The sequence below is a fragment of the Pseudoalteromonas sp. M58 genome (assembly GCF_042604605.1).
In the GTDB taxonomy this organism is placed as follows: domain Bacteria; phylum Pseudomonadota; class Gammaproteobacteria; order Enterobacterales; family Alteromonadaceae; genus Pseudoalteromonas; species Pseudoalteromonas tetraodonis.
The window spans coordinates 2,709,555-2,824,897 of sequence record NZ_CP152390.1 but is presented as its reverse complement, the minus strand read 5'-3'; the positions used below and the strand labels follow the sequence as shown (position 1 = coordinate 2,824,897).

Sequence of the window (115,343 nt, the reverse complement as noted above, 5' to 3'; positions counted from 1 at the left end):
TAAATATTCTACAGCCACTAAACCTTGGTGCTCTGGGGTTAAATATCTAAATTCAGTTTGTAACTGTAGCCCTTTACGTGACATATAACGCGGGGTAATAGTGGCATCATAATTAGGGGCAATGTTCCAATAATAAGGCGTAATCGTTTCTAACCCATAGCGATCTGAACTTGAAAAGCTGGGCGTTAATAAGCCTGACTTACGGCGCTCATCGAGTGGGAAAGTAAAATAAGGTAAATAGAGTACCGGCGTATCTAAAATACGTAGCACGGCATTGTAGGTTTCGCCCCAGCCTTCTTCACGTGATAAGTTTATTTCATCGGCTTCAATAGCCCACACAGGCGTATTACCTGGGCACGCAGTAAAGCTTGCATTCATCAGCATTAAGCCAGACTTATCGATGGTGAGCTTTTCCGCGCCGCCTTTACCTTGTTGTTGTGTTAGGCTGTATTGTGCGCCTAATAAACTAAATGCTGAGTTATTTAAATCGGCATTTAAGCCCGAACTTTGTACGTGGCTTACATAATCGCGATAGGTAATTGGGCCAGTGGCATTAAGCAGGCCACGTTGTTTATCAATCAGTGCTGATTGTGCGGACAAACTCATGTTAACGGTGTTAATATCAACATTGCCAGTAAATTCAGCGCTTTGTGTGCCTAAAAGCTCAACGTCATCAGCGCTGATATCAACCGTTCCAAGCTCAATGCCAGCAAGCGGTTGCCAAGCTCTGGTTTGCATTGAAGTGCCACAAAAGTTGTGTGTCAGTTCAGTTTCGGCAAGCGATGGTGCGCTCAGTACGCTTAGCATCAAAATGCCCCAGGTTTTGCTCATTTATCGACCTTTATGCTCTGTGATTAGTTACAAGCTATACATAATAAAGGAAAACAATGGCAAAGTAATTAGTGAAAAATAGATAGCTTATAAAATGACACGCTTTGAGAGTTTACAACAGTTTATTAATACTCACTTTGGTGAGCAATCCTATGCGCTTAATGCAATAACCGCAGATGCCAGTTTTCGCCGTTATTATAGGTTAAACGCTGAAAATAAAAACTTTATTGTGATGGACTCCGATCCAAAAAAAGTTAACAACGTCCCTTATATTGTATTAAACAAGGTGTTTTCTGAGCAGGGGTTTTTATTACCATCCATTATTCATAGTGACGAGCAGCAAGGTTTTTTTATTCTAAGTGATTTAGGTAGCACCCATTTAGCTGACTTGCTTGATGATGCGAATCGCAGCGAGTATTACCAGCAACTGATCAGTTTAAGTGCCAAGTGGGCAAAAACCCCAGCCGCGCCGTCAATGAATCCGTATGACCGTGACTTTATTGCACTTGAACTGGATATTTTTAAAAATTGGCTGGTTAATGATTTTATTAGCGCAGAGCTCAGCGCTGAGCAGCAACAGACTTGGCAAACAAGCACAGCGCTGCTAATAAATACACTGCTTGAGCAACCCACAGTCACAATGCACCGGGATTATCACAGTCGTAATATTATGCGCTGCGAGCAGCAATGGGCGATTATTGATTATCAAGACGCGGTACAAGGCCCATTATGTTACGACTTAGTCTCACTTTTAAGAGACTGCTACTTTAAATTGCCTAAAGACGAGCTGAATCATTTACTTGAGTTTGGTTACGACGAATTTAAACGCCAAGGTTTAATAACTAACGAGTCATTTGCAGAATTTAAATATTGGTTTGATTTAACGGGTTTACAACGCCATTTAAAAGCGGCGGGTATTTTTTGTCGTTTATATTTGCGTGATGGTAAACAAGGTTACTTAGCAAACATACTCCCTACACTTGAATACGTAATAGAGGTGGCGGCACAATACCCTGAGCTTAGCGACTTATCGGCTTTGATAAAAACTAGCGTGGTGCAAAAGGTGCAACAGCGGTTAAAAGAGGAACAACCATGAAGGCGATGATATTAGCCGCTGGGCGCGGTAAACGTATGATGCCGCTCACCGCAGAGTTACCTAAGCCTATGTTATGTGTAGCGGGAAAACCACTGATTGAGCATCATATTATGCGCTTAAAAGCGGCTGGCATTAGCCAAATTGTGATTAACCTTGCGTGGCAAGGAGATAAAATAAAAGCCTATTTTGCAGATGGGCGCGCGTGGGGCGTGACTATAACCTATAGCCAGGAAGTAACTGGCGGGCTTGAAACTGCTGGCGGAATTATTCAAGCACTTCCTATACTCGGTGAGTCATTTATTGTGATTAATGGTGATGTTTACAGCGACTACGATATTAGTGCATTAATGCAGCTGCATTTACAGCCAAAAGAAGCGCACATTGTATTGGTTGAAAATCCTGCGCATAACCCAGAGGGTGATTTTACGCTAAGCCACTTACCTAATAGTGAACAGCGCTATACTTTTTCTGGTATTGGCCGTTATCAGGCTGATTTCTTTGAAGGGCTGGCCTCAGGTATTCGCCCGTTAGGGCCTTTACTGCGTGAAAAAATAAATGAACATTTAGTCTCCACTGAACTCTATATTGGCCAATGGGACGATATAGGCACACCAGAGCGTTTATCGGCTCTTAACCAACAATTAGCACCATAAGCTAAATATAAAACACTAGAGGTAAGCTTTAAAATGTGGGGAAAAATTCTCGGTTTCTGTTTTGGTTTTATGTTTGGCAAAATATTTGGCGCCATTTTAGGCTTATACCTAGGTCATATGTTTGATAAAAGCCTAAAGAAAGACTTTGATCAGGCTGGCGGCTTCTCTAACCTTTTTAAGGGCGATGATGTTAACGAGCGCCAAGCACTGTTTTTTTCTAGCTGCTTTGCAGTAATGGGGCATATCGCCAAGTCAAATGGACGAATAAGCGAAACCCATATTAAAGCTGCGACGCTATTTATGGATGAAATGGGCTTAAAAGGCGAAGAGCGCCGTGAAGCTCAACAAGCGTTTCAATCAGGTAAAGACAGCGACTTTTCACTCAAAGACACAGTTTATGACTTTAAAGAACGTTTTGCTAAACGTTACGATTTACTGCAGTTATTTTTAGAAATTCAAATTCAAATGGCGTTTTCTGATGGCGTGCTTGCCGCGCAAGAAAAGCAATTATTACAAGAAGTCAGCAAGCAGTTGGGGGTATCTAAAGCACACTTTGCCTTTGTACTAAAGCGTTATCAAGCAGAGTTTAATTTTAGGCAGCAACAACAGCGCTTTAGGCAGCAGCAAAGTCAGAGCAGTAGTTACCGAGAAGGCTCAGGACATCATGTACCGCCAAGTAATGATATGAATCGCTCGCAAGCATTGGCCTTATTGGGATTAAATAAAGACGCGTCGCAACGTGATATTAAAGTAGCGTACCGAAAGCTTATGGCTCAGCACCATCCTGATAAACTGGTATCGCAAGGTTTACCTAAGCATATGATGGAAGTCGCGGTTAAAAAAAGCCAAGATATTCAAGCTGCTTACGAGTATTTAAAAAAGGCGGCGTAAAAAACCGTCTATTTCTTTGCTCAAGCGTGCATGTTGCTGCGGCGCATCGCGTAATCCAAATAGCTGGCGCTGGCGGTAATCAAACTTTGCATTACGGTTAACCCAACGCTGACGGTTTTTAAGGTTCATTAAGATATCATTACTGTCTGTAGCAAAATAAATATCCAACAAAGCAGGGGTGACCAAGGATGTTATTTGGCTTAACTTGGCATTGCGTTTTGTATTAGGAAGGTAGCTACTTAAACTAATGAAGGCGTTTATTTTTAAGTCTGCAAATTCAGCGTAGTGCTCCAACAACACCCCAGCACTGGTGCCTTGTGCAATAACAACAATATTGTCAGACTCCATTGCTGCCTGCTGATACAAAGCTTCGTAGCGAGCGAGCAGTTTTAACTTGTAGTTATCCACGACCTCGGTATTTACTTGCTCAACATAGTCAGCATGATGGGGCTGTTTTTGTGTGCTGGTGTCAGGCTCAGTATTTGCGTTGGCTGTTTCATCATTTGTGCCCACAGAATCATTAGTCGTTTTTGCTGTGTCATCTTGGGCTGCTTGCCAATCTATATCAGGAACTGTCATCGCATAAGAAGTGTACCCATGATTATTCAGCTCTTTACGCAAAAAGTTCATGCCGGAATTGTTTGTGGGCGTTGATTGCCAGTCAGGAATGAGTATGACTACCCCTCTAAAGTCGGCGCTCATATATTCACTGTATAAAGTTAAAAACTCAGTATCACCAGCTAAAATAGACTTTACTTCATCACTTTGGGCTAGGTGAGAGATATCCGCATCAATATTTTTTGAGAAAGGAGGGGGAGCGATATACTCAGCACTCAGCGCTTGAAAACTGATTAACGTACAGCCAAGCACAAGAGTAGTAATAATGACTTTAAACATCTGCGTAATAAACATAATAAGCTTTTAATTTAAATCTTATTTATGTATCGGCGTAGTGCTCTTAAAGTTTAGCTATTTACTGTAAATAGCTAAAAGATTAATCCGTATTAAAAGTCGGGGTCAGCTTCAAACGTGAGTACTTGCTCTGTAACAGGATGCTTTAGTTGCAGCATTTGTGCATGTAGCTGTAATCGAGGTGCCGCAGCAAGTGCGTCTTTGTGGGCATATAAACGATCGCCTAAAATAGGGTGGCCTAAGCTTAGCATATGTACTCGCAGCTGGTGGGAACGCCCTGTAATAGGAGTAAGCTCTACACGGGTTGCCTGTACTTCACGTTCAAGCACTTTAAAATGGGTAAGCGAGGGTTTGCCATTGTCGTGATCAACCATTTGCTTAGGGCGGTTCGGCCAATCACAAATAAGCGGTAAATCAACGGAGCCGGTTTCATTTTCAAGCTGTCCATAAATTCGCGCAATGTAACGTTTTGCCGTTTCGCGCTCTTGAAATTGCATACTTAAATGCCGATGAGCGGCTTTGTTCATTGCCAAGCAAAGTATTCCTGAGGTAGCCATATCTAAACGGTGAACAATTTTAGCCGTAGGAAAAACACGGTTGACGCGATTAATTAAGCTATCGGCATGTTTTGGGTCTTTACCTGGTACGGTGAGTAACTCGCTAGGCTTATTTACAATAAGTAAATCATCGTCTTGAAACAGTATAGTTAAATACGGGCTCATAGGGGGATTGTAGTTAACTAACACGGCAGACCTCAGTGATTTTGAAGTGCGCTATTTTAGTGGAGTGAGGTCTTAGGCTCAAGTAAAAAGCGCGATATAAATATCGCGCTTTCTTTTTATACACACACGTTAGTAATCTTTAACTAACGACTGACAGCTAGGTTCTCTAGTGCGAAACCACAATCAAACGAATCGCATCGAGTTTTAACTGCGCTTTTTCAATATGTGCGGTGAGCTCATTGCGTTGTTTATCGTAAAAGGTAATTTCCTCTTGGCGAATGTTTGGATTAATTTGTTTCAGTGCAACTAATCGCTGTTGCTCTTCGCTCAACGATGTTTGCATTTTTGCTAATGACTCGGCACGAATAACATCCAGCTTTTGTTGCGCCATGTCTTTTGCGGTATTGATCATTGGATGAACCGCACTTTGTAATGCACCGGCTAATTTACTTGCTGTTTGACGACCTACCGCAGATAGTTGCTGATTAAAGCCATCAAAACCAACATTTTCACCTAAGTTATTACTGCTCTTATCGAGTAAAATACGAATTGGCGTAGGGGGTAAAAAGCGACCCACTTGCAGGACTTTTGGTGCCATGGCTTCGGCAACAAATATTAGCTCAACAAAAAAGGTGCCTGGTGGTAACTTTTTGTTTTTAAGTAACGCCACCGATGAACTACCAAAATCATCATCACAAATCATATCCATAGTGCCTTGCACCATAGGGTGATCCCAACTAATAAAGTGCACATCTTCCTGAGAAAGCGCGGTATCGCGGTCAAAGGTTACTGTCATACCATCGTCTTTTAGCGATGGGAACGAAGCGTTTAACATGTGCTCAGTGGGCTTTAAAATAATGGTGTTTTCACCTTTATCTTCTTGGCTTACACCAAAGGTGTCGAACACGTTGATCATGTAGCTTGGCAGTTCAAACTGGTTATCGAGCTTTTCAATGTCAGCTACAAGTGAGTCAGCAGCACCTTGTCCCGATGAATGTAGCTCTAGTAAGCGATCTCGACCACTTTCCATTTGCTTACGTAATATTGCATTCTTTTGTGCTACTTGCTCAAGGAGTGGATCTAGCTCATCTTCATCACAATTATGAGCTGCAATGTACTCAAGTAAATCTTCGCTAAACTCTTTATACAGCAACTGCCCAGTGGTTGATGTGCTTTCAAACGCATCTAAGCCTTCGTTATACCAACGCAGTAGTACTTCTTGTGCTGTGTTTTCAAAGTAAGGCACGTGAATGTTCACATCTTGTGTTTGCCCTATACGGTCTAATCGACCAATACGTTGCTCAAGTAAATCGGGGTTGAGTGGTAAATCAAATAACACTAAGTGATGTGAGAACTGGAAGTTACGACCTTCTGAACCAATTTCTGAACACAGTAATATTTGTGCGTTATCGTATTCATCGGCAAAGAATGCCGCAGCGCGATCACGTTCAATAATCGACATGCCCTCGTGGAACACAGAGGCTTTAATTGCTTCGCGTTCACGTAATATTTGCTCCAGGCTAATTGCTGTTTCGGCTTTAGCACAAATAAGCAGTACTTTTTCACGCTTGAGTGTTTTTAGCGTTTCGATTAGCCAATCTACACGGGGGTCAAATAATCCCCAACTTGCGCTTTCACCTTCAAATTCTTGAAATATTTTTTCAGGGAAAAGTGCACGTTGCGCACTGAGTTCGGCATTTTGAATGCCACTCATATTACCCAGTACGGTCATTGCTGTTTTGTATTGCTTAGGTAATGCCATTGGGTAGGCATGTAATTTACGGCTAGGGTAGCCATCAATGCCACTGCGGCTATTTCTAAATAATATGCGTCCAGTGCCATGGCGATCTAATAACATATTGAGTATTTCTTTGCGTGCAGCAAGGTCGCCTTGTTGGGCTTTTTCAAGGATATCGGTGATATCTGTTTCTTTTAATAGCTCAATTAATGTGGCCTTTGCGCTGTCATCCAGTGCTTGTTCTTGTAATAACTGATTAGCAGCTTCGGCAACGTCTTTGTAGTTTGCTTCTTCTTCTTTAAACACGTCATAGTCGTAAAAACGATCTGGGTCGAGCAGTTGTAAACGAGCAAAATGACTACGATGACCCAGTTGGTCTGGCGTAGCGGTAAGAAGAATTAGCCCTGGAATATCTTGGCTCAGCTCAGCCATACGTTGGTATTCGGCACTAGGTTTATTGTTATTAATACTTAAATGATGCGCTTCATCGATTACTAATAAATCCCAGTCGGCCAACGTAGCTTGTTCAAACCAGCGTTTTTTCTTGGTTAAAAACTCAAGGCTAGTAAGCACCAATTGCTCGGTATCAAATACATTAGGTGAATCAGCAAACGCTTCGTCGCAGCGTTCTTCATCAAAAATAGAAAAACGTAAATTAAAACGGCGTAGCATTTCTACTAACCATTGGTGTTGTAAGTTCTCAGGCACAACAATAAGTACACGGCTGGCACGACCGGTGATAATTTGTTGATGTAAAATCATGCCCGCTTCGATGGTTTTACCTAAGCCTACTTCATCAGACAGTAATACCCGCGGTGCAAAACGTTTACCGACTTCTTGAGCAATATAAAGCTGATGCGGAATAAGATTAGCGCGTTGACCAATTAAGCCTTTAATAGGTGACTGCTGACGTTCAAACTGATGTAACCAAGTTTGATAGCGCAAAGTATACCGATCAAAACGGTCCACTTGGCCTGCAAATAAGCGGTCTTGCGGTTTATTGAACTTGATAAAGTGATCTAAAAAAGTTTCTTTTAATTGTGCTTTTTCACCGTTATCAACACGTTCACCGTGATAGCACAATAACTCACCCTGTACTTCAATAGACTCAACTTGTAATTCCCACTCCTCAACGCTTCGGATCACATCACCAGGATTAAATGCTACGCGGGTTACCGGAGCTTCTGCAGAAGAATAAACACGGTTTTCACCACTGGCAGGAAATAAAATGCTGACTTGGCGGCCATCAATGGCAACAACTGTGCCCAATCCTAAATCTGACTCTGTGTCACTTATCCAACGCTGACCTAAGGAAAAATTCATGTATGTCTCGTCTATGAAGAAAAAGGCGGCTATGTTACCTGTTAGATAACACCACTGCAAGGCGCTATTTGCCTGACTTTTAATTAATTTTATAAGTATGAATTATTACCAACCCTAAGCGCTCATTAGTGCGTCGATTTTGTGGAAAATTCAAACTAAATGATATTTGTCATAAAACAGACTTTTATGACAAATAGACTAAACTCAAATTATACCTAAGTAATTAATCAAGTTTATTAGTAACCACTGATTAGTTTATTGGGTATAGCATAAAAATCATAAAACGTAAGGAAAGTACTATGGGAAAAGCTTCAAATTTTGATAGTAAAATGTATGTGCTAGATACCAATGTATTACTTCACGAACCCCTCGCGTATTTGTCATTCCAAGAGCACCAAGTTGTTATCCCAATGACCGTATTGGAAGAACTTGATCATATAAAAGATAGAAAACACGATGTGAGCCGCGATGCGCGAGTGGCTATTCGTGGCCTTGATGGGGTGTTGAGTCAGGCAACTCCCGAACAAATGTTACAAGGTGTGGCGCTGCCAAGGAATAAACAAGGCGGATCGACAGGCAGCTTAATTATTGTAAACGACCATTTATTTGCCGATTCTATTTCTGGTTTGCCGGGCAATGAAAACGACCACCGTATTATTAATTGTGCGGTGCATTTACAAAACCAGCACAGCGATAAAAAAGTCATATTAGTAACTAAAGATATTAACATGCGCTTAAAAGCCAAAGGGGCGGGGCTTAAATATGTTGAAGACTATCGTACTGATCAATTAATTGACGATATTGATTTACTCACCAGTGGTTATAAAAAAATTGAGGGCGATTTTTGGCAGCATGTCGGCCAGTGTAATACTGAGCAACACGGACGTGAAACAGTTCATCATATCCCTAAAGATTTAATTCCTGATGTGTTTTGTAATGAATATTTACTTGATGATGGCGATCAGTTTGCCGCTAGAGTTAAATCGTATGATGGTGAGCATATTACCATTAAAGATATTGGTGCAGAGCGATTGATGCATCAAAGTGCATGGGGAATAAAGCCAAAAAATATTTACCAAGCAATGGCTCTTGATGCCTTGCTCGACACGTCTATTGAGCTTGTTATTTTAACCGGCCCTGCGGGATGTGGTAAAACTTTACTGGCACTTGCGTGTGCGCTAGAGATGGTGATTGAAAAAGGTATTTACGACAAAGTCATTGTAACCCGTAATACCCCTGAAATTGCAGAATCAATTGGCTTTTTGCCTGGTACCGAGGAAGAAAAAATGGCGCCTTGGTTGGCTGCCATAACCGATACCTTAGAAGTGCTGCATAAAGGTGATGAAAACCCAATTTCGAGCCGTAATTACATTATGGAAAAAGCCAATATTCAGTTTAAGTCGGTGAACTTTATGCGCGGACGTAGTATTCAAAATGCGGTGGTGATTTTAGATGAAAGCCAAAACTTAACAGCTTCTCAGCTAAAAACCATTATTACCCGCTGCGGAGAAGGAACAAAACTAATTTGTACTGGGAATTTGGCACAAATAGACAGTAATTATTTAACGGCGGTTACTTCGGGGCTTACCTATATTGTAGAGCGGTTTAAGCACTTTGAAGGTGGTGCTACCGTAAATCTTAATGGGGTAGTACGTAGTCGACTGGCTTCGTTCGCCGAGGAAAATTTATAACTTGCGCTTAACATCTTGGCTCTATAGTCTACAGTTTGATTTTTGAGCTAATAATTAGGTAGGTCGTTGAATTTTTTACCGCTAAAACATTATCATCGCTCTGTTTTTGTGGCGTTAGCAATCCCTTTATTGGTGGCCTCTTTTTTGTGTTTGCATTTTTATGATATAAAAATGGACCGTGCAATAACAAAAAAGACCACCGATTTTAGTGCGTTATCGGCGCAGCTTGACCATGATATGCAAGCCATCGACGATTTACTTAATGCGATGTTTATTATGTATGACAAACACGCCCCACAACCAGCGAATCATGCCTTCACAAAAAACATTAATCAATACGCGCATTATTATTATAGCCAGATAGCACATTTTAATGGCGAAATAGTAGGAAAAGGCCAATTTAGCTATTCCGAACAGGCATTATCACGCTGGCAAAAAGTCATGTCGCTGGCTCCGTCTTTCAATACTGCTCTAGCGCTGCTTTCGTCGCTGCATTCTGTAGCCTATGTTGATGAGCGCGGCTTTGCTTATTTAGCTCGGCGTAACAATACACAAAGTTATATTTTAACGCAGGTACTTAATGGCGACTTTAAACCTTTACCTTCAGCGAACAAACTCACTTCAAGTGCCGTTATTAAAGTAGACAATAACGCATATTTTGCAGTTGGCCGACAGCGAGAGCTTAACTCCTCAGATTATATTGTTTTAATATATGACTTACAGGCTATTTCTAGTTGGTTGAAAAAAATAACCTCAAAGCAAGGCGAGTATGTTTTTATCAACCAAGAGAATGAAATTATTGCCAGTTCACAGCAGCCAATTAATCAAGCCATAAAGTTATCGACCTATTGGCCTAATATTAATAGCCCCTCACAAAAGAGTAATGCGCGAGCAGACTCATTATTTTTAATTCAGCCTTCGAAAAAGAACCCTATTCATCTGGCGTTTCTTGCTGACAAGCACACTCTCTCAAGCGGTATTGTGTATGAAGTATTGATAGAGTTTATTTCGTTAGCCTTATTTTTATGTTTGATGTTTTACATCTTTTTTTGGTTAAGCAAACGTATATTTATCAAACCTATGACCGAGTTGATGCGTTATTTAGAGCATCATAACGATGACAATAGCGGGTATTTAAATTACCAAATACCGTTAAACTGGCAACCTTGGTTTGCTCGGGTAAAAGCTATTTTTGCGAAAAATGAGCATTTAGTTATTTCTTTGCAAAATACTAATCAAAAGTTAGATGATCAAGTACGGCAACAATCGCAAAAGCTAAAACATAGCGACCAAGCAAAAGAGCGTCATTTAGCGTTATTAAACACAGTACTTAATAGCGTGCCTGATTTTATTTATTTTAAAAATACAGAAGGCATTTTTTTAGGCTGTAATAAAGCGTTTGAGTTGTTTATTGGAAAAACTCAAGGTGAACTTCTTGGGCAGCAAATACACAACATAAGTAACGAGTATGAACAAATTAGTTTGCTGGAATATCAAGTATTACAGCATAGAATGCAAATTCAGCAGCGCATAGATGTTGCTGAGCGAACTTATCAGTTAACCATTGCTCCCTTTTACAATGAACAGCAACAATTATTAGGAACTATGGGGGTTGGTCGTGATATTACAGAACAACAACATACTTTGTATGCATTAAAAGAGTCTGAATCTATATTTAGAAGCGCAATTGAATTTGCCGCAAATGGGGTGTTTTTACTCTCGCTTGAGTACGCTATTTTACAGGTAAACAAAGCCGCACGAAAATTATTTTCCAAGCATGATAAATTAACCGATACTCCTTTTTATGCGCTTTTTAATAATACGCAATGGCAGGAGCTTGAAGCATTACTACAGCAATTATTAAATAATAAGAAAAGGGTGTTTCACTTAACCTTGGCTCATACCCAATTAAATGCCTGGTTACAGTTGAGTATGTCGTTAATTTGGAATGAAAATAGTCAGCCGCTTTATTATGTTATTCATATTCAAGATGTTACAGAACTTACCAAAGCCAAAGATGATGCAGAGCGTGCCACGTTAGCTAAAAGCCGTTTTATTGCTAATTTAAGCCACGAAATACGCACCCCCCTCAATGCCGTGTTGGGATTATTGGATATGCTCGCAGAGCACGGGTTAACACAGCGGCAAATTCAACAAACTAGCCAAGCAAAATATGCGGCCAATAATTTGTTGCAGATGCTAAATAGTATGCTTGATTTTGCCCGTGTTGAAAGTAAAGAAGCAACGCTGCAATTAGCGCCATTGTGCTTAGTTGATTTGATTGATACCTGCGAAAGTTTAATTTTACCTTTATGCCAAGCAAAACAGATACAGCTAAAAATCGACATAGACTCGCAAATTTCTCCATTTTTAGTCGGTGATACAATTCGTTTGCAACAAGTATTAGGTAACTTACTTACCAATGCCGTTAAGTTTACCAATAAAGGCAGTGTGACATTAAAAATGACATTACAGCCGAGCCAGAGCCATATAGAGCAGCGTATTTGTTTTCAGGTTATTGATACGGGAGTGGGGATTGCTCAAGCGGATCAACGCCGTTTATTTGATGCCTTCACGCAAGGTGATGAATCATCTACTCGCTTGCATCAAGGGGTTGGCTTAGGGCTGGCAATTGTAAAGCATAGTGTGGCATTAATGGGAGGTGAAATTGCACTCAGTAGTGATAAAGGCCATGGCTGTCATTTTTACTTCACGCTTGATTTAGCGACAGATACCGAGAAATCAGCAAGCTTTACAGATAGACTATTACTGATCACCAGCGCGAAGAGTCAGTTGCTTAATCAGGTTATTACCGCGCATCCTTTTTTCAATAATCAAGCTCTTGAAATAGTCGTAACTGATCCAGATTGTTTGCAACAAGCGCATAGCATTGTAATCGATGCTGATGACGTACCTGCCTTTCTCACCTCAGCAATAAAAGCAGTATTACACACTCGTACTACTTCACTCATCGTTATAGAGCACTCGCAACCGAATCAGCTTTCAATAAATGACTCTTTTATTAGCCAGTATTTACCGCGCAGTGCATTGGCGCAGCGGTTACTTAGTTTAACCCCTGAAAAGTTAAAGAAAGTAACTCAATATAAAGCGGATAAACCACAAGAAGAAATAGCGGGAACCTTAGTATTAGCCATAGATGATAACCCGCTCAATCTCGACATTATTAGCAGTATATTGTGTAAAGCCGAAGTGAATGTTGTGACTGCTAGTGATGCTAAACAGGGGGTTGAATGGGTGAATATATTGCGCCCCGATTTAGTTTTAATGGATATTCAAATGCCGAGTATTGATGGCTATCAAGCAACCCAAATAATACGCCAACAGTTTGACGCCCAGCAATTGCCTATTTTTGCATTAACTGCACATTGTGAGCCTGCCGACATTGCACGTTCATTGAATAGTGGTATGAATAAACATTTAACTAAGCCTGTGGTTGCGCCTATTTTATTTGCATCGATAGCTGATTTAGGCATATCTAAGCCTTGCTTTTTTGATAAAACCTTCGCTTTGACACAGTTCAATGATGATGAGAAGCTATTGCAAAGCATGCTTACTAAGTTAGCGGTGTTAAGTGAGTCATATTCAGCTGATCTTCAAAAAGACATACCTACTATTGAAATGGTACGCTTAGTGCATAGTCTAAAAGGGATAGCAGGAAACTTAGGGTTTAACCGATTATTATTATGTGCTCAACATACTGAGCAATTATTAAAAGTGGGCGACAAGAGCGCCAATGCTGCAATTAAAGAGCTGATAATACAGTTAAAACAAGTTCATATTTATATAAAAATTTTAGATGTAAGCAATGATAAATAAAGCAAAAATATTAATTGTAGATGACGATGCGCTTAACCGAATCATTTTAGAAAAAACCTTAAGCGATGAGCATGATGTTTACTTAGTGACAAGCGGCGAAGACGCGCTGGCGTTTGTTAAACACACACAAGTAGACTTAATCATTTTAGATATCATGATGCCTGGTATGAATGGTTATGAAGTACTCGTACAGCTAAAAGAGAACAGTATAAGTCAGGCTATTCCTATTATTTTTATCTCTGCAAACAACCGTCATGAAGATGAGGCAAAGGGGCTAGAGCTGGGCGCAATGGATTATATTGGTAAGCCATTTAGTGCCGCTATTGTGAAAGTTAGAGTGCGGAACCAGTTATTAATTAAGCAAAAAAATGATTTGCTAGAAATGCTTGCCTCTATTGATGGCTTAACAGAAATACCCAATAGACGTTATTTAGATGAGAACTTAGAAAGAGAGTGGCGTAGAAGTAAGCGTAACTACTCTCCTTTGTGCGTTTTACTCATAGATATTGATCATTTTAAACGTTATAACGACTACTATGGCCACCGAGCTGGAGACGAATGTTTAAAAACAGTGGCAAAAACGTTAGCCGCGCAATGTGAGCGTGGCAGTGATTTTGTTGCGCGTTACGGCGGTGAAGAATTTGTGGCCGTATTACCAGAAACCAATCAGCAAGGTGCAATCGCTTTTGCCAACAAGTTACGTAACGCCGTTAATGATTTGAATATTGAACATAATGCGTCTTTAAACGCTACACACGTCACCATTAGCATCGGTATTGCTTCTAGTGAGAGTAGCCAAGCTTACACTGAAAAAGCATTGTTAGAAGAAGCTGATTCCGGTTTGTATAATGCGAAAAAGTTAGGGCGCAATCAAATTAGCGCCCAATAAATGCTGTAGTTACTTAGTTTGTCAGCATTTGCAGTGCTGAGGCACCAATACCAACTAATTTATCATTTTTAAATACCAACGGTGTGCATTCATCTTTAGTCATTTTACCATCTGAATGGATGCTGTGCGTTGCATAAAATAAGACTTGGTAAACATCCTCTTCTTTTTTGAGTAATTCGGTGAAGTCAGGTGTTTTTAGGGTTTTTAATACCGACTGATAAGAGCTATCCATTGCCAAGCCTGAAATAATTTCACGATTATTCTTATGTGTTGCTTGCCAGCTAGAAGAACTATTACCAGCCCAATGACCTTCCGCTTCGCCATCGGATACAGCAATAACACAGCCAGTTAAAAAAGGAGCGGTGAGGGCGGCGATTAAAAGTGTTTTTTTCATTTTTTATTATCCTAGATGATTAATTACAGACTTTAGAGCAAAGACTAGGCAAGTTTTTTAGTCCTTAAAAATCAATTACTTATTTTTAAAGTGATTTTTGAGTTAGTGGCTTTTTTAAGAAATAAAATTAAAAAGCCACTTTTTAGTTATTTTGACTAACTTAATTTAACGGCATTAAACCAAGCGATTACGCGACTCTTGTTGACTAAATGCAGCGATATTTAAACTCACTTCTTTAACCAAGCGCACAATAGATTCGGTACTGGCCCACGCTATATGTGGGGTTAGTAGTAAGTTATCTCCCGTGTAATTGGCCAGTGGATTGTTGTGCTCAGCAGGCTCTTTGGTTAGTACGTCAACACCTGCACCAGCAATCACATTGGTTTTTAAGGCTTGTGCTAAGTCGGCTTCGTTAATGATCCCCCCGCGCGCGGTGTTAATAATAAGCGCAGTTGGTTTCATCATTTTTAATTCATTAAGCGTAATTAAGTCACGCGTTTCATCATTAAGTGGGCAATGTACGCTGATAATATCCGCTGTTTTTATTGCGGTTTCAAAAGGCGTGCGTCCTTGGCGACACTCAGCACCTTTGCGCTCTGCAACAATGACATGAGCACCAAAGGCTTCAGCCACTTTAGATACAGCATTGCCCAGAGTTCCCCCACCAATAATGGCTAATGTTTTACCCTGAATGTCATTAAAGCTGTAATCAAGGCGACAAAACATTTCACTTTTTTGCCATGCGCCTTGTTGGCAGTCCGCTTGGTAGCGATGAGTATTGCCTAATAAGTTAGTAATTAACGAAAAGGTGTGCTGCACAACCGAGGGGGTTGAATAACCAGCAACATTGGTTACCGCAATGCCTAAATCTTTCGCGGCATTTAAATCAACATTATTGGTGCCGGTGGCACTAACACAAATAAGTTTGAGAGATGTTAATTGTGCCATGGTGTCACGATTAATCACTACTTTATTGGTGATTAACACCTCTGCATTTTGGCTATGTGCTAGCACTTGCTCTGGGCTAGTTAGCTGATGCACGGTAAGCTTTCCCAGTGCTGAGATACAATCAAGTGAGGTGTTTGCCAGTGTAGCGTTATCAAGAATTGTTATGTTCACGGTGTGTCCTAATAGTGTATGTGTTAAGGGAATAATAACCCCTGTACGCAAAATGCTTGTGATAAAAAGAGTATCATCTATTTGAATGTTATTGGGTTTATCATGTTGCGTTTACATTAGCAGTTGTAGAGCCATATTTAAATGTGGTCTGCCCACTGACGGTTAACTTGCATGTTATTATGATTAACTGCCTTGCTAAGTTAACTTGAACAAAGTGCTGTTAGTAGGGTCTACCCATTTAAATTAATAATTAATAGCCATAGTTTATACGTATGCGTTGTTAGCAAGACAGCTTGGCTCGGCGTTAAACTATAACGCTATGAAAACTCAGTAAATCGAACTTTAGTATTGCTAGTTTCGTATTTTTGATTGAGTTATAATCAAAATCAGACACAGCGGGGCGTTTTAACGCGCCGTTTTTAACTTTGTAGATGCAGTAAATGATTGAATTAGAAGATAAGTACGCAGATATAAGACCTTACAATGACGATGAAGTTGCCGCCTCATTAACGCGATTAATTAATGATAATGCGTTTATTGATGTAATTGCAAAATACAATTTGCCACGCTTTATATCCGCAGTTGGGTTTTTAGCACGCGCTATAATAAAGCATCAGTTGCGCAAAAAGTGGGGCAAAGTTAAAACGGTTGAAGATGTACAAAATGAAGTGGCACATTACTTAAATAAATTAATAAAACGTACCACCTCAAAAGTCACTTTTTCTGGCTTAGAAGACTTAGACCCTAATCAAGCCTATCTTTTTGTTTCAAACCACAGAGATATTGTACTTGACCCTGCACTGGTTAATTGGGGCTTATTCCAGCATAAAATGAAAACAGTGAGAATTGCGATTGGCGATAACTTGCTGCAAATTCCTTACATTACTGAGCTTATGCGCTTAAATAAAAGTTTTATTGTGAAACGCTCAGCAAAAGCCCCAAAAGAGATGTTAAAAGCGCTGACTCAGTTATCGGCTTATATTTATGATTCACTCAGTAGCGGGCACTCAATTTGGATTGCACAAAAAGAAGGACGCGCTAAAGATGGGGTTGATCAAACTGATCCTGCGCTTTTAAAAATGTTGCAACTTAATGGCCGTAAACAAAAGAAAGAATTTGGCGAATACATTAAAGAGCTCAAAGTGGTGCCGGTTGCAATCTCTTACCAATACGAACCATGTGCAATTGCCAAGGCAAAAGAGCTATATCATAAACAACATCATGGCAAGTATGTTAAATCGGCGGGTGAAGATATTGCCAGCATTGTTGAAGGGTTTAGTTCAGCCAAAGGGCATGTGCATTTATCGTTTGGTCAGCCCATTGAGTCAGGTTGTGACAGTGCCGATGAACTGGCAAAAACCATTGATAAGCAAATTATTGATTCGTTTTACTTACACCCAGGCAACTTTATTGCTGCTGGCTACACTGAGGCGGTGATCAATAAAAATGACGCAGCACAGTTTGAAGAACGTTTGGCCAAGGTGCCAGAAGAGTTAAGGGCTTTGGTTTTAGCTATGTATGCCAAGCCATTTCATCGAAAAACACAAGTAGATGAACAAAGCTGTGAGCAGTAATTAACAGTTTAAGCTAACAACAAAGCAGCAATTTATTTGCTGCTTTTTTTTTGCACAAAAATAGCGCTATACTCAGGCTATGCTTTTAATACCGGAGGGTAAAATGCAACAAATTGAAATATTTGATATTCCTAGCCCTTGTAAAGGTATTTGCTTAGTTAATAATCGCGGTTATTGCAAAGGCTGCTATCGCAGTCGCGATGAACGTTTTTCTTGGAATTCGTTAACGAATTCCCAAAAGAAAAAAGTATTGAGTTTATGCCAGCAGCGCTATAAACGTTACTTACAGCAAAAAAATAAAGTGGCACAATCATCACCGCAAGCAGATCAACAAGGTTTTGATTTTTAAAAGTGTAGGTTGTATTTTGACCTGAGTTTTGCAACTGTGCCGTTATTGTGTAACTTATCCAGTGTTGCTTCTAGCTGGGGAACAATATCCGCATGACTGTTATGTAAATAATGATAAAGCGGGTAGGTTGCAACTACTTGTTTTTCATAGCAGCCCAAAGAGGGAGGAATGGTTTTATTTGCCATCGCAAAATCAATAAGTAACGCTCCTTGTACTTTTTGCTGGATCAGTAAGTTAAGCTGCGTATTATTATTTTTAACTTCAATTACCTTACCTTGAAAATCAATACTGTCTAAATATCGCTGTTGCACAGGGTAACTGGAAATAATAGCAACGCTATCTATGGTTTTAGTGGAGCTGGGCTCACAGCGTTTATAAAGTTCAAGGTTAAATTTAAAGAGTGGATAGTTAACTCGAATTAAATTTTTATAGGCACTTTCAATACTGATATCGCGAGCAAGCTGCCCATCTAACATGCCATTATCTGCTGCAAATAATGCATTTTGACGATTAAAATCGACAATATTTAGTTTAAAGCCCATATCTGCATAGGCCAATTGTAATAGCTCAATGGTATAGTTTGCTTGTTGAGTGTTTTGCGGGCGATTAAATGTGTAGCTATAACTGTGCGCAAAAGACATATTACTAAAAACTAAGCACAGTAATACCAGCAATCCGTTAAAGCGTTTAAGCACGTCAGTATTTCCAATTAATTGCGGCAAGATAATAAGCAGCCATAGTAACAAATTGTCTGTCTTTTGCACAGTTTGCATTAGTAATCTTGCAAAAGTTACCACCAACAATTATTGATTACGTTGAATTATTTACAGTCGCTTATTTTTATTAGTTATAGAGTTAGTTTTTTATAAGTTTAAACGTATAATCTACGTTTTATTGAGCGAGGGGCTGTTGACCTTTGCGGATGAAAATTTGTTCAAGCTAGGGGCGCTCGGCGCGACTTGTTTAACCTAGTGGGCTAGTAAAAGCCTCCGTGTGCTGCTCACGGCCCTTACCTGTATTCATGCAGGCAACAATAAGTTTATAGCCCCTAATAATTGGAGTGAATATGAGTTTTAATCTGTGTAACTTGCCGCGAGAGCAAAAGTATCAAATTCAGTTAGATTACGAGGCCTCATTTTGGGCTTATCAAATTAAGCGCGGTAAAAAAACGCGTGAGCAAGTGTACGACACTCTGCATAGTCGTCCTGTTGCAGAGCAAGGTGTTTTAAAACAAAAATTTGAGCAGTATTTGGCAATTATGCTTAGCTAGGGTTTGCCTACTATGCTTGTAATTAAACAATTAGAATCAATTAAAACGCCCTTAGTTAATAAGTTTTATACGTTACATAACGTCCGCGGCCGTGCTAACAAACAGGATCAAGTCTGGGTCGCTTACGATAATAATACGATTATTGCCGCCTGCCGGTTACAGAATAAGCCCACTTTTTTATTTTTATCAACGGTGTTCGTGGCTCCTTCTTATCGTTCAAAGGGGGTGGCAACCCAGTTATTAGTTGCCCTTTTAAATGCGCAAACAGAACCTGTTTACACCTTTGCTTATCAACGCCTTACTGATTTTTATCAATCACTTGGTTTTAACCAAGTGTTAACATATACTCCTGCATTATTAACGCTATTTGATGCTTATAAGCACCGAAATATTACCGCATTGAAATATCAATAAAACATAAATTAGTAATAGGACAAGCATGGGTATGAGTATTAATGGGTTTATCACAGCCATATTTGTGCTGTTTATGCTCATAAGCGTTGAAGTAACAGCGCAAGTAAAACGATTATCCCCAAGCGAAGGCTTATCTCAAAGTTACGTTAATACCATGCTTATTGATAACAATGGGTATTTATGGCTCTCTACTGAAGGAGGTCTTAACCGATACGATGGCTATCAAGTTATTCCAATCAATGGCCCAAATGGTGAGTTAGAAGAGGCGATCATCGATCGCATATATCAAGACCAACAAGGGCATATCTGGATTGCCTCCTTATTAGCAGGCTTGTTTAGATACGATCCGAAAACGGATACCTACCAACAATACATAGAAAAACCTGTCACAGAAGAGCAAATACTACAGCAGTCCGTTTTTACTATGTTAGCCACCGATGATAAAACCTTATGGATTGGACAAGGCCGAGAGTTTGCAAAACTCGATATAGACAACGGCTCTATTACCTCCTTATTTACACTTCCTGAGCAATTTGAAAATGCGTTTGTGCGTACTTTGTTTCATTATAACGGTTATATTTTTATAGGTAGCACAGACGGCGCGTATGTTTTTAACATCGCAACACAGCAGGTAAGGCCACTCGAGCACTTGAGCGAAACGGATGTACATATTTATCAAAATAATGTGAAATCATTTGCGCTAGGTAATAACAATCAGTTGCTTGTAGGTGCGGTTAAGGGCTTATACGCTGTTGATATTAGTAATTTAGAGGCAATGTTTAACAACCGCGAACAATCATTTACAAGCCAAAAATTACTGGCCGATTTGAATGTTTGGGATATTGATAATCAGCAAGGAGTGCTCGATTTAGCAACAGATAAAGGCCTGCTTTGTTTTAATTTAACTACTAAAAAAGTGGTAAAAAATAAACGTATCCAACAGAGTAAGTACACCCTCGCCGATAACAGTATTATTGATATGGTGAAAGATAAATCGGGCGGAATGTGGCTAGCCACTAAAACCGATGGTGCGTTTTATTTATCAGGCGACAATTACAAGTTTTATAATGTAGAGGGAAATGCACTGGTTGGGGATGGTTTATCACATCATTCGGTATGGTCAATTAAGGAGTTCCAAGAAAAGCTATGGTTAGGCACACACAATGGTTTAACTGCGGTTGATTTAAAAAGTAATCGCTCAAAGGTGTATTTAAAAGATTATAAAGTCGATTTACTGACCACAGAGTTTACTATTTTCAAAATTATGCCTTACAAAGATAAACTCTGGTTGCACTCAAACCGAGGATTATTCATTTTTGACCCGCAAACTCAGCAACTTACCCAACCAAGAACTAACAGTCCTACCAATCAGATTTTTTTAAATGATTGGATGCATGGCCTGACATTGCTACCAAACGGGGATTTATATTTTGTACACCCAGATCATGGTATGTTTAAATATAATATTGATAGCCGACAATTAGTTCACTTAAAAGGCGAATTAGCACAATTTGACCCTTTTTTAGCGCATGGCTTTTTACCCCCATTACCGAACCAACCCGAGAAGCCATTATTTTTTAGTGGTGGCGTTTTATATCAATTTAACCCCAATGATTTAAGTTTAAACACCATTTATAAAGTGCCAAAACACCATGAAAATGTAGCCGTTAGTATTCTTTCCTACGTGGTAGATGGGCAAGGCATACTTTGGCTATCGTTATCTAATTTTGGGCTGATTGGTATTGATGCAACGACCTATGAGTTAGTACACACAATTGATTTAGATAAAAATAAACTAGGCACCTTGTTGTACGATATGGTTCTTGATGAAGAGGGAATGATTTGGATGAGTAGTCATAAAGGAATATGGCGACTAAATCCTGAAACAATTCATTTTCAGCAATTTACAACATCAGATGGGGTGCTCTCTGCTGAGTTTAATAATGGCGCTATGGCTAAGTTAGCGGATGGCCGAATTGCCTTCGGTAGCCTCAAGGGCTTTACCTACTTTGATCCTAAAGACAATAAAAATAGCCAAGGTTTATTAGATCACGTCAATATCACGCGCATTAACTTAATGTCTCGAGATTTGTCTATAAATTTACAGCAGCCATTAAAAAATATCACTTTAAATCATGATGATATCGGGCTTGAAATTGCATTTTCAGCGATGTCATTCAGCTTCCAAGAGCGCATTATTTACGAATATCAGCTTGATAAAGGCAAAAAAAGTTATACCCGAAATAATCGAGTGGTGTTTCCTAAATTAAACCCCGGCAGTTACCAGTTAAAAGTCTGGGCAAAAGATCCACTGACCGGCGACTATACTGCGCCAGCCACGTTAAATATTAAAGTGAAATATCCGCTATGGCGTGCCCCTTACTTTTTAGCGCTTTATACCGTTTTATTGATCACCATAGTGACTGCATGGGTAATGAGGCGCAACAAAATACAGCGTATCTTATTGGCAGCACACAAAGAAAGCCAAGACAGTGAGGCGCGTTTAAAGCTTGCGCTAGAGGGAAGTGAGTCGGGTGTATGGGATTGGCAGGCGAGCCAGTTAAATATTTATCAGCCTAGATTAGTCAACGAATTAGGCTACGAGGATGACTCGGTGAGTTTAGATGACTACCTAGAAAAGATTCACCCTCAAGAGCGTGCTATTTTTAGGTTGGAGTGGTTAGAATTTTTATCAACAGATAAAGGATATTTTAATTGTACCTACCGATTACGCCACGCCAAAGGTCATTGGCGCTGGTACAAAGATTTTGGCAAGGTGGTTGAGTGGGACAAACAAACGCCGCAAAAAGTAGCCGGTACGTATACCAATATGACACGCGAAAGGGTGTTTGAAGAGCATGCACGGTTATTTACCGCCGCGTTTGAACAAACCCGAGATTGGGTGTTTATCTTAGATAAAAACTTTAATATACGTGCCTCAAATAAATCACTGCAAAGCGCTTTTGGCTTATCAGCAGAGCCTCGTTCAACCCGTGCGCTTAATTTGGGAATGTCCCGCAGTAGCTATTTTGATTATTTACGAATTATGCAAAAGCTTGAAGTGGGCGAACATTTTTCATGTGAAGACACTGTCGTTCTGGCAAACAAAGAGCAACGCCATGTACTGGTTAAAATAAGCGCCGTGGCTGATGAAAGCCAAAGGCTGAGTAGTTTTGTGATTATTTTAACGGATATTCATGCACAAAAGTCAGCTGAGAGCGAACTGCATATACTGGCTAATTACGATTCACTTACTGGGGTGCCAAACAGAACCTTGTTTAACGACAGAGCTATACATGCCATCGATCAGGCGCGCCGCCATCAGCGTAAAGTGGCTTTGTTACACGTTAATATAAAACGGTTTAAGTATTTTAATGATTCATTTGGCACAGAAAACGCCGATGAGATAATAAAGCTGGTGGCGAACCGCTTGAAAACAGCATTACGTCCTTGTGATAGCGTCGCGCGTTTAGGCGGTGATGAATTTGTAATTCTAGTTGAAGATATTCAGCAAATAGAAGAAGTATTACTTATATGCACCAAACTAATGGATTGCGTGAGTAAAGACATTGTTATGAATCAGCAAAGCGTCAATGTGCACCTAAGTATTGGTGTGGCTATTTTCCCTGATGATGCCGCGCATTATAAAGCACTATTGAAAGCATCAAATGTGGCGCTTTATTATGCTAAAGATGGCTTGGAAGGGTGTTATAAGTTTTACAAACAAGAAATGAATCAACGTGTTGAAAGAGCGATGCATTTAGAATCACAGTTGATCAAAGCTTATCATGAACATGAATTTTGTAATTATTATCAACCCATTATTAATGCGTCTACGCAAAAAACAGTGGGCTTTGAGGTGTTACTACGCTGGCCTGATAATCAGTTAGCGAGTACGCAAGAGTTTGCAAACGTAGCTGAAAATATAGGTTTAATCACTAAAATAATGCTACAAACATTTAAGCGTGCTTTGGTGCAGTTAGCTCGTTGGCGTAAAGTGTGTCCTGATCTATACCTATCAATTAACCTCTCAGCACTGGATTTTGAATTTATCGGACTCGTCCCTGAAATTCGTCAAGCACTAAACAATGCAGCACTGCCGCCCGAGGCTATTGTATTTGAAATAACAGAGTCTATTTTAATGCGCGACTCAGAACATGCGCTTAAAAATATGGACTTATTAAAACAACTAGGCTGTAAGTTGTACATGGATGATTTTGGAACAGGGTATGCCTCGTTAACCTATTTGAAGCGCTTTCCGATTGATGTATTAAAAATAGATCGCAGCTTTGTGCAAGATATTGGTATTGATTCGGATAACGAAGCGATTATTCAATCTACACTAACTTTAGCAAGCAGTTTAGGTAAAGAGTGTATTGCTGAAGGGGTTGAAAGCGCACATCAGCTGGCCTTTTTAAAAGCGCAAGGTTGCAGCTACTTTCAAGGCTACTTGTTTAGTAAAGCGGTGCCAAAAGAGCAGGTGCTTGAGCTTATTGAGCACGATTGGCACCCTGTATTCTCACAAGCTTAAAGCGCCGCTTAATACATTATTTTATTAAGGACGCTTACCACAGTGACGGCAAAATAAGTGTGAGCTGCGTTTATTAAGCTCTGCTTTTATCGCTTTATTGGCCTCTAGCTTACTTAGCCCTAGCTTGTAGCGTAACTCCTCAAGGTGATGCATCTGCTCATCAGTGAGCTTACCATCGGTTATTTTCTCGTGGGTGGCATCTTCAAATAGCTGGCGACGTTTGCGTATTTGCTCTGAGAAACTCGACGCTAATAAACCGGTTGGTATGGCAACCATCCCCATACTCACCAAAGTGATTACGCCACCAAATAGTTTACCAATAGGCGTTATAGGCACAACATCGCCATAACCAACCGTAGTTAGGGTTGCCATTGCCCACCACATGGCTGCAGGAATAGAGCCGAACTTGTCTGGTTGAATGTCGTGCTCTAATAAATAAATACCGCAAGAGGCTAAAATAAGTACCACAGACATAATAAAAAATGCCGCCAGTAATGAACTCGACTCATCAATAAACGCCTGCAATAACAATTGCATTGCTCGAGAGTAACGGGTGAGCTTAAATACCCGCAACAACCGCAGTACCCGTAAAAAACGTAAATCGATAGCAAAGAAAAACATTAATAAACTAGGCAAAATGGCAATTAAATCGATAATTGCCAGAGGTGATAAAATATATCGAATCCGTTTTTGTGTGTTTGAGCAATTCATGGAGGCGTACTTTACGCGATCGACACAAGTCCAAGCACGTATTAGGTATTCAGCACTAAATATAGCCACTGATACCAGCTCCAAGATTAAAAACTCGCTATAGTACTCGGTTGCGATGCTGTGCACCGACTCAAGCACAATCGCCACCACATTAATCATAATTATGCTGATCAGTATGACATCTAAAATGTGTCCCGCTCGCTGATACTTACCTGACGCTTCAAATACTTGGTTTATGGTTTGTCTTAGTTTACGCATAGTACCTATTACAATGTGAGCAGCATATTGATACTGCCTTCTTCAAAATCACGACTTATTTTAAACCCGAGTTTACGAGCCAACTCAATCATGCCGGTATTTTCTGGCAGGGTGATACCTTCAACCGTTTTCACGCCTTGGCGTCTGCAGTGAGAAATAGCCGCGTTCATTAAAATACGCCCTAACCCAAGTCCTTGGCAATCAGAACGTACCACAATGGCAAACTCTGCTTGTAAGTTGTCGGGATCCATAATCACTCGCGAAACCCCTAATGTGTGTTGTTGCTCGTCTTGTGTTTGGGTAACAATAAACGCCATTTCGCGGTCGTAATCAATTTGCGTCATTTTAGCGAGTTGATCATGGTTAAATTGTGGCAATTCACCAAAAAAGCGCTTGTACCTATCTTCTTTGCTTAAGGAGCGGTCAAACTCTTGATGTGCCTGCTCATCTTCTGGTTTGATTGGTCTGAGCGTTGCTAAGGTCTTATTTTTTAGGGTCACCGTTTCAACCAACTCAATAGGATAAGGGCGGATTGATAAACGTTTTCGGTGCGCCTGAACCTGATACTGATTTAAGTTCATGGTGGCATCAAGGACTAAAAACTGCCCATTACTGGCTAAAATAGGATTTAGCTCTAATGAGGTGATATCGGGTTGATCGACAACGAGTTGAGAAATTCGGGTCAGTAGCGCACATAAACGATATTTATCTACTTTTTCTGGCAGAATGCGATCTTTAAGAACTCCCTTATCATGGGCGGCGGCAATTAAATATTTAGCTAGGTTCATATTCAGTGGTGGCAAGGCCACCGCCGCTTGAGCGTACTCAAGCCCTGTGCCAGCTTCACCTAATAAAATAACTGGCCCAAAATTAGGCTCTGTTTTAATGGCTATGCGCAGCTCATTGGCGCCTGCTCTCGGTGCCATTTTTTGTAATGAAAAGCCATCAATAATAGCATCAGGGTAGGTGTTTTTTATTCTTAACAGCATGGCAAATGCCGTTTGCTCGACCTCTTGTGCATCATTGAGGTTGAGTACTACGCCACCGACTTCAGACTTAGAGGGAATACTGGGGCTCATCAATTTTAATGCGACCGGAAAACCTAGCTCTATTGCTTGCTCTTTTGCCTCGGTAGGGGTGTAGGCTACTTCAGTTTGGATACAGTCTATACCGTAGCTACTTAAAATTTGACTCGCTTGATGGGTTGATAAGTAATGTTGCTCATCATTTAAAAACTCTTTAATAGCTGCTTTCGCTGCTACTTTATTAATAGTCGCATCATCGGTGTTTGATTCTGGCGTTTGGGTTAAATGTTTTTGGTTACGACGATAGCTTACTAAATGCATAAAGGCACCTACTGCGCCTTCTGGGGTACGATAGGTCGGAATGGCGTTATTTGCGCAGATGCGTCTGGCTGCGAAGGCGGCATCTTCTCCCATGAAATTAGTGATCACATACGGGCGTGCCATTTTTGGTAATTTGTTCAGTGCCTCAACAATAACCTGAGCGTAATTTTCACTCGGGGCCAATGCCGATGGAGTATGAATGATCAGTAAGTTTTTAACTTCTTTAGCATTAAGCAGTATTTCTAATGCGTGTTTGTAACGCACTGGCGCAGAATCGCCAAATATATCGACAGGGTTTGATGTTGTGTCTGAATGTGGGATCACTTTATTGAGTGCTTCGCGCGTTTCATCACTAAGCTGAGCAAGTTTACCTGAGCTTTGAATAAGTTCATCAACGGCCATCACTCCAGGGCCGCCGCCATTAGTTAATATAGTTAGCTGCTCTACTTGCAGTAATTTGGGGTGCATTGCCAAGGTTTGAGTGGCGGCAAAGAGTTCGCGTAAATCATTTACTCTCAACATCCCTGCACGTTGAAACATGGCATCATATACTGCATCTGAGCTTTGTTTTCCGCCGGTGTGTATTTCAGCGGCAAGAGCGCCTGCACTGGTTCTGCCTGTTTTAATAGCGATCACGGGCTTAGAAAATGCCGCCGCACGCGCGGCAGAAATAAAGCTGCGAATATCATTAATGTTATCTATGTAAAGTAGGATAGCTTTGGTTTTAGCGTCGCGGCCTAAAAAGTCGAGTATTTCGTCAAACTCAATATCTAAACAATCTCCCATAGATACAAAGTATGAAAAGCCAATTTCTTTATTTTTAGCCCAATCAAGAATCGTTGAACAAACAGCCGCTGATTGCGACACAAAAGCCAGTTTACCTGGCGTGGCAACAGTGTGCGAAAAACTCGCGTTTAAACCTATATGCGGAATTAGTAACCCTAAGCAATTTGAGCCAAGCAGCGTCACTTTATGCTTTGCAGCGTTATCTTTAAGTTCTTGTTTTTGGGTACCTGTTAGGCCATCAGCAATAATAATAGCGCTTTGGCACCCCAGCGTACCTAGCTGCTCAATAATTTTCATTAAGGTGTTTTTATTGGTACAGATAACGGCTAAATCAGGTACTTTGGGGAGGGCTTCAATACTTGAGTAAGCCAATACGCCATGCACTGCAGTATGATTGGGTGTAACAGGCATGATGGGCCCTTTAAACCCGCCTTGTAATAAATTACGCATTACCACATTACCAGCCCGAGTAGGGGTGTTTGATGCCCCAATAACAGCGACTGAGCTTGGATTAAAAAACTGGCTAATACGTTTTAGACTCATTGCGTTTCCTTGGCTGATTAAGTTTTGCTATCTATACCTTCTCAATGTAACCTGTTTATAGTGTTTTTTCGAGCGTGAACGTGCTTATTATTGATATTAGGGTCTGTTGACCTTTCAAGGTTAAATTTGCAGCTGTCTGTTTGGTATTTAGGCAAGGCAGAGCCTATGTGGTGTGGTTATTCCCCATAAATAGGCGATAACGCAGCATCAATGCCAAACAGGCGCTGCCCGAAGGGTTCTGCCTAGGGGCGATTTACTCTTTGTTGCTCGGTTTTTACTTAGCCCACTAGGTTACAAACCTCGCGCCGCGATTAAACCGCCCCTAGTTTGAACAAATTTTAATCCGCAAAGGTCAACAGACCCTAATCAAGGAGACTAAGGTGAATAAAATATCGAATGTAACCGTTGTTATGGCAGCAGCGTGTTTAAGCATTGGCCTAATTGCATTGGGTTTTATTATAAAAGGGGCTGCGCTTGATATTAAAGGGATGGAGCGCACGGTGCAGGTAAAAGGATTAGCTGAACGTGAAGTTGTGGCTGATACCGTTATTTGGCCTTTGCAGTTTAACGATGCCGACAACAATCTTGAAAAGCTTGTTGAGCGAGTTGAGCAAAAAAACGATGCGGTGATTGCCTTTTTAAAGTTACACGGCTTTGATGATCAAGAAATATCGACAGGCACTCAATCTATTATAGATAAGCAAGCCCGTGAATACGCGAATGATAATCAAAAGTTTAGGTATGTTATTAGCTCAAATATTATTGTTTACTCCAATGCTCCTGATAAAGTTAAAAACGCACTGAGCAAAGTGAGTCAGCTAGCTAAACAAAATATAGCTATTGTGCAAGACAACTATCAAACCCGTATTGAGTATATTTTTACTGGGCTTAACGATATAAAACCAGCCATGGTGCAAGAAGCCACAGAAAAAGCCCGAGAAGTGGCAGATAAGTTTGCTAAAGATTCAAATTCACGCTTAGGTAAAATTAAAACCGCTCGCCAAGGGCAGTTTAGCATTAGCGATCGGGATTCAAACACGCCGCAAATTAAAAACGTACGTGTTGTTACCAGCGTAGAATATTACTTATCAGATTAGAGCCGCCACTTGTTCAGTAGAGCGCTGTAAATAAGCGGCGCTCAGTAGCAAGGTTATCTCGCTTGGGGGATTATTTTTTAATGCCTCAAGTATTTGTAATTTTGCTGCAGGATTTTGTTTTTGCTCTATTTCCATTAATGCGAGCAAGGCCGAAAATTCATGTTTTACCGGAATGTTTGGCTTATGTGCATAGGCGATGTAACTGGCAACCGGAGTGAGCCCTTGCTTATTTGTATGTGCTAATGCATGTAGTAACTCTTCGTTAGATTCAAATAACATTAACGAGCGAACATAGTTAAAAGGCAGTTGTGTGGGCATTGCTTGCTTAAATACATTATGCAGGGCGTTATTGCCAGAGTCGTCTGTACTAATAAATCCCTTATTTAATTTAAGTGCAGGCGTAAAAAAACTCAGCGCGTCTAAACTGGTTAGTTTTTCAATAAACGGCGCTGGTGGCGTATTGGTGGTTAAAATACGCACGGCGATGTTTTGCATAAAATCGTATTTAATACTCATGCGTAGCGCACTTTCAAACAGGTAATTAAGCTGTATTACTTGCTGTGCCTCAGTGAGCTTTTTAAAATCGTTATCTAGCTCATCAAACTGCTGTTGTTTAATACGCGCATTGAGTAGCTGTATGCTTAGATCCATTCTGTTCTCCTTGAATTCCAACTTTATCCTAGCTTAATTTTTTGCTTTATAAAACAAAAGGCCGCAATTGCGACCTTTTATACCTTTAAGTAAATACTTAAAAATTAAGCTTGTTTGCTGGCAATCCATTCATTAACGAAGTTTTCTAGTACGTTTAATGGTACAGGGCCATTTTTAAGCACTACATCGTGGAACTGGCGGATATCAAACTTATCGCCAAGTTGCATTTTAGCATCTTCACGTAGTTCTAAAATTTTCAGCATACCTACTTTGTAAGCCGTTGCTTGAGATGGCATTACAATATGACGCTCAACCATTTTCACACCGTCAGAAGTGGCGTTAGGGGTGTTGTTAACGTAGTAATCAATACCTTCTTGACGAGTCCACTTCATTGCGTGAATACCGGTATCAACCACTAAACGACATGCACGCCATAATTCCATGGCTAAGCGACCAAAATCTGAATACGGGTCTTCGTAAAGGCCCATTTCTTTTGGTAGTAATTCTGAGTATAACCCCCAGCCTTCAATGTAGGCTGTGTAACCACCAAATTTACGGAACTTAGGTACACCTTCAAGTTCTTGTGAAATGGCAATTTGCATATGGTGACCTGGAATCCCCTCATGATAAGCCAAGGCTTCCATTTGGTAAGTAGGCATTGCTTCCATGTCGTATAGGTTGGCGTAGTAAATACCTGGGCGAGAACCATCTGGCGCAGGTTGTTGATAAAACGCTTTACCTGCCGCTTTTTCACGGAATGCTTCAACACGTTTTACAATCATGTCGGCTTTTGGTTTTACAATAAACAGCTCATCTAAGCGTGTTTTCATGTTATCAATTAAGCCTTTAGCTTCACTTAGGTACTGTGCTTTACCAGCTTCAGTGTTAGCTAAATAAAATTGTTTGTCGGTTTTCATAAACTGCATAAAGGCGTTTAAGTCGCCCTCAAAACCGACTTTATCTTTAATGGCACGCATTTCATCATGAATACGTGATACTTCAGCAAGGCCAATGGCATGAATCTCTTTTGCTGTAAGGTCTGTCGTGGTGGTGCGTTTCAGTGCGTTATTGTAAAACGCTTCGCCATTAGGGAATTTCCAAGCACCGTCACGGTCATCAGCACGTTTTTCTAACTGTGCAATGTAGTTAATTAACTTAGAGTAAGCAGGTTTAACCGCTGTTTTTAATGCTTCAGTCGCTTTACTAATAAGTGCATCTTTTTCAGCTTGGTCTATTTCTAAGGCATTAACTTTGCGTTTAAAGTCAGCTAAAAGCGTAGAATCTTCACCTTGTTCAAACGGCGCACCTTTAATGATGTTTTTGCTTGAATCAATGACGTGTGGGAATACAAATTTAGGCGCGATGATGTTTTTATCGGCGCGAATTTCTAAGCCAGTAATAAGCTGATCAAATACACCCGGTACCCCATTTAAACGAGCAATGTAATCGTTGGCTTCTTTTACGTTGCTAATTTGATGCTGGTTGATTAAAAAAGCCGGCACCATAGAGTGTGTACCAAACATTTGGTTTACTGGGTAGTTATGGTAACGCCATTTGAAATCAGCAATGCTGGCTTCTAAATCTTGTTTTTTTAAATCATAACTTACTTGGGTTGCTGTATCTAATTGCGCACGATTAATGCTGTTGAGTGTGACCAAATCGGCTTTAGCTTGTGCAAGGTCTTTAAGGGCTTTTTCTTCGCTGTTGTCATCCCATTTATCGTAATCTTTTTTGATGCCCATGTAGGTTTGATAAACCGGGCTGCTCATTACATCACGATTAAAAGTGTCTTCAAAAAAAGCATTCGCTTTGTCAATTTCACTTTGAACAGGTTGAGCTTGAACCGTAGGTGCAGGCGTTGATTGTTGTGTTGCTTGTTGGCAACCTGCAAGCAGTGCCACACTAATGGTGGCAGCAATTAGAGTAAGTTTACGCATTCGTTTCCCTTTTGTTGTTAGAAACCTATTATTGTCACTAAACAAATAACGCAAGTAGATCATTTAAAAAACGTTGCCCTTGGAGTGTAACGTGCCAGTGGCTGTCTGTTTTTGTTAGTAAACCGGCATTAATGGCTTTATCTAGTGCATGCTGTTGGCTTTGCAGTGGTTGCTGCGTCAGCGCATTAAAATCATTTATAGGGCATGGCTCTATTAAACGAAAGCGATTCATAAAAAATTCAAACGCTAAGTCGTCTTGCTCTACTTGCCAGCTTTTGTACAAGTAGGGTTTAATAATATCCATATAGCCCCGAGGGTGTTTTACCTTTTCAGTGCGTGTTATCACCCCCGTTTTCGCATCAGTAACCTTACCATGAGCGCCGCAGCCAATGCCAAGATAATCGCCAAACCGCCAATAATTCAAGTTATGTTGGCATTGATAGCCTGGTTTTGCATACCCTGATATTTCATATTGCTGATAGCCAGCTTGTGCTAATAATGCTTGGCCTTGCTCTTGAATATCCCATAAGGTTTCATCTTGTGGCAAAGTCGGCGGTTTTGAAGCAAATTGCGTATTTGGCTCAATGGTGAGCTGATACCAAGAAATATGCGGTGGATTGAGCGCAATAATTTGTTTTAAATCACTCAGTGCATCATCAAGAGACTGCCCTGGTAAGCCATGCATTAAGTCAAGGTTAAAGCTATTTAACCCTGCTTCACTGGCTTGCTGTGCAGCATAACTGGCTTCATCGGCACCATGAATTCGACCTAGGGCTTTTAACTTATCGTTCTGCATGCTTTGCACGCCGATAGAGATACGGTTAATGCCTGCTTTTACATAATCTTTAAAACGGCCCGTTTCGACTGTGCCGGGATTTGCTTCAAGGGTTATTTCACAGTTATCGCTTAAGCCAATTAGGCTATCTACTTCCTTGAGTAAACGGGTGTATGCCGCGCCGGTTAATAGACTTGGTGTGCCGCCACCTATAAAAATACTGTGAATTTTACGCTCTTGTACTAAGTGTAAATCAGCTTTTAAATCGTCGATTAAATGCTGTACATACTCAGCTTCAGGGATGTCACCTTTTTGCCCGTGGCTATTAAAATCGCAGTACGGGCATTTTTGCACGCACCATGGCACATGCACATATAAACTAAGTGGAGGAAGGTTCACAGGCCGCCTTTGTGTTGTAGCTCTTGCAGTAACATTTTAAGTGCTTGCCCACGATGACTCAGTGCATTTTTTTGCGCTTTTGTCAGCTCTGCACTGGTGCAATTTTCTGATGGCACAAAAAAGATAGGATCGTAGCCAAAGCCACCTTCACCGTGTTGGCTAAGGGTAATTTCGCCCTCCCAGCTAGCACTGCAAATAAGTGGGGTAGGGTCGTCGGCGTGACGCATCAGTACCAATACACACCAAAAACGAGCACGGCGGTTAGGGTTATCGCCTAAATCAGCCAGTAATTTATCGATATTATCTTGATCACTTGCGCCTTTACCTGCAAAGCGGGCAGAGTAAACGCCGGGTGCGCCATTTAAGCTATCAACTTCTAATCCCGAATCATCAGCAATAGCCGGTAATCCAGTTATTTTAGCTGCATGACGCGCCTTAATTATCGCGTTTTCTACAAACGTGGTGCCTGTTTCGGCCACTTCGCTCACGTTAAAGTCGCTTTGTGGTACTACATTAATATTAAGCGAGCTGAGCATGTTAGCCAGCTCATTTACTTTGCCGGGATTGCCGGTTGCAAGTACTAAGGTGTTGGTCATATTTAATCTACGTAAAATTTTTGCTGAAACTTTAATGTTTGGAACTGGTTACCTTGTTGGATTTCAATTTCAAAACGTAAAATTTCTTCGTTGGTGTAATCTACTTGTGCTAGGTAATAAACAGAATCGCCTTCAACCACTTCTTTAAAGTTGAGGCTTTGTTTATTGCCTAATAAATTTCTAGCGGTGCCTTGTAATGTCGCTTTTTGCGCTGTTTTATCAGTATCATTTTTTAAGATGGAAATATTAACAATACCTTTGAAGCCACTGCGTTCCAGGCCATACGTTTTGGCTATTTGTGGCTGAATAAACGTTGATGGAAAGGCTATGTAATGAACTTGCCAAGGGCCTAGTTCTTTATACTGGGCGCCTTGTTCTTGTGCGCTGTGTGCATTAAATGCTAAGGCGAGACAAGCAATAAAACAAAACTTTATTAAACGTTGCATGGTTAACTCCTGAGTATGTAAAAAAGAGGCACTAGGCCTCTTTTATATTACGTTATGCTTAAGCTAAAAGGTCCATTAGCAGCATTTGTAAAAACTGAATGCCGATGATTAGTACCAGTACCGATAAATCTAATCCCCCTAATGGCGGTAAAATTTTACGGATGGGCTTTAACATTGGCTCAGTAAGCTGATGGAATACCGCTTCAATTGGGTTATAGCCTTGGCTTACCCAGCTTAAAATAGCGCGGATGATTAATACCCAAAAGACTAAATTTAAACCTTCTTTTAAAACAGTTATTAGCGCTTGTATAAGCACAGGCTGAATAGCCCAAGAGCTATAAATAAGCCACATTAGGGTACTTATTTTTGCCGCAGCCACTATAAATGCCAGCAACAAAGAGGCTAAATCAAGCCCGCCTAGCCCTGGAATGACTTTTCGCAGCGGGTTAACTGCAAACGAAGTGGCTTTGACCACAAATTGGCTCATAGGGTTGTAAAAGTCGGCTTTTGCCCACTGTAGCCAAAAACGCAGTAGTACCACCATTAAAAATAGATCAAACAAGGTGCTAATTAAAAATTGCATGGCATTCATAGTATAACCTTCAATAAAAAATGGTTTTAAAGTTCTTGTTCCATTTGCACTGCACGCGCAATACACGCATCCATTGCATCGCCTACGGTTTTAGTTAAACCTTGTGCTTTTAAATGCTCAACGGCTGCATGCGTGGTACCGCCTTTTGATGTCACATTTGAACGTAATTGTGAAATGCTAATATCAGTTTGGCTAAGTGCCATTTCAGCTGCGCCAAGGGCGGTTTGCTGCACTAAGCGGCGTGCGTCTTCATCACTAAACCCAAGCGCTTTGGCTTTTTCTTCAATGGCTTCCATAAATAAGAAAAAGTAAGCCGGTGAAGAGCCGGTAACAGCAATCACGTCGTTAATTTGTGATTCTTGATCTACCCATACAACAATACCTGTACATTCAAATACTTGCTGTACAAACTCATGCTCACTTTGGGTTTCGCCTGCACCATATAAGCCAGATACACCACGGCCAAGTAATGATGGCGTATTTGGCATACAACGTACCATTTTTACATCTTGACCAAGCATTTCACGTAAGCGCTTAACGGTTAAGCCTGCCGCGACTGAGATAAATAATTTATCGCTAAAGTCGACACCTGAATCTTGAAATGATTGGCATAAATCGCCCATCATTTGTGGTTTAACAGACAAAACAATGACATCGGCATCGCGCATAGCTTCGTTATTGTCACTGGTGGTTTGCACTTTGAAATCGGCAGCTACCTTAGCTAGTTTTTCTTGGTTGCGGTTAGTCGCAATAATATTATTTGCGTTAAAGCCGTTTTTTACCATGCCACCAATGATGGCGTAGCTCATATTACCTGTGCCTATAAATGCGATTTTTTTATCTGACATATGTCTGTTATCACCTTTTAAGTTCGTGTTCCAAAAATATCTGTGCCGATCCTCACCATGGTTGAACCTGCCGCTATGGCAGCTTCTACATCGTTACTCATCCCCATCGACAACGTATCTATATGAGGATATTGGGTCTGTAGTTTATCAAAGCAAGTTTGTAATTGCTCAAAATATTGAATTTGCGTGTTTGCATCGTCGCTTTTAGCGGGAATAGCCATCAGTCCGCGCAACTGTAAATGGGCACATTGATCTATATATTGCGCCAGCTCAGTGATTTCATTGGGGTGACAACCAGACTTTGCTTCTTCTTCGCTAATATTCACTTGAATAAGTACATTCAGTGGCGGCATTGTCTCAGGGCGTTGACTGTTTAATCGCTTGGCTATTTTAAGTCTGTCTACACTTTGCACCCAAGCAAAATTGGCAGCGACTAAAGCACTTTTATTTGACTGAATAGGGCCAATGAAATGCCAAACAATATCGCTAAATGTGTCTAGTTGCGCTATTTTATCTACAGCCTCTTGAACATAAGATTCACCAAATTGACGTTGCCCTTGCTCATAAGCTGCCATAATATCAGTAGCGGGTTTGGTTTTAGATACTGCAAGTAACGTAATATCGTTACTATTACGTTGTGCTTTGTGCGCTGCCTCTGCAATTCTAGCGTAGGCGGATGTGAGTCGTTCTGCTATTGTAACCATATATTTATCAGTTAGTTGTGGAGTCATAAATGGATATCACCGAATTATTGGCATTTAGTGTGCAACATAAAGCATCAGATTTGCACTTATCATCAGGGGTATCACCTATGATACGTGTTGATGGCGATGTGCGACGTATTAATATACCAGCACTTGGAGATAAAGAAGTCAGCAGTCTGGTTTATGACATTATGAACGATAACCAGCGTAAGGACTATGAACAAAATCTCGAAGTGGATTTTTCTTTTGAAGTCCCTAATTTAGCACGTTTTCGTGTAAATGCCTTTAACTCTAATCGTGGCCCTGCTGCTGTGTTTCGTACTATCCCGAGTGACGTACTCACTCTTGAAGATTTAGGCGCACCTGAAATATTTAAACAAATTTCAGATAACCCACGAGGCCTAGTGTTAGTCACGGGCCCTACAGGTTCAGGTAAGTCGACCACGCTTGCGGCGATGGTCGATTACATTAATCAGACTAAGCATCATCATGTGCTGACCATCGAAGATCCTATCGAATTTGTTCACGATAATAAACTCAGCTTAATTAATCAGCGGGAAGTTCATCGTGATACACATAGCTTTTCTAACGCACTACGCAGCGCACTCCGTGAAGACCCAGATGTTATTTTAGTGGGTGAGTTACGAGATTTAGAAACTATTCGCCTTGCTATGACCGCTGCGGAAACCGGTCACTTGGTGTTTGGTACTTTGCATACGACCTCTGCACCTAAAACCATTGACCGTATTATTGATGTATTCCCTGGCGAAGAAAAAGATATGATCCGCTCTATGCTCTCTGAGTCATTACGTGCAGTTATTTCGCAAACACTGATAAAAAAAGTAGGGGGAGGGCGAGTGGCTGCACATGAAATTATGTTGGCAACGCCTGCTATTCGTAACTTAATCCGTGAAGATAAAATTGCACAAATGTACTCATCAATTCAAACCGGTGCGTCGCAAGGCATGCAAACCATGGATCAATGTTTAACAAGCTTAGTTAACCGTGGCATTATCACTCACTCAGCGGCGTATACAAAAGCGCAAGATAAGACGCAGTTTAGCGCTTAAGGAATTATTATGACTTTATCTTTAAATCACTTTTTACAAATAATGATCGACAAAAAAGGCTCTGATTTATTTGTATCGAGCCAACTTCCTATTAGCGCTAAAATTAACGGCGAGCTAACTCCTCTTAATGACGATAAATTAACAGATGAGCAAGCGCTAGAGTTAGTCGAATCAGCGATGAGTGAAAAACAAAAAGCAGAGTTTCATAACACTAAAGAATGTAACTTTGCGATTGCAACTAGCGAAGGGCGCTTTCGTATTTCGGCTTTTTGGCAACGCGACAGAGCGGGCATGGTTATTCGTCGAATTGTCACTAAAATACCCGATGTTAAAGAGCTTGGATTACCCTCTGCATTGACCGATGTGATTATGTCAAAGCGCGGACTCGTGTTATTTGTAGGTGGTACGGGAACCGGTAAATCAACGTCTTTGGCGGCACTTATTGGTTATAGAAATCGCAATCAACGTGGGCATATTTTAACCATAGAAGATCCGATTGAATTTGTGCATGAACATCAAAAAAGTATTATTACCCAACGTGAAGTGGGTTTAGATACTGAAAGCTTTGAATCGGCACTTAAAAGCTCTTTGCGCCAAGCGCCTGATGTTATTTTAATTGGTGAAATTCGTTCGCAAGAAACCATGGAATATGCGTTGAGCTTTGCAGAAACGGGTCATTTATGTGTTGCCACCTTGCATGCTAACAATGCTAATCAAGCTATTGACCGCATTATGCACTTAGTACCAAAAGAAAAGCACGATAAGCTTAAATATGACTTAGCATTAAATTTACGCGCTATCATTGCTCAGCAACTTATTCCTACCTCTGATGGGGAAGGGCGTGTTGCTGCCATTGAGGTATTACTTAATACGCCAATGGTCAGTGAGCTAATTAAAAACGGTAATATTGGTGGCATTAAAGAAACCATGGCTAAATCAACAGAGATGGGCATGCAAACCTTTGACCAAGCGCTGTTTGAGCTTTACAGACAGCAACGTATTAATTATGCCGATGCGCTGCATCATGCGGATTCGCCAAATGACTTACGCTTGATGATTAAACTACGTAATAACGAGCAACAAGGCGCAGGCTTCTTACAAGGTGTGACCATTGATGGCCTTGATGACAAAGGCAATATGACTTAGTCTTAACCCACATAAAAAAAGCGCCTTAGGCGCTTTTTTTATGTGGGTTAAGTTCTTTATTCACCATAACTGGCTTTAAAAAAGCTCTCTAGAATGATCACCGCAGACATATTATCTACGTTACCTTTACCTAAATTTTTATAGCCACCACGTTCAAATAACCGTGCTTTAGCATCAGCGGTAGTTAAGCGTTCATCTTGAGTATGAACTGCAATGCCGTAATGGTTGTGCAAACGATTAGCAAATTTTTTAGCTTTAAAGGTAACCTCTTGTGAGGTGCCATCCATGTTTAGCGGTAACCCGACAACCATTAAATCGGGTTGCCATTCTTTTACTTGCACAGCAATGTCATCCCAATTAGGGATGCCATCTTGGGCTTTCACCGCCTTTAAGCTGGTCGCACTGCCAGTGAGCTCTTGACCAATAGCAATACCAATACTCTTGGTACCAAAGTCAAATCCCATAACGGTGCGCTCACCCTGCGGCTTTACTGTTTTTTTAGTCATGTATATCTTTTATGTTATTAAGCATGTCCGGCTTCGGGGCTTAATTGGCCAATATCAAAACCAAGCATAGAGACTGCCATTTCCCAGCGTTTTTCTACTGGAGTATCAAAAATTATTTTAGGATCGGCTTTAATGATCAGCCAGCTATTGTCTAATAGCTCTTGCTCTAATTGGCCTTGTTCCCAACCGGAGTAGCCTAAAGTAATAATAAATTGCTCGGGTGCTTGGGCTGTGGTTAACGTGGCTAACACATCTTTTGAGGTGGTGATCATAATATCACTGCTCAACTTTTGGCTTGCCGAGTACCCAGGTTTAGGTGAATGTAGCACAAAGCCACGGTCTGTTTTTACCGGCCCGCCAGCAAACACAGTCACTTGCGCGGCATGTTGAGATTTATCGTTATCAATATCAATTTTGTCGAGTAACTCACCTACGGTGACATCAATCGGCTGATTGATCACCAATCCCATAGCGCCTTCTTCGTTGTGTTCACAAATATAAGTGACGGCACGTTTAAAAAAAGGGTCTTGCATTGATGGCATTGCGATTAAAAAGTGATTTTCTAATGACTGCATAAGTTTTACCCTTTTAGTTATTGAATCTTGAGTATGGCATAGTCCCATGTTTTAACACTAAAAATTTATTCGAGTTTTCAGCGATGACACGATAAGCGTCATCGCTTTATATCTTTGAACTGATTCAGTGATAATTTATTTATTAAGCTTTTTCTCTATGGCGTCAAATAAAATGCCGGTAATTGAAATATCGTAAGCGGCTTCAATTTCTTTTACGCAGGTTGGCGCTGTTACGTTAATCTCAGTTAACTTATCACCAATAATATCTAAACCTACAAATATTAAGCCTTTTTCTTTCAAAGTAGGGGCGACCGCCTTTGCAATTTTAAGATCTGATTCGCTAATAGGGCGGGCTTCACCACGACCGCCTGCGGCTAAATTACCGCGTGTTTCGCCATTTTGTGGAATACGCGCTAAGCAATAAGGAATCACTTCACCATCAACAACCAATACGCGCTTATCGCCTTGAGTGATCTCTGGGATATAATTTTGCGCCATGGCAAAGCGGCTACCATGCTCGGTTAAGGTTTCGCATATTACGCCTATATTAGCATCATCGGCTTTTACTCTAAAAATAGAGGCGCCACCCATGCCATCAAGCGGTTTTAAAATAATATCTTTATGCTGGGCTAAAAACTCACGGATTTGTTTTTGGCTGCGTGTTACTAATGTATCTGGCGTGTGTTCACTAAACCAAGCTGTAAAGAGTTTTTCATTGGCGTCGCGCAAGCTTTGTGGTTTATTAATCACTAATGTACCTGCTTGCTCTGCACGCTCTAAAATATACGTTGCGTAAATATATTCAGTATCAAAAGGCGGATCTTTACGCATTAAAATAACGTCTAAATCAGCCAGTGCTATGGTTTCTTTTTCTTCAAGTTGGTACCACTTTTGAGCGTTATCAAAAACTTGAGCTTTGGCTGCAGTGGCGTAGGCATTGCCTTGACGCAGCGATAAATCATCCATTTCCATGTAGTAAATTTCGTAGCCACGGGTTTGTGCTTGCATCATCATTGCAAAACCGGTGTCTTTTTTAATATTAAATCCACTAATAGGATCTGAAATAATACCTAACTTAATTGCCATGCGCTGTGCCTTAATTTATGTGTTTTTTACAACTGTAATCTTGATATGTGGGTGCTTTTAGTTATTTCAATTAGCTAAATCGCCAAATTGTAATTGCAGTGCACTTAAAACGGTTAACGCTGCTGTTTCTGTGCGAAGTACTCGCGGACCTAAGCGAATATCTACAAATTCTTGTTGTTTAGTTTGCGCCATTTCATCATCGGTAAATCCCCCTTCAGGGCCCACTAAAAATCGCACGCCACCATCAGGAACAGTAATGGTTTTAATGCTGTGCTCGGCGCGCGGGTGTAAGGTTAATTTAATTGCATCGGTTTGCTGTTCAAGCCAGTGTTTTAAATCTACGGGAGGATTAATGATTGGTACAAAGTTACGCCCAGACTGCTCTGCAGCAGCAATGGCTATTTTTTGCCATTGCTGGTGTTTTTTTTCTAGGCGGTCGCCACTGAGTTTTACGCCGCATCGCTGGCTAAAAATAGGTGTTATTTCAGTGATCCCTAATTCAACCGACTTCTGAATGGTAAAATCCATTTTATCACCACGGGATACACACTGGCCTAAATGAATCTTTAATGGCGATTCAACGTCATGAGGATTAAATTCAAGGGGCATAACAACAACGGTTTTTTTGCTCACTTCAATAATTTCACTGAGAAATTCACCCCCTTCACCATTAAAAATAGAAACCTGCTCGCCCACTTTCATTCGTAGCACACGACCTACATGGCCTGCAGCGTCATCGTCAAGATTTAAAGGGGTGTTGAGAGCAATCGGTGATGATTGATAAATATGGGGCACTCGCATGGCAAATCACTTTTTTACATAGAAGTTATATCTCTCTATGGTAAGTAAGCAAAGGCTTGGGTGCAATTATTTATTTTTCATATTCGGGGGTTAAAAGCTCTGTTAACTCTTGTGCAGTTTGAGCTATGTCGGTATCACACGATAAATGGTTTGAATGGCATTCATCTTTTATGGGCTTAATTTCATACCCTTGATCTGTTTGAATAACCATATAGCGTTTTTCATGCAGTGAATTATAAATAAAGCGCTGTGTATCATCGGCGAGCAAGTAATCTGTTTGGTTAAACAGTACCCCCTGAATATTGTGGTGTTCGTGTAGGTAGCTGGCCAGCTCAGAAATGCTTATTTCGTTTTCAATATCGCAATAGCAATAATCTTTAACGAGTTCATCAAACATCATTTTAACCAGCTTTTGGGTGTTAGCCCCGGCAATAACGATGTCTTTTTTAGCTGGATCATTTGAGTTTATATAGTGTTTAATAAATGAATGGCTAAACTCGTTGTCTATATCAATTAAGAGATAACTCGCTGTTTTTATTTCCATATGCCTAAAGTCCCTGTTAATTTACCAGACTATTAAATAGGGACGTTTAGTAACGGCTTAATTTAACCAGTTTGGTACTAAATTGAAAACATACTTATAAGTAAGTAACCAATAGCACAAAATACAGCAAATTCAATACACGCAATACCAATATTATCTTGATGATCAACTTCAAGTGCGGTGTCGATATTAGGCATTGAAATAATTTTTATAATATACGTTAAACAGTATAGTAACAGCCACATCACACCGCAATGCATTACCAAGGTAAATAAGTTTTCTACCATTTTACCATTTTGAAAGGCCGCACTAGATAAACCAGCATACGCCGCAAGTGCTAATCCAATTGACTTACCCGCATAGCGAATACCAATAGAGGTATTTTCTAAGCCAAAATTACTTTGCAATGAGGCGCCTTGATTTGCTTTAGCAAAGCGGTATTCACGTATTTTACTGTCCAAAGCAAACATTCCTTGCAACACAAAAAAGCTTACTGAGGCAATTAATAAATTACTAAACCCCTGAGTATGTGTCCATGTATATAAACCCAGCGCTAAAATACAATTGGCAATAAGCATCCCCGAGTCAACCAGCGCAGCACAGACGTTTTGCTTTAGTATTGCGGCTTCTTCATTAAAGCGGCGTAATATCCATTTACGATGGATTAAATGCCCCATTTTAATAAATGAAAAGAGCAGCACAATTAACAAAATCACTTTTAATGGGTTTGATTGTGCGGTGCTAATACTAATTTCATCAAATAAAAACGCCATGGTGGCTATAACAACAGATATTTCAGAGGCAAAACTAATCCCCATTGCAAAGTTATCATGTTGCGCCAATTCTTCTTTAAGTGCTTGTTTTGCTTTTATTTGAGTAACAATTCTTAAACTGATGATGATGACACAAATAACCACAAAACTAATAGCAATCGCAACTAAACTAGTGTTAGATAATGACAAATATGACATGGTGTTCCTAAATAGATTTACCTTGATAGGTTTTTAACCATTCTAGTATGGTTATTGGTGAGATAAAAGAGGGTATTGATGAGTAACGACACGCAGCTTCCTATTGAATTACAAAAACTCGGTGAAACACGCTTTGCCGCGCTGTACCCAGAGCAACAAAACCAGCAGCAGATAATACGGCTATTGGCGTTAAGTGATTTTGCTTGGCGCAGCTTAAGCTCTCAACCTGCGCTACTGTCTTGGTTACTGTGTGAACACGAAATTAAAAATAGAGAAATTTTAGACCCTTTTACACAGCTAGATATAACTAAAATAGAAGAGAGTGAGTGCCATAAGTTACTGCGCCAATACCGAGAAAAATACTGGTTAAAGGTGGCTTTTTTAGATTTATGCTGCAAAAACCCGATTGAAAATAGTATTAAATATATTAGTGAACTTGCTAATAAACTGATCGACAGTGCTAATCAATGGGCCTATAAAAATGTCGCTAAAACCAATGGTGAGCCATTGGATGAGCACAACAACCCGTTACCGTTAATGGTATTAGGAATGGGTAAACTAGGTGGACAAGAACTCAATTATTCATCTGATATCGATCTTATTTTTGCATATCCTCGCAATGTTAAAACCCAAGGTGGGCGTCGCTCGCTTGAAGCATCTGTCTTTTATACTAAAGTTGCCCAAAAGCTAATTACAGCACTTAATCAATGTACGGTCGATGGCCAAGTTTTTCGCGTAGATATGCGTTTGCGACCATTTGGGGAAAGTGGTCCGTTGGTAATGAGCTTTAATGCCATTGAAGATTACTACCAAGAGCAAGGGCGTGATTGGGAGCGCTACGCGATGTTAAAAGGGCGCTTAATTGGCACGCCTAACATTTATTGGCAGGAGTTTAATACGTTATTAAAGCCTTTTGTGTATCGCCGTTATATTGATTTTTCGGTTATTGAGTCGCTAAGAAAAATGAAGCTTATGATTGCCCAAGAGGTGCGTCGTAAGCGCTTAACCAATAATATTAAGTTAGGTGGTGGTGGCATTCGCGAAGTGGAGTTTATCGTTCAGGCTTTGCAAATGGTGCGAGGTGGCAGAGAGGCAAACTTACAAACGCAATCTTTATTAATTGCATTAAAAGAGTTAACACTAAGCCAAGTTATTGATGAGCTTGAAGCTAAAGATTTAAAAAGCAATTACTTATACTTACGCAAAGTAGAGCAATACCTACAAATATTTGATGATCAACAAACACAAACACTGCCCGATGATGAGCTAAATCAACAGCGACTCAATGTGTTGCTCGCTCAGGCAGATTTTGCGGCAACGCTTGTGAAAATAGAACATGTGATGAGCCAAATACATAACGAATTTACACAGGTTATAGGCGAAGAAACTGAACCACTTGATACCTGTGAAGGGGCGTTTATTAGTGCTTGGGATCACGGCGATGTTAGCTTTTTAAATGAGCCCAGAGATGAGTGGCAAACACCATTATACGACTTTAAACAACGACTTTCTAAAGCTAAAGTCGGCAATCGTGGGCGCGATATTCTTGATAAATTAATGCCGGCATTACTTAAACAGTTAAACGACTTTAATGCCAGTGCTAGCGCCTTTGCAACGGTATGCCAAATATTAAATAAAATTATTTCGCGCACCGCTTATCTAGAGTTGCTGTATGAAAATCCAGGAACGCTAAAACAATTGGTTTTACTTTGTTGCCACAGTAAATGGATTGGCGAGCATATTTCATTATACCCCATTTTGCTCGATGAACTTATCGACCCAGCTGTGCTTTACAAGCCAACCCCATTAACTGCGTATAAAGATGAAATAAGACAGTATTTTTTACGTATTGAACATGACGATTTAGAGCAGCAAATGGAAGCGCTGCGCCAGTTTAAGCAAACCCATCAATTACGCATTGCCGCAGCTGATGCGACGGGCGTTATTGATGTAATGAAAGTAAGCGATCACTTAACAGCATTGGCTGAAGCGATAGTCGATCAGGCTGTAAATATTGCGTGGTACCACTGCGTAAAACGCTTTGGTATGCCACCTAACACCGATGATGAAAACAAGGGGTTTGCGGTTATTGCGTATGGTAAAACTGGCGGTTTTGAGGTGGGTTATGACTCGGATCTCGATTTAGTCTTTGTGCATAACCATGATGGTACAAGCTACACCAATGGTGATAAAGCGATTGACTCAAGGCAGTTTTATTTAAAACTCGCACAACGATTAATGCATTTATTTAATACCCGTACCGCCTCAGGTATTTTATATGAGTTAGATACTCGTCTGCGTCCAGAAGGTGCATCAGGGCTATTAGCTATTAATCTAGAAAGCTTTAATCATTATCAGCAAACGCAAGCATGGACATGGGAGCACCAAGCGCTGGTTAGAGCGAGGCTGATTTTAGGCCAAGCTGAATTAGTAACACGATTTGCACAAATTCGCGCCGAGATATTGTGCCAACAACGTGATGAAGATACTTTAAAAGCAGACGTGATTAAAATGCGCGAAAAAATGCGTGGCCATTTGGCTAAAGGCAATGCGCAGCAATTTGACTTAAAACAAGATGTAGGTGCCATGACCGATATTGAGTTTATAACGCAATACTTGGTATTAAAACATGCCCATGAGTTTACCCACTTATGCGATAATTCTGACAATGTGAGAATTTTAACTGATGCGGCTAAAATTGGCTGTATCAGCGATATTCAAAAAAAGCAGCTTATTCAAGCGTATATAGACTATCGCTCACGCTATCATGTGTTGAGCTTAGACCAGCAAGGTCGCTGCGTTAAACGCGAAGAGTTTAGTGAAAATATCAATAATGTTAGCACGATTTGGAAGGCAATATTTGGGCTAGATTGAGCAATTTAATGTTATGCGCTCAGCAATATTTGAGCGCATATCAACAAAATTAAACCGAATGTAGTTAATTGCTTAGCTTTAAACAGTTTGAGCGTACAAATTCAGACGGTAGCTCGGTAATCACCGCTGCACGTTGTTTAGGGCAGAAAAACGCATACACTTCATTTGAAAAGTCATCATTAATAGAGCGGCTAACGCGGTATAAAGCGGAGTTAAAACTGCTATCTATACGAAAGTGATCTTTTATTACGTAATCTTTGTCTAAGTACCACATTAAAGTAATACCTTCGTTATTAGCATATTGGGTCAGTACAGTACGCAAGGTTGAGTCACGTTGAAAGCGACGCGGGCCTACTTCTCCACTCCAATTTAAAGGCATAGGCTCTACTACAAAAGAGCGTTGGTTTAGCGCTCTGTCGAGGCTAAGATCGGGTTTTTCGAGTTCAATGACAAATTTGTCATTGTCTTTATTGACAGTAATTCTATCTCGAATTGATGCATAAAACCGCGATAACCCTTCAGCAGCAGCGTTGGTGGTTTGTTGATAATTAAGTGACGACGTACCATTTAGTAAAAAGTAAATGGCTGCACCAATTAACAATAAAGCTAAAAGTATATATCTAATCCAAAACCACATGGCTGTCACTCATCTTTGTTATTTTAATAACCCATCTTTAATAAAAAGAGGGGGCGTCTTTATCGGGTCGTGTTTTAAAACGTCTATGTAGCCACATATATTGTTCAGGGGCGGCATTTATTGATTGTTCCATGCGCTGATTAACACGTGTTACATCGGCTTTATTATCGCCGCTTGGGAAGTTTTCAAGCTCAGGCACGATTTCTAGGTGATATTTTCCGTTGTCATCCCTATAAGCAATTAAGCTCATTGTTTCGCAGTTTTTACTACCTGCAAACATTAGTGTTCCGGTGGTTGTTGCTGTATCAGGTACTGCATAAAAAGGCACAAACTCACAGCGGTTACGGCCATAATCCTGATCGGGTAAGTAATAACACAGCTTTTTATTTTTTAATGATTTTAATAATCCTTTTACGTCTTTTTTTCCAACCATGTATTCATTAGAGCGAAGACGCCCATTGGTAGTAAAGTATTCCATAAGCGGATTATTATGTGGGCGGTAAAAGCCAATACCTTGGCACTTCAAACCCATTACACGACTTGTCATTTCAAGGTGAAGTATATGTGGAACAAGTAATAAAACGCCTTTTCCTGATTGTTGTACGCGCTCAAAGTGCTCAAGCCCTTTTATTGATCCCAATACTTTTTTGACCCGCCATTGTGGCCACCACCAAGCCATACCGGTTTCAACCATAGCAATACCGGTATTTTCCATATTTTTAAGTACCAGCTGTTGTTGCTCGGCTTCGCTCATCGTGGGGAAACAGTGTTTAATATTAACTTCAGCAATATGCCTTCTGCGCTTCATATATTTATGAACCAAGCGTCCTAGCTGCTTACCCATAGCTAATTGTATTTTTTGTGGTAACCATGAAATGAGATATAAAAATAAGACACCAATCCAAGTTAGCCAATAACGAGGACCTAAAAAAGAGGCTTTAAAAGGGGATGAGTTGACCACAAAAATTTCTCTAAAAAATAAAAGGCTAGTTTAACGCTATGCGCTCAAAAATACAAAAAGCCAGCAAAAAGCTGGCTTTAGTGGTTATATAATGAAATATAGTGTTTAGTTAACCGTGTTTAAACCTTGGTTTATACCCACTAAGTCTTCGCGGCTTAATGTGCCTGTTGCTTGTTTTAGACGAAGCGTTGACACAACATAGCGATAACGCACATCAGCAAGATTACGCTTTGCGTTGTATAAGTTTTGCGTACTGACGAGCACATCAACAATGGTACGTGTACCCACTTCAAAACCCGCTTCAGTGGCTTTTAATGCGCTTTGTGCTGAAATAACCGCTTGTTCAAGCGCTTTATAGGTCGCAATATCAGATACCACTTGGTTATAAGAAGTAATAACAGAGCGAGTTACTGCGCGATAATCCGTTTCAAAATCTTGGCTCGCAGCAACGTAAAATGCACGAGCTTGATCTGTTGCAGCAACCGTTGCGCCACCAGAGTAAAGTGGTACGCTAAAGTTAAGTCCAACAGATGTTGAATCTGAACGAGGCTGGTCGTCAAAACTAGCGCCATTTAACTCGCTATCTGTTAATGAGTCGCCGTAACTAGCATTTAAAGTTAGTTTTGGATAATGCCCTGCTTTAGCAAGTTCAATTTGCTCTTTAGCGATATCAACCGTTATTTTTGATACTTGCAGATTTAAGTTTTTGTCTTTCGCTATTTTAACTAAATCAGTTGCAGGCGTACTTGGCTTAACAGTAGAAAACGTTTCGGTGTTTAACATATCTAGCTTTGCATGGTATTTACCGGTGATCTCACGTAGTTGCTCACGGGCTGTTTCTACTGCATTATTAGCAATGATTTCTTGCGCTACTGAGTTATCAAATTGTGCTTGTGCTTCATGTACATCGGTAATAGCCGTTAAACCTACAGCGTAACGTTGTTTAGTTTGTTCAAGTTGGCGCTCAATGGCACGTTTTTCAGCTTGTACAAATTCAAGGTTATCAATAGCGCTTAATACGTTAAAATAGCCTTCAGCCACACGTACTATTAAATCTTGTTTAGCAAAATCGTACTGGCCACTAGCTTGCAGTGCTTGTTTGTCAGCAATGCCGAGTGAATTCCACGCGCCCAAATCAAATAGCGTTTGGCTTAAGCTAATACCACGTCTGAATTGGTCCGTTTCACTTTCGACTTTAACTTGGTTTGATAAATCGCCTACGCTTTGAAAAGAGGTCGAGTCACTTTTTTCATAACTCATGCTTAAACCAATTTGCGGTAATAGTGCGCTCATAGCGCGATCGCTTTGGTATGATTGTGCATCAGCTTGGGCTTTTGCTTTTAAAACGGTAGGATCGTTGGCTGTTGCGATTTCAAAAACTTGAAGTAAATCTTCTGCATTGGCTACGGTTGAGCCCAATGCGCATGATAAACTAACCAGTGCAGCAAGGATGTTCTTTTTCATGTGATGTTCGGTCCTTAGACAATTTTTGTACTAGTAGCATGTTAACCTGTTTTAACTAATAACTAAAAAAAAAATTAGTAAAACAGCGTTCTCAAGTGTAACAGAATATATACCTAAATGACGTTGATGTATTTGCACCCTCAAAAAGGAAAGAATAGATGGCGAATAAAAGTCGTATTAAATTTACCCATGACGATGTGAGATTAAAACCAATTGAAAATTTGTATGATGGTTTTTTTAAAATAAACCTTTATCAATTTAAGCATGCCTTATTTGCGGGTGGAGAGTCTGAGGTTATTCGTCGAGAAATTTTAGAGCGTGGCGATGCGGTCGCAGTTTTACCTTATGACCCAGTAACTGAGCAAGTGCTGCTAATTGAACAAATTCGAATTGGCGCAATTAAAAGCAAACACACGCCTTGGCTGTTAGAATGTATAGCGGGCATGACCGATGGCAGTGAAGATTACGAGTCGGTTGTTAAAAAAGAAGCGTTTGAAGAAGCCGGGCTTAATTTAACAGAACTTGAGTTTATGTTGTCTTACCTTTCAAGCCCCGGCGGTACCACAGAGCGTTTGTTTTTATATTTAGCTCATGCCGATTTAAGCCAAATGAGCACCGGCATTTATGGGTTAGACACCGAAGGTGAAGATATTAAAACCCATATTATGCACGTAGACGAAGCACTGCAGCGACTCAATCGTGGCGAGATAGATAATGCGGCTACGGTAATTTGCTTGCAATGGTTAGCACTAAATCGCGACAGAATACGTAAGAAGTGGGCATAGTTTTTAATTTTTTAATAGTAATGGCGGTATTTTGACAGCACTTTTAACGACTAATCGATACATTCAAAGCCTTCCAAAGTATTTAACACTTTGTGAGCATAATTACGTACGCCTTTTAAAATTACTACCTAGTGAACGAGCGATTGGCAGTGTTAGAGAAATCAAACTGGGCCACAGTGAATTTGCCATCAACATAGATGACAATGCCAAGTACACCCTTGATGTATCTATTAAACAGTTATCAGGAATGGTAAGTGGTATTTCGCCTTTGTATTTAACTGTGCGCTTATATAATGATGCTAAAGTAGCCGAAATTGTCCATCATGATTACCACCAACGAATCAAACCTTCCTATGGCTACCCTAATCCTAAGATGCATCAAAAAGATGAAAAGTATCAGTTGAATGCTTTTTTATATGATTGGTTGGTTGCCTGTGTAGAGCGAGGTCAATCAACACTTAATTGGGATGTAAATAATGGCTTGGTTTGATGATACGTATTATTTTGAGCAAGCCCAGCTTCGTATAGCCCATATAACGGATTGTCACCTTTTTAGCGATAAGCAGGGCGAGTATTTTGGGGTTAACACCGCAGAACATTTTACTAGGGCACTTACAGATATAGCAAAACAGCAGCCTGATGCCTTGATATTTGGTGGCGATTTAACCCAAGATCACAGCTTTAATTCCTATTTATTATTTGCTGAACTGATTCATAATAGTGACCTTGATTGCCCCGTATTTTGGGTTCCCGGCAATCATGATGAAATTGATCAGCTCAATTTAATTAGTGGCGGGCAAATACAACGCGCTAAACATATTGTGGCGCAAGGGTTTGAACTGATATTAATTAATTCTAAAGGAAATACCCCTGCTGGGTGGGTGACGCCCTCGCATTTAGAGGAAATTATGGCGTGTTTAGTCGATTCAGATAATCGTCATATTGCATTTTGTCATCACAACCCATTGCCTATTAATGGCTACCTAGATAAACACATGCTAGAAAATGGGCCGCAGCTATTAAATTTATTAGTTAATAATGGCCGCGTTGATGCGCTGTTTCATGGGCATGTTCACAATGACTACCAACAGCAATTTAGAGAGCTTGATATTTACGCGACACCGGCCAGTTCCGTGCAGTTTACAAAGCACAGTGCTACTTGGCAGCAAGAAGATAAAGGGGCGGCTTATCGTATGCTGCACTTAAATGCTGAGCAACAAAAGGTGCATATACGCACGGACGTGGTATGGTTAAACGAGTAATCTATATTCACGGTTTTAATAGCTCTGAAAAATCATATAAAGCTGTGCGCTTTGGTGAGCTTATGGCACACTATGATGTTGATTATTGTGTGCCACGCTTAAATCATGAACCTATAGAGGCGATTATAGCGCTTGAACAACTATTAACACCGAATACCGTATTATTGGGCAGCTCGTTAGGTGGTTTTTTTGCCACGTATTTATCGCAGCGTTATCAAATTCCTGCGGTGGTAATTAATCCTGCCGTTGCCCCATATACATTATTAGAGCCTATACTTGGGCCTAATTATAATCCGTATCAAGATTATAATTACCAATTACAATCTCGTCATATAGATGCGTTAAAAGCATTAACGGTGACAGAGTTAAAACACCCTGAACTGTTGTATTTATTACAGCAAACAGGGGATGAAGTGTTAAATTTTCAGCACGCAATAAAGTATTACTCACAATGTAAACAGTTAATTGAATTTGGCGGCGATCATAGCTTTAATGGCTTTGAGCGAGCTTTTTCAAGCATTGTCGATTTTCTTAAAATCAGATATTAGCGTATATAAAGATAAAAACTATGACTCAACAAAATTATAACGCCGAAGCCATTGAAGTACTTAATGGATTAGAGCCGGTAAAACGCCGCCCAGGCATGTATACAGACACATCGCGCCCCAATCATTTAGGCCAAGAGGTTATTGATAACAGTGTTGATGAAGCAATGGCCGGGCATGCGACGCGTATTGATGTCATTTTGCATGAAGATAACTCACTTGAAGTGAGCGATGATGGTCGGGGGATGCCGATAGATATTCACCCTGAAGAAGGTATTCCTGGGGTTGAACTAATATTCACCAAATTACACGCAGGTGGTAAGTTTTCAAATAAAAATTACCAGTTCTCTGGTGGTTTGCATGGGGTAGGTATCTCGGTCGTTAATGCGCTATCTACCCGTGTGGAAGTAACGGTTCGCCGTGACGCACAGCAATTTAGAATGGCTTTTGAGCATGGCGATAAAGTTGAAGATTTAAATGTTATTGGCTCAGTGGGTAAACGCAATACCGGTACTACCGTGCGCTTTTGGCCAGATACCAGCTATTTTGATTCTGCTAACTTTTCACTGACTAAGCTTAACCATTTATTAAAAGCCAAAGCGGTACTATGCCCAGGTTTGCGTATTAAGTTTGTAAATAAACAAACGAAAGAAACCCAAGAGTGGTTTTATGAAACCGGCTTAAAAGATTACTTAGTAGAAGCAGTTAAAGGCTATGAAATACTGCCTAAAGACCCATTTGTAGGTGAGTTTTCAAGTTCTATTGAAGGCGCTGATTGGGCCGTTGTATGGATGCCTGAAGGCGGTGAGTCAACAGCCGAAAGTTATGTAAACTTAATTCCTACCGCACAAGGTGGCACCCACGTAAATGGCCTGCGCCAAGGGCTTTTAGAGGCGATGCGTGAATTTTGTGAATTTAGAAACTTATTACCACGTGGTGTAAAGCTCACCCCAGATGATATTTGGGAACGTTGTAGTTATGTATTGTCGGTAAAAATGCAAGACCCACAATTTGCAGGGCAAACCAAAGAAAAACTCTCATCACGTTCATGTGCTGCGTTTGTATCGGGTGTCGTAAAAGATGCCTTTAGCTTATGGCTAAATGAGCACACTGACACTGCAGAGTTACTTTCTGAATTGTGTATTTCAAATGCACAGCGTCGCTTACGCGCGGCTAAAAAAGTAGTTCGTAAACGTGTTACTTCAGGCCCTGCATTACCAGGCAAACTGACCGATTGTAGTGCTGCTGATAATGACCGCACGGAATTGTTTTTAGTAGAGGGTGATTCAGCGGGTGGCTCAGCTAAACAAGCGCGAGATCGTGAGTTCCAAGCAATCATGCCACTAAGAGGTAAAATTTTAAATACTTGGGAAGTAGAATCAGGGCAAATTTTGGCCTCTCAAGAAGTGCATGATATTTCAGTGGCATTGGGTATTGACCCCGATTCAAGTGATTTATCAGGGCTGCGTTACAATAAAATATGTATATTAGCGGATGCTGACTCGGATGGACTGCACATTGCCACTTTATTGTGTGCCTTATTTGTGCGCCACTTCCCACAATTGGTAAAAACTGGGCATGTGTATGTTGCTATGCCACCGCTGTTTAGAATTGATATTGGTAAAGATGTTTATTACGCGCTTGATGAAGATGAAAAAACGGGCATTTTAGCGCGTATAGAAGCAGAGAAAAAACGCGGTAAGGTAAACGTGCAACGCTTTAAAGGCTTGGGTGAAATGAACCCGCTACAATTGCGTGAAACAACCATGGATCCAAATACCCGTCGTTTAGTGCAGCTTACTCTTGATGAAGAGCAGCAAACAATGGAAATGATGGATATGTTACTTGCTAAAAAGCGTTCATCAGATCGCCGCCAATGGCTTGAAGATCACGGTAACAAAGCACAAGTTTAATAAGCCTTTGGGCTACAGGAGAGGCAAATGAAAAGACTATTTAGCACACTGTTGTTAGTCGGCTTTATGTCATCGCCAGTGATGGCGAAAAATATTCTCGACAAGCTGACGGCTGCCCCAGGGTTTGAAATAAGCTTATTTGCTGATGATGTTGAAAATGCTCGGCAAATTGCAGTATCAAGCCGAGGTATAGTGTATGCAGGTTCGCGTAATGCGGGTAATGTGTATGCATTGATTGATCATAACAGCGACGGCGTTGCAGATAAAAAAATAGTGATTGCAGAGGGACTGAATATGCCCTCGGGTTTAGCGATTAAAGACGGTGACTTATATGTCGGTGAAGTGCACCGTATTATTCGTTTTAAAAATATCGATAAGCACCTCAAAAACCCTGAGTATGAAGTGTTTTATAGCGATTTACCGTCAGAGCGCCACCATGGCTGGAAGTTTTTACGCTTTGCGCCAAACGGCGAGCTGATTATTCCGGTGGGTGTTCCCTGTAATATTTGCGAAGAAGAACCTCGGTTTGGTCGTATTTTTTCGTTAAACACGGACACCAAAGAAATAACCACTTTAGCCAAAGGTGTGCGCAATACTGTAGGCTTTGACTTTCACCCTAGCACGCAAATGCTATGGTTTAGCGATAATGGCCGCGACATGATGGGGGATGATATTCCACCCGATGAGCTAAACCGCATCACTAAAGAAGAAGAACATTTTGGTTTTCCATACGTGCATGGCGGCGTTATTGTTGATCCGGAGTTTGGTGAAGGCAAAAACATTGCTGACTACACACAACCTGCATTGGCATTAGGTGCGCATGTTGCGCCATTAGGTATTCATTTTTATACCGGCAAGCAGTTCCCTGATAGCTATAAACAACAGTTATTTGTAGCTGAGCACGGTTCATGGAACCGCTCTAAAAAGGTCGGTTATAAAGTGGCAGTGGCAACTATAGAAAATGCCAAGGTAACAAAGTATACGCCACTGATCACCGGCTTTATGCAAGACGAAACGACATTTGGACGCCCTGTTGCATTTGCACAATTAAATGATGGCAGTCTATTGGTAAGCGATGATTACGCAAACGTAATTTACCGCGTAAGCTATAAGAAAAACTAGGTAAGCTTTAATGAGTGATACAGATACCTTGCTAATGCAAGGAATTGAACAACAAACAATGGGGCGTTTTACCGAAGACGCCTATTTAAATTATTCAATGTACGTGATCATGGATCGTGCCTTACCGCACGTTGGTGACGGCCTAAAACCAGTGCAACGTCGTATTATTTATGCGATGAGTGAGTTGGGATTATCGGCAAATGCAAAATACAAAAAATCAGCCCGTACCGTGGGTGACGTATTAGGTAAATACCATCCTCATGGTGATAGTGCCTGTTATGAAGCCATGGTACTGATGGCGCAGCCGTTCTCTTATCGCTACCCCTTGGTGGATGGGCAAGGTAACTGGGGTGCAGCTGATGATCCTAAGTCATTTGCGGCAATGCGTTACACTGAAGCGCGTTTATCTAAATTCTCTGAGGTATTACTCAAAGAATTAGGCCAAGGGACCGTTGATTGGACGCCAAACTTCGATGGCACCATGGATGAGCCTTTAGTGTTGCCATCGCGCTTACCGCATATATTACTTAATGGGGTAACTGGTATTGCTGTGGGTATGGCAACCGATATACCACCGCATAATGTGCGTGAAGTGGCCAGTGCCTGTTGTTTATTACTTGATAAGCCAAAAACAGAGCTCGAAGAGTTACTGGATTTAGTGCATGCGCCAGATTACCCAACCGATGCTGAAATAATTACGCCTAAAGCTGATATTCACAAAATTTATAAAACCGGCCGTGGCTCAATTAAAATGCGTGCAGTGTATTGTGAAGAGCAGGGCGATATCGTCATTACCGCTTTGCCGCACCAATGTTCGGGTGCAAAAGTACTTGAGCAAATTGCAGCGCAAATGAACGCTAAAAAGTTACCAATGGTGGCTGACTTACGTGATGAGTCTGATCACGAAAATCCAACCCGTATTGTGATTGTGCCGCGTTCAAACCGAATTAAAGCTGAGCCATTAATGGCGCACTTATTTGCAACAACCGATCTTGAAAAAAATTACCGCGTAAACTTAAACATGCTGGGCTTAGATGGCCGTCCACAGGTTAAAGACTTACGTAGTATTTTAACTGAATGGTTAACCTTTAGACGTGAAACAGTGCGTCGTCGTTTGCAATATCGACTCGATAAAGTACTCGCAAGATTACATATTTTAGAGGGCTTGCTTGCTGCCTTTTTAAATATTGACGAAGTTATAGAAATTATCCGCTCTGAAGATAAGCCTAAACCATTATTAATGGAACGCTTTGAGTTAACCGATATTCAAGCGGAAGCCATTTTAGAATTAAAACTTCGCCATTTAGCAAAACTAGAAGAGTTTAAAATTCGTGGTGAGCAAGACGAATTAGCCAAAGAGCGTGACAAATTAGAGCAAACATTAGGCTCAGACCGTCGCATGTCGACGTTGCTTAAAAAAGAAATTCAAGAAGCCGCAGAAATGTATGGTGACGATCGTCGCTCACCTGTTATTGAGCGTGTGGAAGCCAAAGCACTGAGCGAAAAAGATTTAATCCCTTCAGAGTCTGTGACTGTTGTTCTATCTGATAAAGGCTGGGCACGTGTTGGTAAGGGTCATGACTTAGATGTAGAAGGGTTAAATTACCGTGCCGGTGATGGCTATAGAGCATCAGCGCGAGGTAAAAGTAATCAACCTGCGGTATTTTTAGATTCAGCAGGGCGTGCATTTGCGACCGATGCGCATAGCCTTCCTTCTGCAAGAAGCCAAGGCGAGCCTATGACAGGGCGCTTTAACTTAACCTCAGGCGCAAGCTTTGAGCACGTAGTTATGGGTGAAGACGCTCAAGTATTGCTAATGGCTTCTGATGCCGGTTATGGCTTTATTACTGACTTTAAAGATTTAGTCAGTAAAAACAAAAACGGTAAAGCCTTAGTGAGTGTGCCAAAAGGTGGTGTGTTACTTTCGCCAATTCGCGTGAATGACGTTGCCAGTGATTACTGTATGGCAATTTCTAACGAGGGACGAATGTTGTTATTCCCACTGCGTGATTTACCTAAGCTAGGTAAAGGCAAGGGCAATAAGATTATTTCTATTCCGGGCGCTAAAGTACAAGCGCGCGAAGAGTTTGTAAAAGTATTAGCTGTTGTGCCGCAAGGCAGCAGTGTTACGCTGCATGCAGGTAAGCGTAAATTGACGCTTAAACCAAGCGACCTTGAGCATTACCATGGCGAGCGAGGCCGCAGAGGGAACAAGTTACCTCGTGGTTTACAGCGCGTTGATGAAGCCGTGGTAGAGTTGACGCCGCAGCAAGTTGATGAGCCAAATTCAGATACTGAGCAAAGTTAAAACACTCGGAAAATTAGACTAAACTAGATAACGGCTTACTTAGGTAAGCCGTTTTTTTATGACTGTTTTATTTCAGCGAACGCTTGTGCGCTATTTTCTCGTCTGCGCAACAAAATAACGTTATAATAAAGCAATACATGATTGTGGTTATATTGGAGAGGCGCACTTGCTAGCTGTTATACGTATTTTAATAATGCTGTTGTTTATATTATTAAGTTGTTTTTTTGGTTTGTTGTTATCAATATTTAGACCATTTCATCCTAATAATGTGCACGTTATTGCAAGTTGGTTTGGCTCAATGGCTAAAATGCTTGGGGTTAAATTAGAACTAAAATATCATCCCGATGCGCTTAAGGTGGGGCCTGCTGTGTATGTAGCGAATCATCAAAATAGCTACGATTTATTTACTATTCCAGCCATGGTACCAAAAAATTGTGTGAGCGTTGGCAAAAAAAGTCTTAAATGGATCCCATTTTTTGGGCAGCTTTATTGGTTGTCGGGTAATATTTTAATCGACCGTTCAAATCGTTCAAAAGCTGCTGGCACAATCTCAAAAGCAGCGGCTAAAATAAAACAAAAAGGCTTATCGGTGTGGATGTTCCCTGAGGGGACGCGTAGTTATGGTCGTGGTTTACTCCCCTTTAAAACCGGTGCATTTCATACCGCAATGAGTGCAGAGGTGCCTGTTGTGCCAGTATGTATGAACACAACCGATAAAACCATTAAACTAAATCGCTGGGATAATGGTACAATTTACATTGAAATGTTAGCCCCCATAGCACTTGATAACAGTATCAGTGCCCGTGAACATGCTAAAAGTGTGCACAGTATTATGGCTGCTAAAATAACAGAATTAGATGCTCAAGTGAGAGAGAAATAATGGAAAACTGGCGTGAAATAAGTGAAGACATCGTAACTTCACTACTTGAAGATGGTTCCGATCCAGAAATTCTTTATGAAGTAGAACACCACTTTGTATGTGAAGACTTTACTAAGTTAGAACAAGCGGCATTGGCTGCGTTTAAACTAGGTTACGATGTAGAAGAGCCAGCAGAACTTGAGCTTGAAGACGGTGAAAAAATTTGGAGTTTTGACATTGTTGTTGAAGCCGAATTAGATGTCGACGTGATAATGGAAGACGTTGACAAACTCGCGCAACTTGCTGTTGAATGCGATGTTGAATACGACGGTTGGGGCACTTACTTTCAAGAGTAAGGATTACCAATGCAAAAGGCGAACAATATGTTCGCCTTTTTTGTGTCTTATTGGATCTGTATTGTAATTACAGCCACTTTTTATTTTTAAAGTAAATACCAATCCCACCAGTTAAAACAATTAAAAACACCACAAATGCAGTGAATGCATAGGGGCTTTCTGTTCCAGGTATACCGCCGACATTGACCCCCAATAATCCAGTTAAAAAGCCCAGCGGTAAAAATAAAGCAGCCACCACCGACATTACATACATCCGCTGATTTAGTTGCTCAGAGACTTGGTTTGTAATGGTTTGTTGGATAACAAGTGCGCGCTCTATTGAACTATCGAGCTCTTCTAAATAGCGAATAAGTAAATTGGTGGTTTCATTTAGCTTGGCTTTATCATCGTCAAAAAGCCATGGGTAATGATTATTAACCATGCTACTGAGTGCTTCTTTTTGTGGTTTTAAGTAACGTTTTAGCGCGATGGTTTGACGGCGAAGTTGCGACAAGCCTTGGTTATCAAACTTTTTACTGGGCTCATCAATTTCCTCTTCAAAATCATCTAAGCTTTCATCTAGCTCATCAATTACTGTTTGCATACGTGAAGTGAGCTTGTGCGCTAATGTACACACCAATTCAGAAATACTGCATGGCCCCTCATTATTATTCAACGAGGCTAGAATATCTTGCACTGATAATAATCGGCGCTTACGCGTGGTGATCACCACATCGTTATTTATAAATAACCGAATAGATACCATGTCTTCAGGGCTTTGTGCTGGGTTTAAGTTGATCCCGCGTAAAAATAACATATGGCCATTAGTTGTTGGCGTTATTCGTGGACGTGTTTCATCAGCAGTGAGTGATTCCAGTTCATAGTCGTTTAACAGCTCGCAGTTTTTTAACCAATCCACCGCATCTGTTTGGCTGTAGTCCATATGCACCCACAGTTTTCCATCAGTAGGTTGCCATTGGTGTAATTGCTTGCTGTTTTCTATGGGGCGTGCACCGCCTTTTTCATCAAGAATAAGCGCATGAAGTAAGCCATTAATCATAATAATTTCTCATCGATAGTATATTTTTAATACAGTTAACTGTAATGTATTTAGGATCTGTTTATCTTTCAAGGTTAAATTTTCAGCAGTCTATTTGGTATTTAGGCAAGGCAGAGTGTGGTTATTCCCCATAAATAGGCGATAACACAGCATCAATGCCAAATAAGCGCTGCCCGAAGGGTTCTGCCTAGGGGCAGTTAACTCTTTGTTGCTCGATTTTTACTTAGCCCACTAGGTTACAAACCTCGCGCCGCGATTAAATTGCCCCTAGTTTGAACAAATATTAATTCGCAAAGGTCAACAGACCCTAGTTAAATAAATAAAATTTAGCTTTACTTTGTATATGTTAAACTGAGTTTAGCAACAAAAACTTATGTTTTAGCCTATGGTTAAGTGCATACGTAAGAGCTGCATTGTTAAACGAGTTAACTTAAAAGGTCAATCAAATCGGCTTATCGAGTAGATTAATTTATTTTGTTGGTGTTTTATTTGCTGTAGCGTATAAAACACTTTTTTTACTAAGGGCACATTTATGACGACAAAAATAACAGTTGGTTGGCGTGAGTGGTTGAGTTTACCCGAGCTGGGCATCGAGCAAATTAAAGCAAAAATAGATACCGGTGCACGTACTTCCTGTATTCATGCAATTAATATTGAAGAATATGAAGTGGAAGGCGAAAAATGGGTTAAATTTATAGCCCAACCATTGCAAGAAGACGAGCAAACGCAAATCACCTGCAATGCCAAAGTTAAAAAAATGAAGTACGTTACCAGCTCTAGTGGCCAAAAAGAACTGCGTTACTTTATTGAAACTACATTACATGCTGGCGAATTTAGTTGGCCAATAGAAATTACATTAACAAGTCGTGCGTCAATGAAGTTTAGAATGTTATTAGGACGCACAGCTATGGAAAATCGTATAGTCGTTGATCCGGCTTTATCACATTTATTATAAGAATTCGTTGAGTAGCAAACATACTTATATGGGCTTGCTCAACATAATTTAGTTAAGGTTTTAACTATGAAAATTGGTATTTTATCTCGCAACAAAAATTTATATTCAACGCGTCGTTTAATTGAAGCGGCTGAGCAACGTGGTCATGAAGTAAAAGTGATTAACGCGCTACGTTGTTATATGAATATAAACTCAGATCAACCTGAAATCCATTACCGCGGCGAAAACCTAAAAGATTTTGATGCCATTGTTCCGCGTATTGGCGCATCAGTTACTTTTTATGGCTGTTCTGTATTACGCCAGTTTGAAATGATGGGTGTTTATCCGGTTAATGAATCTGTGGCTATTTCTCGTTCGCGCGATAAATTACGTTCTCTACAATTATTATCACGCAAAGGCGTAGGCATGCCAGTAACAGGCTTTGCTAGCAAGCCAGATGACGTAAAAGACTTACTCGAAATGGTAGGTGGCGCACCGGTCGTTATTAAGCTACTTGAGGGCACTCAAGGTATTGGTGTGGTACTTGCTGAAACACGTAAAGCGGCTGAAAGTGTTATTGAAGCGTTTATGGGTTTAAAAGCCAATATCATGGTACAAGAATATATTAAAGAAGCGGGTGGTGCGGATATTCGTTGTTTTGTACTCGGAGATAAAGTGATTGCTGCAATGAAACGCCAAGCACAGGAAGGCGAGTTCCGCTCAAACCTTCACCGTGGTGGTAGCGCTACACTGGTGCGTATTACGCCAGAAGAGCGTAAAACAGCGGTTGCAGCGGCAAAAGCAATGGGCTTAAACGTTGCTGGCGTTGACTTACTTCGCTCATCTCGTGGTCCTTTGGTTATGGAAGTAAATTCATCGCCAGGCCTTGAAGGGATTGAAGTGGCAACAGGTAAAGATATTGCGGGCATGGTGATTGATTTCATCGAGAAAAATGCTGCAAGTAAAGGAACGGCAACTCGTGGCAAAGGTTAAAATTAACCGACCTTTCACCCTATTAGGTGAAAGTATTGGTGTAGGTGAACGTAAAACACTCGCGCTAGAAGCTGCAAAGCTTTACACTCATTCACCGCTTAATATTCCTATTGAAGTGGTTAACGGTGTAATGGAAGGCCCTGTATTGATGGTGTGTGCGGCTATACACGGCGACGAACTAAATGGGGTTGAGGTTGTGCGCCAGTTACTGGCTAAAATCGACCCTAATCAGCTGCGTGGTACATTAATTGCGGTTCCGATTGTGAATGTATTTGGTTTTATTCATAAATCGCGTTATCTGCCCGATCGCCGCGATATGAACCGGAGTTTTCCGGGGTCTGAGCGTGGTTCATTAGCAGGTCGCATGGCGTATATGTTTTTTAACCAAGTAGCTGTGCATTGTACGCATATTATTGATTTGCATACGGGGGCGATTCACCGTACTAACTTACCGCAAATTCGTGCTAATTTAGCCGATGAAGCAACAGCGCAAATGGCTAAAGCCTTTGGTACGCCTGCGGTTATAGATGCGTCATTACGTAATGGCTCGCTGCGTAGTGAAGCCGCGAATTTAGGTATACCTGTTATTACTTATGAGGCGGGTGAAGCACTGCGCTTTGACCCTATTGCGATTGCTGCAGGCGTGCAAGGGGTTGATTATGTGATGCGGCATTTAAAAATGATACGCGGTAAACGCCCTAAAAAACTGCCTGATCCTGTGATTGCAAGCTCCACTAGTTGGGTGCGTGCTGAAGTAGACGGCATAGTAAGAGCGCAAGTATCGTTAGGTGAGCGAGTAATGAAAGGGCAAGTGCTTGCTTATATTAGCAGTCCGCTTGGCGATTCAGAACTTGAACTCCTTGCTCCTCGAAGTGGTATTATTATTGGCCAGCAAACTATGCCACTGGTAAATGAAGGCGATGCCGTATTCCATATTGCTTATTTTGCGCATGCAAATAGTTTGGTAGAGCAGCAGTTAGAAACGTTTATTGATGAGATAAATGATTTAGATGATGAGCTGAAAACGGCTGAACTAAATAATTAATACCAATTTGCTCAATTAAGTGAATTGGTATGACTCTATCTGTAGATATAAAAAACCGCCTTAGTTTTAAGCTAACGCGGTTTTTTAATAGGTGTTGTTTAGCTACGCGGTTTAGGGCCAATAATGCGTTTAATTTTAGGTGCTTTTGTTGGTTTAGGCTCCGTATTAAGCACTAACACCGGGCGGGTAACAAATAAGTTATTAGGGTAAATCACTCTGTGGCCATCAACGTGTTCGAGTAAGACATTCATCAGCCCCATTTCGATAATACGCCCTTCAATGGCGTTAGCTCCATCCACAATTCTCACCCAATAACCTACACGGCAGTCATTTTGAATAAACATCAGTAAAAACGCGGTTAAGTTACTCAGCAATGACCACGCCGCAAAGAGTGCAACGCCTAGCATGGCAAATAAAGAAGAGCCTAATACCAGTAAACCACGCAGTTCTATTCCCCAAAAAACTAATACTAAACACAGCATCACAAAGGCGAGTATTATTTTTAGTAGTAGCTCTGCACGGTACTTTCGGTGTAAATCGATTTTACCTCTGATAGCTTTTTCGAGTAATTTTTTAGTTACTTTTAATAGTAGCGGAAAGCTCAAAAGGGCAATCACGGTCACGATAAGTTTATATTGTGTGCCCAAAAGCTCTAAAAGGGTGATTAATTCCAAAATGTATTCTCACAATAATGATAGGCGCAAAGTGTAACGTTTAACGTAGGCGCGCAGTAGTGTTTTTAAAAAGAATTTTTGACGCTGAGCAGCCATTGTACCGAGTCAACATCATCATATTTATTTAGTGGCGCGGCTATATCAAGATGGATCATGGTACCCGCATTGGCGCGACTTGGCGCAAGGCGCAAACCTAAGCCCACATTTTTTAGCACTGGGGTGTTCTCAACTTGATACTGAGTGTTCGAGTCGTTGTTATACCAAGCTCGACCAATATCTAAAAAGGCCGCCCCTCCCACTTTAAACAGCTGTAGTAAGTCATATTCCCAGTAATAGCGCTTTTCTAAACTGACTAAAAAACTCCGATCCCCATGTTGAAATTCCATAGGATAGCCACGAAGTCCAGTTTCGCCCCCTAGGGTGAGCTGTTTATCATTGGTAAGGTTTTTTGCGTATTGCAGCCTTGCTTTTACATACCAAGATTGATCAATACTGGTATTTAAATAATATTGAATTTGGCTAGTAGTGAGCAAGTTTTCGAGCTGTTTTTTCTCGTTATTCCAATAGCCTTGAATATCTGCATGAAAACGCCAAAGGGTATGGTTAGTGCTAAAATGGGCTTTGTTAAAATTAAACGAGTACACAGCGCGGCTATCGTCGTTACTCATTGATTCATCGGAGTAGCCCAGGGTGGCTTTGATATTCCAACCTAAATTTAAATCCTCAGTACGATAAATACTGTCAAAGTTACGTACTTTTATAAAATTATCTTCAAACCAGTGACCGCTGATGTAGGGGTAACTTAAGCTTCTGTTTTCAGCCACTGCTGTAGTGGTAGAATCAATCGCTTTGAAAGTGTGTTGCTCATCAATATAACCAAGGCTCAAGCGCTGGGTCCAGTTATGACTAAGGGCTTTAGAATGGCCAAAAAACACCTGGTTTAGGTCGGTTTTTTGTTCAAACTCACTAAACTTTTCACCTCTGATGTATAAGGCTTCTTCTCGTTGGGTTGAGTAACTCAGGGCGCCATAACTATAGGGCGTATCGATGGCATAAAACGGGTAGGTTAGTTCAACTAAATGACTTTTACCGTCGCTGTTGTCGGCATACTCTAAACGCCCTCGGTAGCGAGTTGATAAGATATTAGGATCATCGTAAACAAATAAATAACCATTTCGGTCACTGTCTGTTTTACGTGCAAACGATAACCGTTTGCCCCAACCAAATAAGTTAGATTCGCGAAAACCAATACTTGATTTATTTTCACCACCACTACGGCTAAAACTAAGTTCGGGCAGTAAAGTCCATAAGTCTCGAGTAATTACTGTTACATCAATATTTCCATCACAATTTTCGTCAGCAATAATTTGTGCATCATATAAATAACTTTGTTTTCTCAGTAACCGCTCAGATTCGGCCAGCGCTTTTGGATTAAAGGTATCGCCTGACTTAAACAGTAAAATACTCTTAATTACCTCAGGCTCGGTTTGTATGTGCGCCCGATTGGCAAAACGAAATAATGCATTGTTTTCAGCCTCTAGTTCAGTATTAAATACATTAAGCTGTTGCAAAGTAATGGAGGCAATTTTAGTGTTACTTTGTGCTGTGAGTGTTGGAGTTTGAGATGTAATTTGACGACGCAAATTATTTTCATGAGTTTGTGATGAGTCGTCACTAGGGCAGCTTTGGGCTAGTGGCGCTTCTTGCGCGCAAACGCTGAGCATAAACATACTCGAAATAGAAAGGCTAAAACAACTACGTGCAATCCATTTTCTATTTAACATTGATCCTCTTTAGCGCTATTTTGCAAAATAAAACACTTACCCTTAGCTTACATCATTGTTATTGATATGTAAGTAAAAGACAGATTTAGTTTTATTTTTATAGCGATTATAAGGTATTAGCTATGCATTTAAGTTAAATAAAATGTTAACGCTGCCAATAGGTTGTCGGCATCTTGTCCTTCACCATTAATCCACACACTTTGGCTGTAATGCTCAAAATTTAAATTAAATGTGTGGTTAGCATAGTTAAAACGCAGTTGATGACGATCTGCCCCAGCGGCATACTCATTAATGCTAATTTCATCGCTGTGCAAAAATAACGTTCCCCACAATTCAAAGTCTTCATCGTGCGGCAGCTCTGTCGGTTTAATAATAATACATTGATGTGTGTGATCGTATTCAAGTTCGGTCATAAGGGGCTTATTGCGTTGCTAGGTAATGTCGAATTGCGGTTAAAAACTCACCGCCATACTTGTTTAATTTAGTAAAACCAACCCCCGACACTTTTAAAAATTCACTGTCGTTAGTGGGCATAAGCTGCGCCATTTCGGCTAGCGTTTTATCGTTAAATACTACATAAGGCGGCACATCATCGGCATCGGCTAACTCTTTACGCAATGCACGCAGGCGAGCGAATAGTTTTTTATCGTAATTAAACTGCGCTAATTTATCCTGATAAACGTGTTTAGCTTGTAAGCGAGGCTCGGCCAATTGCAGCGCATATTCACCTTTTAAAATAGCGCGTGCAGCTTCAGTTAAACGCAATGAAGCGCCTTGAGTTATATCTTGGCTTAATAGTCCTTGATGAATAAGTTGGCGTAAAATACTAAGCCAAAATTCACTGCTTTTATCTTTACCTATGCCATAAGTACTAAGTTCATGGTGGTTGTTATCACGAATGCGGCTAGTATTCGCGCCACGTAATAATTCTACAATGTAACCTAACCCAAATCGTTGCTGTGCGCGATACACACACGAAAGTGCTTGCTGTGCGACCAATGTGCCATCAAAACTTTTAGGTGGATTTAAGCAAATGTCACAGTTCCCACAGGGCTCGCGTTGGTACTCACTAAAGTAGTTCAATAATATTTGACGACGACACGTTTGTGCTTCGGCAAAGCTGGCCATGGCATTAAAGCGCTGCTCTTCTACGCGGCGGCGTTGTTCATCGTCAATATCTTCAAAAAAGCGTCTAACTCGGCCTATATCGGCAGGGTCAAAATACATGATGGCCTCTGCAGCCAGTCCATCTCGTCCAGCACGGCCTGTTTCTTGGTAATAAGCTTCAATACTTTTTGGAATGTCGTAATGCAGAACAAAGCGTACATTAGGCTTGTTAATTCCCATACCAAAGGCAACAGTGGCAACCACAATCTGAATATCGTCACGGGCAAATCCGGTTTGCACAAACTGACGTTGCTCGTTACTCATTCCCGCATGGTAAGCGGCAGCATTAAGGCCTGCATCAGCAAGCTTTTCAGCTATATCATCAACACGTTTACGACTGGTGCAATAAATAATACCACTTTGATTTTTTTGCTCTTTTAAATAACGCAGTAATTGCACCATAGGTTTAAATTTTTCTTCTATGGTGTAACGAATATTAGGGCGATCAAAACTGCCGGTATGAATGTAGGGCTGTTGTAGCTTGAGTTGCTCAACAATATCAAAGCGAGTCGCTTTATCGGCAGTGGCAGTGAGTGCCATCATAGGCACATGTGCAAAGCGTTGTTTAAGCTCATTTAAACGAAAATAATGCGGTCTAAAATCGTGACCCCAATGAGAAACACAGTGTGCTTCATCAATAGCAAACAAGCTAACATTCAAATGAGAGAGCCGCTCTAAAAAGTCGCGTTGTAGCACTTTTTCAGGAGCTACATAAAGTAACTTTATCAGCCCTTGATGCAGTTGCTGATACACTAATTGTTGTTCTTCGCGAGCTAGGCTGTTATTGACATAAGCGGCCTTAACTCCCAGTGCTTGTAACTGGGTGACTTGATCTTGCATTAAAGAGATCAGCGGAGAAATAACAATGGTGACTCCCTCTAATACCAACGCGGGTATTTGGTAACACACCGATTTACCACCACCGGTGGGCAGTAATACTAATGAATCTTGGCCATTAATGGCGGCATCAATTACTGCACTTTGACCGTCGCGAAATTCACTGTAACCAAACACTTGTTTGAGTACAGTTTCGGGTTTACGCACAAGCGTATTAGGAGAAGGAGTTAGTGTATTCATCGGCGCTATTTTAGTGGTTTTTTATCAGGATGTCTTTAGCTTTCATTACTTGGTACACACATCTGTAGTGATAAACTAAAATCTGCAGGGGGTTACAATAGCCTCAAGCTGTGCTTTACTCATCGTACCACTAAAAACATAGAGAATAACAATGAATAAAGAAATGTTGATCGATCAAGTAGGGGCGCTGTTTGTTAATAACATGCCCTTTAACCAGTTTTTAAAAATAGCAGTAGAGTCACTTAGTACTGAACAAGCTAAAATATCATTTCCTTGGCAAGACGTATTAATTGGTAATCCGGCGCAAAAGATTCTTCACGGTGGAGTGATTTCTGCGGTGCTCGACAATGTAGGCGGAATGCTTGCTGCAGCAAGTGTAATAGGAAAACTAGACGATGCCGACTTACCGAGTGTGCATAAAAAGTTAGCAACACTGGGCACCATAGATTTACGTACTGATTATTTACGCCCAGGTAAAGGGGAGGTATTTATTGCCAGCGCCACACTTATTCGTTCAGGAAATAAAGTGTGTGTGTGCCGAATGGAGTTACATAACGAACAGTCGGTACAAATAGCGTTTGGAACGGGCACGTATTTAGTTGGCTAAAAAGTGAGAGGGGGTTAAACTTACGGCCTTTTAAATCATCAAGTGGTTACTATGTCGATTGATACCGAGCAGCGAAAGGGCGCCATTTTTGCCTGCCTCGCCTTTTTTATGTGGGGCCTAGCACCCATTTATTTTAAGATGATCCAACATGTATCAGCATTTGAAATTTTAATGCATCGTGTTATTTGGTCAGTGATGTTTCTTATTTTGGTGGTGAGTGTGCTCAACTACTGGGATAAAATTAAACGCATTTTAATCCAACCTAAATTAATTCTGATGCTAGTTGTTACCTCGACCTTATTGGGGTTTAACTGGGGGTTGTTTATATGGGCTATTAATAACAACCACATGCTAGATGCCAGCTTAGGCTACTATATCAATCCTTTGTTAAATGTATTACTTGGTATGGTGTTTTTAAACGAGCGGTTACGTAAGTTGCAAGGAGCTGCTGTTGCCTTGGCTTTTACAGGTGTTTTATTACAGTTAATTAGTTTTGGTTCATTTCCGGTTGTGGCATTTTCGTTAGCGACTTCTTTTGCGTTATATGGCCTATTACGTAAAAAACTACAGGTTGATGCCCTGCCTGGGATTTTAATTGAGGCATTAATATTATTACCGGTGGCACTGACCTATTGGTGGTTAATGGTGCCGACTGAAACGTCTAATTTACCAGCGAATGATTGGCTAACTAATGTGCTATTAGTAAGTGCAGGTATAGTGACTACACTGCCATTGCTGTGTTTTACCGGCGCGGCTAAGCGATTGCAATACACTACGCTTGGGTTTTTTCAGTACATAGGGCCTAGCTTAATGTTTATTTTAGCAGTGGTGTTTTATGGTGAAGTGTTTGATGCTGAGCGTGTAATTACCTTTGCGTGTATTTGGAGTGCACTGGCTATTTTTAGTTGGGATTCATACCATCAGTCGCGTAAACGCAGAAAAGCAGCCATTGTAGCCTCAGGTGTGGTTTAGTTAAACTAAACCACTTTATTACGACCCGACTCTTTAGCTTTGTAGAGCTTTAAGTCGGCTTGTTTTAATAGTTCGTCAATTTGATAGGTTTCACTGTGGCTGAAGCCTATCGACAGCGTAAACTTGATTTGTGCTTGGCTAAACTCATGGCTATTAAGCTCAATAAATAATCGAAAACTGTCTAGTCGTTTTAGCGCTTCTTGCTCGGTCAGTTCAGTAAAAAATACCGCAAATTCTTCTCCGCCTAAACGGGCAACCAATTGGTTTTCAAAATATTTATTAAAGCATACAGCGAGCCCTTTAAGCACTTCATCTCCGGCATCATGGCCATAGGTATCGTTAATAGCTTTAAAATGGTCAATATCAAGCATAGCTAACATGGCTGGTGCTTTTGCTTTTTTAAACTGCTTTAATGACTTGTTAGCCTCTTCAAAAAAGTAACGACGATTAGGGAGTTTAGTTAAGTAATCTGTATTGGCTTGTCGTTTTATAGTTTCGATATGCTCTAGCATATCGACGTTTTGGCTTAACCGGCAGTAAAATTCTTCACTGTTAAATGGTTTGTATAAATAGTCATTTGCTCCATTTTTTAAAAATAAGGCAGATAAATTAGACGAAGTAGCGCCTGAAATACCAATAATGGCTTTTTCGTTATTACTATAAATGCGTCTAATTTCATTACACAGCTCAATACCGCCCATATTAGGCATTTCTTTGTCGGTAATAATCACAGAAATATCGGGGGTGCTTTCAAGCTCTTTAAGCGCCTCTAGGCCATCGGCTGCTTGTAATATTTGATATTTGTGACGTGTTAATAAACTACATATGTATTGGCGTGTTGACGCAGAGTCATCAACAACCAATACTTTTATATGCTTATTGCGAGGTAGGCGGTAAAGCTGCTTCTCTAAATACTCGTAGGCTTGTTTATTGCTTTTGATGATGTAATCAATAATGGGGTATTTTTCAACTGTATCACGTGTATGCTTATCGATATTGCCTGTCATCACTATGGTAGGAATATCTGCTGCAATGGTGCATGGAACCGCTTCACCTTGTGGCGCGTCAGGTAATATAAAGTCGACCACTGCGCAAAAGTAATGGTGCTTACTTATAAGCTCTTTAGTCTCAGCCAAGGATTGAGCAATATCAACCTCGTAGCCGACTTTTTGCGCGATATGCTTTTGCACTCGCGCAATAGTAGGAGTGTCTTCAACAATAAGTATTCTGTGCGTCAAGTAACAGCCTTGTTTAAATTTTGCAAAAGTGTTTGCTTATACAAGTTGTAACTGCTAAAACGCCAAAAAGCAACTATTGTAGTGACTTATATATTGTCTGCCTCAGAATAATAATCTTGGCTTATTGGTGTTGGCCCTGAAATTTTTGAGCGTCCAAATAATGTATGGAATTTTGTTTTGCAGGTTGTTAGCTTTAAATATTTAACCCATGCTCGCTCAATTGGGTTACTTGGCTCTATTATGCCACTGACAGCATTTACAAACTGTTGCTGATGTTCGTTTTGTGGCTCAACTGTTTTGTTATACAGGCTTTTTAAAACAACACCGTGCTGTTCTAAAATACTTGCCTCTAACAGGGTAAAGTGTCCGCTGCGGCTAAATCCGCGTGGAAAGTTTTGGTCATCATAAAATTGACGTTGACTTACGAATGCTTGACGAAGTAGTGAAATATCATTGCTCATAGCTGTACCCTCATACCAATTATTAGCTGGAGTATGGGACATAATCGCTATTTTTTTAAACAAAAAATTTTTATCGTGAGGATAAAAAATTGGACATAGATTTATTAAAAACATTTGTTGAAGTGGTGCGAACTCGCCATTTTGGTAAAGCAGCAGAAAACCTATATATAACGCAGTCTGCGGTGAGTTTTAGAATTCGCCAATTAGAGCAGGGCTTAGGCGTAAATTTATTTATTCGTCAGCGTAATAACATTCAACTCACCGCCCCAGGTGAGCGCTTGTTACCGCATGCGCAAATGATTATTACCGGCATGCAAAGAGCCAAAGTGGATGTTGCACTTGCAGATAATATGCATAAGCAAATTAGCCTAGCAGGTACGCCTAATATTTGGGATGCATTTTTACAGTTTGGTATTACAAATATTGTATCGGCGATGCCTGGTGTATCGCTGGTGGCAGAAGTGAAAGCGCAACAAGAAAGCACTCGCTTATTGTTGGAGCGCACGCTTGATTTAGCTATTTTATTTGATCCCCCTAAAGTTGATGAACTTGTGGTTGAACGTATTTGTGAACTGCCTATTATTCCGGTGAGTGGTTACGATACGGCAACCAGTGATAACTTTTTTGATAATCAATATGTGTATGTTGATTGGGGAACCACGTTTTCTCTTTGGCATGCGCGTCAGTTTACCGGTAAAACACCGCCTTATTTTAGAACCAGTACAGGGCGTATAGCGCTTGATTTAATACTGCAATGTGGCGGTAGTGCGTTTATTCCACAGGTATTAGTTAAAGATCATTTAGAAAAAGGCGAACTTTTTCATGTAAAAGGGGTAGAAAATACCTCAAGAGATGTATTTGTTGCCTATCATAGAGATAACGAACAGAAAGAGTTAATAGAAACCTTGGTTAATTTGTTGTCGCAAATGACACCGAGTTTATTGAAACAAAGTAAGTAGTCGGTAGGCAGTTTATTTTACATGTTATTTTGATTTCAGATTTAATGCAGTTTTATTAACTTAAAAAGACAAAAATGTGTCCTTTGTAATATTTTTGTCATTTAGTGGTGACACACTGCTGCTGTTTTAAAAATTAGTCTATTGTGATTATCGAGGAAATAACATGAAATTTGCAAAATCGAGCTTATGCTTAGCCCTACTTAGTGGTTTATCTTTTAATGCACTTGCAGAGGTAGATATTTACGGTAAAGCAAATGTAACCGTTCAATCATCTGACGATGGTGAAGGATCGTTTACTGAAATTAAAAGTAATGCATCTCGTTTCGGACTTAAAGGGTCTGAAAAAATTTCAGATGGTTTAGAAGCGGTTTATAAGTTTGAATTTCAGGTCGATGTGTCTGATGCCGATTCTAAAGGTGATGACGACAATATTTCAGCGCGTAATCAATATGTGGGCTTTAAAGGCGGATTTGGTCAGGTTGTGATAGGCCGAAATGATACCGCGCTTAAGCAAGCGCAGGGGAAACTAGATCTTTTCAACGATCTTGAAGGTGATATAAAAAATACCTTTAAAGGTGAAAATCGTTTAGGTAACTCAGTATCTTATGCTTCAAACTCATATGAAGGTTTTAAAGTATTAGCGTCATTTATTGCAGAAGACGACGTAGATGCCAAAAATGGCTACTCAGTGGCGTTAACTTACGGTGATGCAGGCCTTAAAAAGAGCGCAGTATATGCTGCCATTGCTGCTGATAGCGAAGTCAATGGTTACGATGTAGTGCGTGCAACAGTTCAAGGTAAAATTGAAGATTTTAGACTTGGCGCAATGTACCAAACACAAGAAAAAGTAGATGGCAGCGCTGAGGCTGACGGTTACTTAGTGAATGCAGCTTATCTTATGGGTAGCAACACTTTCAAAGTGCAATACCAAACAATGGATTTTGATGACAGCGATGATAAAAGCGCGGTATCGGTAGGTGTTGACCATAAGCTAAACAAAAACCTTAAAGTATTTGGTTTTTACTCAAGCTTTGATATGGACAACAACGTTGACCAAGATTACCTAGGTTTAGGTATGGAATATAAGTTTTAACTAAACCTTAGTTAAAACACTCCCTTTTAACCGCACTCAGTTGAGTGCGGTTTTTTTTTGCTTTAAATTATTTACTTATCTGCGCATAATAGCCAAGCATTTGGAATGAGGTGTAACTCCTCAACTATTCCCGTAACTGTGATCAGTTTTACTGTAAGTCAGATACAAATGCCTTAAAACTTCATATAACGAGCGGGTTAACTCATTTTCTTTTTGGTACGTATTAGTACTGAGTGTGGGTGTTTCCCTGCCTAGGATAATTTTTTGCACACTCACACCTCTTTAAACTTACCGCTTTTAACCGTTAACAACGTTTCTTGGCGAGTGGACAATACATTAATTCTTAAGCACATTAATGTGAGCATTGAGCGTGGTAAATTTATTGGTTTAATTGGCCCTAATGGGGCAGGAAAGTCGAGTTTACTGCGGTGCTTATATCGATTTAATAAGCCATCAGCGGGCGACGTTAAATTTAACGATACCGATATTTGGCAGCTAAAAAGCGAAGACTATGCTAAGCAAGTTGCGGTAGTGCTACAAGAAACACCGTCGCAATTTAATCTCTCGTTATTCGATGTTGTAGCTCTAGGGCTTACCCCACATAAAACGCTATTCAGCTCGACCACCCAAGCAGATAAACAAAAAATAGCGCAGGCTATTAGTCGTGTTGGGCTTGAATCTCATAGCAATCAGTCATTTGACTCACTATCTGGCGGTGAAAAGCAACGAGCGCTTATTGCCAGAGCGATTGTGCAGCAACCACAGCTACTCATTATGGATGAACCCACAAGCCACCTTGATGTTAAATATCAAATTCAATTAATGGAGCTGGCTAAATCTTTGGGCATTACTGTGTTTGCTTCATTTCATGATTTAAATTTAGCGGCAGCCATGTGCGATGAGTTAGTGGTTATTAAAAACGGAGAAATCGCTAGCGCGGGAAAGCCTAATGGGGTGATCACCGAGCAAATGCTTGATGAGGTTTTTGGTGTTTGCGCGCAAGTTAATACTCACCCTCAAACAGCGTCCAATGGCGAGTCTATTCCCCATATTACCTATTATTATGGATACCAATAACATGGCGATTATGTCTAACCATGGTGTGGCGTTAATTATTGCACTGCTATGCGCTGTATTTAGTTTATTTGTGGCATTGAGCTTTGGTGCTGCCCCTACCTCGCTCGCAGATGTATACCATAGCTTAACTTTTTCAAGCGAGGCCTCATTTACCAGCCGCATTATTATTGAATTAAGAATGCCACGTACGTTATTGGCTTTTTTGGCCGGCAGCGGTTTAGCGATTGCTGGATTGATATTACAAACAGTTACTCGTAATCCATTGGCTGACCCTTATTTGTTTGGTATTTCGTCGGGAGCATCATTAGGAGTCGTAGTATTAATGGCTTTTGTTGGAATAGGCGCAGGCATTGCGCTATCAGCAGCAGCCTTAATTGGCAGTTTAGTAGCAATGGGGTTATTAATTTTAATTGCTGGCAGTCAACGCAACGCCCAAGTTGAGTCGATGTTATTGGCTGGGGTGGCCTTATCATTTTTATTTAGCGCCTTTACCAGTTTGTTACTTTATTGGAGCGATCCACAGGCCGTCGCGGCTATTTTATTTTGGACTTTGGGAAGTTTTGCTAGGGCGCAATGGCCGTCACTGTTATTACCTGCCTTGGTCATCATTACATGTACAGTCATTATGTTAGGTTTTAGACGCCAACTTAATGCCATGTTGTTAGGTGATGAAAGCGCAACAACGCTTGGTGTACGGGTGCATCGCTTTCGAATTTTAATGCTTATTTTAAGCTCATTGATCACAGCCGTATTGGTTGCTATGTGTGGCGGAATTGGCTTTGTTGGCTTAATGGTGCCGCACATAGTGCGCTTTTTTATCTCTCAAGGCAGCAGCGTTGGATTATTAATGACCGGATTAGTCGGGGGCATATTTATGGTATGGGTCGATGTACTGGCACGTTCATTACTCGCTAACCAAGAGCTGCCAATAGGGGTGATCACGGCGGCTATTGGTAGTCTATTCTTTTTAAGTATCTTGTATTTTCGTAAGCGCCAGCTGGTGGGTAAATAATGAAAACATTAATGGTACAAGGTACCACCTCCGATGCGGGTAAAAGCACCTTAGTGGCAGCACTTTGCAGAGTGTTTGCTAACCAAGGGGTTAATGTTGCACCGTTTAAACCACAAAATATGGCACTTAATAGCGCCGTAACGCACGATGGTGGCGAAATTGGCAGAGCCCAAGCATTACAAGCCATAGCCGCAAAAGTTGAACCTGAAATCGACTTTAACCCTATATTACTCAAACCCAATAGTGATACCGGCGCACAAGTTATTATTCATGGTAGAGCTATCAGCAATATGGAAGCCGATGCTTACCATGACTACAAAAAAGTGGCTATGGATGCGGTATTAACCTCGCATAAGCGTTTAGCTAAACGCTTTGATTTATTACTGGTAGAAGGGGCTGGCAGCCCAGCCGAAATTAATTTACGCGCAAACGATATTGCAAATATGGGGTACGCCGAGCAAGTGGATTGCCCTGTTATTATTATTGCCGATATTGATAAAGGAGGAGTATTTGCGCACTTAGTCGGGACTTTGGCGTTATTAAGCGAGTCTGAGCAAGCACGAGTAAAAGGCTTTGTGATTAACCGTTTTCGTGGTGATATTAGTTTATTACAAGGTGGGCTAGATTGGCTCGAGGAGTACACCGGTAAACCTGTATTAGGGGTATTACCTTACTTGCACGATTTAGCACTTGATGCAGAAGATGCTGTGGCCATAGATAATAATGTGACCGATGCCAGTATAAATATTGCTGTACTGTTATTGCCACATATTAGTAACCATACCGATTTTGATGCTCTGCGATTACACCCGAATATAAATATAACCTACGTGCGCCATACACAAGCAATTCCTGCTGTTGATTTAATTATTGTACCTGGCAGTAAAAATGTACTCAGCGATCTCGCGTTTTTAAAAAATGAAGGCTGGGATCAGCAAATTAAGCGCCATCTACGTTATGGTGGCAAAGTATTGGGTATTTGCGGTGGTATGCAAATGCTGGGTAACACTATCAGTGATCCAAATGGGGTGGAGTCATCGTTGGGGCAAGTGACGGGTTTAGCGCTTAGCGATTTTGATACGCTATTGGGTGAGCAAAAAGTGTTAAGCCGAGTGAGCGCAGTGCTTAATTTAAATGAGCAACAGGTTGCATGTGATGGCTACGAAATACATGCAGGTATTAGTCAAGGAAAGGCGCTCTACAAGCCACTCATTCGCTTTAATAAACACCCCAATGACTTTAAAACCGATGGTTTTGTGAGTGACGATAATGCCATTGCTGGTACCTATTTACATGGCTTGTTTGATAGCCCTGCAGCCACAGAGCAGCTGTTAAAGTGGGTGAAACCAGAAAGTGCAATTAGTGCGATTAGTATAAATGAGCATCGTGAACGCCAATTAGAATGCCTAGCTGATATGTGTAAAGCGCATTTAAATATTGAACAAATTATTAAAATTTATCAAGGACATAACAATGACTGAATCAACTAACGACAAGCACCAACAGCGCCAACAAAAAGTAAAAGAACAGGTTGATGCGCGAGTAGCCGCAGCGCAACGAGAAAAAGGCATTTTTCAGGTTATTACTGGTAACGGTAAAGGCAAATCGACTTCTGGCTTTGGTGTGGTTGCACGCTGTGTTGGGCACGGCAAAAAAGCTGCGGTATGTCAGTTTATTAAAGGCACATGGGAGTGTGGTGAGCGTAATTTACTGCAAGGTGCTGGGGTTGAATTTGCTGTTATGAACACCGGGTTTACGTGGGATACGCAAAATAAAGAGGCCGATACCGCGGCAGCGCAAGCAACATGGCAAGAGTCAAAGCGGATGCTAAGCGACAGCAGTATCGATGTGGTATTACTCGATGAACTCACCTATATGGTGACCTATGGTTATATCGACCTTGAAGAAGTGGTTGTTGCTGTAAATAATAGACCGCCTATGCAATCGGTAATTATTACTGGTCGTGCTGCGCATCGCACCTTAATAGAGCTTGCCGATACGGTAAGTGAAGTACGTAATGTAAAACATGCGTTTGAGTCGGGCGTAAAAGCATTGAAAGGCTTTGATTACTAATGTTAAAGCGTATTGTTTTTGGGCTGTTATTGTTTGCTGTTAATGTACCTCAAGCCCTAGCTGACAAGCCGCTTCGTATAGTGGCTTTAGCACCACACATAGTTGAAAATTTATATGCTATTGGGGCGGGTGATTTAATAGTGGGCACGCTGGATTACGCAGATTACCCGCAAGAGGCGACTAAAATTGAGCGTATTGGTGGCTACAATGGCATTTCTATTGAAAAGTTACTCATGCTAAAACCTGACATGGTGATTGCGTGGAAAAGTGGTAATCAGGCTGAAGATTTAGCACAAATAAAGCGTTTAGGAATTGAATTATATTTAAGTGATCCAAGTTCTATTGAAGGGGTTGCCTCGGAAATACTAAAACTAGGTCAAATAACGGGTCATATTGAGCAAAGTAAAAAAGTAGCCGAGACATTTACGGCCAAACTCAACGCAATTAAAGTTACACAGAAAGATAAAACCACGCTTACTGGGTTTTATCAGTTGTGGCCTGAGCCTATGATGACTGTATCAAAAAAGACATGGATCAATCAGTTAATCGAAACTTGCCAAGTAACCAATGTATTTGCAAACAGCGACACAGATTACCCACAAATTAGCATCGAAAACGTGATAGTTACTAAGCCACAAGTTATTATTATTCCTGATGAAAAATCAAAAAGGGTAATACCCACAGTTAATTGGCAGCAGTGGCCTGAAATTCCTGCGGTAAAGTATGAGCAGTTTATTAGCGTCAATGCTGATTTATTACATCGGTTTACCCCCAGAATGTTGGATGGATTAGCGCAGATGTGTGACAAAGTAGATATATCTAGAGAATTTATTAAGAGTCAATTATGAGCAACTGGTCATCTTTTTTAAACCATGAACTTAGCCAAACATATATGCAGCAAACCCTTGAATATATTGCGAGTAAACGAGCTGAAGGCACTGCTGTATATCCGCCAAAATCACAGGTGTTTAGCGCATTTGATGCAACTCCACTTAGCGACATTAAAGTGGTTATATTAGGTCAAGACCCTTACCATGGAGAAGGGCAAGCGCATGGTTTGTGTTTTTCAGTATTGCCTGAGGTTAAAAAGCTCCCGCCTTCGCTTAAAAACATTTATAAAGAGTTAGTAACTGATATTAATGGCTTTACCACGCCAGAACACGGCTATTTACAAGGCTGGGCAGAGCAAGGTGTATTTTTACTCAATACTGTATTAACCGTAGAGCAAGGGCAAGCCCATTCCCATAAACACTTAGGTTGGGAGCAATTTACCGATAATGTGATTGCTCATATAAATGAACACTGCCAAGGTGTGGTGTTTATTTTATGGGGCGCACATGCACAAAAAAAAGGTAAAAGTATTGATCGCCAGCGCCATCATGTATTGGCAGGGCCTCATCCTTCGCCGCTTTCAGCGCATCGCGGCTTTTTTGGTTGCCAGCACTTTTCCAAAACCAATGAACTGTTAATAGCGCAAGGGGCGCAGCCCATTAATTGGCAGGTATAGGGTAATTAAAAAAAGGCTTTCATTTATGAAAGCCTTTTTAGTTGCTTATGTTGGTTAAAACTCTAACTCATCAATAGCAACACTATCTGCAAAATAGTCAAGCTCCTGTAGTTCTTTACGCAAACGTTGCTTATCTTTTATTGCTTCTATTTCGCGCCATTTTCTTTTTTTATTTTTTTGAGAGGTTTTTTTCGATGTATCAGAACCTTCTAATATCTCTATTATTTCGTTTAGGCTATCCATTGATTATCTCCTATTGACCACTTTTTGAACCTCGGCAGTATCTATACCATAGCTATTAATAAAATAGAATATAAATGTGACGAAACTGTTACTAACGGGTGGTATTTTGATGAAGATCAATGAGAACAGCACTTAAATGGGGACAAGGCGAGTATTTAAAATAAAATTGCAGGTATAAAAAACGCCGCAATAAGCGACGTTTTTAAACTCTTAAAACAGCGGTTAGTTACATCGCTTTAAAGCGTGCTTCTAATTGTTCCTGTGCATCTGCAAATGAGCGAATACCTTCAGCGAGTTTTTCAGTCGCCATGGCATCTTGGTTATGTAACCAACGGAACTGTGTTTCGCTAAGAGGCTCAGGTTTTGGCTCTTTAGTAATATCACTTGCTAGCAAGTATTCTTCAGCACCTTCTAAATTACCCAAATCTTCTAAAAGATTAGGGCTAATTGTTAGCTTATCGCATCCTGTAAGTGCAATAATTTCACCGGTATTACGAAAGCTTGCGCCCATAACTACGGTTTTGTAGTCGTGACGTTTGTAAAACTCAAAAATGCTACGTACAGATTGCACACCTGGATCTTGAAGCGGATCGGTTGGTTTTTCCATACCGTTTGCCACGTGCCAATCTAAAATACGGCCAACAAATGGAGAGATTAAAAATACGTTTGCATCAGCACAAGCGCGCGCTTGGGCATCGCTGAATAATAAAGTAAGGTTACACTTAGTGCCTTCTTTTTCTAATTGCTCAGCCGCTTTAATACCTTCCCACGTTGACGCTATTTTAATTAAAATTTTGTCTTTGCTTACGCCTTCTTTTTCGTAAAGGCTCAATAGCGTGTGTGCTTTATTAATTGTTGCTTGGGTATCAAATGATAAACGTGCATCAACTTCGGTAGAAATATAACCCGGTACAATTTCACTAATTTCTTTACCAAGTAATACTGCAAAATAATCACAAGCCAGCTCTAGCTGTTTTGCAGGCTGCTGCTCTGTTTCTTTTGCATACTGCCATGCTTTATCTAGATAAGGTTTGTAAGCTTCAATCTCGCTCGCTTTTAAAAGTAGCGATGGATTGGTAGTCGCATCTTCAGGTTGATGTTTTTTTATGGCTTCTATATCGCCCGTGTCGGCCACGATAGAAGAATGTTGTTTAAGCCTTTGTAGAGCGCTAGTCATTTGCTTTTCCTCATTCCAAGCAAGTTAAAAGAAAATCTAAACTACCTTAATATAGCTATACTGCAACAGTGTGACAATGCTTGATAGGTCTTATGTCCTTATCAATAAAAAAACGGTAACGGTTGAGTTTTAGGTAGGATAATTTTAAACAAAACGTGCTTTTCGTTTCATTTAATGTTGAAATTGACATTAAATAATTTACAAGTCAATAGCTAACTATGATCACTGTTATTTCACCAGCAAAGAATCTTGATTACGACACGCCACCCGCAACAGATAAGTTCACTCAACCTGAATTACTTGAGCACAGCGAAGCGCTCATGAAAGTATGCCGTGAACTAACTCCTGCGCAAATTGGCAGTTTAATGAAAATTAGCGATAAACTCGCAGGCCTCAACGCAGCGCGTTTTAGTGAGTGGGCACAACCATTCACTACCGATAATGCTAAACAGGCCGTGCTTGCCTTTAACGGCGATGTATACGGGGGGTTAGATGCTAATACCCTCACTACTAAGCAGCTTGATTACGCTCAAGACCATTTACGTATACTTTCGGGATTATACGGAGTATTAAAGCCGCTTGATTTAATGCAGGCTTATCGCTTAGAAATGGGTACAAAACTTGAAAATAGCCGAGGTAAAAACTTATATGAGTTTTGGGGCAGTGTTATTGCTAATAAACTTAACGACGTATTAGCGGCACAAGATGCACAATACTTAGTAAATCTAGCCTCTAACGAATACTTTAAAGCAGTAGATAAAAAAACGCTTAACGCACACATTATTACACCACACTTTAAAGACTGTAAAAACGGCCAATATAAAGTGATTAGCTTTTACGCTAAAAAAGCGCGCGGCATGATGGCACGCTACATCATTGAAAATCAAGTGACTCAATTAAGCCAACTCAAAGAGTTTACTGTGGCCGGCTATTACTTTAGCCCAGAGGCAACCACCAAAGAACTTGAACCGGTATTTTTACGCGAAGAGCAAAACTAACACATCGTTTAAAGTATTTAATAAGCCATGCATTGCATGGCTTTTTTATACTGGCGTTATTTTTGCAAACCTTAGATTACTAACCCTAACTAAGGTATAAAATAAATGCTCTCAATTCCCTCAATTACAGAAGCCGAAAAGTTGATAGAAGAAAAGCTCGGCGGTTGGTTTGATGTAGTTATAAGTCATATCCCAAACTTTATCGTTGCAGTAATTATTGCCATTCTATTTTCATTTATTGCCCGTTTAGCAGGCAAAGGAATGAAAAATGTTTTACGTCGCTCGCTCGACTCTACGCAAATTGCCGATTTAATGGCCTCAATATTTAAAGTTATTGTACTGAGTGTGGGGGTATTTATTGCCCTTGATTTTATGGGCTTAAAAAGTACCGTCACTTCTCTGCTTGCTGGTGCAGGTATTGTTGGTCTTGCCATTGGTTTTGCTTTTCAAGATATGACCGAAAACCTGATAGCGGGTATAGCCATGGGAATTCGTAAACCGTTTAAAGCGGGTGATGTCATAGAAACCGATAATGTGTTTGGTTCGGTACATTCAATAAACTTGCGCAACACACTAATAGAGAGCTTTTACGGGCAATTGATACTGGTACCTAATAAAATACTATTTAGAAATGTACTGCGTAATTACAGCACCTTAGGGGTAAGACGAATAGAAGTGCCGGTGGGTATTTCTTACGCTGACGACATAGAAAAAGCCAGTGAGGTCATCGTCGACAAAATTAACCAATTTGACTTTGTGATCCGCAAAAATGAAACCGCTGTTTATGCCGAAGGCTTTGGTGATAGCAGTATAAACTTGTTGGTGTGGTTTTGGATCAAATACCCTGGTGAGCCTGATTTTATGACGGTGCGTCACAAAGGAGTTGTGGCTGTAAAGCAAGCACTTGATGCCGCTGATATTAGTATTCCGTTTCCTATTCGTACGTTGGATTTTGGTATTAAAGGCGGTGAAAAACTCGATGCCATGATAAGCGATAAAATAAGTCAGCAGTCAGCAAATAAAGAGGGTGACAATAATACTGATGCAAGCCAAGGTGAGTAAATAATTTAAAACCCCGAAGGTAAAAGCATTGGGAAATAGTTACTGACTATCAGCGCGTTTTTACAAAGTAAAACGCGCTTTTTATAATAAATAATATAAGGGTCTGTTGACCTTTGCGGATTAAAATTAGTTCAAACTAAGAGCTATTTAATCGCGACGCGAGGTTTGTTGCCTAGTGGGCTCGATAACTGCTCCTGCGTTATTCTACTGGCTTACATCCATGTAATAATAAGTAAAAACCGAGCAAAGCTTCCGTGTCCAGCTCGCGCTCCTTACCACCATCCATGTAGCCAACAAAGAGTAAATGTCCCTGGGCAGAACCCTTGGCTAAATACCAAACAGACTACTGCAAATTCAACCTTGAAAGAACAACAGACCCAATTGATAATCTGAAGTAATTAAAGCCTTGCGCTAACTGCCTTAAAAGCATCTCAATTATAAAACTATATCGATAAGGTTTCTCATCTCAAAATAGATTATTTAATCAACCGAACTAGAGCCCAAGCTTGGTGTAAGCTCTTTATAATAAGTGTCTATAAACAAAGGTTTCAAAAGTATAAGCAGCTGCAATGAGCGTCGCGATTGGTGCGTAAACTAAAAGGCTTTTAATTAAGTATTTAAACTGGCTTGGGAATATGCTCTGCAGTGAATTATATTGTGCAAACCATAAAAAAGCGCCGCTTGTGTTGGAGAAACAAGCAGCGCTGAGGGATAAGTTAAGTGTATAAGTTAAGAAAAAGTTGTATTAAATGACACTAATTTTGTTATGAATGATTTTAACCCCATCCATATTTTCTAAAAACTTTTGTGCGAGAGCGCGTTCAAAACCGTTATTGGCTTCACCTTTAAGTTCAACGTCACCGTCATTAACGTGTACGTTTAGTTTTTCTAACTTTAAATTTGGGTTAGTGCGCAATTCATGAGTAATAGATTGTTGTAAATTAGGTTGTGTAGCCACACTGCTAACTACAGCTAAATGCGTTGCTGCACTGACTTTAAAAGCAGAGACTAATAAAAATAAACAACAAAACGAAATAAAACCGATAGTAAATTTAATGCGACTCATAACTATATCCTTAGTGTGTTACTAAAAAACAACGCCATTACTCGGCGTTTTAATACTCGTATATTCGATAGGGTTACAAGTTTCATTCCAAGATTAACTATTTGAAATAACTTACTATTTTATTAATTAGTTATTCAGCTAAGTATTTTTTACATATTACTATGAATAGCTTACTCACTGTTTTTAAGCCACAAAAAAGCCGACAAACGTCGGCTCAATTAAATGTGTTAAAGCTAAAGCTATTTTTTCTTTTTAGCTTTGGCTTTTTTCTTTGCTTTCATTTTTACTGGATCTTTACGCTTTTTAACCGGTGGCTTGGCTTCTTTATGCTTTGGCTCTAATCCTTTAAATACACGGCGTTTTAGCTTTTGCTCTATGTAACGTTCTACTTTGTAAAGTATGCCAATGTCGTGCGCTTCAATGAGTGAAATTGCAATACCTTTTTTACCCGCGCGACCTGTACGGCCAATACGGTGTACGTATACATCTGCAGTGCGAGGCATATCAAAATTAATTACGTGGCTTATATCAGCTACATCAATACCGCGGGCCGCTACATCGGTAGCGACTAAAATACGGGTTTTGCCACTGTGGAAGTTTTCCATGGCTTTCATGCGTTTGTCTTGTGGCATTTCACCACGTAACCACGCAGCTTTTACGCCGTTATTAGTAAGCTCACCAATTAGGGTTTCAAGGCGCTCACGGGTTTTTACAAACACAATCGCTTTACTTACATCAGGGCCATTTAAGGTGTTAACTAATAGCTCTAGTTTATGGCGGTAGTCGTCGGCTAAATGAACCCATTGATGAATTTTAGCTTTTTCTTTGCGTGATGATTCGGCTTCAAGTAGCGCGGGATCGTTTAAAATACGCTCTGCAAATAATTCTACGCTGTCACCTTCAAGAGTAGCTGAGAATAAAAAGCACTGACGACGGTTTTTAGCTTCATCACAAATGCGCAGCATTTCTTTACGAAAACCCATGTCGAGCATGCGGTCGGCTTCATCAAGAATGAGCATTTCTACGTTTTCTGCATGGAAGTTTTCGGTTTCTAAATATTCCATTAAACGCCCAGGTGTGGCGATTAAAATGTCATTATTATTTTCAAAAATTTCTTTGTGTGTACCGTAGTTTATACCGCCGGTAACCACCCCAATTTTTAACTGGGTTTGTTTTGCAAGTAACTCACATTGTTCATGAATTTGATAAGCAAGCTCGCGCGTTGGGGTCATAATTAATACCCGTGCAAAACCCGGATCACGACGTGGGAAATCCATTAAATATTGAATTGCCGGAATTAAAAATGCCGCCGTTTTACCCGTACCTGTTGGTGCCGACGCTAAAATATCGCGTCCTTGCAACGCCTCAGGAATGGCTTGTTGTTGAATGCTAGTGGGGGTTTCATAGCCCATTTTATTAATAGCATTGAGTAGCTTATCATCAAGATCAAATTCAGAAAATTGCATAGAGTGTCAAAAATAGGGGACAATTGCCGTTAATTATACGCACTTAAACCTGCTTGGTGAATGAAAAGGTGAAAAAATGTCTGGTTTTGCATTTAAACAATTTAAGGTTGAGCACGACCAGTGCGCCATGAAGGTCTCTACCGATGGTATTTTACTGCGCGCATGGGCTGATTTAAGCCACGCAAATACGTTACTTGATATAGGAACAGGTACAGGGTTACTGGCTCTAATGTGTAAGCAACGAGCGCCACATTTAAAGGTGAGCGCGGTTGAAGTTGATGAAGCCGCCTACCAACAGGCTTTACAAAATTGCCAGCAAAGCCCTTGGCCGGATATTAGTATTTACCATCAGCCTATTCAGCAGTTTGAGGCTGCAGGTTTATTTGATTGTGTTATAGCTAATCCGCCTTATTTTAATCACAGTTTAAAAGGTGATAATGCAGCGCGAAATACCGCTCGCCATACCGATGGTTTAAGCTTTGCAGAACTGCTTGGTGCGTTTAGGCAACTAAGTCATCAACATTCGCGTTTTAATCTTATTTTACCCACTACTGAGGCGCAGTTATTTATAACATTAGCACAGCAGCAAGGGCTGTATTTAAATCGTCACTGCCAAGTACAAGCTATGCCAAATAAGCCCTTTAGCCGCAGTTTGATGACTTTTAGTTATGATGATGGCGAAGTAAGTAAAAGCACCCTATGCATAAGGGAGTTAAGTAATGCTTACAGTCAAGACTACATTGCACTGTGCAAGGCGTTTTATTTAAATATGTAATACCACGCTGTATGCCTAAAGCATTTTTACGTAGAGTGTTTTATAAAGGATTGTTAGTATGGCGCCATTATTGACTCATGTTTAAAGTAATCTGATGAATTTATTAACTAAAAAAACAAAAAAAATACTATTACTAGCCCTTTTAGCGGGCAGCTTATTTAACACCTCTGAGGTTTTTGCTAACCCCACACCGGTTGGGCTTTGGAAAACTATTAACGAAGAGACTAACGAGGCTAAGTCGTACGTGCGCATTACTGAGCAAGATGGCGTGCTGACTGGAAAAATTGAAAAAATACTCAATAAAGCCAAGCAAGATGCACTTTGCACCGAGTGTGATGGTGATAAAAAGAATCAGCCTATGTTGGGGATGACCATTATTGAAGATGTGACCTATGCGGGTGACGGTAGTTGGGAAGACGGTGAAATACTCGACCCAAATAATGGTAAAACCTACAGCGTGCGTTTAACACCGCAGCAAAATGGCGAAAAACTAGAAGTGCGCGGTTATGTGGGCTTTTTTTACCGTAACCAATACTGGTTAAAAGTAGAATAGTTAAGAATTAAAAAGCGCTGCATGGCAGCGCTCTTTGCAATAGTGAGTTATAGGGTTTCAGCGTACTCTGTCATCACTTGTTCTACCCACGTGGCAATACGCTCGTCGCTTAGCTCGTACTGACTATCTTCGTCTAATGCTAAACCTACAAACTGTTTACCGTCTTCGGTAAGTGCTTTTGATGCTTCAAATTCGTAATTACTGTCGTTCGGCCAAAAGCCTAATTGAGTAATGGCTTGGGCATTTATTTCGTCGTGAAGCATGCCTAATGCGTCTTGAAACCACTGGCCATACCCTTGCTGATCGCCCATGCCAAATAAGGCTATAGTTTTACCATTTAGGTCAACGTCTTTTATGTCGTCCCACTTTGATTCCCAATCTTCTTGAATTTCGCCAAAGTCCCACGTAGAAATACCAAAAATGATAAAGTCATATTGCTCAGCGTTTTTAAGCGGCTCGTCTTTAATATTATGTAAGCTGACAATGTCGGCGCCAATAATATCGCGTATTTTTTCTGCCGCCATTTCGGTATAGCAGGTAGTAGAACCAAAAAATAAACCAATCTGCATCGTATTTATCACTGTGTAATTGCCTGATATGATAGGCTCAAGTTTACCGTAAGGTATTTTTAATTGATACCTTCTCCCGTGGTATTACCAACATGAGATCACAACGTGACAACGCTATCTGACGATTTACCTGAACAAAATACTGAGCTAAGCAGCAATAGCGACTTTTTAGAAACCTTTTTAGATAGCCTCTATTTAGAGCAAGGCGTAAGTGAAAACACACTGAGCGCTTATCGCAGTGACTTAGATAAGTTTTGCCAATTTTTAAAAGGCGAAAGCTTAATGACGGTAACCAGTCTAGATGTTGAAAGTTACCTAGCACACCGCGTTGATTTAGGGCTAAAACCACGCAGCACTGCGCGAAGTATTAGTGCATTAAAACGTTTTTATCAGTACTTTGTGCGTGAAAAAATAATTAGCGACTCACCTATGGTCAATATTGCTCAGCCAAAGGCAGGGCAGTCGTTACCAAAAACGCTATCTGAGGCCGAAGTAGAAGCGTTATTAAGTGCGCCCAACATTGAAGAGCCAATGGGGCTGCGCGATAAAGCCATGCTGGAGTTACTGTATGCAACAGGCCTGCGGGTAACTGAGCTGGTGGGGCTTAGAATGGAGCAAATAAATTTGCGCCAAGCTGTGGTGTTTGTAAAAGGTAAGGGAAACAAAGAGCGGCTAGTGCCTTTAGGTGAAGAAGCTATGTATTGGCTCGAGCAGTTTTTAAAGCTCGGGCGCGCACAAATGATAAAACACGCCACCGATTTTGTATTTCCCTCTAAACGAGGGGTAGGCATGACACGACAAACTTTTTGGCATCGGATTAAACACTATGCTATTTTGGCATCTGTTGAGTCGCCGCTATCACCCCATACCTTGCGACATGCATTTGCAACGCATTTATTAAATCATGGGGCTGACTTGCGTGTGGTGCAGATGATGCTTGGCCACAGCGACCTATCAACTACCCAAATTTATACGCATGTAGCGAATGAGCGATTAAAATCGGTGCATGCTGAGCATCACCCTCGTGCTTAAGCGAATTTTTTTGTCACTAAGCCGGTCATATAGACACGATAAGATAAGTATTTTTAGGATAGAGAACCCGTTATGAAAAAATTAATGTTAGCAGGTGCCATGTTGTGCACTAGTTTGAGCGCTTTTGCTAATAGCGTTGCAGTCACTCTGGATGCTACAGATCCTATCGTGACGAAATTTGCCGCGCTAGGGGTGACCGTTAAACAAATTAATCCAAGCCCCGTTGCAGGCTTAAAAGAATTGATCACCAATAAAGGTGTGCTGTATGCAAGTCCTGACGGTCAATTTTTAATGCAAGGTACGCTAATCGATTTAAACAACCGTAGTAACTTAACCGAGCAAGCACTTAATGGTGTTCGCCAATCAGGGTTAAAAGAATACGAAGACTCAATGATTGTTTACAAAGCACCTGAAGAGAAGCACAGCATTACTGTATTTACCGATATTAGCTGTGGTTACTGTCGTAAATTACACCGTGAACTAGATGACTTACTTGATGCGGGTATTACCGTTAAGTATTTAGCATTTCCACGCGGCGGTCTGCAAGGATCTGGTTACGCTGATTTAATGAATGTATGGTGTGCGAAAGATCAGCAAGAAGCATTAACTGAAGCTAAATCGGGTGCAGATACCCAAATTGTTAAAGGCTGTAGCGCACCTGTTGCTGAGCATTATCAGTTAGGCCAGAGTTTTGGTATTAGCGGTACACCGGCTATTATTTTAGAAGATGGCACGATGATCCCAGGTTATCAGCCTGCTGCGGCATTAAGCGCAGCGCTTGAGGCTAACAAAGCGGGCTAAGCAATACCACGAGTATGTGTTTAAAAAGGCCTTAATGGCCTTTTTTTGTCTTATATCATGAACATCATAAGTTAAAAACTAGCATGAAAAAAATGATCATTGCGCGAGAACCCGTTGACGACTCTCATCTGCCGAGCCATCTTCACCCTGTTATTAAGCAAATTTATGCCACGCGAAATGTTTCCCATGCCGATGAGCTAAACAATAGCGCAGCTACACTCCACGACTTCAAACTTTTTAAAGATATAGACAAAGCCAGCCAACTGTTAATTGAAGCCCTACACGCACAAAGCAAAATACTTATTGTGGGCGACTTTGACGCCGATGGCGCAACCAGCACCGCCACCTTAATGCAAGGGCTGGCCATGTTTGGCTTTACCCACTTAGATTACTTAGTACCAGACCGCTTTAGTTTAGGGTACGGTTTAAGCCCAGCATTGGCTGAGCAAATAGTGACGATGCAGCCCGATTTAGTGATCACCGTCGATAACGGGATTTCGTGTATCGCAGGCATTGATATTGTTAAAGCCGCAGGCATTAAAGTGCTGGTAACAGATCACCACTTGCAGGGTGAACAACTGCCTAACGCCGATGCTATTGTTAACCCTAACCGCCACGATTGTGATTTTCCCTCTAAGTCGATAGCCGGTGTTGGTGTGGCATTTTATTTACTCATTGCCCTGAGAAGTGCACTGCGTGAAAAAGGCTACTTTAACCAACATCCTATGCCGAATATTGCTGATTTGCTTGATATTGTAGCGCTAGGTACGGTGGCCGATGTGGTGGCACTGGATGCAAATAACCGTACGTTAGTACATCAAGGCTTGGCACGTATTCGCAGTGGAAAAACTCGCCCAGGCATTACCGCACTGATTGAAGTGGCTAATCGCAATGCCGCGCGCTTGAGCGCCAGTGACTTTGGTTTTTCGCTTGCACCACGCTTAAATGCAGCAGGGCGCTTAGACGACATGAGTCTAGGCATAGCGTGTTTACTTAGCAACGACATAAATCAAGCAAGGCGCATAGCTGGCGAGCTTGATAGTTTAAACTTTGCCAGACGTGAAATAGAGCAAGGCATGCAAGTAGAAGCGCAAGCGGTGCTCGATAGGCTCGCCTTTAAAGAAGACAGTGTGCCCGATGCTATTTGTTTGTACCAAGACGATTGGCACCAAGGGGTAATTGGTATTTTAGCCGGGCGCTTAAAAGAAAAGTACCACCGCCCAACGGTGATATTTGCCGGTGGTGAAAACGGTGAAATAAAAGGCTCATGTCGCTCAATTGAAGGCTTGCATATGCGCGACTTACTTGAGGGATTAAACACCGCGCAGCCTGGTTTAATTAATAAATTTGGCGGCCACGCAATGGCGGCAGGATTAAGTATTAACGAGCAGCAATTTACTGAGTTTAAACGTGCGTTTGATAGTGCGGTCAGCGCGCAACTCAGTGAAGAAAGTAAACGCTGCATTGTATTTACTGATGGTGAACTACCTAACGACTGCTTTAGCATGGATTTTGCGCAATTATTAAAGCAATCAGGCCCGTGGGGGCAGCAATTTCCTGAGCCGATATTTGAACACACCTTTGAAGTGATACAGCAGCGCATTGTGGGTGAAAAACATCTAAAGTTAGTCCTTAAACACCAATCTGCACGTTTAGTTGACGCCATAGCTTTTGGCATTGATGTAAAAGCGTGGCCAGATACCGAGGCGCAGTTTGTTAAAGTAGCGTACCAGCTCGATATAAATGAATTTAGAGGTAAATTTAGCTTACAACTGATTGTAAGAGAGCTTGAAAAAGTGGGCTAAAAAATATCTTCAAACCATGCATAAAAGGCTAATAAAACGCGCGGTTTTTTGTTAAAATCGGGCGTTTTTATTATTTGATGATTTTTAATTGCGCTCAGTCTCTTTTTTAAGTGCGCAATAACCTAGCCATTTTGGAGTAATGTACATGTTTGAAGTGAATCCTGTGATTAATCAAATCAAGGAAATTCGCGAACGTACTGAACTGCTTCGGGGGTACCTTTGACTACGCTCTTAAACAAGAACGTTTAGAAGAAGTTAACGCCGAACTTGAAGATTCAGCCGTATGGAATGAACCTGAGCGCGCACAAGCCCTTGGTCGTGAAAAGTCAGCACTAGAAGCCGTTGTTGAAACCATTGACACCTTAGTGGCGGGTACTGACGACGTTGAAGGGTTAGTAGAGCTTGCTGTTGAAGCCGAAGATCAAGACACCTTTGATGAAGCACAAAGTGAACTGGCTGATTTAAATCAGCAGCTTGAAGGGCTTGAGTTTCGTCGTATGTTTTCAGGTTCTCACGATTCAAACGATGCTTACCTTGATTTACAGTCAGGTTCTGGCGGTACTGAAGCACAAGACTGGTGTAATATTTTACTGCGTATGTATTTACGCTGGGGTGAAGCAAAAGGCTTTAAAGTAGAGCTTGTTGAAGCGACCGATGGTGATGTTGCCGGTATTAAAGGCGCAACGGTGCGTTTTTCTGGCGAATACGCTTATGGTTGGTTACGTACTGAAACAGGCGTACACCGCCTCGTCCGTAAAAGCCCATTTGATTCAAGTGGCCGCCGTCATACCTCGTTTGCTTCTGCGTTTGTTTACCCAGAAGTTGATGACAACATTGAGATTGATATTAATCCGTCTGACTTACGTATAGACGTTTACCGTGCATCAGGCGCGGGTGGTCAGCACGTAAATACAACTGAATCAGCGGTACGTATTACTCACGTGCCAACTAATACTGTGGTGCAGTGTCAAAACGAGCGCTCGCAGCATAAAAATAAAGCCCAAGCAATGAAGCAGTTAAAAGCGAAATTATTTGAGCTTGAGCTACAACAGCAAAATGCAGAAAAGCAAAGCCAAGAAGACAACAAGTCTGATATTGGCTGGGGAAGTCAAATTCGTTCTTACGTACTTGATGACTCGCGTATTAAAGATTTACGTACCGGCGTTGAAAACCGTAATACTCAAGCGGTACTCGATGGCGACTTAGACAAATTTATTGAAGCCAGCTTAAAATCTGGTTTATAACCACCAAGCTAAAAAAGAGCTAAAAAATGACTGATCAAATCCAAGACGAAAATAAGTTAATCGCTGAGCGTCGCGGCAAATTAGACGCTATTCGCGCAAATTGCCCAGCCAACGGTCATCCAAACCAATTCCGTCGTGAGCATTACACGGCAGATTTGCAGGCTGAGTTTGGTGATAAGAGTAAAGAAGAATTAATCGAATTACAGCACGTAGTATCGATTGCAGGTCGTATTCTTGCTAAGCGTGGTCCGTTTATGTCTATTCAAGATATGAAAGGCCGTGTACAAGTTTATGCATCAAAAGACGTACAAAAAGATTTAAAAGCAAAATATGGCCAGCTTGATATTGGCGATATTATTGGTGTTAAAGGGCCGCTTAATAAATCGGGTAAAGGCGATTTATACGTAGATATGGCTGAGTACGAACTACTGACTAAGTCACTTCGTCCACTTCCTGAAAAATTCCATGGCCTATCGGATCAAGAAACGAAATACCGTCAGCGTTATGTTGATTTAATTACTAACGAAGCAACGCGTGAAACATTCCGTATTCGCTCACAAGTGGTTGAAGGTATTCGTCGCTTTTTAGCAGACCGCGATTTTATGGAAGTAGAAACGCCAATGCTACAGGTTATTCCTGGTGGTGCATCTGCGCGTCCATTCGTAACTCATCATAATGCGCTTGATATCGACATGTACTTGCGTATTGCGCCTGAGCTTTACTTAAAGCGTTTAGTAGTAGGTGGTTTTGACCGTGTATTCGAAATTAACCGTAACTTCCGTAACGAAGGGTTATCAACGCGTCACAACCCAGAATTCACCATGATTGAGTTCTACCAAGCGTACGCTGACTACATTGATTTAATGAACATCACCGAAGACATGTTACGTACAGTTGCAACTAACGTATTGGGCAGCCCAATCGTTGTTAATACGACTAAAGATGAAAACGGTGAAGTGATTGATTCAGTAGAGTATGACTTTGGTCAACCGTTCACACGTTTAAGCATGAGCGACGCAATCTTAAAATACAACCCTGAGTTTGATGCTGCGGTATTTAACGACCCAGAAAACCACTTTGAAGAATTAAAAGCGTACGCTAAACAAGTACACGTTAAAATTCCTGAAAACTGCGTATGGGGCCCAGGTAAGTTCTTATGTGAAATATTTGAAGAGACGGCTGAGCATATGCTTATCCAACCTACATTTATCACAGGGTATCCGTGGGAAGTGTCTCCACTTGCACGTCGTAACGACGAAAACCCATTTGTAACTGACCGCTTTGAATTCTTTGTTGGTGGCCGTGAGCTTGCAAATGGTTTCTCTGAGCTTAATGATGCACAAGATCAAGCTGAGCGTTTTTCTCGCCAAGTTGAAGAAAAAGACGCAGGTGATGATGAAGCAATGCACTACGACGAAGACTACATTCGCGCGCTAGAGTATGGTTTACCACCAACAGCCGGTGAAGGGATTGGTATTGACCGTTTAGTCATGTTGTTTACTGACTCATCAACTATCAAAGATGTTATTTTATTCCCACATATGCGCCCACAAGCAGACTAAGCTTGAAGGAATAAACTAAAAAATTATCAACGCCGCTAACTAGCGGCGTTTTTTTTGCCCTATTGTTTGTGAGACATTGCCTAAACTTCACATTAGGGCTTTTAATTAATAAGTACTACACTGATAATGAAGTGTAAGTATAAAAGTAAATTAATCTTTAATTCAGCTTCATTATCATAAAGTTGCTTGACTGCTTAGCAACATTACAGCAGTGCTATAACTTTTTGGTATGATTGTTTTTTAAACATTATGTTGTATTTATGTGAATTTTTTAGCTAAAATGTGGCCGAAATTTATACACGGTCATTCTTAGTCGTAAAAAATAAAAATTTCTAAAGGACTTAGAGAAATAATATGAAAGCTAAACGAGTAGAATCTTTACCTGATGAGAACACTACAGAGCAACAGCGAGAAGCGTATTATCGCGCGTGTATTGCCGAGTTTCAGAAGTTAGGCTATCAAGAGCAATACCTTGCTGAACTTACGGACGAACTAGTGCCAGTGATGGGTGTAAATTCAAGCACCCCAAACACCTAACCTGATTATTTTTCAAACTAATTACACTTTAAAACCAGGCATGTGTGCAATCTATAGCCATATAGTCACTTTTGTCAGAAAAGTGTTTGACATATTTTCTGAAATCTTTATTATACGCCCCACAAGACGGAGAGGTGTCCGAGTGGCCGAAGGAGCTCCCCTGCTAAGGGAGTATAGAGTTTGTAGCTCTATCGAGGGTTCGAATCCCTCCCTCTCCACCATTTTTAAATGGCGCATCTTGTAAAATAAAGTATGGGCGCATAGCTCAGCTGGATAGAGTACCTGGCTACGAACCAGGCGGTCGGAGGTTCGAATCCTCCTGCGCCCACCATACTTTACTCTCTTTTAGAGAACGCTCTGCTTAGAGTTAAAACAAGCAAAATGAAAGTGGGCGCATAGCTCAGCTGGATAGAGTACCTGGCTACGAACCAGGCGGTCGGAGGTTCGAATCCTCCTGCGCCCACCACTTTCAACTCTCACTTAGAGTTTAAATAAGTAAATATGAAAGTGGGCGCATAGCTCAGCTGGATAGAGTACCTGGCTACGAACCAGGCGGTCGGAGGTTCGAATCCTCCTGCGCCCACCACTTTCATAAATAAGCCGACATTAAGTCGGTTTTTTTGTGCCTGAAATAAATCAAAGCGTGGATGTGGATAGAGTAACCTACTACGAACCAAGCAGTCGGAGGTTCACTCTTAGAAGATACGTCCTGCGCCCACCACTTTCTATTACTATTAAAGTTAATAGAAAAGAAACCGACGAAAGTCGGTTTTTTTATGTCTGAAATTTGAGAAAGCTTTCAGATATCAGTTAAACCTAATGATACATACTGCCAAATCTTCCATTCAGTCACTTCTCTAAAAGCGCAGCGCCTCGTAACCTTTTTATGAGTAACGCCCTTAAAAACTTAAATTCACAAAGAGAAATGAAAGAGGGATAAATGAGAAGTTCAAAATCACCATGAGTATTTAAATGCCTGTAAGCTACGTTCTATAAATAATACCACCGCCAACTTTTCAATGTAGATGTGCCGCTTCTTCTAGCTACGAATCAGGCAGTCACAGGTTCACCCTTACAAGAGATATCCTGCGTCTACCGCTTTTATAAATAAGCCGACACTAAGTCGGTATTTTTGTGTCTGAAATAGAGTCAAAAAGCTAAACTACGAGGAAAATACTTGATGTTTATCTGGCTTTAGCTTCAAAAATTAGAAGGTGATTTCGGTTTGTATTATATCTAACTCGTCTTGGCGTATTTGACTAGTAATAAAAATAATCGATATGGATACTATGAGACTGTTAAATAAAAGTAAAAAAGTTTAACGTTTACACACACATCCAAAAGGTCAAACATGCACACAATAAATAAAACAACACTATCAATAGCCGTTGCGTTGGCTTGTTCAATGCCATTGAATGCTCAAGAAGCTTCCGCGGATAAGGAGCAAGCGTCAGAAAAAGAAACAGTTTCATTAGAAATCATTTCGGTAACAGCAACTAAGCGCAAAACAAGATTAATGGAAACACCTGTTGCCATTACAGCATTAACTGAAGCCGAGCTGAAAAGAAACGGTGTTAATAGCGTTAAGGATATTGCTAACTTAGTCCCTGGCTTAGATATTTCAACTGCAACAGATCAAGCTGCGCCGGTTATTTCAATGCGAGGTGTACGCTCTACTAATATTACTGAGCTTGGCGATCCGGCTGTGGGTGTTCACCTTGATGGTATTTACTCACCACGTATGCAAGGTGCCCTTGCATTGATGTACGACATAGACAGAGTTGAAGCACTAAGGGGCCCACAAGGCACCCTATTTGGTCGTAACTCAACGGTGGGTAGTATTAATGTTATTTCAGCAAAACCAGAGTTTACCGGTTTATATGGCAACGTCAGTATTGAAGCGGGAAACTTTAATAGTAAAAATATTGATGCAGTCTTAAATATTCCTATTAATGATGAATTTGCCGTTAGGTTTTCAGGAAAAGGCTTGAAACGGGATTCTTATTTAGAGGGGTATTACGATCCTAACCAATATGACTCAAGACGCTTAAGCGACGATATTCTTAATGCGCCAGTAATCTCTGAAGACTCTTATCAAGGCGTGGGTCAAACAATTACCCAACGAGAAAACTGGTGGATAGATGGCGCTGGCACAGATCCAGAAGCGCAAAAAGTTCGCGCGCTAACACCGGCTGATAAAAGCAATTTTTACAATAATGCTGATGAATATTCATTTAGAATTAGCACCTTGTGGGAGCCTTTGGACGGCAATTTTTCAAACCACACTGTTTTTCAAAAGTATGTAAATGACAGCAATAACAACCTAGATTTAGTTAACTGCGATAAAATTCGTGGCAGAAGTGCTGAACTAGGGGGAGACTGCACTAACTTTTTACCCAGCGATAATACTTATCAGGCGGTTGTAAATGTGCCCGGTAAGCTTAATTTAGATATCACGTACTTAAGAAACACCCTTAATTACAACATAAACGATGAATATTCACTTGTCTGGTTATTGGGCTATGAAGATATGGAACGCTCTTCAGCACAAGATAGTGAAGTAGGTTTAGACCCTTGGGATGGCGCAACTTACTTTTTAGACGGCACTGGCGCAGAGTCTTTTTCAACTGAGCTGCAAATACAATCTGATGAATATGGCGACTTTATCTGGATTGCAGGTATTAATTACTTTCATGAAAGAACAAAAACCTTAGGTTATTACGATAATCCTATGGATGACAAAGCGTTTTGGGATCAACCCGATCGTTCTACCGACGCCCTCGCATTATTTGGTCAAGGTACATACAACTTAACTGAAAAGTTACACCTAACACTTGGCTATCGATTTAGTGATGAAACAAAAGAAGATAAAGGCGGAAAAACCTATCGCTGTTCTAATGCTGATGGCTGCGCCGTAGGTTGGTTAAATAGAACTGATTTAAATAACCTTCCTGTTGACTACTACGAAGATCCTTCTATTTATGCGTCATACTTTGAAAACGACAATAAGGGAAGTTGGAAACACCATGATTTTCGTGTTGGTTTAGATTATGACATTTCACCTGAAACCATGGTTTATACCTATCTTGCCAGTGGCTTTAAAGCCGGTGGTATTGGTGATGTTTACGAAGTGGTAAATGACAGAACCGGTGACGTTACTCGTTTTGAAACCAAGTTCGACCCAGAAGAAGTACTAACATGGGAATTGGGTGCTAAATCGAGCTTTTTTGATAACTCATTAAACCTAAAAGCCGCATTTTTCTACACAGATTACACCGACATGCAATACGCATCAGTGGGCTCTATTGGTAACGTAGAGCGTTTATCTGTGGTAGAAGATGAAGATGGCTCTCCCGTTTTAGACGGTAATGGCGAGCCTGTACTCGATTTTCAAAACAAGCCAGTTATAGCTTACTACACACAAAATGTCCCTGGCTCAACAATAAAAGGGATTGAGCTTGAGTTTGATTGGAAGCCGTATCCAAATGGTCGAATTAGTGGTTACGTAACGTGGACTGATGCAAAAGTTACTGAAGATTGGAATACTAAATGGGATTACGACGCGGAGTATCTGTTTGATATTTCTTATGAAGAATCAAAAAATCCTGAAAATACCCTGTTAGCTACCAATCTTAAGGGGAATAATTTAGCAATGACCCCTGAGTTTACCGCCAATATCAGTTACACACATACACTCAACTTAGGAGAGTATGGTTTTGTTCACGCATGGTTAAATGCCAGTTGGAAAGATGAGTCGTACTCAACGGTATGGAATGTTGATAAACATTTAGATGACATGGATTTTCAAGTGCCAGATGAAGCAACAAAATATATCGATGATAGCCGCGATGCGTTTGCCGTATTTAACGCCTCTATTAAGTATGAGCCGCAAGGACAAAACTGGTTTGCAGAAGTGTTTGTTAATAATGCTTCAGATGAAACTATTCAATACTGGAATAATACTGGTAAGGGGATCCCAAAAGGCAGCTTTGGTATGCCGAGATACTACGGTATGAGAGCGGGTTTTTCATTCTAAATAACCGAGTAAAAGTTACCCTCCTACAGGCTAAAGTACTGTAGGAGGTGCTTGATTAAATAAGGATTTAATAATGAAAACGAAGTTAATTTCAACCTTAGTTGCTGGCCTTATAGTTATTTCACCCGCCACATACGCTAACTATTTTAAAGACGATTTTTCGTGGGGATTTGACACAACTCTTTGGAGTGCACGTAGTGGCGATAATGGCTCACCTTTTGGCTGCGAATTTGTCCCAAGAATGATTAACCCAAGTCAACACGGCATCACCCTTTCTCTGTCACAAGGTGCATGTGCTGAGCTGCAAAGTAATCACTTTTATAGTTTTGGTAAGGTACAAGGCAGTGTTAAGTCGGGCAATATCGCCGGTACCGTGTCTTCTATTTTTACTTATACCTCATGGTGGGATTCGCCAGGACGCGCATGGCAAGAAATAGATATCGAACTATTACCTTCTTTAGGCAATGTTGTTCATACCAATGTGATTTACCAGCCCCAAGGAGGCACGTATCAAAGTTGGGAAAAGGATATCGATTTAAGCCAGTTTGGGCTTGATTACAGAGAAAACTTATTAACCATTGGCTTTGATTGGTCAAGCTCATCAATTCGTTGGTATCTGTACGACTCACAAGGAAACGAGAAAACAATTAGAGTGATGTACAAAGACAATGGGGATGGCGTAATAGCCGATAATGAAATTCCCGGCTATGCATGGCCAATTGATAAAACAAAAATAATGATTAACCAGTGGAATGGTGACAACTCGACTCAAGGGAATTACTTTCCGGGTCAATACTACGACAGCCCTTCATGGGCATATTATGATTTTATTGAATATATTCCACACTAAATTAATCAGTCCGTATTTTATAAAACAGTATTTAATCTCGAAGGTTTTAAATGTCGAAAATAAAACACCCTAAATTATTACTTTGCTTATTGCCTGTTTTTGGCATGTTCAACTGTCAAAATGTATTGAGTGCAGACAATCAGCAAGTTAACTGGCCTTATGTGAATACGCAACTTAAGCGTGATCCAGCCGTTGAAAAACAGATTGATAAACTGCTCGCAACAATGACTTTAGAGCAAAAAGTGGCGCAAATGATCCAGCCAGAAATTGGTTATTTAAGTGTAGAGCAAATGAAAAAGTATGGATTTGGCTCTTATCTAAATGGCGGAAATACTGCCCCTTACGGAAATAAACGAGCGGATCAAGCTACTTGGTTAAAATACGCAGATGAAATGTACCTAGCCTCTATGGATTCGACCATAGATGGTATTGCGATCCCGACAGTATGGGGAACCGATGCCATGCATGGGCATAGTAATGTGTATGGCGCTACGTTATTTCCGCACAATATTGGCTTAGGAGCTGCGCATGATGCTGATTTAATTAAACGCATAGGCCAAGCAACAGCAAAGGAAGTATCTGCCACAGGGATTGAATGGAGTTTTGCGCCTACTGTTGCTGTAGTCAGAGATGATCGCTGGGGCAGAACTTATGAAAGTTACTCAGAAGACCCTGAATTAGTTAGGTTGTATGCAGGTAGTATGGTGACCGGTATTCAAGGTGACATAGGCGCTGACTTTTTAAAAGGCAGTAACCGTATTGCCACCGCTAAGCACTTTGTGGGTGATGGTGGCACTGAGCGAGGTGTTGATCGCGGAAATACCCTTATCGATGAAAAAGGATTAAGAGATATTCACAGCGCAGGTTATTTTTCTGCTATTAATGAAGGCGTGCAATCAGTGATGGCATCCTTTAATAGTTGGAATGGCAAACGTGTACATGGCGATAAGCATTTATTAACGGATGTACTTAAAAACCAACTTGGTTTTGATGGGTTTTTAGTAAGCGACTGGAATGCGCATAAGTTTGTAGAAGGCTGCGATTTAGAGCAATGCGCCCAAGCCATAAACGCAGGTGTTGATGTAATCATGGTGCCAGAGCATTTTGAAGCCTTTTATCATAATACTGTTAAGCAAGTGAAAGAGGGGGTAATAGCCGAATCAAGAATAAACGATGCGGTTAGACGCTTTTTAAGGGCTAAAATCCGCTGGGGGGTGTTTACAAAGGGTAAACCATCAGCGCGACCTGAATCACAACACCCGCAGTGGTTAGGCGCTAATGAGCATCGCACTTTGGCAAGAGAAGCGGTTCGCAAGTCACTCGTTCTATTAAAAAACAACGAAAACGTTTTGCCAATTAAAGCGCATAGCCGCATCTTAGTTGCCGGTAAAGGCGCCAATGCAATCAATATGCAAGCCGGTGGCTGGAGCGTTTCTTGGCAGGGCACAGACAATACTAATAGCGACTTTCCAAATGCGACCTCTATTTATGCAGGTTTAAAGTCGCAAGTATTAAAAGCAGGCGGTGAAATAAGCTTAAGTGAGTCTGGTGACTATAAAACCAAGCCAGATGTAGCCATTGTTGTTATTGGTGAAGAACCTTATGCTGAGTGGTTTGGTGATATAGAAATGTTAGAGTTTCAGCATGAAAGCAAACACGCTCTTGCACTGCTGAAAAAACTTAAGGCAGACAATATTCCGGTAGTCACCGTATTTTTAAGTGGTCGCCCGCTTTGGGTCAATAAAGAGCTCAATGCATCAGATGCCTTTGTTGCTGCATGGTTACCAGGCTCTGAGGGTGAGGGAGTTGCAGACGTATTACTAACAGATAAAAACGGTAACAGTCAGTTTGATTTTAGCGGTAAGTTGAGTTTTTCGTGGCCTAAATACGACGACCAATTTAGCCTTAACTTAGGCGATGTAAATTACGACCCGCTCTTTGCCTATGGCTACGGGTTAACTTATCAAGACACAGTAAACATACCTGTTGTGAGTGAAACTACAAGCCCTAAAAAAATCGTTAAAAGCGATGCACACCCATTGTTTGTAAAAAGTTTAGCTAAAAATCTCACTTGGGCGTTAGCTGATACAACAGCAAAGGTTTTAACTAGTGGTTCATCGGCCACCAGTGGCGATAAAAAAAGTTTGTTAATGCAATCGGTTAATTTATCGTATCAAGAGGATGCAAGGCAGTTTAAGTGGCAATCTCAATCCTCAGATGCAACGCTTAGCCTAAGTTACTTAAAACCTACGCTACTCGAACGCAAATTTAAATCAGGTTACCTTGAACTAAAGATGCGATTAGATAAAGCTCCAGAGCAAGGTGCCCAGTTACAAGTAATGTGTAATTTAGATAACTGTTTAAGAAGTATTGATTTTTCATCGTTTGAAAAAACAATGGCAGATAAGCGCTGGCATACTTTATCAATCGCACTCAATTGCGCCGATAGCGAACTGATTGAACAATCTATGTCAGATGTAATTCGTATTTCAGCTCAGCGTTTAAGTTTAGCAGTTGCAGATATCGCGTTGACTGCAAAACCTAATAATGACGCATTATCAATCACGTGCTCAAAATAAATAAGGCAAAGGCAGTTGATAATAAGTAAGCTATTCAACTGCCTTTAAAGTTGGACGTATTAATTTGAATTCCAAAAATCCCAGAAGTCATCTTTTCTGGTTGTTTCAGAGCTGCGGTTGGATTGTGTATGCAATGCTGACCGAGCTAATGATAAAAATACCAAGCGACGAGCCATGGTCGATACACATTCCGCATTTAATTATTGATGTAGCGTGTGGCTTTTTAATCACCTTGCTTTTAAGAAGGGCTTATAACTGCTCAAATAGGCAAGGGATTAAAGTTAAAATAGCACTGCATCTGGTGCTGCTGTTAACTGCCACATTAATCTGGACACAAATTAAATGGGCGTCTTTGCAGTGGTTATATGGCAATTGGTGGCTTTCAATGACATGGTTTGACTTTGGTACATGGACGTCTGCATCGTTAACTATGCTCTCAACATGGACTGCTTTTTATTACGGGATAAAAATATATCTCGACAATTTAGAGCAAACTCAAAAAGCCGCAGAAGCGACACACCTAGCTAAAGAGTCACAGCTTAAAATGCTTCGATATCAGCTTAATCCGCACTTTATGTTTAACAGCATTAATGCTATTTGCACCTTAATCTTAAAAAAAGAAAGTGTGCAGGCAGTGAATATGCTCGAAAAGCTTTGTGATCTTCTGCGCCATAGTTTGTATACCGATCCGCTTGAAAAAGTAGCGATTAAAGAAGAAATTGCCATATTAAAAACCTACTTAGATATAGAGCAATGTCGATTTACTGACCGGTTAGAGGTTAATATTAACGTTGATGAACCATGCAACGATTTATTAATACCTTCTTTATTAATTCAACCATTGGTAGAAAACGCGTTAAAACATGGTATGCGCGCAGATCAAAAAATGGTGATCACAATTAAAGTTGAAAAAACAAAAACCGCATTGCTCATTAAGGTTGCAGATACTGGTAAAGGGTTTGACGATAATAAAAAATCGAAAAGGGGCATTGGCTTGGCTAATTGCGAGCAACGCTTAAAATTAATGTATGGAAATAGCCATCGCATTGAGAAAGGCAATGGCAAATTAGGCGGCGCATGGCTTTGTATTTCTCTTCCTATTAATGGTTTGCAATAATGATTCAATTAAAAACATTACTTGTTGACGATGAATACAGCGCTATTGAAGGGTTGCGTATTCGTTTAGAGGCCTTTGCTGAAATTGAAGTGATTGGCAGTGCACAAAGTGTTGATGACGCTATTAACGTACTTAACAAACATGACGTTGATTTAGTGTTTCTAGATATAGAAATGCCAACAAAATCAGGCTTTGAACTAATTAAATATTTTCAACCAGAAAGCTGTCCAGCGGTTATTTTTGTTACTGCGTTTCACCAGCATGCCGTTAAAGCATTTGAGGTAAGAGCCCTTGACTACTTACTCAAGCCCGTTAAGTTAGCTCGCCTTGCAGAAGCCATAGAAAGAGTAGTAAAAACAGAGCAACTCCACAGAAAAAATACATTGATTGAAGTACACCAATCGCTGATAGAAAACGAACATCAAGAATTAGAAAGCTCAAAAAACTCAGAATATAAATTTGAAGCCGAAAACTTAGTCATCCAAGATGCTAAAAACCCAATTCAAATAATTCCGTTTAAAGATATTTTATGGATTGATGCCGCAGGCGATTATATGTGTGTTCATACACTGGCTGAAACCCATGTAATGCGTGCGCGTTTAAAAGATCTTGAAAAAAATACCTTACCAGAAGACTTCTTACGCATACATAAATCAACGATTGTTAATTTAAGCCATATCAAACAGCTCAACCCATTACGTAATTCTGAATATATGGCGGTGTTAGATAACGAAAAAACACTCAAGGTAAGTAGAACGTACAGTAAAAACTTAAAGAGCTTAATAAAACAATAACGGTGGTTTTTTGGTAACACCACCGCCAACATTATCAATGTGGACGTAGTGCTTGCTTACGTTAAAAGCGTCGCTTTTGATTTATAATGTTTCAGTCACTTCTCTAAAAGCGCAGCGCCTCTTAACCTCTTTGTGAATAACACTCTTAAAAATTTAAATGCACAAAGAGAAATGAATGAGGAGTAAATGAGACGTTCAAAATCACCATGAGTATTTGAACGCCAGCAAGCTATATTTTAGAGATAATATTATCGTCTATTTTCAATGTGGACGTAGAGCTTACTTACGTTAGAAACACAGTTTCTCATTGCTAAAACCTGAAACCTGCGCGAGGTAAACTCCCGCCTACAATATAAAAATTGCGCTTGCAAAAGGCTCGGTGTTTTATTTTTATTACCTGACCGCTGACCGCTGACCGCTGACCGCTGACCGCTGACCGCTGACCGCTGACCGCTGACCGCTGACCGCTGACCGCTGACCGCTGACCGCTAATTCTTAAAACCTAAGCTGCTCTTTAAACTTAGCTGTGTTATTTTAAATGCCTTGTTTAAAAGGATCTTGCTGTATGTTTAAAACCGTGTTTTTTACCTTCTTTTTTATACTAAGCGCACTTTTTACCGTTGCTACACATGCAAATGAGGCTAAACATGCAATCGCCGTTGGTGCAGAGCAATTTGCTTTGTATGCACCCCAATTAAAAAACAAACGTGTAGGGCTGGTGGTTAACCAAACCTCTCTTGTGGGGCAAACGCATTTAGTTGATAGCTTGTTGGCTAAAAACATCAACATCACTAAAATTTTTGCACCTGAGCATGGCTTTCGAGGCGATCACGATGCCGGTGCTCATGTACAAAACGCCGTTGATAGCAAAACTGGTATTGCGCTTATTTCTATTTACGGTAAAAACAAAAAGCCAACCCCCGAGTCATTGCAAAATGTAGATGTAATTATTTTTGATATTCAAGACGTGGGCGTACGTTTTTATACCTACATAAGCTCTATGCATTACATGATGGAAGCCGCGGCCGAGCAGGGTGTTGAATTTATAGTACTCGATAGGCCAAATCCTAATATTAGCCACATTGACGGCCCATTATTAGAAGCAGAATTTAAATCGTTTGTGGGTATGCACCCAATCCCTGTATTACACGGTATGACGGTAGGCGAGCTTGCTAACATGATCAAAGGTGAGGGGTGGATCAATCAGGCTCGTGATTTAAAGCTAAACGTGATCCCTGTTGCCGGCTACACCCGCACAACACCATATAGTTTGCCGGTAAAACCAAGCCCTAATTTACCCAACGATCAATCAATTGCGCTTTATCCATCACTTTGCTTTTTTGAAGCCACTCCTATTAGTATAGGTAGGGGAACTGACTTTGCCTTTCAGGTTATTGGTTACTCGCCAGTAGCACTTGGGGACTTTAGCTTTACCCCGCGTTCAATAAAAGGCGCAGCGCTTAATCCAAAGTTTAAAAACCAAATGGTGAAAGGGATTGATTTACGCCATAGTAATATCACAGGCTTAAACTTAAATTATTTAATTAATGCTTACCAGCAGCTTACACAGGCTAAGCAGGTGTTTTTTGAACGTGCCGATTTTATGGATAAGCTCGCAGGAACTGATAAATTAAGGCTCGCCATAGAAGCAGGGCACTCAGCTGAGGAAATTAAACAAAGTTGGCAAGCCGGGCTTAAACAGTTTAAACAGCAAAGAGCGCCTTATTTGCTGTATTAATAAAAGGGATGCGTGCATTGGGCTTTAAAAATGATAAATAATAAAACGTACTATAAAGTAGTTATATTGCTGCTGAGCATTATTATTGCTGGCTGTAGTCGCTCTACAGCAATTAAATCAGAGCGCCCTTTAACGGTTAATCATATCAACGCGTTAGCTAATGCGCAGGTGATTGCTACCTTTCCTGAGCCAAATCCCAGCAGCAGAGAATATGTAAATAACCGCGGCACTTTTAAAGCCTACCGGGGCCGTGGACAACTATTGCTACAAAATGTCAGTGCGGTTAGCGCCGATATATACATCAATAATAAAAAGCTCTCTCTTAATGAGCCTTTACGCGCTAACACCGAGTACGACTTTAATTTAGGGCACTATACGCATAACGGCGTGAACACCTTTAAGGTAGAGAATATTCAACCTGCTGGCGGCAGTTTAACCCTGCGCTTTGCATTTGCTACCTTAGAAAATACCGCCACAAAAGAAATCGACTTTAGCCAAGTTGATACCTTAATTGAAAACGATATAAAAGCAGGCTTTCCAGGAGCAGTACTAGCGGTTGTTAAAGCGGGTAAGGTATTAAAATTAACCGCGTATGGCGATGCAAAACAATATCAGCAAAGTGATTTAATGCTTCTGCGCCCAGAGCCTATGCAAACCAATACCTTATTTGACTTAGCCTCAAATACTAAAATATTTGCTACTAACTTTGCATTAATGAAGTTGGTCAGCGAGGGGCAGTTAAACATAAATCATACGGTGCATTCATACCTAAAAGAGTATCAGGGTAATGGCCGAGAGCACCGCCAAGTAAAAGACTTACTAACTCATAGTGCCGGTTATCCGCCAGTGTTTGATTTTCATCGAAAAGACACCGCTTACGGCGATGCGTATTTCTCACAAACAAGCGAAACCACTAAACAGCTATTATTAACAAGTGTGCCATTAACCGCTGAACCTACAGCGCCGCATGTTTACTCTGATATTGATTACATGATTTTAGGTGTTTTAATTGAGCGAATTAGCGGCCAACCTCTCGATGAATACCTAGAGCAGCATATTTACGCGCCTTTAAAACTCAATAACACCTTATTTAATCCGCTTAAAAAAGGTTTTAATCGTCAGCAGTTTGCTGCCACGGAGCTTAGCGGTAATACTCGAGATGGGCGTATTCATTTTGATAATATTCGCACCAATGTACTGCAAGGGCAGGTGCATGACGAACGTGCTTATTATTCGCTCGATGGTGTTGCAGGCCATGCGGGATTATTTAGTAACGCTCCCGATTTAGCTGTGCTGTGCCAAGTGCTACTTAACAAAGGTGGTTATGGCGATACGCAAATTTTTAACGCCAGTAGCTTAGCGCAATTTTTAACGCCACAAAGCAGTGATGAAACCTACGGGTTAGGCTTTCGTCTTGCGGGAAATAACCAAGCGCGGCGCTGGCACTTTGGCCCTTATGCCAGCGCTCAGGCCTATGGCCACACAGGGTGGACAGGCACAGTCACCGTGATTGATCCGGCTTACGATTTAGCCATTATTTTACTCACTAATGCGCGGCATACTCCTATTAAAGGCACTGAAAAGCGCTATCAATTCGTAGGGAAAAATTTTGAAACAGCGCAATACGGCTCTATTGTGTCGCTTGTTTATGAGGCATTATTAAATCAATAAGCGTTAGTAAGTGACTTAAGTGCTTATATCTATTAAGTTAAGTAAAGCGTCGTCATTATAAAAATAAGTAAGGTTTGTTTATGCATTGGTATTCTATTTTACCGCCACTGATTGCCATTGCTATCGTGTTTTGGCGTAAAGAAGTGATTATGGCTCTTTTGGTGGCAGTGGCTTCATCAGAGTTTTTACTGGCCATTCAGGGCGAAGGAAATAGCGTATTTAATACATTTTTAAATACCATAGAGCGCATTATTTCGGTAGCAAGTTCCCCCGGTAATACCCGTATACTCATATTTAGTATTTTAATAGGCGCATTACTGGCCTATATTCGCGAGTCTGGCGGTGTTGCTGCTACCGTTAATTTGCTGATGAACAAAGGCGTTGCTAAAAGTAAGCGCCAAGTAGGCTTTTTAACTATGTTTACCGGCGTAGCGGTATTTATAGAGTCAAACTTAAGTGTGCTTACCTCGGGTATTTTATCTCGCGGTCTGTTCGACAAATTTAAAATGAGCCGCGCGCGTTTAGCCTACATAATCGATAGCACCAGCGCCCCTGTGTGTATTTTAATATTACTAAACGGCTGGGGTGCATTTGTACTGGGCTTGTTAGGTAATTACGAATTAGGCGAGTCGGCGGTATCGGTATTGTGGGGCAGCGTAGGCTATAACTTTTACGCCATAATCACCCTGGTTATTGTTTTTTATACTATTGCGTTCGATAAAGTACATGGCCCAATGAAAGTAGCTGAACAAAAACTAGAGCTACAAACAACCGAACTAAAAGAAGAAGTAAAAGGTTCTAAAGCACGCTTTATGCTAGTGCCATTGCTTACGTTGATTGTGAGCATGGTCGGTTTTATGTTTTACACCGGTAACGGCGTACTTGCCGAGGGCAGTGGGTCAAAATCGGTATTGTACGCCACCGTTTTAGCTATTGTTGTAGCCTATTGTTTAATGATTGGATCGCGCCAGTTTACCCACCACCAATTAGTCGATACTGGCTTTAAAGGCATGGGTGAATTACTCCCACTGGTAAGTATTGTATTGCTCTCGCTCACCTTGGGCGCAAGTTTAAAAGAGCTAGGTACAGGCGTGTTTGTCGCATCTTTGGTTGGCGATTACTTACCGATATATTTAATAGTGCCAGTGCTATTTTTAACTGGCGCGGTTATGTCGTTTACTACAGGTACATCGTGGGGCACATTTGCCATACTTATCCCCATTGGCGTACCGCTTATTCAAGCGCTTGGTTTACCGCCATCGCTGGTGGTAGGCGCTATTTTAGGTGGCGGCATATTTGGCGATCACTGCTCCCCTATATCCGACACCAGCGCAGTATCAGCCATAGCCTCAGGCTGTGACTTACTCACCCACGTTAAAACCCAGTTACCTTATGCGTTAGTAGGCGGCGGCCTAACGTTTGTAGCGTACCTAGTAACGAGCTTAATTGTTTTGTAGGTTGGGTAGAGCGTAGCGAAACCCAAAAAGTGAGTGAGTTTAAAGCCAGCTTAATCGCAGGCTTTTTTGTCGCGCTGGCCCCTCTCTGGACTCTCCTAGTGCCACCCGAGCATCACGCTTAATCCTTCAAACCGTAATTGATGTGAACGTAAATGGCGAAGATAGGCCATCCACGGCCTAGTTTAGCCTCATCGCGCATCCATGCGCGGTATTACTCATCAATTACTTATTTTCAGGGCGTGATGACGGGGAAAGGGTGTTAAACGTGAGGTTAGCTTTAGATCTCAGCAAGGTGCAAGATCTGTCTCCACTTATTATCTAAAACTATTGTGATGTGAGAGTTGTATTTGAGGTATTTATAAAGCGGATAAAAAGCTTTACATACAAGGCCAGCAATCAGTACCAGATACTTTTGATAACTCAGTAAAGTTTATTCTATCAAGTAGGTTTATTAACTTTCTTAAATTGTGCAAATGCCTTTTTATATCAATATAAGTTAGGGGTGGAGGGGTCTGGTGAGATATTGATTCTCGTATACTAAGAAAAGATGCCAGCTGATCTTTTATATTGCTACCAGATCTTTTATTTAGCATAGTAAATATGTCTGATATACCAATTCTGTTATAAATTATTTTCAAATTTTTAATTGATGGGTACTTATTTGTACCTAATATAACACCTGCTCTAATGTTTTCTTGAATTGGGCCTTCATCAAGCATTATGTCGTAAATATGTTTACTTCTACTTATTTTCTCTAAAGTTTTCGCTTCATCACCGTTGAAAATAAACTGTTTATATAGCTCTTTTTGTTCTCTAAGTAATGACATTAAGCGTAAGTTTATTGGTAGCTTTGTTAGCGGAATCATATTTTTTTTGCATTCAAAAATATAATCTTCAAAAAAATTTTTGTTATACTCCTCAACTCCTGCGCATATTGAAAAAATAGCCGATTGAAATATTAGATTTTGATGCTCATAACCAAATCCAGACTTTTTATAAGAAGCCTCCTTGCTAAGCCTTAAAAGCTTTGTACTAAGCTCTTCAAAATTTAATCGAGCTCTACTTTTGCTATAGGGCATTTAATTTTTAAACCTAGCTATAAAATCTCTAAATATCCTAATCCTGTTAATAACCGCTATTTTGTCAGTAGTTGCTTGTCCAATGTATTTGGCGAAATCTTCTTCATGAAATAACAAGGAAAGTTTGGCTATTATTTTATCTCTATTTTTTTCTAGTTTTTTTAGATCACCTTCACTGAAGTTTAATTCATATATGCTTACCATTTGAGCATCGAATAACGCTGCATTAAATTTAGGTTTGACGCCTCGCTCATTAAATGTTTTGAATGCAAGCTCACCAAAAATTCTAAAACATGTATTTAATGATAGATCGAATGTTTCCGTGAGGGACTCTAATTTTTTCCTATCAGTTTGCTTATTTCTCTCAGAGTAAGAGTTAATAAAACCTGTCATTGGCTTTTGATAGTTTCTCCAATCATCACATAATGATAGAAACCTTAGGATCAACTCATCACTTTTCATTCTTTTATCAGCTTTTAAACCTGATATACTTTTCCATAATTTATTCTTTGATAGTTTTTCAACTAAAGTCATTAAGGGGCCATGGTATATACCATGTCTTAATTCCTGAGCATTTAATTTAACTGAACCAGTATTTAATCTTTCAAAAACATCAAACTTTATTTGTGGATGGGTATCTTTAAGAATAACTATACACCTTATTGTTCTATTCAATATGTGTCGTTGAAAGCGGGGATCTAACTCACTAAATTTAAACCCTTCAAGTTCAGGGTATGCTGTAAGGCCCTGCAAAGAGAAATCTTCACTCAAAAAAAGGTTTATACTATTTAAACGTTGATTCCCATCAATCACTGCAAGTGTTTCATCTGAATTTTGTGCTAAGAAAACGACAGGTATGGGGCATTGAATTATTAAGGATTCAATTAACCTTGAAGCTTGCGATCTGTTCCAAACATAGCCTCTTTGAAACTGAGGAATCAACATATGACCATTAGCAATGTAATCGTTAATAGTTGATACAGTGAAATCGTAGGTCTCAGTATTCAATTTTCTTTTTTCAGGCGGAATATTAAGTATTTCATTTTCAGGCGGAGAAATATCTGGAAAAAGCTTATCTGCTAGATTAGATGATTTGTTTTTCATGGAGTCCCTTAAGTGAAAAGCTTAATTTATACAATGATATTAACCTATACCAAAGAAAATAAACATAATTTGTATGGAAGTAACTAATGTTTCGTTATAAATATTTTCTTATCAATCTTACCCCTCACCCCCTACACATTTTCACTCCTTCACCCGCATGTTTCAGCGCAATAATCTGCCCTTTGCCGTTATGCGCCATAGCGAGCATGTCACCCGTATTTATATTACTTTCAACTGCGTGCCTTCCCTTTAAATCACTGAGCAGTGACTGCTTAATTTGTACCAGTACTTCGTCATTGCAGCTGGCTATGTACCAGTCGTTGTCGACCTTTACGAGCGTGCCGTATTCTATGTGGTGTTGTTGATGGCGGCGTAAGTCGTTTGCTAGTTGGGTGTCGAGCGCGCGTTTTTGTTGCGTTATAGTGCTTGCGTAGTTACCTGTTTGATCTATTTCATGCGTTGTTATAAACGAGTAGTCGTGTATGTCTATGGTGTTTAATACGGTTTTAGGGGCAGTATTTATCACGTTGTTACTGTCGAGCACTATAAAAGCCAGTAAGCCTAATGCGCAGGTAAGGCTTGTGAGTTGCAGGGCAAAGCCTAACTTTTTAGGTTTTTTTTGAGCTACGCTGTGTTTTAACGCCTGTTGTTGAGCATGCGAAAGAGTGGTACGTGCTTTACGCGCTTTAAAGTGGTTTGACAGCTTTTCATCAAACTGCTCATCAGGCTTGTTCATTATAATCTCCTAATAATTGTTTTAGGTTTTGTTTGGCGTAGCGTAGCCTTGTTTTTATGGTTTGGGCGTTGCTTTGCGTTATAAGCTCTATGTCGGCAAGGCTAAAACCTTCTTGTTGTAAGGTGATGGCTTCGCGCTGCACAAAGCTAAGTTGCTTGAGCGCAGTGCTAAATGCTTCATAACTTATGTGTGTGTCGCCTATATGCGAATCACTACTTGTTAATTCACTTTGATTGTTATTTTGTGCAAGCCGTTGGCTGTTTTCGTCAAGCTCGACAAAGTGTTGCTGTTTGCGGTATTCGTCTATCAGAATGTTACGTGCAAGTCGAAATAACCAGGCTTTAGGCGTGGTTTGTGCTTGGTAAAGGTGGCGCTTTTCAATAACCTTTAGCCATGTTTGTTGGCTTACGTCGTATGCTAAATGTGTATTAGATTGGGTAACTAGGTAGTGATATAAATCGTTACTGTATAAGATAATAAGCTGCTCTAAGTGGCGGTTGTCGCCACTTTTTGCATACCGCGCCATGCAGTCTTTGCTTGGCGCTTCAAATAACCATGACTTAATACTCAATAGCATAGGCGCTTATTCCTTTACTGCGAACTGTCTAATTTAAAATCAAGCTGTACGGTTTGACCTGTTTGTAATTGTGCCACACCTTCAATTATTTTTGGACGATATTTCCAGCGTTTAATAGCGCGAAGTGCTTCGCGATCAAATATGCGTTTTGGTTCGGCATTTACTACTGTGGCATCAATTACTTCACCTGTGGGTGAAATATTAAAGCTAAGTTGCACCCAGCCTTCTATACCATCACGTGCTGCGCTAGTTGGGTATTTAGGATTTATGCGCACAATGGGTGAAGCATCTCCCGTAGGGCGGGCAAGTGTTTGCTTCATATCGTCACCAAACCTGTCAATTACTATGGGTGGTGCTGTGCTTATTGCTGTTATTGGCTCATTACTAGGTGTGACACGTGGTGGTGCTTTAGGCGGTATTTTAGGTGTGGGTGGTGGTGGTATTCTTTTAATATGCGTGGTTTGTTTATCTTCAGGTGCTTGAAAAATCTCAACAGTAATATCATCACCCAATTTGATAGGCGCTCTTTGCTCGCCACTAATTAAGTATTGCATAAAGGCAAATGCGATAAAGGTCATCGCAGCACCGCCAATAACAGCTGTTGATGTTTTGAACATGGGGTTTTTAGGGAATTCAAGTGTGTGCATAAGCCGCTCCAAATTAACTTATTATGTTGTTTCAGAGCTATAACGGCTGGCAAATAGAAAAGGGGTTAAATAGTTTTAAAATTTAATTAAAAATACAGGGGTAGTATTTAACCTATGTAAAAGGTCTCTTGATTTTTTTATTTTGGGTTGGCTAAAAGAATGTAGTTATTTTAAGGTTTGCCTGTTATTTTCTATTTTGTTTGCTCTAGGTAGATGAAATGAGAGCTTTAAGTTGCTTACCTGCTGTTGTTAAACTTTCGTTCTCAATAATGGCGGCATTATTCAGGCATGCTCATTAAAAAGGATTTATAAATGAAAAAAGCAATATTTGTTTTTTTATTATTAGTTAGTGCTTGTTCATATTTAGAAAGTGAAACAGAGCAAGCTAATCGTTTATCCAAAACATACCAAGTAGACATTCAAGCTGGTGAACCTCGTTTATTTTTTCCTGAACAATTTGCAGTTAGTGATGGAGAGCCTCCAATTCTTGAAATGGAAATGACTACGCTTGCAGATGCTTCTGACTCACTTGATGGTATTGAGGCCGCATTAACGACCTATCCTCAAGGGTTTGTTACTGAAGTAATTGACGCTATTTACCTCTCTGGTCCTATGCTTATGGAAGGAGCTGAAGCGGGTGGGACATACTCAAGCAACTCCATAATATTAGTAAATATTTCAGATCAAAATGGCACGAACTTTAACTTCGAAAACTCATTGAAAGGGGTTCACCATGAATTAAGTTCATTAATTTATATACGTTCACCTTTCGTTATATTTGCATGGCAAGCTTTGCTGCCAAAAGAGTGGAAGCCTGCATCCTCGAACTATGAGGCTTTAACGCAAGATAGAAATGTAGGACCTGATTATGAAAATGGGTTTTTATCTAGATATGGTAAAACTAATATTGAGAACGACTTTAATATTTATGCTGAATTTGCCTTTGCTGAACCTGAAAAATTGCGGGAACTTGCCGCTACCTATCCAATAATAGCTAAAAAGCTAAGTTTGTTTATTACCGCGTATACGCAGTTCTCGGCTAAATATCAGCAAGACTTTGAAGATTATTTTGCGAGAACGGGTTTAAGTGATGTTGCTGTACAGCCTGAGAATTTTGAAATGACTATCCATTTAGATTTAAGCGATATTAAGCCACAGATAAGCCAATAAAGTTTTTAAGTATTAAATCAACAAAGAAGGGGGAGTCCCCCTTTTTTATGATTCTTATCAATGCTTCGAATGGAAGTTTAACTTTTCATATTTTGCTCGTTTTCTAGATCTTTAAACAGCTCCCCTTGGGGATGTTCAAAAAACTCATCGTCTATTTCTTCGTCATCTACAACCAACATTTGATCTTGCGCGGTGGTTTCTTCAATACGCGGATCCATAGTCGCTGCCAGTGGCGAGTTTGTAACATCGGATGTACCCACCACATAATCACTGGGTTCAGGCTGCTCTACTTTTTGTTTAGAATTAATAAACGTGAGTAATAAATACATGGTTACGGTTAATAGCGAAATAGACGCATACAATGCTTGGTGACCAAAGTAGCTCATGATCTGTGCGTTAACTGTTGAGCCTATTGCTGCCCCAGCGCCAAAAGCAACCAATAACGCTGATGACACGCCTACGCGTTCTTCGTCTTCAACTCGCGAATTGGCCAGTGCCGAACAAAGCGGATATAAAGTAAAGGCAAACAAACCAAATATAAAGGTGAGTATGTAAGCAATTAACTGTGAGCTTGGTAATAAAAACAATGCCAAACTCACAATGCCTATGGCTATGGCATTAGTACGAATTAATAAACTACGGCGAATACGGTCAGAAAGCATGCCCATTGGCCACTGTGCTAGCAGGCCGGCTAAAATAGTTAGCGACATAAAAATAGCAATTTCAGCGGCGTTAAAGCCAGATAGCTTAGCAAAAATAGGTGCTAGACCATAAAAGCTACCATTGATAATGCCTGCAAAGTGGACCGCGGTAAGCGATTGTGGCACTTTTTTAGCGTAATCAAATAGGCTCATTTTTATCGGTTTTAAGGGTTTTGGGTGAATTCTACGGGTGATAGAAATAGGAATAATACCGATTGCTAACGCCATGCACACCAAAAATAGCGGCGCATAACCTAGCTCAGGAAATTGTGCGAGCGCTAATTGCCCTAAAATCATCCCCAAGTATGAAGTGATCATATAAAACGAGAATACGCGGCCGCGTGATTCGGGGGCTGACTGTTCATTCAGCCAGCTTTCTAGCACCATGTAATTACACATCATACCTAAGCCAACAAAAAGCCTAAGGCCTAACCATATATAAAGATTATCACTCACGCCGTGAGCAGCCACACAGGCTGTCACTGCAGCAGTACTGGCGGCAAAGGTTCTGATGTGACCTACCGATTTAATAAGATGATAGCCAAGTTTTGAACCCAGTAATAAGCCAAGGTAATAACACGAGGTCATTAAGCCTATCCAAAACGTAGACGTGCCTTGTTTACCTAAATAAAGCGCTAAATAGGTAGTAAGTAAACCGGTACCAATAATTAAAAATAAATTGGCAAAGTACAGTGACGGAAATGATTTCATTAAAATGCAAATTATGAGCTAAGACAACTAGATACTAGAGCAAGCGAGAAGGTTTTCCAAGCTGTAAAAGGGAGTTTTATATGGCGCAACCCTATGCAGGCTTTAAATAGAGGTTAATGAATAAAATAATCATTTAATAATATTTTCATTTCACCGTTTTGCAGATATTCGGTAATTTTTTTGTTTATTTTTTCAAAGTCTTTTTTATAGCTTGGGTGGCAAATAATATTATCGTTAATGCTCACCGGTGAGTAGTTATTACTATAGGGTAGATGGGGGTGTATATTTAACGCTTTATAGGCAAACGTAATATCGGGATAAAAAGCTAATATTAAGTCTACTCGCCCGAGTAATAAAAGTTGTAAGCTTTCCATTTCGCTATTTACTTCAATTACTATTTTGGCTTTTTCTTTTATTCTATCTAGCTCACGACTACTGGGCACCCCTCGAACAATGCTAATAATATCGCTGTTATTAATTTGGCCTACGTTTGAAATAACTCGCTTTGGGTTATTAGAAACCACTTTGATCAGTGCTTTGTTAAAAGGTGTGCTGTGTAAAATGTTTTTAGGTAATGTAATCCCTTCTGAGCCATCAAAGGTGTCCTCACCTGGTGCATAGCAAGCAACAGTTTGTTTTAAAAACTCAAGCTTAGCGCGTTTCATTGGCATGACTTCAATTATGTATTGATCACTCAGTTTTGTATCTGCGAGTGCTTTGGTTAATAACGCATGATAAACCCCTTGGTGTTGATTATTAGCAGCGTGTTGAAACAGTCCACTTAATTCGGCAACAGCAATAATTTGTTTGGCAGCGGCCTTTTGATGCACACAAACCATCAATAAAAATAACCAAAAGTACGATGTAGATAAATACTTACTACTGAGCATGACTTTAAACTAATTTATTTTTTGTAGCTTTAATATAGCCTTTGAGGGCTGGAAATACGACTGGTGATTTAATTAACGCCTCAATTTATACCTACATTACTGCAGAGTAAGCGCTACATAATAAAATAATATGACTAAGTGCCATGCTAGAATAGCGAGCGTATTGCGGGTATTATGCAAAGAAGCAATGTTTAGCATTATTTATTCCTCATTAGGGGAAATTAATGGCAGCAGTAATATTTTTTGGAACTAAAAATGACCAGTAATAATCAAGCTACAAATAAGCGTAAAAAAAATAATCCGCTTATCGAAATAGTCTTTAATATCATCATCCCTTCAGTCATTTTAATGAAGTTTTCTGGCCCTGAATATTTAGGCAGTGTGACTGGTTTAATTGTCGCGCTTATATTCCCTATTAGTTACGGTATTTATGATTTTATAAAAGCGGGCTCATTAAACTTCATCTCGCTTTTAGGCTTTTTAAGTACTTTGCTTACCGGTGGTATTGCCTTGTTTGAGCTAAACGTTGAGTGGTTAGCTATTAAAGAAGCAGCTATTCCGGCAATCATTGGTTTTACCGTGCTGATGTCGGGCTTTTTTGGTAAACCCCTGCTAGCCAAACTTTTATTAAACTCACTTTTATTTAAGCTAGATACTATTTACGATGCCTTAGATGCACGAGGCAATACACAAAGCTTTAAACAAAAAATCACCAATGCTAATTACCTCTTAGCGCTGACCTTTGTGTTTTCATCTACGATGAATTACATCCTTGCTAAATGGATTGTTACCAGCCCTGCAGGTTCCGTTGAATTTAACGAACAGCTTGGTGAAATGACGCTATTGAGTTATCCGGTAATTGCTATTCCGTCTATGCTCATGCTCATTGGTATTTTTGTTTATGTAATTAAAGTACTAACTAAATTAACCGGTATGAAGTTTGAAGACATGGTTAATGCTGAATAGGGTTATCCATAATCTATAATAAAAAGCCGTTGTTTAATAACGGCTTTTTTGTTGATGTTTACTTATAAGTATTTATTTGTAATCTGAGTACTTCGTTCTGTGATAAGGAATAAGTTTATAATTTGGTTGTAAAAAGGTCACTAAATCAGTGAGTTCAGAAACGGTCATGGTGTCGTTAAATACCGTCATTTTAGATGCTCCATCGGGGGT

General features: G+C 40.5%; 103 protein-coding genes, 4 tRNA genes and 1 riboswitch (2 of these 108 cut by a window edge). Of the genes, 61 read left to right on the top strand and 46 right to left on the bottom strand.

Features of this window, described 5'->3' with window-relative positions:
* Positions 1–831, bottom strand: the start of a protein-coding gene (lptD, locus tag AAGD16_RS13015; protein ID WP_377112251.1) for an LPS assembly protein LptD. It extends 1,416 nt beyond the left edge of the window; only the first 831 of its 2,247 coding nucleotides appear in the window; its start codon is at positions 829–831; its stop codon lies off the left edge, out of view.
* A 94-nt stretch (positions 832–925) separates the two neighbouring features.
* On the opposite strand from lptD, the gene AAGD16_RS13010 reads away from it, so the two are divergent.
* Genes AAGD16_RS13010 through djlA form a run of 3 tightly spaced genes read left to right on the top strand, consistent with a single transcriptional unit; the run spans position 926 to position 3,471 of the window.
* Positions 926–1,927, top strand: coding sequence for an aminoglycoside phosphotransferase family protein (locus tag AAGD16_RS13010; protein ID WP_377112248.1), 1,002 nt, complete (start codon positions 926–928; stop codon positions 1,925–1,927).
* Positions 1,924–2,580 (top strand): N-acetylmuramate alpha-1-phosphate uridylyltransferase MurU, encoded by a 657-nt coding sequence (murU, locus tag AAGD16_RS13005; protein ID WP_377112245.1) that lies wholly within the window; start codon positions 1,924–1,926, stop codon positions 2,578–2,580. Before AAGD16_RS13010 ends, murU begins: the two co-directional genes overlap by 4 nt.
* 33 nt (positions 2,581–2,613) lie before the next feature.
* Positions 2,614–3,471, top strand: a complete 858-nt coding sequence (gene djlA, locus AAGD16_RS13000; RefSeq protein WP_010391624.1) for a co-chaperone DjlA — start codon at positions 2,614–2,616, stop codon at positions 3,469–3,471.
* Here the strand turns inward: djlA and AAGD16_RS12995 are convergent.
* From AAGD16_RS12995 to rapA, 3 genes are all read right to left on the bottom strand, one after another.
* Complete coding sequence (locus tag AAGD16_RS12995) at positions 3,454–4,383, bottom strand: DUF3530 family protein (protein ID WP_377112241.1); 930 nt, start codon at positions 4,381–4,383, stop codon at positions 3,454–3,456. The genes djlA and AAGD16_RS12995 overlap by 18 nt on opposite strands.
* Positions 4,384–4,475: 92 nt before the next feature.
* Positions 4,476–5,129 carry a bifunctional tRNA pseudouridine(32) synthase/23S rRNA pseudouridine(746) synthase RluA gene (gene rluA, locus AAGD16_RS12990; protein WP_024601758.1) on the bottom strand — a complete coding sequence of 218 codons (654 nt, stop codon included), beginning with the start codon at positions 5,127–5,129 and terminating at the stop codon, positions 4,476–4,478.
* Between the two features lie 142 nt (positions 5,130–5,271).
* Entirely contained in the window at positions 5,272–8,166 is a 2,895-nt protein-coding gene (gene rapA / locus AAGD16_RS12985) for an RNA polymerase-associated protein RapA (protein WP_290171960.1), read from the bottom strand.
* Positions 8,167–8,465: 299 nt separating this feature from the next.
* On the opposite strand from rapA, the gene AAGD16_RS12980 reads away from it, so the two are divergent.
* The 3 genes from AAGD16_RS12980 (at position 8,466) to AAGD16_RS12970 (ending at position 14,583) form a co-directional block, all read left to right on the top strand.
* Positions 8,466–9,857 (top strand): PhoH family protein, encoded by a 1,392-nt coding sequence (locus AAGD16_RS12980; RefSeq protein WP_090493766.1) that lies wholly within the window; start codon positions 8,466–8,468, stop codon positions 9,855–9,857.
* Between the two features lie 66 nt (positions 9,858–9,923).
* Positions 9,924–13,694: an ATP-binding protein gene (locus tag AAGD16_RS12975; protein ID WP_377112236.1), complete on the top strand. Its 3,771-nt coding sequence runs from the start codon at positions 9,924–9,926 to the stop codon at positions 13,692–13,694.
* The gene (locus AAGD16_RS12970) at positions 13,684–14,583 is read left to right on the top strand and encodes a diguanylate cyclase (protein WP_016900589.1); all 900 of its coding nucleotides are present in this window, start codon (positions 13,684–13,686) and stop codon (positions 14,581–14,583) included. Before AAGD16_RS12975 ends, AAGD16_RS12970 begins: the two co-directional genes overlap by 11 nt.
* A 13-nt stretch (positions 14,584–14,596) precedes the next feature.
* Here the strand turns inward: AAGD16_RS12970 and AAGD16_RS12965 are convergent, their stop codons facing one another.
* Together AAGD16_RS12965 and AAGD16_RS12960 are read right to left on the bottom strand one after the other, a co-directional pair.
* Positions 14,597–14,977 carry a DUF3192 domain-containing protein gene (locus tag AAGD16_RS12965; RefSeq protein ID WP_013465869.1) on the bottom strand — a complete coding sequence of 127 codons (381 nt, stop codon included), beginning with the start codon at positions 14,975–14,977 and terminating at the stop codon, positions 14,597–14,599.
* Positions 14,978–15,151: 174 nt separating this feature from the next.
* Entirely contained in the window at positions 15,152–16,096 is a 945-nt protein-coding gene (locus AAGD16_RS12960) for a D-2-hydroxyacid dehydrogenase (RefSeq protein ID WP_013465868.1), read from the bottom strand.
* A 440-nt stretch (positions 16,097–16,536) separates the two neighbouring features.
* Here AAGD16_RS12960 and AAGD16_RS12955 point away from each other — a divergent pair, with 440 nt between their 5' ends.
* Positions 16,537–17,670 carry a 1-acyl-sn-glycerol-3-phosphate acyltransferase gene (locus AAGD16_RS12955; RefSeq protein ID WP_028835633.1) on the top strand — a complete coding sequence of 378 codons (1,134 nt, stop codon included), beginning with the start codon at positions 16,537–16,539 and terminating at the stop codon, positions 17,668–17,670.
* 103 nt (positions 17,671–17,773) lie between these two features.
* Positions 17,774–18,019: a DUF1289 domain-containing protein gene (locus AAGD16_RS12950; RefSeq protein WP_013465866.1), complete on the top strand. Its 246-nt coding sequence runs from the start codon at positions 17,774–17,776 to the stop codon at positions 18,017–18,019.
* Here AAGD16_RS12950 and AAGD16_RS12945 read toward each other — a convergent pair.
* A complete protein-coding gene (locus AAGD16_RS12945) occupies positions 18,016–18,660 on the bottom strand; it encodes a transporter substrate-binding domain-containing protein (protein WP_049775596.1) in 645 nt (214 codons plus the stop codon). The two genes, AAGD16_RS12950 and AAGD16_RS12945, sit on opposite strands and share 4 nt — an antisense overlap.
* Positions 18,661–19,085: 425 nt before the next feature.
* Between AAGD16_RS12945 and AAGD16_RS12940 the strand changes: the two genes are divergently transcribed.
* From AAGD16_RS12940 to AAGD16_RS12930, 3 genes are read left to right on the top strand one after another with little or no spacing between them, the layout of a single operon-like run.
* On the top strand, positions 19,086–19,289 hold the full coding sequence (locus AAGD16_RS12940; RefSeq protein WP_013465864.1) for a DUF3283 family protein: 204 nt from the start codon (positions 19,086–19,088) through the stop codon (positions 19,287–19,289).
* Positions 19,290–19,301: 12 nt separating this feature from the next.
* The gene (locus tag AAGD16_RS12935) at positions 19,302–19,703 is read left to right on the top strand and encodes a GNAT family N-acetyltransferase (protein WP_036956643.1); all 402 of its coding nucleotides are present in this window, start codon (positions 19,302–19,304) and stop codon (positions 19,701–19,703) included.
* A 25-nt stretch (positions 19,704–19,728) separates the two neighbouring features.
* Complete coding sequence (locus tag AAGD16_RS12930) at positions 19,729–24,234, top strand: EAL domain-containing protein (protein ID WP_377112228.1); 4,506 nt, start codon at positions 19,729–19,731, stop codon at positions 24,232–24,234.
* Between the two features lie 24 nt (positions 24,235–24,258).
* Here AAGD16_RS12930 and AAGD16_RS12925 read toward each other — a convergent pair whose 3' ends face one another.
* Together AAGD16_RS12925 and AAGD16_RS12920 are read right to left on the bottom strand one after the other, a co-directional pair.
* Positions 24,259–25,203, bottom strand: coding sequence for an ion transporter (locus tag AAGD16_RS12925; RefSeq protein ID WP_024600830.1), 945 nt, complete (start codon positions 25,201–25,203; stop codon positions 24,259–24,261).
* A gap of 8 nt (positions 25,204–25,211) precedes the next feature.
* Positions 25,212–27,878: a bifunctional acetate--CoA ligase family protein/GNAT family N-acetyltransferase gene (locus AAGD16_RS12920; protein ID WP_024600829.1), complete on the bottom strand. Its 2,667-nt coding sequence runs from the start codon at positions 27,876–27,878 to the stop codon at positions 25,212–25,214.
* A 380-nt stretch (positions 27,879–28,258) separates the two neighbouring features.
* On the opposite strand from AAGD16_RS12920, the gene AAGD16_RS12915 reads away from it, so the two are divergent.
* The gene (locus AAGD16_RS12915; RefSeq protein ID WP_008467710.1) at positions 28,259–28,975 is read left to right on the top strand and encodes an SIMPL domain-containing protein; all 717 of its coding nucleotides are present in this window, start codon (positions 28,259–28,261) and stop codon (positions 28,973–28,975) included.
* Here AAGD16_RS12915 and AAGD16_RS12910 read toward each other — a convergent pair.
* The 8 genes from AAGD16_RS12910 to AAGD16_RS12875 form a co-directional block, all read right to left on the bottom strand.
* A complete protein-coding gene (locus AAGD16_RS12910; RefSeq protein WP_013465858.1) occupies positions 28,967–29,626 on the bottom strand; it encodes a hypothetical protein in 660 nt (219 codons plus the stop codon). The two genes, AAGD16_RS12915 and AAGD16_RS12910, sit on opposite strands and share 9 nt — an antisense overlap.
* Positions 29,627–29,730: 104 nt before the next feature.
* On the bottom strand, positions 29,731–31,563 hold the full coding sequence (locus AAGD16_RS12905) for a DUF885 family protein (RefSeq protein ID WP_028835639.1): 1,833 nt from the start codon (positions 31,561–31,563) through the stop codon (positions 29,731–29,733).
* 37 nt (positions 31,564–31,600) lie between these two features.
* Entirely contained in the window at positions 31,601–32,737 is a 1,137-nt protein-coding gene (hemW, locus tag AAGD16_RS12900; protein ID WP_024600826.1) for a radical SAM family heme chaperone HemW, read from the bottom strand.
* On the bottom strand, positions 32,734–33,333 hold the full coding sequence (locus AAGD16_RS12895) for an XTP/dITP diphosphatase (protein ID WP_024600825.1): 600 nt from the start codon (positions 33,331–33,333) through the stop codon (positions 32,734–32,736). The genes hemW and AAGD16_RS12895 overlap by 4 nt, the downstream gene beginning before the upstream one ends.
* Before the next feature lie 2 nt (positions 33,334–33,335).
* Positions 33,336–33,779, bottom strand: a complete 444-nt coding sequence (locus AAGD16_RS12890; RefSeq protein ID WP_024600824.1) for a DUF4426 domain-containing protein — start codon at positions 33,777–33,779, stop codon at positions 33,336–33,338.
* A 58-nt stretch (positions 33,780–33,837) separates the two neighbouring features.
* Positions 33,838–34,371, bottom strand: a complete 534-nt coding sequence (locus AAGD16_RS12885) for a YggT family protein (protein ID WP_024600823.1) — start codon at positions 34,369–34,371, stop codon at positions 33,838–33,840.
* A gap of 26 nt (positions 34,372–34,397) precedes the next feature.
* Positions 34,398–35,219 carry a pyrroline-5-carboxylate reductase gene (gene proC / locus AAGD16_RS12880; RefSeq protein ID WP_377112219.1) on the bottom strand — a complete coding sequence of 274 codons (822 nt, stop codon included), beginning with the start codon at positions 35,217–35,219 and terminating at the stop codon, positions 34,398–34,400.
* Between the two features lie 17 nt (positions 35,220–35,236).
* Entirely contained in the window at positions 35,237–35,950 is a 714-nt protein-coding gene (locus AAGD16_RS12875) for a YggS family pyridoxal phosphate-dependent enzyme (protein WP_024600821.1), read from the bottom strand.
* 2 nt (positions 35,951–35,952) lie between these two features.
* Between AAGD16_RS12875 and AAGD16_RS12870 the strand changes: the two genes are divergently transcribed.
* A complete protein-coding gene (locus tag AAGD16_RS12870) occupies positions 35,953–36,993 on the top strand; it encodes a type IV pilus twitching motility protein PilT (protein ID WP_013465851.1) in 1,041 nt (346 codons plus the stop codon).
* Positions 36,994–37,002: 9 nt separating this feature from the next.
* Complete coding sequence (locus AAGD16_RS12865) at positions 37,003–38,139, top strand: PilT/PilU family type 4a pilus ATPase (protein ID WP_013465850.1); 1,137 nt, start codon at positions 37,003–37,005, stop codon at positions 38,137–38,139.
* A gap of 56 nt (positions 38,140–38,195) precedes the next feature.
* Here the strand turns inward: AAGD16_RS12865 and ruvX are convergent, their stop codons facing one another.
* From ruvX to AAGD16_RS12835, 6 genes are all read right to left on the bottom strand, one after another.
* Positions 38,196–38,645, bottom strand: coding sequence for a Holliday junction resolvase RuvX (gene ruvX / locus AAGD16_RS12860; RefSeq protein WP_377112214.1), 450 nt, complete (start codon positions 38,643–38,645; stop codon positions 38,196–38,198).
* 17 nt (positions 38,646–38,662) lie between these two features.
* A complete protein-coding gene (locus AAGD16_RS12855; protein WP_013465848.1) occupies positions 38,663–39,220 on the bottom strand; it encodes a YqgE/AlgH family protein in 558 nt (185 codons plus the stop codon).
* A gap of 135 nt (positions 39,221–39,355) precedes the next feature.
* Entirely contained in the window at positions 39,356–40,306 is a 951-nt protein-coding gene (gene gshB / locus AAGD16_RS12850; RefSeq protein ID WP_013465847.1) for a glutathione synthase, read from the bottom strand.
* Between the two features lie 66 nt (positions 40,307–40,372).
* Positions 40,373–41,107 carry a 16S rRNA (uracil(1498)-N(3))-methyltransferase gene (gene rsmE, locus AAGD16_RS12845; protein WP_273001729.1) on the bottom strand — a complete coding sequence of 245 codons (735 nt, stop codon included), beginning with the start codon at positions 41,105–41,107 and terminating at the stop codon, positions 40,373–40,375.
* 70 nt (positions 41,108–41,177) lie between these two features.
* Positions 41,178–41,651, bottom strand: a complete 474-nt coding sequence (locus AAGD16_RS12840; RefSeq protein WP_013465845.1) for a hypothetical protein — start codon at positions 41,649–41,651, stop codon at positions 41,178–41,180.
* A gap of 77 nt (positions 41,652–41,728) precedes the next feature.
* Positions 41,729–42,622 (bottom strand): hypothetical protein, encoded by an 894-nt coding sequence (locus AAGD16_RS12835; RefSeq protein ID WP_013465844.1) that lies wholly within the window; start codon positions 42,620–42,622, stop codon positions 41,729–41,731.
* Between the two features lie 78 nt (positions 42,623–42,700).
* On the opposite strand from AAGD16_RS12835, the gene glnE reads away from it, so the two are divergent.
* Positions 42,701–45,496: a bifunctional [glutamate--ammonia ligase]-adenylyl-L-tyrosine phosphorylase/[glutamate--ammonia-ligase] adenylyltransferase gene (glnE, locus tag AAGD16_RS12830; RefSeq protein ID WP_377112208.1), complete on the top strand. Its 2,796-nt coding sequence runs from the start codon at positions 42,701–42,703 to the stop codon at positions 45,494–45,496.
* 64 nt (positions 45,497–45,560) lie between these two features.
* Here glnE and AAGD16_RS12825 read toward each other — a convergent pair whose 3' ends face one another.
* The 3 genes from AAGD16_RS12825 to tolC form a co-directional block, all read right to left on the bottom strand.
* A complete protein-coding gene (locus AAGD16_RS12825; RefSeq protein ID WP_028835648.1) occupies positions 45,561–46,133 on the bottom strand; it encodes a toxin co-regulated pilus biosynthesis Q family protein in 573 nt (190 codons plus the stop codon).
* A gap of 37 nt (positions 46,134–46,170) precedes the next feature.
* Complete coding sequence (gene lpxL / locus AAGD16_RS12820; RefSeq protein ID WP_377112205.1) at positions 46,171–47,094, bottom strand: LpxL/LpxP family Kdo(2)-lipid IV(A) lauroyl/palmitoleoyl acyltransferase; 924 nt, start codon at positions 47,092–47,094, stop codon at positions 46,171–46,173.
* 105 nt (positions 47,095–47,199) lie between these two features.
* Positions 47,200–48,558, bottom strand: a complete 1,359-nt coding sequence (gene tolC / locus AAGD16_RS12815; protein WP_013465840.1) for an outer membrane channel protein TolC — start codon at positions 48,556–48,558, stop codon at positions 47,200–47,202.
* A gap of 158 nt (positions 48,559–48,716) precedes the next feature.
* Here tolC and AAGD16_RS12810 point away from each other — a divergent pair, with 158 nt between their 5' ends.
* The 9 genes from AAGD16_RS12810 (at position 48,717) to rraB (ending at position 57,708) form a co-directional block, all read left to right on the top strand.
* Positions 48,717–49,343 carry an NUDIX domain-containing protein gene (locus tag AAGD16_RS12810; RefSeq protein ID WP_090493782.1) on the top strand — a complete coding sequence of 209 codons (627 nt, stop codon included), beginning with the start codon at positions 48,717–48,719 and terminating at the stop codon, positions 49,341–49,343.
* 31 nt (positions 49,344–49,374) lie between these two features.
* A complete protein-coding gene (locus tag AAGD16_RS12805) occupies positions 49,375–49,833 on the top strand; it encodes a DUF1249 domain-containing protein (protein WP_013465838.1) in 459 nt (152 codons plus the stop codon).
* Positions 49,820–50,605 (top strand): metallophosphoesterase, encoded by a 786-nt coding sequence (locus AAGD16_RS12800; RefSeq protein WP_013465837.1) that lies wholly within the window; start codon positions 49,820–49,822, stop codon positions 50,603–50,605. The genes AAGD16_RS12805 and AAGD16_RS12800 overlap by 14 nt, the downstream gene beginning before the upstream one ends.
* Positions 50,590–51,153 (top strand): YqiA/YcfP family alpha/beta fold hydrolase, encoded by a 564-nt coding sequence (locus AAGD16_RS12795; RefSeq protein WP_008110593.1) that lies wholly within the window; start codon positions 50,590–50,592, stop codon positions 51,151–51,153. Before AAGD16_RS12800 ends, AAGD16_RS12795 begins: the two co-directional genes overlap by 16 nt.
* A gap of 20 nt (positions 51,154–51,173) precedes the next feature.
* Positions 51,174–53,063, top strand: a complete 1,890-nt coding sequence (parE, locus tag AAGD16_RS12790) for a DNA topoisomerase IV subunit B (protein WP_036980166.1) — start codon at positions 51,174–51,176, stop codon at positions 53,061–53,063.
* A 27-nt stretch (positions 53,064–53,090) separates the two neighbouring features.
* Entirely contained in the window at positions 53,091–54,185 is a 1,095-nt protein-coding gene (locus AAGD16_RS12785; RefSeq protein ID WP_096038760.1) for a sorbosone dehydrogenase family protein, read from the top strand.
* Between the two features lie 10 nt (positions 54,186–54,195).
* Positions 54,196–56,493, top strand: coding sequence for a DNA topoisomerase IV subunit A (gene parC, locus AAGD16_RS12780; RefSeq protein ID WP_013465834.1), 2,298 nt, complete (start codon positions 54,196–54,198; stop codon positions 56,491–56,493).
* Positions 56,494–56,659: 166 nt separating this feature from the next.
* The gene (locus AAGD16_RS12775) at positions 56,660–57,373 is read left to right on the top strand and encodes a 1-acylglycerol-3-phosphate O-acyltransferase (RefSeq protein ID WP_029610024.1); all 714 of its coding nucleotides are present in this window, start codon (positions 56,660–56,662) and stop codon (positions 57,371–57,373) included.
* Positions 57,373–57,708, top strand: a complete 336-nt coding sequence (gene rraB, locus AAGD16_RS12770; RefSeq protein WP_008110603.1) for a ribonuclease E inhibitor RraB — start codon at positions 57,373–57,375, stop codon at positions 57,706–57,708. The genes AAGD16_RS12775 and rraB overlap by 1 nt, the downstream gene beginning before the upstream one ends.
* Before the next feature lie 67 nt (positions 57,709–57,775).
* On the opposite strand, the gene zntB is transcribed toward rraB, so the two are convergent.
* The gene (gene zntB, locus AAGD16_RS12765) at positions 57,776–58,747 is read right to left on the bottom strand and encodes a zinc transporter ZntB (protein ID WP_377112194.1); all 972 of its coding nucleotides are present in this window, start codon (positions 58,745–58,747) and stop codon (positions 57,776–57,778) included.
* A gap of 532 nt (positions 58,748–59,279) precedes the next feature.
* On the opposite strand from zntB, the gene AAGD16_RS12760 reads away from it, so the two are divergent.
* From AAGD16_RS12760 to AAGD16_RS12750, 3 genes are all read left to right on the top strand, one after another.
* Positions 59,280–59,702 (top strand): ATP-dependent zinc protease, encoded by a 423-nt coding sequence (locus AAGD16_RS12760; RefSeq protein ID WP_008110607.1) that lies wholly within the window; start codon positions 59,280–59,282, stop codon positions 59,700–59,702.
* A 66-nt stretch (positions 59,703–59,768) separates the two neighbouring features.
* Entirely contained in the window at positions 59,769–60,674 is a 906-nt protein-coding gene (gene rimK, locus AAGD16_RS12755) for a 30S ribosomal protein S6--L-glutamate ligase (protein ID WP_008110610.1), read from the top strand.
* Positions 60,661–61,719: a succinylglutamate desuccinylase/aspartoacylase family protein gene (locus tag AAGD16_RS12750; RefSeq protein ID WP_008110612.1), complete on the top strand. Its 1,059-nt coding sequence runs from the start codon at positions 60,661–60,663 to the stop codon at positions 61,717–61,719. The genes rimK and AAGD16_RS12750 overlap by 14 nt, the downstream gene beginning before the upstream one ends.
* A 98-nt stretch (positions 61,720–61,817) precedes the next feature.
* Here the strand turns inward: AAGD16_RS12750 and AAGD16_RS12745 are convergent, their stop codons facing one another.
* The 4 genes from AAGD16_RS12745 to recQ all read right to left on the bottom strand — a co-directional run bounded on the left by AAGD16_RS12745 (position 61,818) and on the right by recQ (position 66,421).
* Positions 61,818–62,393: a mechanosensitive ion channel domain-containing protein gene (locus AAGD16_RS12745; protein WP_013465831.1), complete on the bottom strand. Its 576-nt coding sequence runs from the start codon at positions 62,391–62,393 to the stop codon at positions 61,818–61,820.
* Positions 62,394–62,458: 65 nt separating this feature from the next.
* Positions 62,459–64,177 (bottom strand): outer membrane protein assembly factor, encoded by a 1,719-nt coding sequence (locus AAGD16_RS12740; protein ID WP_058155229.1) that lies wholly within the window; start codon positions 64,175–64,177, stop codon positions 62,459–62,461.
* Positions 64,178–64,305: 128 nt separating this feature from the next.
* The gene (locus tag AAGD16_RS12735) at positions 64,306–64,590 is read right to left on the bottom strand and encodes a DUF3630 family protein (RefSeq protein ID WP_008110618.1); all 285 of its coding nucleotides are present in this window, start codon (positions 64,588–64,590) and stop codon (positions 64,306–64,308) included.
* A 7-nt stretch (positions 64,591–64,597) separates the two neighbouring features.
* Positions 64,598–66,421, bottom strand: coding sequence for a DNA helicase RecQ (gene recQ / locus AAGD16_RS12730; RefSeq protein WP_028835655.1), 1,824 nt, complete (start codon positions 66,419–66,421; stop codon positions 64,598–64,600).
* A 151-nt stretch (positions 66,422–66,572) separates the two neighbouring features.
* Between recQ and AAGD16_RS12725 the strand changes: the two genes are divergently transcribed.
* Both AAGD16_RS12725 and rarD read left to right on the top strand, forming a co-directional pair.
* Positions 66,573–67,028, top strand: coding sequence for a thioesterase family protein (locus tag AAGD16_RS12725; RefSeq protein ID WP_028835656.1), 456 nt, complete (start codon positions 66,573–66,575; stop codon positions 67,026–67,028).
* 51 nt (positions 67,029–67,079) lie between these two features.
* On the top strand, positions 67,080–68,000 hold the full coding sequence (gene rarD / locus AAGD16_RS12720; protein WP_377112185.1) for an EamA family transporter RarD: 921 nt from the start codon (positions 67,080–67,082) through the stop codon (positions 67,998–68,000).
* Between the two features lie 5 nt (positions 68,001–68,005).
* Here rarD and AAGD16_RS12715 read toward each other — a convergent pair whose 3' ends face one another.
* Positions 68,006–69,238 carry a diguanylate cyclase gene (locus AAGD16_RS12715; RefSeq protein ID WP_377112182.1) on the bottom strand — a complete coding sequence of 411 codons (1,233 nt, stop codon included), beginning with the start codon at positions 69,236–69,238 and terminating at the stop codon, positions 68,006–68,008.
* An 86-nt stretch (positions 69,239–69,324) separates the two neighbouring features.
* On the bottom strand, positions 69,325–69,699 hold the full coding sequence (locus tag AAGD16_RS12710) for a DUF413 domain-containing protein (protein ID WP_013465824.1): 375 nt from the start codon (positions 69,697–69,699) through the stop codon (positions 69,325–69,327).
* A gap of 89 nt (positions 69,700–69,788) precedes the next feature.
* Between AAGD16_RS12710 and AAGD16_RS12705 the strand changes: the two genes are divergently transcribed.
* From AAGD16_RS12705 to ung, 8 genes are all read left to right on the top strand, one after another.
* Positions 69,789–70,658 carry a LysR family transcriptional regulator gene (locus AAGD16_RS12705; RefSeq protein WP_013465823.1) on the top strand — a complete coding sequence of 290 codons (870 nt, stop codon included), beginning with the start codon at positions 69,789–69,791 and terminating at the stop codon, positions 70,656–70,658.
* 163 nt (positions 70,659–70,821) lie between these two features.
* Positions 70,822–71,751 (top strand): porin, encoded by a 930-nt coding sequence (locus AAGD16_RS12700; protein WP_033102554.1) that lies wholly within the window; start codon positions 70,822–70,824, stop codon positions 71,749–71,751.
* 61 nt (positions 71,752–71,812) lie between these two features.
* Positions 71,813–71,937: riboswitch (cobalamin riboswitch) on the top strand.
* A gap of 78 nt (positions 71,938–72,015) precedes the next feature.
* The gene (locus AAGD16_RS12695; protein WP_368485060.1) at positions 72,016–72,828 is read left to right on the top strand and encodes an ABC transporter ATP-binding protein; all 813 of its coding nucleotides are present in this window, start codon (positions 72,016–72,018) and stop codon (positions 72,826–72,828) included.
* 1 nt (position 72,829) lies between these two features.
* Entirely contained in the window at positions 72,830–73,840 is a 1,011-nt protein-coding gene (locus AAGD16_RS12690; protein WP_028835661.1) for an iron ABC transporter permease, read from the top strand.
* On the top strand, positions 73,840–75,321 hold the full coding sequence (locus AAGD16_RS12685) for a cobyric acid synthase (RefSeq protein WP_138765108.1): 1,482 nt from the start codon (positions 73,840–73,842) through the stop codon (positions 75,319–75,321). Before AAGD16_RS12690 ends, AAGD16_RS12685 begins: the two co-directional genes overlap by 1 nt.
* Positions 75,314–75,913: a cob(I)yrinic acid a,c-diamide adenosyltransferase gene (gene cobO, locus AAGD16_RS12680; RefSeq protein WP_028835663.1), complete on the top strand. Its 600-nt coding sequence runs from the start codon at positions 75,314–75,316 to the stop codon at positions 75,911–75,913. The genes AAGD16_RS12685 and cobO overlap by 8 nt, the downstream gene beginning before the upstream one ends.
* The gene (locus AAGD16_RS12675; RefSeq protein ID WP_096038756.1) at positions 75,913–76,761 is read left to right on the top strand and encodes a cobalamin-binding protein; all 849 of its coding nucleotides are present in this window, start codon (positions 75,913–75,915) and stop codon (positions 76,759–76,761) included. Before cobO ends, AAGD16_RS12675 begins: the two co-directional genes overlap by 1 nt.
* A complete protein-coding gene (ung, locus tag AAGD16_RS12670) occupies positions 76,758–77,420 on the top strand; it encodes a uracil-DNA glycosylase (protein ID WP_096038755.1) in 663 nt (220 codons plus the stop codon). The genes AAGD16_RS12675 and ung overlap by 4 nt, the downstream gene beginning before the upstream one ends.
* A gap of 54 nt (positions 77,421–77,474) precedes the next feature.
* Here the strand turns inward: ung and AAGD16_RS12665 are convergent, their stop codons facing one another.
* Both AAGD16_RS12665 and tal read right to left on the bottom strand, forming a co-directional pair.
* Positions 77,475–77,663, bottom strand: coding sequence for a DUF3545 family protein (locus AAGD16_RS12665; RefSeq protein ID WP_008467780.1), 189 nt, complete (start codon positions 77,661–77,663; stop codon positions 77,475–77,477).
* Between the two features lie 226 nt (positions 77,664–77,889).
* Entirely contained in the window at positions 77,890–78,840 is a 951-nt protein-coding gene (gene tal / locus AAGD16_RS12660) for a transaldolase (protein ID WP_076922089.1), read from the bottom strand.
* A 218-nt stretch (positions 78,841–79,058) separates the two neighbouring features.
* On the opposite strand from tal, the gene yaaA reads away from it, so the two are divergent.
* Together yaaA and AAGD16_RS12650 are read left to right on the top strand one after the other, a co-directional pair.
* The gene (yaaA, locus tag AAGD16_RS12655; RefSeq protein ID WP_028835667.1) at positions 79,059–79,838 is read left to right on the top strand and encodes a peroxide stress protein YaaA; all 780 of its coding nucleotides are present in this window, start codon (positions 79,059–79,061) and stop codon (positions 79,836–79,838) included.
* Positions 79,839–79,943: 105 nt separating this feature from the next.
* Entirely contained in the window at positions 79,944–80,900 is a 957-nt protein-coding gene (locus AAGD16_RS12650) for a mechanosensitive ion channel family protein (RefSeq protein WP_033102560.1), read from the top strand.
* A gap of 745 nt (positions 80,901–81,645) precedes the next feature.
* Here the strand turns inward: AAGD16_RS12650 and AAGD16_RS12645 are convergent.
* Positions 81,646–81,966 (bottom strand): BON domain-containing protein, encoded by a 321-nt coding sequence (locus AAGD16_RS12645; protein WP_008110653.1) that lies wholly within the window; start codon positions 81,964–81,966, stop codon positions 81,646–81,648.
* A gap of 239 nt (positions 81,967–82,205) precedes the next feature.
* Positions 82,206–83,432: an ATP-dependent RNA helicase SrmB gene (gene srmB, locus AAGD16_RS12640; RefSeq protein ID WP_013465810.1), complete on the bottom strand. Its 1,227-nt coding sequence runs from the start codon at positions 83,430–83,432 to the stop codon at positions 82,206–82,208.
* 76 nt (positions 83,433–83,508) lie between these two features.
* Between srmB and AAGD16_RS12635 the strand changes: the two genes are divergently transcribed.
* Together AAGD16_RS12635 and AAGD16_RS12630 are read left to right on the top strand one after the other, a co-directional pair.
* Positions 83,509–84,207, top strand: coding sequence for a tRNA1(Val) (adenine(37)-N6)-methyltransferase (locus AAGD16_RS12635; RefSeq protein WP_377112170.1), 699 nt, complete (start codon positions 83,509–83,511; stop codon positions 84,205–84,207).
* A 94-nt stretch (positions 84,208–84,301) separates the two neighbouring features.
* Positions 84,302–84,760, top strand: coding sequence for a DUF2147 domain-containing protein (locus AAGD16_RS12630; protein WP_016900533.1), 459 nt, complete (start codon positions 84,302–84,304; stop codon positions 84,758–84,760).
* Between the two features lie 47 nt (positions 84,761–84,807).
* Here the strand turns inward: AAGD16_RS12630 and fldB are convergent, their stop codons facing one another.
* Positions 84,808–85,329 carry a flavodoxin FldB gene (fldB, locus tag AAGD16_RS12625; protein ID WP_008467792.1) on the bottom strand — a complete coding sequence of 174 codons (522 nt, stop codon included), beginning with the start codon at positions 85,327–85,329 and terminating at the stop codon, positions 84,808–84,810.
* Positions 85,330–85,434: 105 nt separating this feature from the next.
* Between fldB and xerD the strand changes: the two genes are divergently transcribed.
* The 18 genes from xerD to AAGD16_RS12535 all read left to right on the top strand — a co-directional run bounded on the left by xerD (position 85,435) and on the right by AAGD16_RS12535 (position 106,552).
* Positions 85,435–86,361 (top strand): site-specific tyrosine recombinase XerD, encoded by a 927-nt coding sequence (gene xerD, locus AAGD16_RS12620; protein WP_008467794.1) that lies wholly within the window; start codon positions 85,435–85,437, stop codon positions 86,359–86,361.
* Between the two features lie 72 nt (positions 86,362–86,433).
* Positions 86,434–87,162, top strand: coding sequence for a bifunctional protein-disulfide isomerase/oxidoreductase DsbC (dsbC, locus tag AAGD16_RS12615; protein WP_138687022.1), 729 nt, complete (start codon positions 86,434–86,436; stop codon positions 87,160–87,162).
* An 83-nt stretch (positions 87,163–87,245) separates the two neighbouring features.
* Positions 87,246–88,967: a single-stranded-DNA-specific exonuclease RecJ gene (gene recJ, locus AAGD16_RS12610; protein WP_377112164.1), complete on the top strand. Its 1,722-nt coding sequence runs from the start codon at positions 87,246–87,248 to the stop codon at positions 88,965–88,967.
* 145 nt (positions 88,968–89,112) lie between these two features.
* A protein-coding gene (gene prfB, locus AAGD16_RS12605) for a peptide chain release factor 2 (protein WP_096038752.1) occupies positions 89,113–90,211 on the top strand; the annotation gives its coding sequence in 2 pieces (ribosomal slippage) (positions 89,113–89,187 and positions 89,189–90,211; 1,098 coding nt in all).
* Between the two features lie 26 nt (positions 90,212–90,237).
* Entirely contained in the window at positions 90,238–91,773 is a 1,536-nt protein-coding gene (lysS, locus tag AAGD16_RS12600; RefSeq protein WP_008467803.1) for a lysine--tRNA ligase, read from the top strand.
* Positions 91,774–92,127: 354 nt separating this feature from the next.
* On the top strand, positions 92,128–92,310 hold the full coding sequence (locus AAGD16_RS12595; RefSeq protein ID WP_013465804.1) for a hypothetical protein: 183 nt from the start codon (positions 92,128–92,130) through the stop codon (positions 92,308–92,310).
* A 128-nt stretch (positions 92,311–92,438) separates the two neighbouring features.
* Positions 92,439–92,531: transfer RNA gene (locus AAGD16_RS12590), tRNA-Ser, on the top strand.
* Positions 92,532–92,564: 33 nt separating this feature from the next.
* Positions 92,565–92,641 (top strand) — tRNA-Arg (locus AAGD16_RS12585).
* A 58-nt stretch (positions 92,642–92,699) separates the two neighbouring features.
* Positions 92,700–92,776 (top strand) — tRNA-Arg (locus tag AAGD16_RS12580).
* A gap of 43 nt (positions 92,777–92,819) precedes the next feature.
* Positions 92,820–92,896: transfer RNA gene (locus tag AAGD16_RS12575), tRNA-Arg, on the top strand.
* A 765-nt stretch (positions 92,897–93,661) separates the two neighbouring features.
* Positions 93,662–96,346, top strand: coding sequence for a TonB-dependent receptor (locus tag AAGD16_RS12570; protein ID WP_377112159.1), 2,685 nt, complete (start codon positions 93,662–93,664; stop codon positions 96,344–96,346).
* Between the two features lie 73 nt (positions 96,347–96,419).
* Positions 96,420–97,196, top strand: a complete 777-nt coding sequence (locus AAGD16_RS12565; RefSeq protein WP_024600785.1) for a family 16 glycosylhydrolase — start codon at positions 96,420–96,422, stop codon at positions 97,194–97,196.
* A gap of 50 nt (positions 97,197–97,246) precedes the next feature.
* On the top strand, positions 97,247–99,775 hold the full coding sequence (locus AAGD16_RS12560; RefSeq protein WP_024600784.1) for a glycoside hydrolase family 3 protein: 2,529 nt from the start codon (positions 97,247–97,249) through the stop codon (positions 99,773–99,775).
* A 133-nt stretch (positions 99,776–99,908) separates the two neighbouring features.
* Positions 99,909–100,892 (top strand): sensor histidine kinase, encoded by a 984-nt coding sequence (locus AAGD16_RS12555; protein ID WP_029750249.1) that lies wholly within the window; start codon positions 99,909–99,911, stop codon positions 100,890–100,892.
* Positions 100,892–101,686, top strand: coding sequence for a LytTR family DNA-binding domain-containing protein (locus AAGD16_RS12550; RefSeq protein WP_024600782.1), 795 nt, complete (start codon positions 100,892–100,894; stop codon positions 101,684–101,686). The genes AAGD16_RS12555 and AAGD16_RS12550 overlap by 1 nt, the downstream gene beginning before the upstream one ends.
* A 565-nt stretch (positions 101,687–102,251) precedes the next feature.
* Entirely contained in the window at positions 102,252–103,424 is a 1,173-nt protein-coding gene (locus AAGD16_RS12545) for an exo-beta-N-acetylmuramidase NamZ domain-containing protein (RefSeq protein ID WP_377112153.1), read from the top strand.
* A gap of 30 nt (positions 103,425–103,454) precedes the next feature.
* Entirely contained in the window at positions 103,455–105,095 is a 1,641-nt protein-coding gene (pbp4b, locus tag AAGD16_RS12540) for a penicillin binding protein PBP4B (protein WP_377112150.1), read from the top strand.
* 80 nt (positions 105,096–105,175) lie between these two features.
* Positions 105,176–106,552 (top strand): Na+/H+ antiporter NhaC family protein, encoded by a 1,377-nt coding sequence (locus AAGD16_RS12535; protein WP_214552771.1) that lies wholly within the window; start codon positions 105,176–105,178, stop codon positions 106,550–106,552.
* Between the two features lie 377 nt (positions 106,553–106,929).
* On the opposite strand, the gene AAGD16_RS12530 is transcribed toward AAGD16_RS12535, so the two are convergent.
* The 5 genes from AAGD16_RS12530 to AAGD16_RS12510 form a co-directional block, all read right to left on the bottom strand.
* Positions 106,930–107,631: a HEPN domain-containing protein gene (locus AAGD16_RS12530; RefSeq protein ID WP_377112146.1), complete on the bottom strand. Its 702-nt coding sequence runs from the start codon at positions 107,629–107,631 to the stop codon at positions 106,930–106,932.
* Complete coding sequence (locus AAGD16_RS12525) at positions 107,632–108,735, bottom strand: DUF262 domain-containing protein (RefSeq protein WP_377112143.1); 1,104 nt, start codon at positions 108,733–108,735, stop codon at positions 107,632–107,634.
* Positions 108,736–108,859: 124 nt separating this feature from the next.
* Positions 108,860–109,471, bottom strand: coding sequence for a hypothetical protein (locus AAGD16_RS12520; RefSeq protein WP_377112140.1), 612 nt, complete (start codon positions 109,469–109,471; stop codon positions 108,860–108,862).
* Positions 109,458–110,048, bottom strand: coding sequence for a sigma-70 family RNA polymerase sigma factor (locus AAGD16_RS12515; protein WP_096038748.1), 591 nt, complete (start codon positions 110,046–110,048; stop codon positions 109,458–109,460). Before AAGD16_RS12515 ends, AAGD16_RS12520 begins: the two co-directional genes overlap by 14 nt.
* A gap of 14 nt (positions 110,049–110,062) precedes the next feature.
* The gene (locus tag AAGD16_RS12510; RefSeq protein ID WP_377112137.1) at positions 110,063–110,695 is read right to left on the bottom strand and encodes an energy transducer TonB; all 633 of its coding nucleotides are present in this window, start codon (positions 110,693–110,695) and stop codon (positions 110,063–110,065) included.
* 312 nt (positions 110,696–111,007) lie between these two features.
* On the opposite strand from AAGD16_RS12510, the gene AAGD16_RS12505 reads away from it, so the two are divergent.
* Positions 111,008–111,865 carry a hypothetical protein gene (locus tag AAGD16_RS12505; protein ID WP_096038746.1) on the top strand — a complete coding sequence of 286 codons (858 nt, stop codon included), beginning with the start codon at positions 111,008–111,010 and terminating at the stop codon, positions 111,863–111,865.
* Positions 111,866–111,942: 77 nt separating this feature from the next.
* Here AAGD16_RS12505 and AAGD16_RS12500 read toward each other — a convergent pair whose 3' ends face one another.
* Both AAGD16_RS12500 and AAGD16_RS12495 read right to left on the bottom strand, forming a co-directional pair.
* Entirely contained in the window at positions 111,943–113,277 is a 1,335-nt protein-coding gene (locus tag AAGD16_RS12500) for an MFS transporter (protein ID WP_058155210.1), read from the bottom strand.
* 113 nt (positions 113,278–113,390) lie between these two features.
* Positions 113,391–114,167, bottom strand: a complete 777-nt coding sequence (locus AAGD16_RS12495) for a hypothetical protein (RefSeq protein ID WP_096038745.1) — start codon at positions 114,165–114,167, stop codon at positions 113,391–113,393.
* Between the two features lie 255 nt (positions 114,168–114,422).
* Between AAGD16_RS12495 and AAGD16_RS12490 the strand changes: the two genes are divergently transcribed.
* Positions 114,423–115,133, top strand: a complete 711-nt coding sequence (locus tag AAGD16_RS12490) for a VC0807 family protein (RefSeq protein WP_028835687.1) — start codon at positions 114,423–114,425, stop codon at positions 115,131–115,133.
* Positions 115,134–115,205: 72 nt separating this feature from the next.
* On the opposite strand, the gene AAGD16_RS12485 is transcribed toward AAGD16_RS12490, so the two are convergent.
* Positions 115,206–115,343, bottom strand: partial view of a c-type cytochrome gene (locus AAGD16_RS12485; protein ID WP_028835688.1) — the end only. 306 nt of this gene lie beyond the right edge of the window; the window shows 138 of its 444 coding nt (coding positions 307–444); its start codon lies beyond the right edge, outside the window; the stop codon is at positions 115,206–115,208.

Coding starts and splice junctions, on each gene's coding strand:
- AAGD16_RS12810 (WP_090493782.1), top strand. CDS start 48,717: ATGGCGAATAAAAGTCGTATTAAATTTACCCATGACGATGTGAGATTA.
- AAGD16_RS12510 (WP_377112137.1), bottom strand. CDS start 110,695: ATGCACACACTTGAATTCCCTAAAAACCCCATGTTCAAAACATCAACA.
- tal (WP_076922089.1), bottom strand. CDS start 78,840: ATGACTAGCGCTCTACAAAGGCTTAAACAACATTCTTCTATCGTGGCC.
- ung (WP_096038755.1), top strand. CDS start 76,758: ATGAGCAACTGGTCATCTTTTTTAAACCATGAACTTAGCCAAACATAT.
- AAGD16_RS12565 (WP_024600785.1), top strand. CDS start 96,420: ATGAAAACGAAGTTAATTTCAACCTTAGTTGCTGGCCTTATAGTTATT.
- AAGD16_RS12940 (WP_013465864.1), top strand. CDS start 19,086: ATGAGTTTTAATCTGTGTAACTTGCCGCGAGAGCAAAAGTATCAAATT.
- tolC (WP_013465840.1), bottom strand. CDS start 48,558: ATGAAAAAGAACATCCTTGCTGCACTGGTTAGTTTATCATGCGCATTG.
- AAGD16_RS12690 (WP_028835661.1), top strand. CDS start 72,830: ATGGCGATTATGTCTAACCATGGTGTGGCGTTAATTATTGCACTGCTA.
- AAGD16_RS12645 (WP_008110653.1), bottom strand. CDS start 81,966: ATGAGTCGCATTAAATTTACTATCGGTTTTATTTCGTTTTGTTGTTTA.
- AAGD16_RS12530 (WP_377112146.1), bottom strand. CDS start 107,631: ATGCCCTATAGCAAAAGTAGAGCTCGATTAAATTTTGAAGAGCTTAGT.
- AAGD16_RS12545 (WP_377112153.1), top strand. CDS start 102,252: ATGTTTAAAACCGTGTTTTTTACCTTCTTTTTTATACTAAGCGCACTT.
- AAGD16_RS12800 (WP_013465837.1), top strand. CDS start 49,820: ATGGCTTGGTTTGATGATACGTATTATTTTGAGCAAGCCCAGCTTCGT.
- AAGD16_RS12630 (WP_016900533.1), top strand. CDS start 84,302: ATGAATTTATTAACTAAAAAAACAAAAAAAATACTATTACTAGCCCTT.
- AAGD16_RS12735 (WP_008110618.1), bottom strand. CDS start 64,590: ATGACCGAACTTGAATACGATCACACACATCAATGTATTATTATTAAA.
- AAGD16_RS12920 (WP_024600829.1), bottom strand. CDS start 27,878: ATGAGTCTAAAACGTATTAGCCAGTTTTTTAATCCAAGCTCAGTCGCT.
- AAGD16_RS12535 (WP_214552771.1), top strand. CDS start 105,176: ATGCATTGGTATTCTATTTTACCGCCACTGATTGCCATTGCTATCGTG.
- gshB (WP_013465847.1), bottom strand. CDS start 40,306: ATGGCAATTAAGTTAGGTATTATTTCAGATCCTATTAGTGGATTTAAT.
- AAGD16_RS12710 (WP_013465824.1), bottom strand. CDS start 69,699: ATGAGCAATGATATTTCACTACTTCGTCAAGCATTCGTAAGTCAACGT.
- AAGD16_RS12515 (WP_096038748.1), bottom strand. CDS start 110,048: ATGCTATTGAGTATTAAGTCATGGTTATTTGAAGCGCCAAGCAAAGAC.
- AAGD16_RS12925 (WP_024600830.1), bottom strand. CDS start 25,203: ATGCGTAAACTAAGACAAACCATAAACCAAGTATTTGAAGCGTCAGGT.
- parC (WP_013465834.1), top strand. CDS start 54,196: ATGAGTGATACAGATACCTTGCTAATGCAAGGAATTGAACAACAAACA.
- AAGD16_RS12890 (WP_024600824.1), bottom strand. CDS start 33,779: ATGCAACGTTTAATAAAGTTTTGTTTTATTGCTTGTCTCGCCTTAGCA.
- AAGD16_RS12560 (WP_024600784.1), top strand. CDS start 97,247: ATGTCGAAAATAAAACACCCTAAATTATTACTTTGCTTATTGCCTGTT.
- AAGD16_RS12505 (WP_096038746.1), top strand. CDS start 111,008: ATGAAAAAAGCAATATTTGTTTTTTTATTATTAGTTAGTGCTTGTTCA.
- AAGD16_RS12895 (WP_024600825.1), bottom strand. CDS start 33,333: ATGACCAACACCTTAGTACTTGCAACCGGCAATCCCGGCAAAGTAAAT.
- rsmE (WP_273001729.1), bottom strand. CDS start 41,107: ATGCGAGTGCCCCATATTTATCAATCATCACCGATTGCTCTCAACACC.
- AAGD16_RS12490 (WP_028835687.1), top strand. CDS start 114,423: ATGACCAGTAATAATCAAGCTACAAATAAGCGTAAAAAAAATAATCCG.
- AAGD16_RS12760 (WP_008110607.1), top strand. CDS start 59,280: ATGACGACAAAAATAACAGTTGGTTGGCGTGAGTGGTTGAGTTTACCC.
- proC (WP_377112219.1), bottom strand. CDS start 35,219: ATGTCAGATAAAAAAATCGCATTTATAGGCACAGGTAATATGAGCTAC.
- rarD (WP_377112185.1), top strand. CDS start 67,080: ATGTCGATTGATACCGAGCAGCGAAAGGGCGCCATTTTTGCCTGCCTC.
- AAGD16_RS12825 (WP_028835648.1), bottom strand. CDS start 46,133: ATGTGGTTTTGGATTAGATATATACTTTTAGCTTTATTGTTAATTGGT.
- AAGD16_RS12685 (WP_138765108.1), top strand. CDS start 73,840: ATGAAAACATTAATGGTACAAGGTACCACCTCCGATGCGGGTAAAAGC.
- fldB (WP_008467792.1), bottom strand. CDS start 85,329: ATGCAGATTGGTTTATTTTTTGGTTCTACTACCTGCTATACCGAAATG.
- AAGD16_RS12870 (WP_013465851.1), top strand. CDS start 35,953: ATGGATATCACCGAATTATTGGCATTTAGTGTGCAACATAAAGCATCA.
- murU (WP_377112245.1), top strand. CDS start 1,924: ATGAAGGCGATGATATTAGCCGCTGGGCGCGGTAAACGTATGATGCCG.
- rapA (WP_290171960.1), bottom strand. CDS start 8,166: ATGAATTTTTCCTTAGGTCAGCGTTGGATAAGTGACACAGAGTCAGAT.
- AAGD16_RS12675 (WP_096038756.1), top strand. CDS start 75,913: ATGTTAAAGCGTATTGTTTTTGGGCTGTTATTGTTTGCTGTTAATGTA.
- AAGD16_RS12740 (WP_058155229.1), bottom strand. CDS start 64,177: ATGTTAAATAGAAAATGGATTGCACGTAGTTGTTTTAGCCTTTCTATT.
- AAGD16_RS12930 (WP_377112228.1), top strand. CDS start 19,729: ATGGGTATGAGTATTAATGGGTTTATCACAGCCATATTTGTGCTGTTT.
- dsbC (WP_138687022.1), top strand. CDS start 86,434: ATGAAAAAATTAATGTTAGCAGGTGCCATGTTGTGCACTAGTTTGAGC.
- recJ (WP_377112164.1), top strand. CDS start 87,246: ATGAAAAAAATGATCATTGCGCGAGAACCCGTTGACGACTCTCATCTG.
- AAGD16_RS12635 (WP_377112170.1), top strand. CDS start 83,509: ATGTCTGGTTTTGCATTTAAACAATTTAAGGTTGAGCACGACCAGTGC.
- AAGD16_RS12875 (WP_024600821.1), bottom strand. CDS start 35,950: ATGACTCCACAACTAACTGATAAATATATGGTTACAATAGCAGAACGA.
- lysS (WP_008467803.1), top strand. CDS start 90,238: ATGACTGATCAAATCCAAGACGAAAATAAGTTAATCGCTGAGCGTCGC.
- AAGD16_RS12520 (WP_377112140.1), bottom strand. CDS start 109,471: ATGAACAAGCCTGATGAGCAGTTTGATGAAAAGCTGTCAAACCACTTT.
- AAGD16_RS12955 (WP_028835633.1), top strand. CDS start 16,537: ATGATTGAATTAGAAGATAAGTACGCAGATATAAGACCTTACAATGAC.
- AAGD16_RS12550 (WP_024600782.1), top strand. CDS start 100,892: ATGATTCAATTAAAAACATTACTTGTTGACGATGAATACAGCGCTATT.
- AAGD16_RS12555 (WP_029750249.1), top strand. CDS start 99,909: ATGCTGACCGAGCTAATGATAAAAATACCAAGCGACGAGCCATGGTCG.
- AAGD16_RS12525 (WP_377112143.1), bottom strand. CDS start 108,735: ATGAAAAACAAATCATCTAATCTAGCAGATAAGCTTTTTCCAGATATT.
- AAGD16_RS12725 (WP_028835656.1), top strand. CDS start 66,573: ATGAATAAAGAAATGTTGATCGATCAAGTAGGGGCGCTGTTTGTTAAT.
- zntB (WP_377112194.1), bottom strand. CDS start 58,747: ATGATTAATGGCTTACTTCATGCGCTTATTCTTGATGAAAAAGGCGGT.
- AAGD16_RS12935 (WP_036956643.1), top strand. CDS start 19,302: ATGCTTGTAATTAAACAATTAGAATCAATTAAAACGCCCTTAGTTAAT.
- AAGD16_RS12785 (WP_096038760.1), top strand. CDS start 53,091: ATGAAAAGACTATTTAGCACACTGTTGTTAGTCGGCTTTATGTCATCG.
- AAGD16_RS12570 (WP_377112159.1), top strand. CDS start 93,662: ATGCACACAATAAATAAAACAACACTATCAATAGCCGTTGCGTTGGCT.
- AAGD16_RS12910 (WP_013465858.1), bottom strand. CDS start 29,626: ATGGATCTAAGCATACAGCTACTCAATGCGCGTATTAAACAACAGCAG.
- AAGD16_RS12945 (WP_049775596.1), bottom strand. CDS start 18,660: ATGTCTTTTGCGCACAGTTATAGCTACACATTTAATCGCCCGCAAAAC.
- parE (WP_036980166.1), top strand. CDS start 51,174: ATGACTCAACAAAATTATAACGCCGAAGCCATTGAAGTACTTAATGGA.
- AAGD16_RS12840 (WP_013465845.1), bottom strand. CDS start 41,651: ATGGAAATAAAAACAGCGAGTTATCTCTTAATTGATATAGACAACGAG.
- AAGD16_RS12965 (WP_013465869.1), bottom strand. CDS start 14,977: ATGAAAAAAACACTTTTAATCGCCGCCCTCACCGCTCCTTTTTTAACT.
- AAGD16_RS12700 (WP_033102554.1), top strand. CDS start 70,822: ATGAAATTTGCAAAATCGAGCTTATGCTTAGCCCTACTTAGTGGTTTA.
- AAGD16_RS12905 (WP_028835639.1), bottom strand. CDS start 31,563: ATGCGTAAACTTACTCTAATTGCTGCCACCATTAGTGTGGCACTGCTT.
- AAGD16_RS12970 (WP_016900589.1), top strand. CDS start 13,684: ATGATAAATAAAGCAAAAATATTAATTGTAGATGACGATGCGCTTAAC.
- pbp4b (WP_377112150.1), top strand. CDS start 103,455: ATGATAAATAATAAAACGTACTATAAAGTAGTTATATTGCTGCTGAGC.
- glnE (WP_377112208.1), top strand. CDS start 42,701: ATGAGTAACGACACGCAGCTTCCTATTGAATTACAAAAACTCGGTGAA.
- AAGD16_RS12995 (WP_377112241.1), bottom strand. CDS start 4,383: ATGTTTATTACGCAGATGTTTAAAGTCATTATTACTACTCTTGTGCTT.
- AAGD16_RS12495 (WP_096038745.1), bottom strand. CDS start 114,167: ATGCTCAGTAGTAAGTATTTATCTACATCGTACTTTTGGTTATTTTTA.
- AAGD16_RS12980 (WP_090493766.1), top strand. CDS start 8,466: ATGGGAAAAGCTTCAAATTTTGATAGTAAAATGTATGTGCTAGATACC.
- rimK (WP_008110610.1), top strand. CDS start 59,769: ATGAAAATTGGTATTTTATCTCGCAACAAAAATTTATATTCAACGCGT.
- AAGD16_RS12885 (WP_024600823.1), bottom strand. CDS start 34,371: ATGAATGCCATGCAATTTTTAATTAGCACCTTGTTTGATCTATTTTTA.
- AAGD16_RS12855 (WP_013465848.1), bottom strand. CDS start 39,220: ATGCAGTCATTAGAAAATCACTTTTTAATCGCAATGCCATCAATGCAA.
- yaaA (WP_028835667.1), top strand. CDS start 79,059: ATGATCACTGTTATTTCACCAGCAAAGAATCTTGATTACGACACGCCA.
- djlA (WP_010391624.1), top strand. CDS start 2,614: ATGTGGGGAAAAATTCTCGGTTTCTGTTTTGGTTTTATGTTTGGCAAA.
- ruvX (WP_377112214.1), bottom strand. CDS start 38,645: ATGACTAAAAAAACAGTAAAGCCGCAGGGTGAGCGCACCGTTATGGGA.
- AAGD16_RS12795 (WP_008110593.1), top strand. CDS start 50,590: ATGGTTAAACGAGTAATCTATATTCACGGTTTTAATAGCTCTGAAAAA.
- srmB (WP_013465810.1), bottom strand. CDS start 83,432: ATGCAATTTTCTGAATTTGATCTTGATGATAAGCTACTCAATGCTATT.
- AAGD16_RS12500 (WP_058155210.1), bottom strand. CDS start 113,277: ATGAAATCATTTCCGTCACTGTACTTTGCCAATTTATTTTTAATTATT.
- AAGD16_RS12595 (WP_013465804.1), top strand. CDS start 92,128: ATGAAAGCTAAACGAGTAGAATCTTTACCTGATGAGAACACTACAGAG.
- cobO (WP_028835663.1), top strand. CDS start 75,314: ATGACTGAATCAACTAACGACAAGCACCAACAGCGCCAACAAAAAGTA.
- rraB (WP_008110603.1), top strand. CDS start 57,373: ATGGAAAACTGGCGTGAAATAAGTGAAGACATCGTAACTTCACTACTT.
- AAGD16_RS12665 (WP_008467780.1), bottom strand. CDS start 77,663: ATGGATAGCCTAAACGAAATAATAGAGATATTAGAAGGTTCTGATACA.
- AAGD16_RS12865 (WP_013465850.1), top strand. CDS start 37,003: ATGACTTTATCTTTAAATCACTTTTTACAAATAATGATCGACAAAAAA.
- AAGD16_RS12650 (WP_033102560.1), top strand. CDS start 79,944: ATGCTCTCAATTCCCTCAATTACAGAAGCCGAAAAGTTGATAGAAGAA.
- AAGD16_RS13010 (WP_377112248.1), top strand. CDS start 926: ATGACACGCTTTGAGAGTTTACAACAGTTTATTAATACTCACTTTGGT.
- AAGD16_RS12835 (WP_013465844.1), bottom strand. CDS start 42,622: ATGTCATATTTGTCATTATCTAACACTAGTTTAGTTGCGATTGCTATT.
- AAGD16_RS12950 (WP_013465866.1), top strand. CDS start 17,774: ATGCAACAAATTGAAATATTTGATATTCCTAGCCCTTGTAAAGGTATT.
- recQ (WP_028835655.1), bottom strand. CDS start 66,421: ATGAATACACTAACTCCTTCTCCTAATACGCTTGTGCGTAAACCCGAA.